Raw genomic sequence first — 114708 nt, forward strand, 5'->3', positions numbered from 1 at the left:
TGAATCGTATCTTGATAAAGTAGCAACTTTAAAAAATACAGTAGAAAAATCTGATTATAGTAACGTATTGTTTGTCTTTGACTATATAGGAGTTAATGAACTAATTAGTCTAAATAGAAATGAAAAACAGTTTTCTATAGCGTTAAAGTTAAATGAAAATCCAATTGCATTAGATTTTAGTGATGATGGAAAACGAGGATACATAGCTTCAGTAAATATTAAAGATTATTTTAAATTTATAACCGAAGAATCAGGTGAATTAAGAAAATATTTATTTGATTCTAATATTAGAGATTATCAAAACAATACAGAGGTAAATACTCAAATATCGGGGACAATTAAGAATGACAAAGATTTAGATTTTTGGTGGTTAAATAATGGTGTAACAATTATTGCAGATAAAGGATCTTTAACAGGAAAAACTCTACATTTGGATAATGTTCAAATTGTAAATGGACTACAAACTTCTCATTCAATCTATTATTCATATAATAAAGAAGTAGATGATGAGAATAGATCGTTGCTTTTGAAAATTATTATTACTGATGATAAAGTGACAGCTGATAAGATTATTAAATCAACAAATTCTCAGAATAAAGTACCAACTTCTTTGTTAAGAGCTACAGATCGAGTTCAAAGAGATATAGAAGAATATTTTTTAACAAAAGATTATTATTATGATAGAAGAAAAAATTATTATAAAAACTTAAAGAAACCAACAAAGAAAATTATTTCAATTAATTTTTTAGCTCAGTGTCTTACAAGTTTACTTATTCAAGAGAAAAATCCTTCGAAAGCTCGTTCTAATCCAACTGTACTAACTAAAAAAGATGAAGATTATGCTAAACTTTTTCCTGAAAACAGACACTTAGATACGTATTTAAAGTCTATAATAGTTGTTAAGAATGTAGAGATTCACTTGAAACAACTGTTAAATGGTGACGAATTAGCTGAACAAATTAAGAAGTATTTTTTGTTTCATGTGTCGAGGGTTAGTATGAGCGTGTTATTTCAACAACCAAATTATGGTGAAGAACAATTTAGAAATGTAAATTTAGATTTGGTTAATGAGGATCTTGTTGCTAAAAGTGTGGAATGGTTAAAGAGAATTATTAGTAAGTATTTAGAAGAAACTGAATATAAAGATGTAGTTAATATTTCTAAACAATCGGAGTTCAGTCAGTATATTACAGATAAACTTATTGAGCTTATAGCTGAGGCAAGGCAAGTATCTGTATAGATATTTTTTCACGGATTTACCCCAAAAGGTCTATCTAATCACTTTGATTTGCCCTTTTTATTTCGTATCGAGAATATTTTTATTTATCTCAAGTTCGGTTTCCATTGCATTTTAGCTATTATTGCTATCTTTATTGCTTTAATACAATAAGGAACTAAAAGAAAAGTTTGATCGGCGTTTTATGGATGTGATAGGGAAGTTGAAAAAGTATAAGGAAGAAGAGAAGGATCCGAGTCATCATGACGTTCAAGTTACTTTGAAGGAATTTTTCAATTTAATAGAAGGAGTAACGAACTATCTTGATATACCTCAAAGTGATATAGAGGATATAATCCAAAAATCAAACCTCCCACTATCCGAATTCCCAACTCTCTTCACAACCGAAGAAGAGAACTATATAAAAGAAGCAATGAAGCAGTTTAACACCTAGTTAAACTGCTTTTCCATTATAATAGAAGAAAAACCAAACGGAGGAAAAATCCCATGCCAACCTACAACAAACTAATCAGAAACAAAATCCCACAAATAATAAAATCCAACGGAAAAACACCCACAACAAGAATCCTACCTGAAGAAGAATACATAAAAGAACTCTGCAAAAAAACTCAAGAAGAACTAACCGAATATCTAGAAGCAGAAACAAAAGAACATAAACTCGAAGAACTATCCGACCTACTAGAACTAATAAACGCCCTAGCCGAACACGAAGGCACAACACTAGAAGAAATCAACAACATCCGTAAAAAGAAAGCAAAAGAACGAGGTGGCTTCTCAGATCGAGTCTTTCTAATCGAAGTAACCAATAAATAGCCCCCTCCTAAGCCCCTTCCAAGCCCCTACCAAGTAATAAATCACTAAGAAAAAACATAACAAAACAAAAACAACAACAAACACCGTAGTAGTAGTCAAAAAAAATTTAAAATAACACGCCAAAAACCCGACTAACCTCCCATATATATTATGAAGAGGTTTTTATTTTGAACGGAGACGGGAGGAATTAGGATGGCGGTGTATCGTAATGTGCAGGTGAATTTTTGGCAGGATGATTTTGTTTTGGATTTGACGCCGGAGGAGCGGTATTTTTATGTATATTTGTTAACTTGTTCGAAGACGACGCAGTGCGGGATTTTTCCTTTTCCGAAGCGATTAGCTGAGATGGAGACGGGTTATAATCGGGAGACTGTTGATAAGCTTGTGCAGCGCTTTGTTGATTATGGAAAGATTCTTTATGATGCGGATACGCGGGAGCTATTCGTTTTGAATTGGCTTCGTTATAATCCTGTGACGAATACGAATGTGGAGAAGTGTGTGCTTCGTGAGCTTAAGGGTGTGAAGAATAAGGAGTTTGTACATATGTTTCTTCAGAAGTGCGTAGAGGAGGAGCTGAATGTTCCGATGCTTTTAGCACATTTCGGTATGCCTGATGATTTGACTGTGGATGATGTTGAGCCGATTTGTGAGGAGACAAAGGAAGAAGAGTTTGTGGAGGAAGAAACGGGAAGTCGTGTGTTTTCTTTTTATGAGCAACATTTCGGTAGTTTGTCTCCTTTTGCGGTGGAGGAACTGAGTGCGTGGATGGAAGATTTGTCAGAGGAGCTTGTGTTGAAGGCGCTTCAAATTGCGTTTGAGAATAATAAGCGGACGGTTGCTTATGTGAAGGGCATTTTGAGAGGCTGGCACGGGAAAGGGTTTACGAAAGTGTGTGAGGTTGAGGCAGATACGGCTAAGTTTCGGAAGAAGGAGTCGTCTGTTAGTACGGGGGAGACGGAGGAGTTTTTGGCGAGGTGTGAGGAGTGGGAGAAGAATGCGCCATCTGAGGAAGAGTTGCAGCACTTTTTAGCGGAGCGCGGGTGGCGGCCATGAGTATTCAAAATGTGGAGGCGGAGAAGACGGTGTTAGGTTCTCTATTAATTGATGGAGAGCTTATTAAGGAGTGCCGTTTGACGGAGCAGTATTTTTCTATGCCAGTACATAAGTCTATATTTCAGTTAATGCGAAAGATGGAATCAGAGGGGCAACCGATTGATCTTGTGACGTTCATTTCTCGGGTAGATCCGAAGTTTTTAGAGGGGATCGGGGGAATGGAGTATTTTATAGGGTTAATGGATGGTGTGCCTACTACTGCCAACTTCTCTTATTATGAGGGGCTTGTTCGAGGTGCGTGGAAAATGTATCAGGCTGGTGTTCTCGGGCACAAGATGGGAGAGCGTCTTATTGCGGAGAAGAGTGAGAAAGTTATCGGTGAGACGATTACGGCACTTTGTGAGTTAGAGGAGAAAGACTCTGTATGTGAATTTGATTTGAAGGATGCGTTAGTTGATTTGTATGAGGAGCTTCATCAAGATGTGAAGGAGATTACTGGTATTGAGACTGGTTATACATCGCTAAATAAGATGACGTGCGGATTGCAGGAAGGTGATTTTGTCGTTCTTGGTGCGCGTCCTTCTATGGGGAAGACTGCGTTTGCGCTTAATGTTGGACTGCATGCGGCGAAGTCTGGAGCGGCGGTTGGATTGTTTTCGTTAGAGATGAGTAGTAAGCAATTGTTAAAAAGGATGGCTTCTTGTGTAGGTGAAGTGTCAGGAGGCAGGCTGAAAAATCCGAAGTATCGTTTTGCGATGGAAGATTGGGAGAAGGTAAGTAAGGCGTTTGCGGAGATTGGTGAGTTGCCACTTGAGATTTATGATAATGCAGGTGTTACGGTGCAAGATATTTGGATGCAAACTCGTAAGTTAAAGAGGAAGCATGGAGATAACAAGATTTTAATTATTGTAGATTACTTGCAGCTTATTACGGGCGATCCGAAGCATAAGGGCAATCGATTTCAGGAAATTAGTGAGATTTCGCGTAAGCTTAAGGTATTAGCGCGTGAATTAAATGTTTGTGTAGTAGCACTGTCACAGTTATCTCGTTCTGTAGAGTCGCGGCAAGATAAGCGTCCTCTTTTATCTGATTTAAGAGAGACCGGACAAATTGAGCAAGATGCGGATGTCATTATGCTTATGTATCGTGAAGATTATTATGATAAGGAAACGATGCAGAAAGAGATGACGGAGATTCATGTGGCGAAGCACCGGAATGGGCCTGTGGGGAGTTTTAAGCTGAGGTTTTTGAAGGAGTTTGGGCGGTTTGTGGAGATTGGATGATAAGATAGAAGAAGGCATATAAAAAGGTAAAGGAGTGGTTACGGATGACAAAAGTAGGTCGTTTATATGAGCAAGAGAAGCAAGAAGAAATTGATAAAGCACTTTCGGCAGCTGGAATGCTCTTTAAAGGAATGAGTGTAGAAGAAATAGCTAAAAAATTAGATGTAACAATTGAAAAGGTAAAAGAGTGGGAGAAGCGTTTATCTCATTAATCGCTGGGGTAATGGTAGCGTCTGTATAAATTTATACAAAAATAGCCGAATATTTACTATATAATAGTCGGCTATTTTTGTACGGAGAAGTTGTTAGGTTTAATACGCAAAATTTTTTATTTGCTCTTGAATATGTTTCTTATTTCCCCATAAAGAAAGACTTTCTCTCTGCAGTAATCCACTGCTGCAAATCATCTTGGTTACGTCGGACAAGTCGATTTACTAAAACATCATGCCATACATAATCCTCTAATAAGTATATATGGACGGGGTCATCTGTATAAAAAGCAATATTACGCTCTGCAAGTGATGGTCCATAAATCATTTCTTTAGAATCTATCGATACAATAAACCAATGTTCTGTAGACAAGGTTTCTGTATAAGGTGTTATGCGATGGGCTTCTAGATTTTTAATGGGATTTTCAACATGCAAGGTAATACCTTGTATTGTAACTTTATCAGCTACTTCAGATAGATCTTCTTTTAACGCTTCATACATCTCATCCCACATTGAAATGACAATACGTCGTTCTGCTTTTTTTATTAATGCCTGACAATAGCTAATGATTGTTTGATTGTCTTTTAAAGTAATTACTCGATTATCCGTTTTTTCCTCGGAAGTTTCTAGTTTCTTTAATGAATCACTAATTCCTTCATAAGTAGACTGCCATTCTGATTGCGCCTTCTGTAAAAAGATTTCAACAGGTAGAGGTGAATAGCGAGTGGTGTCATTTATTTCTTCCTTCATGACAATTCCTTTTTCTACAAGGTTACCTAAAATCTCATAAATTCGCGCTCTTGGGACACCCGAATCCTTACTCACTTGATAGGCTGTGACAAGCCCTTGTTTAACAAGAGATACATAAGATTTAGCTTCATATTCATTGAAACCAATTTTTTTTAGCTGTTGCACTATGTAGTCCACTTTTTTCGTCCTCCGATGTTTGCTTTTATCCCGCTTTAATGGGCTGTCCGTAAAAGCCCGATTGGTGAGGGCTGATAATCAGTGGGGGATGAACACCCCCCCACTGATTAAAGTTTCACTTTATATTTTAACGTTACAATAACTCTTTACATTTAGCAAATTGATAGTTACTATTACAATAGTGACTAAAGGGGAGGCTACTAGTATGGATTTTTATTTAGACCCATCTGTATTAATGATTTTGATTGTTTTTGGATTTGTAGCTGCATTTATTGATTCAGTTGTAGGTGGTGGTGGATTGATTGCCTTACCAGCTTTATTATTTACAGGATTGAATCCAGCAAGTGCAGTAGCCACGAATAAATTAGCATCAACAATGGGAAGTGCAACTAGTAATATTGTGTTTTATCGTTCTGGTAATCTTGATTTGAAATCGGCGTTTAAATTAGTTCCGCTCACTTTCATAGGTTCCATAATAGGGGCATGGACCGTTCATTTAATGAATCCAGAAGTACTGAAGCCATTGATGTTGATTATGCTTGGTGCGGTCGCTATTTATACGATATTCAAAAAGGATTGGGGTAGTATTTCCACTCATAAGAAATTGTCTGGTCGACACGTCATTATTTTTACCTTTTTTATTTTTGCTATTGGTTTTTATGATGGATTTCTAGGTCCTGGAACAGGTTCGTTTTTAATGTTTTCTCTTTTATTTATTGGGTATGATTTTTTAAAAGCAGCAGGTAATGCGAAGCTTCTTAATTTAGGAAGTAATGTTGGTGCATTGTTGATGTTTATGTATGTAGGGCAAGTAAACTATGCATATGGTTTTATAATGGGGATTGCTCAAATTGCTGGAGGGATTGTTGGCTCCAAATTTGCTATAAAAAAAGGAAGCGGGTATGTTCGTGCCCTTTTCATTACAGTAACTAGTTTATTGTTAGCGAAAAATCTGTATGACTATATTCAGTAAGTAATTAAAGAACGTAGAAAAGGTCAAGTATGCAAACTACATCAAGTATAAGAAGATACTAAGGAGAGATTCCTTTTAACATTTTTTAGATGCTACCTTGTTTGAAGATAGCATCTAAAAAAGTCTCATTAAAAATGAAAATAATATAAACTCATATTTTTCTATGTAAAATTTCATTTGTTTTGTTTACATAATATCTTTACAATCATTTGATAAAATAAAGTCAACTGCATATTGTGAGGGTGGGTGGTTATCCCTTCTTTCCATTTGGAAGGAAAGGGGGTGATAATATGGAGTTTTTGTTTGACCTTGTAAAAGAGTTTGTCAAAGCGACTGTGCGCGAAGTTTCAGCGTATTTTTTGCGGAAGCAACTTCTAGATAAGGACAACAAAAAACCCACTCCGCGCCGTCACAAGCAAAAGGGTGGGTTCCGCAAAAAGAAATAGCTTATAATAACCACCACCCTAAGCGGTAGCAGTTAAGGAAGAGATGTTAGCGCATCTCTTCTTTTTATTATATGCCAATTTATTCGCTGTTACACTTATATAGTATTTTACGGAAAATATATCATATTCCTATTTTGTGGTCAATTTGATCCCGCTTTAACGGGCAGTAAGACCCCCACCTCAAAATTCAGTGGAAGCAAAGAAGTTAGGTGGGGGTCGGGCTGTCCGTAAAAGTCCGATTGGTGAGGGCTGATTAAAGTTTCACTTTATTGCATGATTGAAAAGGTGTAGTCTTATTCCTTTTCAAACTGAAAAATATCCCGATTAATAAGTTGATGGAGATACCTATCCATTTCAGCAGCAGAAACTTTTCTTTCACTTTTAAACCACCATGCGCTTAATGAGGTGATTGCCCCTGAATAAAATTCAATGATTAAATCATTGGGCATCGTATGATTTTTGTGCAGTTGATTTAACGCTTCTATTTCTTGTTTTCTCGTTTCGTGACTTAAATGCTGTGTTCGGTTAATAAATTGTTCATCAGACATTTGCGTTTCTAATATTTTACCGATTTCTTCATGGTGTAGAAATTGTTCCATTACTTGAAATGGTTTACTTAATCGATCTGAAACCGGTATTTCAGCAATCATCTTGCTATATCGTTTAAATCCAAATGCTAATAAAGCATCTTTATCTTCGAAGTGTTTATAAAAGGTTGTTCGGTGTACCATTGCGCGGTCACATATTTGGTTAATCGTAATCGTACTATATTTCTGTTTTGATTGCGTCATTAATTCAAATAAGGAATCCCACAGTAATTTATGTGTACGTCTAATACGTAAATCAAGTTGTTTTTCATTATCGTTCATCTACAATTCTCCTTTTTTGTAGATTAAATATACAGTGGCTGAAAATTGATTCTCCCTTTTTAATCTACATATGTATATTATATTACATGTGTTCCGGTGTATTTAAAGTTTTTTAAGTAAGAAACAGGAGGAGAATCTGTAAATGAATATGACAACTAAGAGCCCAGCAAGTGGCAAAGTTGATACTTCTAATTTGAAACATACCCCCATTTTAATTGCATTACTTTTAGGTGCAATGGTTGCATTATTAAATGAAACATTACTTGGAAATGCGTTAACGGTATTAATGAAAGAATTTGACGTAACGGCTTCAACGATTCAATGGCTTTCTACAGCATACATGTTAGTAGTTGGGGTTTTAGTTCCAATTACAGCGTTACTTCAGCAATGGCTCACAACGAGACAAATGTTTTTGATCGCTATGGTAACGTTTTTAGTCGGTACATTAATTGCGGGATTCGCACCGACATTTTCCGTTTTATTAATTGGCCGTATCGTCCAAGCTGTAGCGACGGGGTTAATTACACCGTTATTAATGAATACGATTTTAATCATTTGTCCACCTGAAAAACGTGGTGCGACAATGGGATTAATCGCACTCGTGATGATGGCAGCTCCGGCAATTGGCCCTACATTATCTGGAGTAATTGTGGATTCATTAAATTGGCGCTGGTTATTCTATATTGTTATTCCTATCGTGATTATTTCCATTATGATTGGGATGAAGTACATTCAAAATGTTTCAGAGTTAACAAGGCCAAAAGTAGATTACCCATCTATCCTTTTATCGACATTAGGATTTGGCGGGCTTGTGTATAGCTTTAGTGCATCGGGTGATTTAGGATGGTCCGATGCAAAAGTGTATGGCGCTTTAATTGTTGGGCTTATCTCATTATGTATTTTCGTCGTTCGACAATTAAAAATTGAGAATCCAATTTTAGAATTACGCGCATTTAAAGTTCCGATGTTTACATTATCAGTTGGATTAATTGTCATTGTGATGATGTCGTTATTTTCAACGATGACTTTATTACCGATGTTCCTGCAAACAGTTTTACTCGTTACAGCTTTTAAATCAGGAATTATCATGCTTCCGGGAAGTGTTATTAGCGCCATAATGGGACCAATCGCAGGTAAACTATTTGATAAATTTAGTCCGAAAGTTATTATCGTTCCCGGCATTGTGTTAGTAGGAATTGCAATGTTCTTATTTAAAGGCATTACTCCTGATACATCAATGTTACAAATTATTATTATGCATAGCGTATTAATGGTTGGACTTATGTTTGTCATGACAGCACAAACATACGGTTTAAATCAATTAACACCAGATTTATATCCGCATGGAACAGCACTGTTTAATACGTTGCAACAAGTAGCTGGTGCAATTGGTACAGCTATCTTTATTTCGAAAATGTCTTCAGGAACAACTAAGTATATGGAAAGCTCCGCAAATCCACTGGATCCAGTAGAGAAGTTAAACGGTTTAACGTCAGGGTTCCAAGGTGCATTTGCACTTGGGTTAATCTTTATTATTGTTGCATTTATCGTATCGTTATTCTTAAAAGAAGAGAAAGAAGGAGTAAAGGCAGCGAGGGTTTTACAGAACGAACATTAAGGTTTATATAAAAAAGACATCTTTCCCTAGAAAAGATGTCTTTTTTATATTTTTTTGTAACACTTGTTTTGGGTGTCTTCATACATAAGAATTGGTATGTACAATAATTATCCTTTTTGAGAATAACGATGCAAAGCCGTACTAATAACTAATAGTTCACCAGATGATTTAGTGACATCGTATATAGATTCTGTTATGAGAATAGTCATGATTATGAAGTTATTATATTTATATTAAAAGATTTATCCTTTTTTGTAGTAAAAATTAGAGACTCTTCAATAAAAAGGAATTAAATATGATATTCTTTAGTTAATGTATGTAAACGAAGACAGGGGAAATGAAGATGGACAAGAAGCTAAAGTATTGGCTAGCATCTATTATAGGGGCAGTAGTACTTGCAACTGGAATGTTACAGTTTGCTGAAGTCCCGCTTGGAAGTGAGGACCATGTTTTTGCAGAGGTTAATAAAGAAGACATACTATCGAATGAAGCAGAAGTGAAAGGTTCAAATGCACAACTTCACATTACAGTAACTTCTACTGAAGAAGAAGTGATTTCAGCTATGCATAGCATGACTCATCAAAAAGTAAAAGCGTGTGAAGGAAAGGGAGCAACCCCTATGTCCAAAAAGAATGCAGAGAAAGTAAGAAACATTCTAAACGGAAACAATTTCAAGAATAAAGAAGAGCTATTAGCAATTACTGAAAGATGGGCAAATAGAGATTTTAGTAAAATTTTAGAAGAACATAACTATTTTATTAAACTTCAAGGTGGCAAGATAGGTGAAGCTACAGTAATGGATAAGGTAGACGAGCAAGTATTCTGTTTCAATACTTTCGGTGATGATGTAACGGCCGCATTATTTAAATCAGGAGATCTTCAAGCGCTGTAAGGTGTTTTTTCTTTGATATAAAGAAAGCCTCAAGTATTCATATACTTGAGGCTTTTCCAATGGAAAGATAGGAATGATCCGAATTCCTTACATTAAGAACAAAGTGGAATTACTCCTAAACCAATTAATAAAGCTGCAGCAACTGCTGGAATTGGTACAGGAATTTGAATGCCTTCTACAAATAAGAAATACTGACCATTTACTATTTTAAAACAAACTACTTGCATGGCTATTCCTCCCTTCTTTTAGAATTAATACATTATATTAATTAATCTATTTATTGATATAGTTAAATTATTCATTTTTAAAAATATAGTTAATATGTGAATAGTTTTCGAAAGGACCTGCTCAATCAATGCGGAAAAACATAAGATGAAACGAATCCATTAAAATACATGAGTGAACCTTAGTTTTCCCCTCTTATCTAAAGGAGGAACTATTATGGGTTATGGTGGTAGTTGTGGCGGTTGTGGCTTCTCGGGAGGCTTTGCTTTATTAGTTGTGTTATTCATTTTATTAATCATCGTTGGAGCTTCTTGCTTCTGCTAAAAACTATTGTAAAAGACACTCATATGGAGTGTCTTTTCTTTCGTGCAAAATGTTTCCTGATATTATCCAACTGTATATAGTATACGGTATACTTTTTCCTCATTAGACATATAAAAAGGTTGGAGGGATGTTATGAAACTAGTAGGGAAGCACATTTATATTCGGCTTTATAAAACTGATGATGCTAACGAGTTAGCTAACTTACATATTAGAAATCGCGAATTTTTTCAGCGAGTTTGTCCATTGCTCCCAGAAGTTTTTTATACAGAAGAACATCAAAAAATACGTCTTGAACAAGCGTTAAAAAAGACAGCTGAAGGGCAAGTATATCCTTTTGGAATCTTTTTAAGAGAAAATGATAAACTTATCGGAGACATTTCATTAACTCAAATTGTTAGGGGAGACCTCCAAAGTTGTTATACGGGTTTTACTTTGGATAAGGAGCATAATACAAAGGGCTATACAACAGAGGCTCTTCAACTTGTTGTAGATTTTGCTTTTAGGGAATTAAAGCTACATAGAATTGAAGCAGGAGCGATGCTTGATAATATAGCATCTATTCGTGTATTAGAAAAAGTGGGGTTTAAAAAAGAAGGTATAGCGAAAGAAAATATAAGGATTAATGGCAAATGGACAGATCATCAAATATTAGCTATTATCAACAGTTTGGATGTGTAAGCTTATTTTGATTCCAATAACGATAATTATGTAAAGGGCTGTCTATATCGACAGCTTATTATATTTTTTGCTTAGCGTGATTTTTTCGGAATGCTGGCGGCGTCATTGATGGACGTAAGTACTCTGAACATGCACTTGAAAGAATGGCACCTGATACAGTTCAAGTTCGAGCGGAGCTTACAAAACGAGCACGTGAGCGAGCTGAAAGAAAAGGGTATACATTCGGATCAGATAAATACATGGAAGAATTAAAAAAAGTTGATCCTCGAGGAATGACTCCAAATGTAGTTGAAGATATTATAAAAACGGGCACTCGCAAACCAGGAGACAATCCTGGTACTTGGAAATACGTTAGAGACGAAGGCTACGTAGTTATAAATGATAAAGGTGACGTTATCACAGTTGTTCCCGCAAAGAAAAAAGAATAGAATGAATAGCATAGTAAGTAATCTATGACAAAAAGGTTGAGGAATATTGGATATTAAACATGATAAGTATGAGTTACTAGAAATTTTCGAAAGCGAACCAGAAGATTACTATATTCCAGGTGCAGGTGCGTATCGATATAGTAAAATTGATAAACTTGGATTTGAACTGGTTATGAATATGTTCTATTATGATGCAACAGTTGAATTAATAATGCTATACGAAGACAAACGTATCATAGAAACCAAGATGGAATCAGTGAAAGAAATATATACTCGTAATGATTCACTATACATTCTAGGTACAGAAGAAAAGAAAAAAATCGAAGTAAAATTCAAACCACATTTTACAGTTACAATAAATGAGTTTTAAAAACTCGAAATTAATGATCGTAAATATTCTGCGTATGCTTTAGAAAGAATGGCTCCGGATACAATACAAGTTCGAGCTGAATTAGAGGCACATGCAAAAGTAGAGGGCTTGTACGTAGTACACAGAAATTTAAAGAATTTGTTAATCCTAGAGGTATCACAACTTCTGTAGTAGATTTTCTGTGCCTTTCCATCGTGGATACCACTACAAAGTAAGAGCCTTGTTTCATTATATTTGTTCATACAGTTTTCCTTGTAGTCTTCTGTTTTCATCCTTCAATCGCTTATTCTTTATCAATTTTTCGAACAGGTTGCTCCCAAAAGTTTTTTATACAAAATAACATCAAAAAATACGTCTTGAACAAGCGTTAAAAAAGACAACTGAAGGGCAAGTATACCCTTTTGGAATCTTTTTAAGAGAAAATGATAAAATGAAGGTAATATTAGGGAATTGTGAGGATGATTACGTTGCTTACTTTGATAAAATTTGTAGTTAGTTATGCTGCAAGTCTATTTGCTTTTATTTTTGGATGGTTCTTAATTTCATATATTTTTAATCCTAGCTTTATTCACCCAGACGTTTTACAGGGGTTCATAAAAACTATCGTCACTTATGGTAGTATACCAGCTCTCATAGCTTGTTTACTTGGGGAAGTTTTATATAGGAAAATTAAACGATGTCGAGAGTTTCAATTTGGAATTCCTTTATTTATAGGACTAGCAGTTATCTATACACTTATACCATTTCTTTTTCTTTTTAATTTTTCTTTTTCATATTTCTTTGACTTCGTTGCACCTGTTATTATGGGTTCCTTAGCTTTTTATGTAGTGCGTAGAAAAATATAATTATAATAGATATGTCTAAATCACCAGTTTCAAAAAGCCTTCACGCAATAATGATTGCATGAAGGCTTTTGATGTTTTCTTATTTTTTTGTCTCGTTAACCCATGTAATAATGTCCTGGATGACGTATTCGGGAACGTTAGCAGGGATTTCATATTCACTAGGAAGACTTAATTCCCCGTCACCCTCCGTGAAGAAATGATTCAATTTCGGGTATTTTTTGAACTGAACATTCCTGCGGTTTGCAAGCCCTTCTTGCCATTTTGTATATTCATTTTTTACTGTTACTTGATAATCGCGTGCTCCTTGCAGAATGAGTAAAGGCTCTTTTCGTGATTTTGCCTCTTCAACTGGACGCCACCTAGAAACATCATACATAAAATGAGGTGACCCAAAATTGTAGCCAGCTGGAGGATGATCAGGATTGAAAGTAGGATCCTGAATAAAAGCAGCCTGTCTTTTTAGTTCATCGATTTCTTCCTGTGGTTTCCCAAGGTATTGATACTGATCAATGGCAATGTCAGTCAAAGGGCGTGCAGGTGGTGCGAGTAAGATACTTCCTCGAACAAGTGAGGAAGGCGCTTTGCTCAGTATACGCGGCATTGTGCCAGCTCCTTGGCTATGTCCGAGAATGAAAATATTATTTGGATCAATGCCTTCCTGCTGCGCTGCTGACTTTGCTGCATATATGGCATCATCTGTAGTATCACGGTCTAATGTAACAGGTTCTGCACTCATCTTTAATGCATGTTCTAAGGTACGTTTTTCATAGCGCAACACTGCAATTCCGTTGGATGAAAGGCCCACCGCAAGGTCTCGTAAGATTTTTGTTCCCAAATAGGTAGCATCGCGATCATGGATGCCAGCACCATGCACAAGAACAACGACGGGTACCTTTTCACCACGCTGATGCTTCGGAACTGTTAATGTCGCTGGTAACGGATAGGTAGAATTTCCAATGACGATTTCACGTTCTCGATAGGAGTCAGGTTGATCATAGCTAGGATGTGGGATGGTATAAGATTCTTCGGGTGGCCTTTCTCCAATTTCATCCACTTTCCCGCCAGGTGTGAATTTAAGGAGTAGCGGTATGGTAGTTCCTTCGGTAGCTGCTGGAATTTCTACCGTCTGATGGACCAAGTTTCGTTCTTTTATCACGGGGGTTCCCATGCTTTTTATCCCGCTCCAGCCACTTTGTGTCCACCAGTTTTGTAATGTGGTTGCTGTAAACTTGGATTGAAAAGCAGTAGACGTCAACTGTAGTGCCTCTGCATACTTACCTTGCTGGAGATATTCAAAAAATAATGATGTACGCTCCGTTAAAGAGATTAGTTTCTTTTCAGCAGATTGTTCCTCGCGTGTATCTGCGTGAATAGTTGTTGTAAGCGGGAAAGATGAAACGCCTAAAGAAAAGAGTAGGGTAAAGGTAAGTACTGATCTTTGTATTTTCTTTTTTTTATTCATGTTTTAACCTCCAATATGTGATGGTACAAAACAGGTATGGTAATTAGAATTCTGGTGCGAAAACTTCAAAATATTTGCAAGCAATCTCCAAAACTTGGACATACTCATATTATTATTCTAAAAAAACGTAGCTTTCTTCTCTTGTCACATGCATATTAATCCCAGAAATAATCTTTCTTCCTTCACTTTATATTTTGATTATACGAAACAAAGCTCTCGTTTTTCTTACTTGATACTTACAAATTCCTTAAGTAGGGGATATTTTAAAAATGAATTTGTGGCGGTACTCCTATGTTAAGAGATAGCTTAAGGACCGAGGATTATATTGTTTTTATAAAGGGTTGATGTTATGTTTGTTTTGTAACATATGGTGTTTTATGCATGTAGGAGGATTTATTGAAGAAATTATTAATATTGTTTTTATTAGCTACATTTTGTCTACAGATTACAGGATGTTCTAATAATATGGGTACACTAAGGGAGAAGTCTAAAACTTCAACAACTGTGAAGTCTAAACGCATCAATAAAGGGTGGTACAAACATATGTAATAGTTTGTATCACCCTTTGTTGATGATAGAAGTCATAAAGAAAAGACACCCTAAGGTGCCTTCCTTCGACTTGAACCATCTTAATTTTAATAATATATTGGACTCCCATCCAACTATTATTTTACCATGTTAAATTGTTTTATTCATTGAGAAATATGCTTTAAATCTATATTTTTAAAAAATATATAGATTTGAACAATATGTATACGAGCCACATATCAAAAAAAGACACTCTCAAGAGTGCCTCTCCTTAGCAGCCGAATCCGCCGCCCCAACAGCTAGCGCCAACGATGATTAATAAGATGAAGAGCACAACAAGTAAGGCAAATCCGCCGCCGAAACCACAGCCTCCACCACAACTACCTCCATAGCCCATATTAACTCCTCCTTCCATAAAGACCATTTATTAATGGATTTAATTTAATTTATGTTTTTAAGGGTGAATGGAGCAGGTCCTTAAAAAAATAAAAGGATTTTGGAAGTTAAAAAGAGTTGACGATCTTATTTTTGTCACCGGAATTTTGTCTTCTACATATTGTATTTTATTCTGTGTATTGGGGGAAGGAGGATCTTATGGCTAATTCTGAGATGATTTTACGTTTACTTACGGATTTAAAGATTGAACAACAATTGTTGAAAGAACAGTTAGAGAAAATGCAAACAGCTGTGACTATTCTTGAAGAAAAGTCAGTGACGCTTAAAGAAAAACCAGCGACTCTTAAAGAAAAAACAATGACTCCTGAAGAAAAACCATCTGTTACAAAGCAAAGAGCTTTTTCTGGACGCCCAACATCTTTTCGTGATTGGAGAGCATCTAGTCAAAAAAATTAGGGAATGTTATGTGAAATGATAAATAAAAAAGTACAGTCTGCTGTAGAAAAGACTGTACTTTTTTATGTCAGTAGAGAATGTTAAGGGAGACGCATTTATTGGCCTATTCCACTTTTAATTGGAGTTCTTTATCTAACTTATCATTATTAATTTTTAAAGTTAATCCTTGCGTGTTTTTCGGTACATCAAATACAATGTTTCCTTCCGAACTTTCATTAGGATTAACAATATTAAATTTGAATGTGGAGATATTTGCAGCTTTAAGTACTGACTGATATTCATTGGAAATGTGATATTCTCTTCCAAATCCATCAATTAATTTAAAGTTGTTAATATCTAGTGTAATGGGTTCTTCTTTACGATTATAAACGGCGATGTCTAATACTTTAAAGACACCTTGTGCTTTAACTTCTCCAGTCCCTAGAACATCTAATGACTCGGCAGATCCCATTGACATGTATACATCAGAGGAATCTACATTGGTAGGAAGTTCTTTTTGCGGATCCTTGCTGCTAAGTTTGTCATTCTCTGTTTTTTTAGAAGTCGCCTGCTCATTTTTCGCAGGCGTATCATGTGAACTGCAAGCCGATGCTCCAAACAAGAATGTGCTACATAATAATGATGCTAATAACTTTTTGTTCATCGTTTGTTTCTTCCTTCCAAAATAGAAGCACTTTTAATGAGTGCTATATATATTTGTCTTTATATGTATTACATTTTATATCTTATTATATTGATTTTGGAAGGAAAAGGGAAAGATTTGTGCGTTTCTCTGATTCGAATTATTTATCTGTCTAAAAGTTGAAATTAAAATGAGCCCCATAAATGATAAATCATTCCACTAACAAAAAACACTAATCCTAAAAATAAAACAATTAAAGCAAGCACTCCATTTTTATTATGTTCCATAAAATTAGCTCCTTTTTCATTTACTTACATACCAAAAGCCTTTAGTCGTAATTATGGCTAAAGGCCTTAATCTTCATACTTTGTAGTTTATAAAAAAGTTGTACTTCTGTATTAATTTGGAATATGATTATTTAAAGAGAAGGTGATGAGTACATGCAGGAAACAAAACAATTCCCGCTTATATCGGGAAATCTCTCATTAGATTTAGTAAATACAGAGTTAGTTAGGCGTGGACAACGTTATGATTTATTAATAACAGATGAAGATGTATTAGAATGGCTACATGTAATAAAGGTTAATCTTCCTTTTTGGAATGAAAAAACACTTATAGGAATTCAGAAGCGAATGGATCAAGTTACATCTAGCATATTAGAGGTAAGAGAAGTATTGAGAAAACAGTTTGAGGCAATTGCTGATCAGCAAGAAATTTCTAATGATTTTATTACGTATTTAGAAAAACAAATTGAGAAGGCACCATTTACATATAAAATCATTGAACAGCAACTAGTATCTATCCCAGTTGGAGAAATCGAGGATGTACTCGCATCGTTAATTGCATTTGACGCTTTAACGTTAATAGCAGAAAATAAGCTTATTTCCCTTAAAAGGTGTTCAAATCCTGACTGTGTTTTATTATTTATAGATAAGAGTGGAAAACGAAAATGGTGCTCTATGAAAATATGTGGGAACCGGAAAAAGGTAGCAAAATTTCAGGATCGAAAATTTGAGGAAGTTTAGAGAATCAACTTATAACAGTTGATTCTTTTTTTGTATTTTAAAACTAACCCCTTAAATTAATATTTACAGGTTAGTTATGTCGGGTTATAATTGTTGGTAAATAAAGGAGGAGAACGATGGATAATATAACAGCAACTAAGCAGAAAGATCCTCAACCAATAAGTGTACGATATTTTACAAAAATGAAAGGGAAAGGAAGAAGCCCATTACAAGTAAATGTAAAGGACTCTTTAACGGGACTACTAGGGGGATTTTTAACAATTCTTACCTTAACATATTTAACGAGCATAACCTCTACAGAATTATTAATGGCTCCATTTGGTGCGAGTTGTGTATTAGCGTTTGGAGTTTGGAATGCGCCATTATCTCAGCCGCGTAATATTATTGGAGGACATTTGATTTCAACTTTCATTGGTCTATCAATATATCATTTGTTTGGGAATGAATATTGGACAATTGCTTTAGCGGTGGGGATGGCAATAGCCGTTATGATGTTAACGAGAACGACGCACCCTCCGGCAGGCGCCGATCCGATTATCGTAATTTTAGGGGCAAATAGTTGGAGTTATTTAGTAACACCAGTTTTAATTGGCTCCGTTGTTATTGTAGTTATTGCTTTATTCATTAATAATATGAGTAGTAAAAGAAGTTATCCAACTTTTTGGATGTAGTTTGTGAAGGGAAAAATAATTTAATTGAGTATTCTATTCTTACTATGTTTTATTTTTTATATAGTAAAAGCCTTAGTCGTAATTGTAGCTAATGGCTTGGGTCCTCATACTTTGTAGTTCATAAAGAAAAGACACTTTAAAGTGTCTTCTACAGATTTGAATTATTTAATTCATGTAATTAATATTCGTTAGCATAAAACTCTTTTATTAATTTTATTTCATTTGTATCTGGATTAAACTTAAATATTTTAATTTGATTCGATTCGTCTTTGTATGCAAATGTATTCTCACCAACTTGGGTCATATTGCTGGTGTTTAAAATAGGATCGCTACCGTGATCAGTAATTTCCACAGTTTTCTCACGATCCCAGAATGCAATGACAATAATCAAAATGATAAGACATACCCGTATAAAACGTAATTCTCTTGCAACAGGATGTTCCATCTGTTTGTCTCCTTTACTGTTTGATAGAGTCTGTTTATAAAAGAGATGATTCCTAGGAATATAAATAAAAAAGACACCGTAAAGTGTCTTTTTTATTTTAGTTATGCGCATTACTTAATAAGACGCTAGTTCCTCAGTCTGGCTATGAGTAACTATGTAGGGTAATTCCATTATAACATTTTAACCAGTAATGGGTCTATATGGAATTTAATTGATTTTCTTTTTGATTATTCAGAACGATTAATCGGGTATTTGGATGAAGGAAGCGGTGAGGAAGAAGGGACTTAACTTGTTTTAGAAGAGTGTCTTCTTTTTTGTATCATTGTGAGTAAAGTGTAGAGTTATATTTCCCTTTACACGAACATAACGGTATAATATAGTTAAGTTAAGTGAACTTAACTATTAAACAAAACGAAATAAAAGCATGGAGGAATAACGCTATGACTAGAACGTATAAAGAAGTAATTAATGAAATGAACCGAGCTTATAATGAATTCTACATTTTACTATTCCAGGAGTTAAAAGATGAATTCGGTCTTACAGGACAGCAAGAGAGCATGCTATTTCATATTAATTTAAATGAAAACACGACAGCAAATCACATTGCGACTACTTTTAATATATCAAAAAGTGCCGTTAGTCAAGTTTTATCTAAATTGGAGAAACAGAAGATGATTTCAAAACAAGTAAACCCTAATAATAAACGGGAGTATTTTCTTACACTTGGTCCAAACGGTAGTAAGTATATAGAGCGGTTGTCGGAGTTAGATGATGTATTAATTGAGAAATATTTTTCTAAAATCGATATAAACGCCCTAGAGCAAATGACAGATACGTTAACGAAAATAAATAAAGTCATATTGGAAGAAAAACAGAAAGATCTTGATTGTAATGAGTAAGAACGTAGATGAAGCAATTAGTAGAAAGGAGGAGAAGTGTATTATGAGTTTCATACCAAATATGATTACGATAGCAAATTTTGTATGTGGGCTTTTAGCTATTTACGCTGTTTTCGTTCACGATATTTATTTGGGAGCAGTTTTTATTATTACAGGTATGTTGTTTGACTTTTTAGATGGTATGGTCGCTCGGAAACTTGATTCTGTTTCGGAAATTGGTGGAGAGTTAGACTCATTTGCGGATTTAGTTACTTTTGGTGTGGCACCGTCTATTCTTGCATATAGTGCCTCGTTAAAAGATTTGCAGTCTATCGGGATGATATGCGCGCTTGCTTACAGTATTTGCGGCATGCTTCGGCTTGCAAGATTTAACACACAGCAAAGCAAACTCCCGACCTTTATCGGCATGCCAATCCCATTCGCGGCAATGTGTCTCCTCATTTTATGTTTTTTAAAGAATCCAGTTTCCGTGGCGTTTGGTACATGTGTACTCGCTTATTTAATGGTAAGCAAAATCAAATTCCCTCATTTTAAAAAAGATATAGCTGAAAGCTTGAAGCCTGGAAGATTGGATTGATGATACGGGATTACAATGAGAAAGATAAAGGAGTATAACATGATTCGTATGGCATTAAGATCATTCAACATACAAATGTATTGTTTGCTAGGCGTAATGTTATTGGGATGGCTTGTGACACCTTTTTCAGCCCAGTTCGTAGGGATAAGCATTGGCCTTTTAGTAAGTATGTACTGCGCCTGGATTTTAGGAAGGCGTATTGAAAAGTTCGGAGATAGCATTGTAAAAAAAGAAAAAGCACCGATGCTTGGAATGATAAATCGGTTCGCAGCCGCAATACTCGGCGCGATTATTATGTATGAAATTGAACACCATGAATTCATGTGGACATTCGCTGCTGGAATTATGAGTGGGTATTTCTTGGTTATTATTAATTTGGGGTATTACAGTATGAGGGATGAGAAGGGATAAAGTGAAACCTAAGTTTAAGCATACTGTTGCCTAACAACGAATAGCGGATTAGTAATTAGAGTAATAATAAAATCTAACATAAAATTTAAGAAAAATTTTATATTTCCCCCACTTTTTATTTTAAAAGTTTTTTCTATCCTATAAACAAGTTACATCAAGGAGGAGACTGAAAATGAATAAGTGGGGATTTTTTTATTTTTAATATATTCCCTATATTCGAAGACAAAGTAGAAGATTAAACATATGAACAAAGTACTGGTTCTTAAACTATATTCTAAAATAATAGATGAAAATGTAAAGTTAGGGGATTCCACATGCATACAGAAGTTTTGATGAGTTATTTGTATACTTATTTTTTTACAATTATGTTTTGTATTTTATTTCAAATTGGATTTTATTTTAAAGCGAAAAGAAACATATCTATTCGGCATTTTCTATGGGTATATGTTTTTCTGTTCTACCTTTCGTTAGTGTATAAGGTGACGCAGATTGCAACTGTATGGGATATAAGTAGATATGAAACGTGGATTCGTGTAAGTCAAATCAACTTGACTCTATTTGATACGGCAGGTAGTACTACGTATCTTTTGAACATCGTACTGTTTATGCCGTTCGGTTTTTTATTACCGATGATTTGGCCGTATTTTAGAAAAATAAAAAACACGGTATGTGCAGGATTCTTTTTTTCATTGGCAATTGAGTTAAATCAATTGTTAAATAATAGAATTACAGATATTGATGATTTATTTACGAACACCCTCGGGGCGATTATTGGGTATTTATTATATAGAGCTTTAAAAATGATATTTAAAAGAGAGGGGGAAAAGCTTGATACCAGCTCTTCTCTAGTTATAAAATACGAGGCTATTTTTTGTTTAGTATGTTCATTTGTAGGAGCGATGTTAATTTATCATCCAGCTTTATTTGGAAGACCTGTCATCATTCAGTGAGGCAATTACGAATTTCTTGTTAATGCCCGTACGATATTTCAATTTGCAAAAAGCCTTTAACTTGTTATAGTTAAAGGCTTTTATCATCATAATTTTTACTTACCAATTACCCACTCTAACATCCGCCTTCAACCACTTCACCCAATCCAAATCCTCTACCTTAAGCAAACTAAGCGAAACACCCTTCATATCTAAAGAAGTTAACAGTGTACCAACCTTTACGAATGTCACTTGCAATCCTTCAAGTTCACACAAACGGCGAATGTCGTTTGCGAAAATGTATTGTTCCATTAATGGAGTTGCGCCGAGTCCATTAATGAGGATAGCGAAGTTGTCTCCTTTTCTCCAGCGATAAATGCTTTTTAGTTTGTTCATTAGTTCGATCGCTAATATTTCAGAAGAGGATAGTGCTTCTTTACGGTAACCTTTTTCTCCGTGAATGCCTACGCCATAAAACACTTCATCGTCATTTAATGTGAATGAAGCTTTTCCTTTTACTGGATCGTTGACAGGGGAAAGAGCAACTCCTAATGTGTGTAAATTTTTAGTGATAGAGCGGCCAAGTGTTGTTAGTTCTTCTAGAGAATGGCCTTCAAGAGCGGCCGCACCAAGTATTTTTTGAACGAAAACAGTACCAGCGACGCCGCGTCTTCTTTTATTAAAAGAAGCATCATCTTCAATTGAAACGTCGTCATTTACGATGATGTGGTCAATTTTTCTTCCTTCTTCTTTAGCGATCTGCTTTGCCGCAAGAAAGTTCTCAACGTCATCTTTAAAGTTTTTAATAATGAATAGTATACTTTTATCTTTTGGCATAAGGCGAGTTGCCGCCGCAATTTGTTCCACTGTAGGCGGAGTGAAGATGCTTCCGTTTACTGCCGCTGTAAGCATACCTTTTCCTACATAGCCAATATCAGCAGGTTCATGTCCGCTACCACCGCCACTTATAATAGCGACGTCTTGCTTCATTTTTTCGATATCTTTTACATAAATGATGTTATTCGTTTCATCGTAATTTACTTTGTCGTTATGTTCAAAATAAAAGCCGTGCAGCATATCTTGAACGATATTTTGTACATCATTCATAATCTTTTTCATTGCTTTTGCCACCCTTTAATTACTTTGCTGATTGCTCCAGTAATAGTAGTAATTGATTGTTTATCATATTTTTCATAAGAGAAGACATGATGGAAGGATCTACTTCGCACTTACTTTCAATCCAATCTTTTATCGTTCCAACGAAGCCGTGACTATAAAAGGAGGCAATCGTATTTTTTGTCTCATCAGAAAGGCTGAATCCACAGCTCACAGATAGTTCATCGATAATCTTCATATATAAGTTTTTCGTATGCTCAAATAAATAGTGATTAAACGAGTTTTGCTCAATGACTTTAAAAGCATTTCGGTAAAATTTTTGATTTTCATAAAAGTAATCAAATAATAAATCGAAAATGTTTTCCCACGTTTCATAATCGAGAAAGTCGATAATGTTTTCCTTCGTTTCTTCTCTATAAATCCAGCTTAATAGTTCAAATTTATCTTTAAAATGATAATAAAAAGTTTGCCTACGCATTTGACAGTGTAACATAATATCGCTCACTGATATTTTATGAAACGACTCTGTTTCCATTAAATACTTCAATGAGTTCGCGATTATCTTTTTAGAAATTATAGAAGAGGTCATCTGAATCATCCCTAGAATGTTATTAATATGAAAATCCTATCTATAAATGAGAGCGGTGTCTTTAGACAGATTGTCCATTTTGTCCGTTTACTATAAAACGCTTTCATTTTAACATGGTTAGTAAGAAGAAGATTTCAAATATATCACAATATATTAAAGGAATTGAGGGAGAACTACAATGAAAAAGATTATAAACAAACCAGAAACATTAGTAATGGAAATGTGCAACGGAATGGTTATGGCTCATCCAGAGCTTGAGCTTTTGAAAAAATATAAAGTGATTAAGAAGAAAGAAATGAACGAAAATAAAGTAACGTTAATTAGTGGAGGCGGTAGTGGTCACGAGCCGGCACATGCAGGATTAGTCGGAAAAGGAATGTTAGATGCGGCAGTGTGCGGAGATGTGTTTGCGTCACCTTCACAAATTCAGGTATACCAAGCGATTAAAGAGACAGCTAGTAAAAAAGGTACGTTATTAATTATTAAAAATTATAGCGGCGATATTATGAATTTCAAAAACGGTGCGCATTTAGCGACGGAAGATGGAATTGAAGTCGACTACGTAAAGGTGGACGATGATATTGCGGTAGAAGATAGCCTGTACACAGTAGGACGCCGCGGCGTTGCGGGCGTTATTTTAGTTCATAAAATTGCCGGCGCAGCAGCGGAAGCAGGTATGGATTTAGGAGCGGTGAAAGCTGTAGCAGAAAAAGCAGCGGCTAACGTGCGCACAATCGGTTTAGCATTAACGTCTTGTACAGTTCCAGCGAGTGGATCACCTACTTTCACACTTGCGGAAGATGAAATGGAATACGGTGTAGGTATTCACGGCGAACCAGGAATTAAGCGTGAAATAATGCTGTCAGCAGATGAACTAGCGAACCGTATGACAAATGACCTTGTAAAAGATTTAGGAGTAAAAGATGGCGAGGAAATCGCAATTCTAGTTAACGGTTTTGGCGGAACACCACTGCAAGAACTTTACTTATTTAACAACGCAGTTACGAGAGAACTAGCTGCAAGAAACATTAAAATTAATAGAGTATTCGTCGGTAACTATATGACAAGTATTGATATGGCTGGTATGTCTTTAACGGTAATGAAGTTAGATGAAGAGCTAAAAACATTACTATCAAAAGAATGTAATACACCAGCGTTTAAAGTAGACGGTCCAGTTGAAAGTGTAGAGTACGTAAATGTACTTGAAGAGACAGAAGAGAAGGAAGTTTCATTTGAACTAGAAACTGCGGAAGAGCACGCTGTTATTAAAGATAATGTTATTACATTAAACAACATGATTTATCTCGTTGATAAAATGAGCGATATTATTATTAAAAATGAAGTACCGTTCTGTGAGCTAGATACGCATGCTGGTGATGGCGACTTCGGAATGAGTGTGGCAAAAGGATTTAAGCAATTAAAACGTGAGTGGCACTCTATTGTAGAACAAGAAAACGTAACGATCGGATCATTCCTTGATGGCTGTTCGATGATTATTATGGAACATTGCGGCGGCGCATCTGGTCCAATTTGGGGCGGTGCATTCCGCGCTGCTAGTAAAGCTGCGGGCGAAAAACGTGAGTTAACAGTGAAAGAATTCACTGAAATGCTGCAAGCAGCATTGCAAGGCATACAATCGATCGGTGAAAGATCATTCGGCAGAGGAGCAGTAGTTGGTGACAAAACACTTGTTGACGCACTTGCTCCATGTGTAGACTCTTGGTTAGATAGCGCCTCAAACGAAGTAGACGTAAAAACTGCCTTTGAAAAAGGAGCAGAAGCAGCGGTCAAAGGAGCAGAGTACACGAAAGAAATCGTAGCTCGCATGGGCCGCGCTGGTACAGTTGGTGAAAGAAGCTTAGGATATCCAGATGCAGGTGCACATGCACTTGGGGTTATCTTTACGGAGATTGCAGGTAGTTTGAAATAGTAATTGGAAAGTCCCTCTGCCTTAAGGTGGAGGGATTTTTATATAGTTGATATGTAGAAGACTTCTTTCGGTTCTTTCTCAGTAAAATATGAGTTTGTTACTATTTTTGATAAAATCTTATTTCAAAAATACAACTAATATTTCTCAACATTAATATATTGAAAATAGTTAGAATATTTAAGATAATCATTTGTGAAGAAGAAAATTATAAAAAAAGGGGGAATTTATTTTGTTACGTCGTTTATCTATTTGTACAGTACTAACAGCTTTTATATTTACTTTATTTACATTTAACGGCTCTGCTTTCGCGGCTACGAATGCTACTGAAAATCAAAATGTAGTAGCAGCTTGTGCAAAGGGAGGTACGGTAGGTGTATATGGTGCAAAGATGCGCAGTGGTTATACTGTCGATTCACCTGTCTTACATACATTTAATGATGGTACGAAAATTACTGGAACATGGGTAACTGGTGAATATGTTCAAGGTCATTACAGTAATTCTAAACAGTGGTTAAAAGTTACATATAAAGGGATGACAGGTTATGTATCCCATACAACATTATATAACGTTTGCTCATAAAACTATGTACCATAATAGCTTTGGATATATTGAGCTAATCTCTTCTCGAGATTAGTTTTTTTTATCTCTTAGTTTTTAATGGGGCATTTTTTGAAAAAGACCAACGATTCATTAAATCGATGGTCTTACGTTTATATAGTATTCATTTGTATCTATATTAAATTTTTCATTGTTTTTTGCTTATTTTAGACTTAGTTTGTTTGTGATTGCAGCTTATCAATTTTCCAGTATGTTTGTAGAGGGTCTAAAGAGCTTTCAATATAAAACATATATTCATCTGCGGTACGTGGTACTTCAAAAGCTATTTTCAATTCTACCGTTTCATTTGGTTTAACTTGTATATCAGAAGGGTTTTGATCAAGCACCTTTCCTTTATAGATCTTTCCGTCTTTTTCATCTTTTAAGTTATATTTTAATTCTGATAGTCCAATCGTTTGACCTCGTACATTTTTTACAGAGACATTAACAACTACGGAATCGTTGCTAGCATTTAAATAGGCACTTTGAACAGCGGTCAAGTAATAGCCTCCCTTAACACTCTCACCAACTAATAAAATACCTTGTTCCAAGCGGCTCATATCTTCTTTTTCTTCAAAATTTATTAATTCTTCATTTTCATTTTTTGCGGTTGGTTCTTCTATTGGACCATTTTCAACGGCACTATCTGTTTTATCTTGTGTGCAAGCAGCCGTAACACTGACTAATACTAGAATGAAAGTAAGTAATATAGATAATTTTCTCATAAAATTTATCTGTCTCCTTAAGTTTCTCAATTTTGTGCAACTATACATATAAGATTAACATAATGTCTCATTATTGGCTCAAAATAGGGGGTCTTTTAGACAACTTATTCTTTTTACTTTTAATATACATTCGATTGGTTCTCGCGATATTTGTTAATCTTTTAAAACATTGGCTTAGTAATACCGAGGGTTATTATAGATATATTAATCATGTAATTTGTCCATATCAAAATGAACGTTTTTTGCATTTAATATATTGTAAATATATTTTATTTTGGAAGGATGTGATTATATGGCTCATAAATCTACTGGAGTGTTTCGAGTTCCAGTTTCTGAAAATGGGATTATTCCAACTGCTCTCAACATTATGCTAAACAATGATTCACGCTGTCATACTAGTAATGTAACGGTAACTGTTAAGAGAAGTCGAAACACCTTTTTCCCAACTCAAAATGAATTAGTTGAAATCTCTCGTACTTTTGTTTCTTTAGAACCAAATAGAACAACTAAGATTGTGTTGTTTACTCCAGAATTCCAAGTAGAAGATTTCCTTGATGTCATCATTAGTGGAAATAGAGAGGATGTTAAGGATGTTCTTGTATATTCTTTCTTAGCAGATTCAGTAGGTCATAATCTGCCATCTACTGTTTTCAGAAATGCAGAATACACTTTTGCTTGCTGACACTGTGATAATGTATTCTTTACTGTCGTATATCTGAATTGAAATGTTGCAAACAGCACTTCAAGGCATATAATCTATTGTTGAAAGATCATTCGGCAGAGGAGCGGTAGTTGGTGAAAGAAGTTTAGGATATCCAGATGCAGGTGCACATATGCTTGGGGTTATCTTTACAGAAATTTTAGGTAGTTTGAAATAGAAATTAAAAGATCCCTTCTACCTTAAGGTGAAGGGTTTTTTTAATATGTTTTTTGATATATATTGCTAAATATGTTCCCATAATTCATTCTATTGTATTGAGAATAATGTCATCTACATCAAAACAAACGGCTTATAAAAGGAACTAGTATTTGAGGTGGATTTATTAACGAATTTTATATAGCATGACTGAAAATGAGATAAATAAAAACAATATTCCCTATTATGTTTTTAAGAATTAATTGAGCAGGTCCTTGTAAAAATAAAGAAAAGACATCTAAAGGTGCCTTTCGCCGACTTAAATTAATTTTAATATTATCGATCTAAGTTTAAAAGCTGTAGGGATTTTTTCTGTGGGTTTTGTAAGTAGTTTTTACGAAATTATGAGTGTTTTTTATTTTGTATTTCAATAAGTTCATCTGGTAGCATTTTTGTATAATATTCTTTTTCTGTTAGTTCAAATATAAATAATGCTTTTTTCCAGTTATAAATAACATCTTCTACATTATGTTGTTTCATTTTTAATAAACACTGACCTTTTAAATAGAATAGTTCACCTAGTAAGTATAAAGTATTTAGATTAATTGCTAATTTGATACCCTTATCAATATACTTTATTGCCTCTTCATGTTGATATGTGAAGTCGAAACATTTTGCTAAATTTAACATGAGTTTTAATTTAATTTCTTTATCTCTAGGAAAATCTAATTTATTAAAATTAGTTAAACATCTTTTGAATATATTAATACTTTTTTCATATTCTTTATTTTCTGCATAAAATATAGCCATTGTTTGCATAATATCTATTTCTCTTTCTGATAAAAAATCAGAATTAGTTAAAGTCAGTTTTAATGCATTATTTAAAAAATCTAAAGCAGTTTTTATTGATTTATCCACCATAAATATAGCAATTGCTTCATGCCACATTAGAAATTGTTTCTCATCTTTTGTTTGAAAATTATTTAAGTTTTTCTCTTTTTTTACTATTTCATAAAGTTCTTTATATTGTTTTTGCTTTAAGCAATCTTTTATTACGTATTTTACGTTTTCTACATATTTTAATCTTTTGTTTTGAGTTAGTGCAAATATGTTATTCGGATCAATGCCAAGTCTTTCTGATAATTGATATAACAATATACTAGATGGATAAATCATACCTTTTTCAATCTTGCTAATTTGACTTTGTGAACATATTCCATGACATAATTCGGATTGTGATATATTTTTTTTAATTCTAAGTTCTTTAATGGTAATACCCAAATCGTTAAATTCCATTTTTCCACCTACTATTTAGCACTTTGTTAATATAAGAACATTCTCTAACCTTAATGTAATGTAAAATTAATATAGTTGCAATTATTGTTTTAAAGGGCTTATCGTCTCTATAAGATGGTGAGATTTTTTTATGTACAAAAAAGACACCCTAAGGTGCCTTCCGCCGACTTGAACCACTTTCATTTAATATAAACCTAGCTGTATTTTCACATGCCTTTCCAATTCCTCTATTTTCCATTTGATAAAATAAAATTCCAATATTACCAATAATTAAATAAATATTTCTACATATTCAAGATATTTACATAAATTACAAAAATGATACATTTAAGTTGTAAGCTATAAAAACTATTAAAGGGGGATTTATTATGTTCAAGAAATTAGTAGTAGGAGCGTTAGCAACAGGTATTGCATTAACAGGAGGAATTGGGGCAGCTTCAGCTGATACGCAAAAAGCTGTGAGCTCTCCGAAGCAAGCCACATGCTCAATTCCTTATGAGTATTCTAATGGTAAATTCAAAAGAACTCTTTATTACTCAAATGGAGTATATGCTAATAGTTTTAATGAAAATGTTTGTGGCGGGACGATTACGTGGTACTTAAAACATGTTCAAAATGGAGTTGCTTTTTACGAAGGTAATTTAAAATAGTAGATTTTTTGAACCTCATTTATTGAGGTTCTTTTATTTGTAGTTTTTAAACCGATTCTCTATAAAAAAGACACCCTAAGGTGCCTTCTTGCGATTTGCTCCATTGTAATATGGTATTGGATGCCAGTCCAATTATTATTTTACCACCTTAAGTAGTTTCGGTTATTGAGAAAAAATACAACTCATTGTTTGAATGCAAAAAGTCCTAGGGGGACTAGGACTTTTTGCTAGAATGAATATGATTTAAAAAAGGACTTATATAACGTAACATATGAATGTTTCGTAAATGTATCGAAAAAGTGAACAAAATAGTTATTTTAAATAAAAAAAGCTCCGCGATAAAAGCTGCGGAGCTTCATAAGGTCGAGTTATGTCGTACTCACAAGGGATTTTAACATGAATGTTGTGGTAAAAATACCGGTAAATTTATCCTATACCCCCCCCCCGCTGATTAGAGTTTCAATTCATTCGAAGGAATTTATGTTTTATAAATTAGATTATGATAGTTGATATTCTCCATATTGACCAGAAAAGAACTAAAAATTCTAGTGAAATTCCAAGTGTTCGTTTCCTAGTTTTTTGAAATTCTTTTATTAAATAGCCAACAGCACTAATTGCTATAAGAATAAAAAGAATAAGTTCGAGTGTAACTGGCATTTTATCTACCCCTAATACATTAATTTATTATATAAAGATTATAAGATGTTTTTGTGGCTAGTAGTGAAAAATTTAATAAAACTATCTCTAAATAGTTATTTTAAAAAGAAGAGAAACTAGCAAAAATTAGATACTTTTGTATAAGAAAGGAATAGATTAATAATTTAATATAAAAAATACAAGATATGCAATATTGCATATCTTGTATTTCATATTACATTGAACCCAATTATGCCTTGAATAGAGAGGGTTTAAAAGAAATATAATAATCTAAATTGTTTACCAATTAATATGGTAAATTATAGATAAATAAAGAAATTTATGTTAATGTACTTATGGTAATATACTGTTAAAAAAAGGAAGAGGTGAAAAGTTTATATGTTTAAAAAAGGCGTATCATTGCTATTAATTTTCATTTTATCTATTTCTACATTTAGTATAGTAACTCACGCTGCTAGTAGTTCAGAATATGTGAATCAATCATTCTATGGGTATAAGGAGCCATCTTTTAATTCAGTTAAAACAAATGGCGGATCAGAGTATGGTGCTCAAAATGTAGGAGTCGTGGAAAAAAGAGATAATGGTTGGTGGAAGATTGAAACATGGGAAGGTCCAGTTTGGATTAACTTAAATGGGGAAGAACGTGTCATGGGAGATTTCTATGCATATGATGAACCTTCTTTCTCATCAAAGGTTGCGAATGCTGGAGCGAAGTACGGGCGACAAACATTTAGAATAGTAGATGGAACAACAGATGGTTGGCTAAAATTTAAGACGTGGGAAGGCGACAAGTGGATGAATCCTACGGCTGAACAAATTACTGTCAACAAAACAATCTATGCGTATAATGAACCTTCATTTAATGCACAGAAAGCAAATTATGAAGCACCATTTAACCCGCAGAATTGGGGAGTAGTAGAAAAAAAAGAAAATGGCTGGATGAAAGTAAGTACTTATGAAGGTTATAAGTGGATCAATCCAGATGGAGAAGAAAGGTTCATAAACAAATCATTCTATGCGTATAACGAAGCTTCATTTAATGCAGCTAAAGCAAACGCTGGAGCATTATATAATCCGCAGAATTTTAGAGTTGTGGATGGGACACCTAATGGATGGTTAAAGGTTAAAACATGGGAAGGCGAGAAATGGCTGAATCTAGATGGAGAAGAAAGATTCATAAACAAATCATTCTATGCGTATAACGAGCCTTCATTTAGCTCAGGCAAAGCAAACGCTGGAGCATTATATAGTCCGCAGAATTTTAGAGTTGTAGATGGGACAACTAGTGGGTGGTTGAAGATTAAAACATGGGAAGGCGACAAGTGGATGAATTTAAATGCGGAAGATACAGGCGTAGAATTCTACGTGGAAGCTACTGCATATAGTGTAGAAGGTAGTCCACCAAATGAAAGGATTACGGCGTCTGGAATAGACATAGGAAAAAATCCTAACATCAAGTTAATTGCAGTTGATCCTAAAGTTATTAAACTAGGAACGAAAGTTTGGGTTGAAGGATACGGTGATGCAATTGCTGGAGATACAGGTGGGGCTATTAAAGGCAATAAAATTGATGTTCTGTTTCCTACAGAAAAGCAAGCACGTGAATGGGGACGTAAAAAAGTGAGAATTAAAATAATGAAATAGGATATATCTATTCTTTGCTTCGAAAATTATATATTAGACAAAATAAAAGGGAGGATATTTTTATGTTTAAGAAAAGTATAGGAATCTTATTGTTTTTTATTCTATCTATCTCGACATTCAGTATGGTAACTCACGCTGCTAATAGTTCAGAATACGTGAATCAATCATTCTATGGGTATAAAGAACCATCTTTTAATTCAGCTAAAACAAATGGCGGATCAGAGTATGGTGCTCAAAATGTAGGAGTCATGGAAAAAAGAGATAATGGCTGGTGGAAGATTGAAACATGGGAAGGTCCAGTTTGGATTAACTTGAATGGGGAAGAACGTGTCATGGGAGATTTCTATGCATATGATGAACCTTCTCTCTCATCAAAGGTTGCGAATGCTGGAGCGAAGTACGGGCGACAAACATTTAGAATAGTAGATGGAACAACAGATGGTTGGCTTAAATTTAAGACGTGGGAAGGCGAAAAATGGATGAATCCTGCGGCTGAACAAATTACCGTCAACAAAACGATTTATGCATATAATGAGCCTTCATTTAATGCACAGAAAGCAAATTATGGAGCACCATTTAACCCACAAAATTGGGGAGTAGTAGAAAAAAAAGAAAATGGCTGGATGAAGGTAAGTACTTATGAAGGTTATAAGTGGATCAATCCAGATGGAGAAGAAAGATTCATAAACAAAGCATTCTATGCGTATAACGAAGCTTCATTTAATGCAGGAAAAGCAAACGCTGGAGCATTATATAATCCGCAGAATTTTAGAGTTGTGGATGGGACACCTAATGGATGGTTAAAGGTTAAAACATGGGAAGGCGAGAAATGGCTGAATCTAGATGGAGAAGAAAGGTTCATAGAAAAAGCATTCTATGCGTATAACGAGCCTTCATTTAGTTCAGGCAAAGCAAACGCTGGAGCATTATATAGTCCGCAGAATTTTAGAGTAATAGATGGGACAACTAGTGGATGGTTGAAGATTAAAACATGGGAAGGCGACAAGTGGATGAACCTAAACCAAACAGATTCTGGTTCTTCTGGAGTAATTGATTTAGCTTTAAAACAACTTGGAAAGCCGTATGTTGAAGCTGGGACAGGACCAAATGGATTTGATTGTAGTGGCTTTATTTATTACGTATTTAAAAATAATGGATATAACATTGTGAGAACAAGTGTTGCAGGATACTGGGGAATGGTTACAAAAATAAGTGATCCTCAACCAGGAGATTTAGTATTCTTACAGAATACATATAAAGCGGGTCCTTCTCATTTAGGAATATATTTAGGGAATGGTGAATATATTCATGCTGCTGACGAAACAACAGGTGTAATTAAAAGTAAGATAAATAGTTCATACACTCAGAAGCACTTCTTGGGGTATGCTAGATTTTCAAAATAATTAAATTGGATTCAATAAAAAGACAGCTATCTATGGATAGCTGTCTTTTTATTATTTGTGTTGACTTGACTACTTATATATATTCACAATCGAAACAACATAATATTAATACGGAAAAATATATTAATATGAATTTTTGCATATTTTAAAATTCAATATATCCCTCAAAAACTTTTAATTGTATAATATATTTTGTCATATTTTTAGATTTTTCGACATAAACCAACAAAAATAGAGAACGTATTGGGAGAAGACATTATGTATACAAAACTATTAAAATCAATTACATCATTATCACTGATTGGTGGTGCGTTGTTATATACAAATGGCAGTGGTGTGAAGGCTGCTGAAGTGGGTGTTTTTTCTGATGTGCCGACATCACATTGGTCATATCCTGCGATTAAAGATTTAGCGAGTAAAAATATTATTTCCGGTTATGGGAATGGGATATTTGGTTTTGGAGATGTTGCGACAAGGGAGCAAGTTGCGGCTTTAATTTATCGAGTGTTAGTACCGAATAAACAAGGCGGTTCGTTTAGTAATGATGGAACTCGTTACGTATTAAAGGATGGGTCTACGTTTAAAAATCCTTACGGTGATATTAATCAAAGTTCTACAATGTTTCCAGAAGAGGTATTAACTTTAACGAATTTAGGAGTTTTTAAAGGTGATGAAAATGGCCAATTTAGACCGAAAGCTTCTGTGAGTCGTGCGGAAATGGCACAAATTCTTACAAATGCTTTCCATCTTGCGGCAAAACAAAAACATACCTTTAAGGATGTTCCAAATCCATTTTGGGCAGAAAACGCAATTAGTGCAGTGCAGTCAAATGGAATCGCAGATGGCACAGGGAACGGGAATTTTGAACCGTATGGTACAGTAACACGTGAACAGTATGCGCAGTTTTTATATAAAACTTTAAAATATAAAAATGCCGATGTGAAAGACACAGGAGATGCTGCATTATTAACAGCTTTTAAAGAGGAAGTACAAAAGCGTATTAATACATACGAGACAAATATTACACTTCCATATAAAACGAAAAATAATAATACAGAAGAAGTGATGAATACACTTTTTAACGCATATAAAGAAGTTGCAAGTAAAAATGAGTATACAAATAATAATAGATCGAATGTTTCATATGGACTTTCTGGATCACCTGGAAATTATACGTTTACGCTTAAGATTACATATCGTGAAACGAAAGAACAGACGGAATATGTCATGAAACAAGCGAAAGCAATCGTTTCTTCTATTACTCAAGTTGGAATGGATGATCACGAAAAAGTGAAGGCTATTCATGATTACGTAGTAAAGCATGTTTCTTATGATACGTCTTATAAAGCTTACACAGCATATGAAGCACTTGTAAATCGTTCTGCGGTTTGCCAAGGTTACGCACTATTAACGTATCAATTATTAAAAGAAGCAGGAATTGAAAATCATTTCGTGACAGGAACTGGGGACGGACAACCTCATGCTTGGAATTTAGTGAAAATCGAAAACAAATGGTATCACCTTGATACAACATTCGATGATCCAGTGCCAGATGAGCAGGGCCGCGTCACGTATTCGTATTTCAATTTATCAGATGAACAAATCGCAAGAAATCATGAGTGGAACCGCGGAGACTACCCGCAAGCTACAACGAATTATTATAGTACACTGACAAACAAAATTGCGGCAGGTAGTACGAAAACGCCTGCATATCAACAAATATTAAAAGATACAAAGTTAAACTATTTAGGAAATGAATATATCGCAAATAACTATACCGAATTAAAAAATAAAATGCAGCAACGCTATAGTGCAAAACCAGAGAAAATTGAAGTGCTATACAAGCAATCAATGAATGGTGCACTGCAAGATGTGAAAAAGGCAATTGGCGAAATCGATTATCCGCAGGGGGCAAATCGAGTTTCTTATAAAGCGGAGCCTTACAATGCGAAAGAAGGGTATTCTTTAGTAACAATTACGTTTACGTATTAAGAATGAGAAAAAGCATCTGTTTCAGATGCTTTTTTTTATTGTATTGATTCGACAAAATATGACAAGAGAAAGCGAATTGGTCTGTTATGATAATTTTTGAAATTTTACATTTTGGAGGATTAATCATGAACAAAAAGAAGATTTTCGGTGCGTTAATAGGAATTGTAGCCTTATTTGTAATTATTAATGTAGTTGTTACGAAAGAGAAAACGACATCAACCAGTGAAAAAATGTACTCTGAGAAAGAATATAATAAATTAGTAGATGAACATTTTGAAGAAACGCAAAAGTTGAAAAGTGATATGAGTGTGTTAGAAACTGAAAAAAGATCTCTTGATGAGCAAGTGAAGAAGTTAAAAGATGAGTTAGCGAAAAAAGAGCTACAAGTAGCGCAGCAGCCGGTTCAACAAGAACAACCAAAGCAGGAACCACAACAACCAGCACCAGCGCAACAGCCGGAAAAGAAAGAAGAGCCAAAAACGGAACAACCTACTGGAGTATTCGAAAACCCAATGAAAAGCATAAACAAAACAGAGGCAATGAATAAAGTAAAAGAAAAGGCGAAGAAAGACTTCCAAGATGATTATATGACACAAAACTTTGTTGCGGAGGAACAATCAAAAGCATTTGATTTCTTAAACAGTATTGAAATTAAATCACAAGAAGAATTAAATGTAATGAAGAATGCATTGAAAGATTTTTCTAACGACTTTATGACCGCGAAGTTTGTTTATGAAGAGCAAATGAAGGCGAAGAATAAGCAAGGGTAAAACAAAAACGCTATCTTTTAAAAAGGTAGCGTTTTTGTTTTGGGTTATAAAGTTATTCCTACATTTGACATATACAGTTTAACTATATATTTATCGTTACATTGGAGGTCTTTATGAATAGAGATAAAAATTTACCATTAACGGAAACAACGTATTACGTTCTTTTAGCTTTATTAGAGCCAGCTCATGGATATTTAATTATGCAAAAGGTGGAGGAACTGAGTAATCATCAAGTGAAAATCGCAGCGGGTACATTGTATGGTGCGGTTGAAAATTTATTAAAACAAGGGTTAATTGAATCGGTAAAAAGTGAAGATAAACGAAGAAAAGTGTATGTCATTACGGAACGCGGGAAAGAAGTATTGCATTTAGATTTTATGAGAATGCAGCATATTATTGCGGTTACAAAGAGTTTATTACGCGTATAGTTAGGGGGAAACGATGATGTGGAGATTGAAATTCTTTTTAGATTTTGAGAAAGAGGAAAAATGGTTAGAAGAGATGGCTTGGAAAGGCTATCAACTGAAAAGCACTACATTTGGTTATACATTTAGATATTTTGAGGGGCTTTTTTGAATTTAAAAATGCAACATCTGGGTTATATTGTGAAATATTTACTTTATAAACATTTGAATGTGATATAATTTTAATAATAATATTACTTAGGAGGATGATCATCATTCATACACTGTTAGGTATTATTGGAGTAATTGTTTTACTAGCTTTTGTTATCCACCCCGGCGTCCCAGACAAGCGTGTCCCTCTAAAAAATAAACTCGCAGTAATCCTTCCATTGATTGTTATAGCCGGTTTCATTTCCTTTTATATATGATTAAAATAAGAACTTATCAAGTAGAAAGAAGTATATATATTTTTCTACCAATGTGTAGTTCCACTAGGAGGTTGCTTATAATGAAATTTCATAAATACACAGTAACGCTTATGTTTCTAGCCATCAGCTCAAGCAATGACTTTTAGGTGTCATCACTGCTATTGTCCTCTTGTTAATCGTTGCATGGACCATACAGACAACCAGCACAAATAAATTATTGTATTTCTCAATAAACAAAAATAACAGTTGGATGGGAGTCTAATACATATTATTAAAATTAAAGTGGTTCAAGTCGGAGGAAGGCACCTTAGGGTGTCTTTTCTTTATTTTGCTAATGAATAGCTTGTCCTCTTCTATATAACTCTTTAAAATGTAAAATGTGCCATCTTTGCCCTTCCCTTATGAAGGGAGGGACAGGAATGAAAAAACGTAAAAAAAAGGCGACCAAAAAGACAGAATCCCAGTCTTTCGTAAGTAATCTAGCATCGTGGACGACAGTACTGAGAAATATTCATTACTTCTTCACGCAAAGCCAGTTTGTAAAACATATAATTCAATTCATCAAAGAACAAATTGGAATGTAAAAAAGTGCTGCTATGATTAGCAACACTCAACTCAAAAACTAAAGTAGATCGAACACTGAGCTGAAAGTACTGACCATCCTTTCTTCGCACAAGACCAAAGTGATTTAGAAGCGGCAAAGATGTCAGTGTTCTATCTTCTACTAAGATTATATTTTATTTTGTCCATAATAGACCTATATATACGTTAATAAAAAAGAAATACCCCAGCGACCAACCGGGGTATTTCATGACCGATAGGAATGAAAAAACTTGGCGACCAAACCTAGCTTTTGTGTTATTCCCATAAAATTTAAAAACAAAGCAACATCTTGTTGCACTTTTATTTTATCATTATCTTTCTCTTATTGGAATACATTAGATTATTTTTTAGATAAGAGTCCAATACATATTATTAAAATTAAAGAAGTTCAAGTCGGAGGAATGAACTTTAGGGTGTCTTTTTTTCTTTCTAAAAGAGAGTTTTGCTTTCAAGAAGATACATTTTCAATGGATTACTGTCATGAGTATATAGATAAAGTCCATCAAGACATGTATGTTCATGAATATGTAAAATTACATAAAATTTCAGTGAAAAAGAGAGTATACTTTCGTATTGTGTAATAAAGATAAAGCCCGCCTACGGAAATAGGCGGGCTTTTTTTACTTATAAAGAAAAGACAACCTTTAAGGTGTCTTCCTTCGATTTGAAACATTTTACTAGGTTAAGTTTTTGTGATAATAAACTCTTTTAATTGGAATGAACCTACGCAGTACATCACTTTATTCTTAAGCATCATTCTCAACAAAAGTGAAGATTTTCATTATCTTTTTAACTACAAAGGGTAATAATTTAGAAGCTAAAAATGCAAGTACGAAAGCAATTCCCCATGTTTTCATCCATGATTTGAGAAATAAAGCTGTATATCCAACATTCATTGAAACCATGACGAAAGAGATAATGCTAGATATGCCTAAAATCATAAAGATATTAAAAATTAATGGTTCAAATTTTTTATTGATTTTCAACATTAACACCTATTTTCTATATATGCTTTGCTGCCCAATTTCACCAACATCTAATCTTACAGTTTGAAATCTAGGTTGTCCAGTTTGTTTTACTTTGGTGCAATAGCGATATTGTTTGGAATAAAGTTTCACTTTATTATTTAAGAGCGAATAAATGAAAAATAAAATATCCAAAAATATAGATAGAAATCCGCTTTTATACCTTTCAATAAAAGAATACTAGCATTATATATTATAAGGAATACTTGTCCTTAATTGTAAATGAAAGGGGGGAATTGGTATGAGTTATGGCTATGGTCACCCTCCAAAAAAATGCTTTGAACATCATAATGAAACTTTATCAACGGGTGTATTACGTAGACATTCCGCTACGTTATTTCTTACTGTTGAAGCTATGAATGTTGATCCAGATGATACTCGTAGAGTAACAGTTGAAATGTTTGATTGGTCATCGGGTTCTCCGGTATTGTTACCATTAATAGACCCTTCAACACAAACATTGCCACCTAATCGATATGTTACTTTTCGTTCAGCAGCTCTTCCTCCAGCACTCTTTGCTTATGAAGTAAGAATCATTCGTCCGAAAGATAGAGATGTTGTTACAAATGTTTTTGGTCTTAGTGCAATCGTATTTAACCCACAAGAAGGAAATAATGTTTTACAACATGATTTAGCAAAATTAGACCTTAAATAGATTTTATAAAGGTCTATTTATTGAGCATGATTAAACAAAAGAGTAGGGTGTAATCCTACTCTTTTTTTAACGTTAACTAGAATTTTAAAAGAAATCCTTCATCATTTTAGCATCTTTAATATTTACTATCACACCTTCTACCTTATCTTTCTTCTCATCTTTAGCAATTGTAATTTGTTCCTTATTATCAACCCAAACAAGAAATTCTTCTTTTGCGTCATCTTTATATGTAACGGTAATAGTAGAATGTGCAGATTCTCTCTTTTTTTGATCTAAAGTGATAGTTTTAGGTGTTCCATTTTGAACGGCTGAAACGATAGATTTTATCATTTCTTTATTATCTGTTTGAGATTTGGAAGTAGTATGATTTGTTGTTTTTAGTATTTCAATGTCTGAAATATTTGCGGAGTTTAATTGAAAGGTATATTGTGTATGTTCTTGCTTAACTTGTGAAGCTTTATCTGTAGCCGAGGTGCTTGTACAACCTATTAAAGTGAAAGATAGAGCGGTTAGTGCGCATATAGATATGATTTTTTTCATAGTATCCCTCCTCAAGATTAATTATAACAATTTTCTGTTAATTTAGGTAGTTATTGTAAGGGGAAGATGTTTTAAAGTGGTAAATGATGTTGTTCATTTTCTATTAAAATTAAAATTCACATAATTTTTTTCATATTTTATGTTTAACATTTCGAAAATAGGTGTACTACATATAATATAACAAATAATTCATTTTAAAGGAGGAAGTTAAAGATGGAAACGAAGTATAGTAAACCTTTTGTATATGAATTTATTACGGAGAAAGAGGTCATGAATGCGGCGAATGATCTAGTGAAGAAAGGGATAGACCAAAAAGATATTTACGTATTAACACACGAGAAAGAAAGGACAGATAGAATCGCAGACAATGCAGACTTGAATACAATTGGTATACAAGAGGAGGGACTTGGGACAAGTATTATTAACGTCTTTCAAAAAACGGGAGATCAGTTAAGAAATAAGATGCAGGAGTTAGGGCTTAATGAGGAAGAAGCAAACTTCTACGAAGAAAAGCTAGATGAAGGGAAGATCTTGTTATTCGTTAAAGATTTAGAAAGAGTCGGTGAATGGTTACACGAAAGAAGATGCATGTATTCTATTTAAATTTGTATCCTGTAAATCTATAAATCTATTACGAAAAGGAGATGGGAAATATGAGTGAGAGCGGACTAAAAGAACAAATTACTGGTAAAGTGGAAAAGGCAAAGGGACAAGTAAAAGAAGGAATTGGTGAAGTTACAGAAGATAGAAAGTTGAAAAATGAAGGGAAGTGGGACAAGACGAAGGGAACGATAAAAGAAAAAGTCGGAAAAGTGAAACAAAAGATAAGTGATGGGTTGGATAATAAAGAATAATACATGTTTATCAAGCTTTGGTTACATACCAAAGCTTGATAAATACAATATAAAACGAATATAGGAGGGTTAATTGTGGGACTTATTATTACGTGTATTGTAGGTGGACTTATTGGTGCGTTAGCTGGAATGATTACGGGAAAAGACTTTCCTTTAGGTATAGTTGGTAATGTAATTGCCGGATTAATCGGATCTTGGGTAGGTAGTGCATTATTTGGTCATTGGGGTCCTGAATGGGGAGGCATCTTTGTTCTTCCAGCGTTATTAGGTGCAATCGTCTTTATTTTAATCGTAACATTTTTCTCTAGAATGCTGCGGAAAGCGTAAGTATGATCATGAATAGTAATCTTAAGTTTTTTATATATAGCTATAAGGTTAATAGAGTGATAAATATACATAAAAAAGCATCCAATTAAACTAATTTGGATGCTTTTTTAATGTAATCTACATAGGAATAAGCGGGGGATGAAGGCCCCCACTCATTGAAATTACACTTTTTATTATGTATTAAACCGTCGTTACTTTTTCACAATTATTTATTCTTACGACCTGCCTTGGTTCTATATGAGATAAGTCCTCGTTATTACCTATATCCACTACAATTGTATTCGTTAGTATATTAATAATGGAACCAACTAATTTTGTAGCATGATCGTGTCGATAAGAAAATTGAACAAAATCTCCCTTTTTAAAGCTGTGCTCTTCCATAGATAGATCCCCCTAAAAATAATGTTTATACATTATATATACACAAATTTATAAGGTTTAAACATTTGGTAGTATTTTTTACGTGTTAAGCTGAGAAAGGTGTAGAAAATTTATCCCGCTTTAACGGGCAGTAAGACCCCCACCTCAAAATTTAGCAGAGCAAAGAAATTAGGTGGGGGATCAACTGCCCATAAAAGTCCGATTAGTTCAACTAATAATCAGTGGGGGATGAAGAAAACCCCCACTGATTAAAGTTTCACTTTATTTATAATAAAAATAAAAAAATATGTTTAAAACTAATTTTTATGGGTAATTAACATAGTAGTAGTTCGAGATAAGGGGGCGGAAATGATGAATTTGGCAATAAATATTTTGCAAAATGATGTAGGTTATACGGTACAACTTAATGGTGAAATTGATGCATATACGGCATCAGATTTAAAAAATAAGATTATGCCTATTACAAGCGAAAAAGAGGTTCATATTGTAGTAGATTTTCATAACGTAGATTATATGGATAGCACCGGTTTAGGTGTTTTTATAGCGCTATTAAAAGCGGTTAAGAAAAATGATGGGAAACTAGAGTTTATCGGTGTATCTAAAAGATTAAAAAGATTATTCGATATTACAGGATTAACGGAAATATTAAATTTGAATTCTGATTTTGAAAAAGTAGAAAGAAGGTGACTAGGGATGATGGAGAGATTTGAAAAGATAGAAATGAAAATTCCTGCAAAGGCAGAATATGTGGCTATTATTCGTTTAACAATGGCTGGTGTTGCGAATCGAATGGGCTTTGCTTATGACGATATAGAAGATATGAAAATTGCTATTAGTGAAGCATGTACAAATATTGTACAACATGCATATAAAGAAGACGTTGGAGAAATTGCAATTGTCTTTGGACTATATGAAAATCGATTAGAAATTATGGTTGCGGATAATGGGGTTAGCTTTGATTTTAATAACTTAAAAAGGAAAGTTGGTCCGTATGATATTAGTAAACCAGTAGAACATTTGCCGGAAAATGGTTTAGGTTTATATTTAATTAATACGTTAATGGATGATATACAAATCATGCATGATGAGGGCATGACAGTTTTAATGACAAAATATATACAAAGAGAGCAGGTGGAGAATGATGGAAATCCAATCTCAACCTACGAATCTTACTAAAGAAGACGTTATTAAACTAATTGCAGACTTCCAACAAAACCAATGTGATGAAGCGCAGGAAAGGTTAGTTGAGCATTATAAAAATCTTGTCTATTCCATTGCATATCGCTATTCAAAAGGCGGACCGATGCATGAGGATATTATACAAGTAGGCATGTTAGGGCTCTTAGGCGCAATAAGAAGGTATGATTATTCGATAGGGAATGCCTTTGAGCCTTTTGCAATACCTACAATAGTAGGCGAAATAAAGAAGTATTTACGTGATAAAACTTGGGGCATTCACGTTCCAAGGCGAATTAAAGATTTAGGCGGAAAAATTAAACTTGCGATAGAGGAGTTAACAGATCATCTGCAACGTTCACCGAAGATAATAGAAATTGCAAATCATTTAGGACTATCGGAAGAGGAAGTTCTAGAGATTATGGATGCGAAAAATAATTATCGAGTATCTTCCTTAGATGATGTAGTTGAAAATTCATCTGATGGAAGTTCGGTAGCGAGAATTGAATCTGTAGGTGAAGTAGAGCAAGGATATGAAGAGACAGAAAGGCGTCTCGTTTTAAAGGATATTTTTAACGTATTAAATGATACGGAAAAGAGTGTTATTCATTATATATTTGGAGAAAATTTAAATCAAAAAGATACAGGGGAACGGTTAGGTATTTCACAAATGCACGTTTCTCGTATTAAAAGACAAGCGATAAGTAAATTGAAGCAAGCCGCATTTTTAGATACATAAAAAATTTAAAATAATGATGTTTAAAACATGAGAAAAGGGGTACTTATTAAGTATAGGAGGAGATATGAAAATGTCACACGATGTGAAAGAACTAATCGAAGGATTGAATGAAGATTTAGCAGGAGAATACGCAGCAATTATTATGTATAACCATAGTGCAGCTACAGTTTCTGGTATATATAGACAAGTGTTAAAGCCTTTCTTTGAATCTGAAATTAGTGATGAACAAGGACATGCCCTATATTTAGCGGAGAAAATTAAGACGCTAGGTGGTACACCTACTACGATCCCTTTACGAGTGAAACAAGTAGAAGACGTTAGAGAAATGTTAGAAGAAGCTAGGAAGTCAGAATATGAAACAATTAAGCGTTATGAAAAGCGAAAAGAACAGGCAGCGAAATTAAATATGACAGAGTTAGTTGTAAAACTAGAAGATATGATTGCCGATGAAACAAATCATATGGAAGAATTAGATCGTCTTTTAAATGACAAAGCAATGGTATTAAATTAATAGTGGAAATTTATAGAATGAAAGAACAAACTCTCATTTCTGGGGGTTTGTTCTTTTGCTGTATAAAAATTATGTTAGAGTAGGAAATTTTCATTTTGTAACTGAGTATGCAATACTAGAAAAATAGAAAATGATAATAGATTTACATTTTAAATAAGAAAAGGGGAAATAACTTGTGTCCATTTTAATTGTCGATGATAATCCGGTTAACATCTTTGTAATTGAAAAAATTTTAAAACAAGCCGGATATCAGGATCTTGTATCGCTGAATTCTGCACAAGAGCTTTTCGAATACATTCAATTTGGAGAAGATTCTTCCAGGTATAATGAAATTGATTTAATACTATTAGATATTATGATGCCTGAAATTGATGGACTTGAAGTTTGTAGGCGATTACAAAAAGAGGAGAAGTTTAAAGATATTCCTATTATTTTTGTTACAGCTTTAGAGGATGCAAATAAATTGGCCGAAGCTCTTGATATGGGGGCAATGGATTATATTACGAAACCTATAAATAAAGTTGAATTATTAGCACGTATGCGTGTAGCGTTACGCTTGAAATCAGAATTAAATTGGCATAAAGAACAAGAAGAAAATCTTCGGAATGAACTAGATTTAGCTACGCAAGTACAAAGAAACTTATTAAGTAGCCCATTAAGAGAAGATCATATAAAAATTGAAGCAAGTTACTTACCTTCATTTAAACTAGCTGGAGATATGTATTATTGGTATAAAATCGATGAAAATCGCTACGGTATTATATTATTAGATGTGATGGGACATGGTGTATCTGCTTCATTAGTTTGTATGTTTATTTCGTCTGTATTACGTGAAACAATTAAATGTTTAATTGATCCAGAACTCGTTATTAAAGAATTAAATAAATATATGACCCTTTTACATAATGAAAATGATAATATTCCTTATTATTTTACGGCGATATACTTAGTTGTTAATACAGAAGATAGAACAGTTGAATATGTAAATGCAGGGCATCCTTCTGGATATGTTTTAGTTGATGAAACAAATGTAGTTGAACTAGATCGCGGGAGTTGTGCCGTAGGATTTTTTGATGAAATAAAAGTTAAAAAGACAGTTATACCTTTTGAGAAGAACGCTCAAATATTATTGTTTACAGATGGTGTTCTTGAAGCAATTGCAAATGATGAATTTGAGTCTGAAGAGAAATTACGTACTTTTACAGAAAGAAAATGGGGAGAGTTAGAAGGCGAGATAGAAGGGTTTTACAAGGAAGAACAAAAGAAAGCGCAATCAGATGATATGTGTCTAATTATGATACAAACGAATGCGAAATAAAAAGCGTATGAAATCCAAACAGAGGATTTCATACGCTTTTTATTGTATTTTTTGATAAATTTGTTCGCTAGGATTAAATTGCGTATAATGCGGCATTATATTTGAAAAACGAAGAGTTTCTTTATTTCCTAAACATAGAAATCCATTGTGACTTAAACTTTCATAAAATAGTTGCTGCACTTGATTTTGAAGTTTACTTGTAAAGTAAATTAAGACGTTACGACAAAGTATAATATGAAACTCGTTAAAAGATTGATCGGTTACTAAATTATGCTGTGCAAAAATAATGTTTTGTAAAAGTGATGGATTAAAATAAGCAAAACGATTATCTGTTGAATAATAGTTAGAAAACGCTTGTGTACCGCCAGCTTGTAAATAGTTTTTCGTATAAGTTTGCATTTTATTTAACGGGAGGATACCTTGTTTTGCTTTTTCTAACACATTTGTATTCATATCTGTTGCGTAAATAACCGACTTTTCACTTAATCCTTCTTCGTGAAGTAAGATGGACATTGATAATACTTCTTCACCAGTTGCGCATCCAGCATGCCAAATTCTAATTTCGGGATGCTTTTTTAATTCAGGAATAACATGCTCTCTAAGCGCTTTAAAAAAGGCAGGGTTACGGAACATCTCAGTTACATTAATCGAGAAATCATTTAATAACTGTTCTAAAACCCCTTCCTCGTGAATTACTTTTTCAATCAATTTTGAAATGGTTGGGATATTAGAGAGCTGCATTCGATTACAAATCCTTCTATAAATAGATGTGCGAGCATATTGGCGAAAATCAAATCCTGATAGTTTAAATACCGCTTCCAATAGTAATTCAATTTCTAAGTTTGTGCGCTCATCCGTATCTACTGATGGATCAAAATTATAATACTTATTTTCCACTCCAACTAAACCTCACTTATTTTATTAACCATACACTCATTACCGAATAGAGTTGATGTAGATTTAATGGTTTACTTATATAATCTGAAGCGCCAGCAGATAAACATTTTTCCTTATCATTTGGCATTGCTTTAGCAGTTAATGCGATAATAGGTATTTCATGTAACCCTAAGTTCATTCGGATATTTTCCATCGTTTCATAACCGTCCATATTCGGCATCATAATATCCATTAAAATAAGGTCAATATTTGTATTGCTTTTTAGTATTTCTAAACACTCTATGCCGTTTTGGGCAGTAATAATGTTGGCATTTTGTTTTTTTAATGCATTTTGTAACGCAAATATATTTCGATGATCATCATCGACAATTAAAATGGTTTTCTCTTGGAAGACGTTATTTGTTTCGGTAGTAACGATAGTTTCTTCAACAACTTTAGCAGGAATAACATCTTCTATCGTTGCTGCGACTTCTAAATTGGATAACTGTATATCATGTAATCCATTTGGAAGGTTAGGAATATATACGGTGAAAGTACTACCTTCTCCTACATTACTCTCTAACGTAATCCAACCACCTAATAATCTCGCAAACTCTTTACAAATAGATAAACCTAATCCTGTACCACCATACTTTCGAATCGTTGCTCCATCTGCCTGTTGAAAGGCTTCGAAAATAAGTTGATGCTGTTCTTTAGCGATACCAATACCAGTATCTTTTACTGAAATTGTAATCCAATCTTTACTGATAGACTGCATATCATGACTTAAATTGGTTGTTTCTATCGAATCAAAATGTAAAGAAACGGATCCTTTTTCTGTGAATTTAAATGCATTGGATAATAAGTTTTTAATAATTTGCTCAATCCGTTTTGCATCTGTATAAAACAGATCAGGAATCGTATCACTGTCCTCAATAGTAAATTCGACATTTTTTTGTGCAGCTATATGTAAAAAGTTTTGATGCATATTGGCTGCCATGTCACTTATGTTCGTTGCCTCAAAAATGATGTCTAGTTTGCCTGCTTCTACTTTAGATAAATCTAGTATGTCATTAATTAAAGTAAGTAAGTCTTTCCCTGATGAATGAATGACAGTTGCTAATTCAATCTCATCGTCGGATAAATTGTTATCATGATTTTCTCTTAACATTTCAGATAATAGTAAAATACTATTTAACGGTGTGCGTAATTCATGTGACATATTTGCTAGGAACTCAGATTTGTATTTTGAGCTGCGTAACAACTCGCTTGCTTTTTCTTCTAATTCTGATTTGGTAATTTGTAAGTCAGCTGTCTTCTGCTCAGCCTCTTCAGTTCTAGACTCTAATTGTTCATTCGTTGTTCGTAATTCTTCTGCTTGCATTTGTAGTTCTTCCGCTTGCGTTTGCAATTCTTCTGATTGAACTTGCAACTCTTCTGTCATTGCTTGTGATTCATGTAAAAGAGTTTGAATTCGCATACGTCCCATAATGCTATGAATTGTTAAACCTAGATTATCAACGGTTTGTTGAATTAAATCTTGATGTAAATCTGAAATCTCAGTTACACTTACTAACTCCATTACTGCGATCACTTCATCCTCAAATAAGATAGGGATGACTAGTAGATTTTTAGGACGTATTTCTAATACTCCACTAGTGACATAACGAAACTCTTCGGGTATGTCACTGAGAATAAAACTTTTCTTTTCTAAGGCAGACTGTCCAATGAAACCTTCACCCATTTTAATGGATTGTTTTCCAATATCAGCACCTTGATCGGCGAAAGAAGCTTTTTTCACATAGTAGACAGTTTCTTCATATTCTTCACGTACATAAAATGCACCGCAAGAAGTTTGCGTTTTTTGTATGATGCCACTAAGAATTTTTTTACCTAACATCTCAATAGAAGATACACCTTGATACATTAAAATTAATTCTGCAAGCTCAGTTTGTAACCACTCTCTTTTTGATATTTCGTCTAGTAGGTGATTTGTTGTATGAGCAAGATCTTTTATTTCATCATGTGTATTTACATGAATTCTTTCCGTAATTTTTTCTTTAGAAGAAATGGATTTAATAGCTTGAATTACATTTTTAATCGTTTTTGTAATGGCATTCGAAATATAGAGTGAAACGATAATAGAAATACAAGAAAGTAAGAACAATAAACTGTATAACCAAATCTCTAATTTATTATTTTCAGTATCTAATTGTGCAGCTCTTTTTTTCGTTAGTTGCTCCTCAGTGTTACGGAAGTTAGTTAGCTGTGATTGTAATGACTGAATTTGAGTCGTGTCGATTGTTTGTACATTATTACTATTATTATTTGCAATGAGTGGGTGAATCTCTTTATTAATCCAACTAGTAATGTTTTCGTTAATCTGTTTTAATTTTTCTTGCTGAGAGGGATTATCCTCTAATAAAGCAAAAAGATCTTGATAATGTTTTTCGTAATCCTTTTCCGCAGAGTTAAGGGATTGCACGTAAGTAGGGTTATTAGAAATGATAAACCCTTTCGCTTTATTTTCAATTGTTAGTAACTCTTTCTCCACTTGATTCGTTAAATTGAGAACTTTAAAATCGTGATCAATAATAAAATTACGAGATTTTTGTAAGCTGGAAATCTCATTGTTTAACATAATGAAAGAAACAAGTAAGAACAAAATGATAACTAAATAACCAGCCATAATTTTGTAGCGAATACTAAATTTTGCTTTCGAGTTCATTAAAAATTCCTACCTTCAAGGTTATTAAAACTTTTCTATTTTAAAGAATGAAAAACGTAATATATATTATATCAGTTTTCATAAGGTCAAACTAGAAATCCCCCTATTGTATTAGGGGGTTCTTTTTTAATAGAGGAAATCATTTTGAAATATAAAAACATATATGAAAGGTAGTAGACGAGGGAATAGAGGATAACAAACATTCTAAGAAGGGAAGAGTGTTTTTAAAGCTCTTTTTGCATCTATTCCTTCAAAAATAAATAATACAAGATCTCTCTTTTTTACAGTAAGGAAAAAGGATACTAGAGTGCTTAAGTTTTTAATAGAAGTAAGTGTTCCGTGTTTACTTATAAATACATTCGTTTGAAATGTTGTCATTAAAGCATAAAAATGATGAATCTGCGTTATTGTAGGTGTTTCATTATAAGAAATAGTAGTAGAGTGAATGGCGTTCATCGTAATATTCCTTTCCATATAGTAAGCATAACAATATAAACATACCCGTTTAAAAAAATGTTAAACATATAAATAAGAAAAAATATAATTATAGTTTTTTACGTTTAGAAAAGGTTAGGAAGGGTATACATATACTACAAAGAGATTAACTGAAGATGAATTGTAAGATGTCTATGTTTAGTAGAGTAGTCTATCAAAATATACTTTTACTTTAAATAAAAAGGAGCCTGGTATACATGAATGAAATGATGATTAATATTACATTTGATTTAATTTACTTGTTAAGTAGTTCACTTGTAGTGCTTTTACTATTCGCTTTTTTCGTAAATGGTTATGTTAATAAGAAGATTAGTGTATACAGAAATGAAGAAAAATAAAGATACATTATATAAAACTTTAGGAGGTTAATAGTTATGAATGTAGATAGAAAAATAGTAGGTGTTTTTAGAACAATTGATGATGCGGCACTCGTTATTAATGAATTAAATGAAAAAGGATACTCAGCAGATAACATTTCAGCTATTGCGAAAGATCAAAAGGAAATTGAACATCTGGAAGAAAAATCGGGTGAAAAAGTGAATAGCGAAACTGCACATAAAGCAGATATCTTTTCAGCGACAGGGCTTGTAGCTGGAGGAGTAGCAGGCGGACTCGGTGGTTTATTAACAGGTCTTGGTATACTTGCCGTTTCTGGAATGGGTCCAATCGTAGCAGCGGGACCGATCGCAGCAGCTATTGGAGGAGCTGGTATTGGCGGAGGAGCTGGAAGTTTAATAGGAGCATTTATAGGATTAGGAATTCCAGAAGAACATGCTAAAAAGTATGAAGAATATATTTACGATGGAAATATATTAATTTTAGTAGATGCAAAATTAGATAATAAGTTAGAAATCTATAAAATCTTTGATAAGCATCATGCTTATAACTCTGATTTCTTTAAATAAAATGTAAACAAAGTAAATATCGTTTTTTGATCTTACAAATTTGGCGCGGCCGAGGAGTCGTATGACTATAAGAGAGGAAGGGCTTATAGTAAAAGATCAAGTTCTATCATGCTATTTAAAAGGGAAGAGGTGTCTTTTCGTGATTGTAAAAATATTAAAGGATAGCAGTAATAGTTTCCTTTGTACAGTTCAAAATAAAAATGGAGACCAGTATGTGAAGAAATGGTTTAGTAAACATGAAAATAATAAAGAATTAGGGCGACCAACTTTTAAAGAAGTAGAAAAGGATTGGAAAGAAAATAGAGAATCGTTTATGTATCCTAATGTTAAAGCGCTTTATTAAAATGAAACATAATGCGTGTTTCATTCTTACAAAACTGTCACATTCCTGTAAGGTAATTCAATAGATTAGTTGTTTGTTCCGTGTCATAATAAAGACATAAGAAAGCTAATTAAAACTACAACTTATTAGGAGAGTGTCAGTCATGATTGTAACAACAACGTCTGGAATTCAAGGTAAAGAAATTATTGAGTATATCGATATTGTAAATGGTGAAGCTATTATGGGTGCAAATATTGTCCGCGATTTATTCGCTTCTGTTCGTGATGTTGTCGGTGGTCGTGCTGGTTCTTATGAAAGTAAGCTAAAAGAAGCTCGTGATATCGCAATGGACGAAATGAAAGAACTTGCAAAACAAAAAGGTGCGAACGCTATCGTTGGTGTTGACGTAGATTACGAAGTAGTTCGTGATGGAATGTTAATGGTTGCTGTAAGTGGTACAGCTGTACGTATATAAGTAAATAAAAAACAGGCTCACCCCTTGAAGTTTATGCTTTGAGGGGGTTTTTTATTTTTCTTTTGTTTATGACTAAAGTTAAAATAGAGAAGGGCCGATGTACTAGCTCGCTTATTTCAAATGTAGTATATTATTTCTTAAGAAAAAGCAAGTAAATGGAAGTTTTTGTATTTAAAGAAGGTGTTAATTTTATGACAAATAATAAAATTGCTATTTGAGGTACGAAGAGAATGAGTGGTATGAATAATTTTAGAAAGTGTATAGTTAATAGAAATAAACGATGGAGTATGTAAAGAGTTATATTACATAAAATTTATTATGAATGGAGGCGGTTACACTATGTTTTGGTTAGGATGTTTTTTAGGATACATTGTAGGTTCTATTATTACATGTGCGCTACTTTACTTTGGATATAGATCCAATGAAAATAAAAAAGCGAATATGCAAAAAGGGGAGGAGAGAAAAATCAATAAAAGAGGTGTATAGTAGGCGAAAGGTAAGGTGATAGTGTTGATACAAAAATAAAGGACAGTACATATTTTATATGACTACTATGTACTGTTCCGCTTATTCTTTTTGGATTATGAGAGGTTGTTTCCTGTCTTGCTATAAATTTCATAGGCGAAAAACCCCAATAAATAGCCGATTCCAGATCCTAAACTCACTGCAAGAAGTGAATAATCTGGGAAAAACATGCCGAAAATTAAACCGATTATACAGCCAACAAGCATTCCCATAGGTATTAAACTGTCTAATAAAATTTGAGCGTTTTTTGATTTTTTCTTACCTAAGTTACCGTTGTTATATTTATGTTTAAGGCTACCAATCACATATACTACAATTCCCCCGACTATTAAAACAGGCGCAATTGCCGTGAGTAACCCCATGTTAGAATCTCCTTTCGCTTTTTTAATTAAATTACATAAGCTACTTAAAATTCTATGCTACTAAATGGATTGATAGTTGAATGTACTCAATTTAATAATTCGTTAAAAAAACTTTCCCTTTCGTTTTCTCCGCAGATTGCACAACATCAACCGCCGTTTTCACATCCGCTAAGTCATATGTAGAATGTACTTTCATAAAACGTAATTGCTTATTTTCTACTAGACGAATTAAGTGACGAAAAGTCTCCTGCCATTTATATGGTGACACATTTTTATTCCAATGTCGTAAATGAAATATGTTCGCGTGCACTTTTGCTTTCGTGACAATCTCTGCCCAGTTTACTTGTATGCCTGATAGAAGACCGATCGTTAAAAAGTGTCCGTTTGGACGTAAGGAGAAAGCTAATTCATTTCCATCCGGTCCCCCGATAGAATCAATCGCAGCATCCGCGCCGAGCCCGTTTGTTAATGTCATAACGGTTTCATAAAGCGGGGTAGTGGAAGTATCGATTACATATGCAGCACCTAGGCGCAGTAACTCCTCTGTATGCTTATTATTTCTTGTCACGGCAATGAGTCGGAAGTTTAAAATTTGTGATAACTGCGCAAAAAGATGACCAATTGCGGATCCACAAGCATTCACTAATAAAACATCATTACGTTGTAAGTTTAGCGTTTCTGTACATGTAACCCACGCCGTAAGAGGATTAATATACATTTGTGCCGCTGTGAAATCATCGATGGAATCAGGAATAGGAACTACAAAGTCAGCTGATGTTTTCACATATTCTTGCCAAGTACCTTCCCCGCGTAACGGTAACACACGTTTACCGATAAGCTCTCTAGAAACAAAAGCTCCTACATCTTCTACAATACCAACACCTTCATAACCAGGTATGTTAGGTAACGGAATTCTATGAGCGTACGCTCCGGTTATTGGAATTAAGTCAGATGGATTAATCGGTCTAACTAGCATACGGACGAAAACTTCATTATCTTTCAGTGGTTCTATATTTTTATATTCAACTTGTAATACGTCTTTTGGATTGCCAAACTTATGAAATTGAATGTGTTTTCCACGCAAGATAGATGTTCCCCCTTAGTTTGATTGAGTTTATTATAGCATTTTTGGTTTGGTTGGTTATTTTGTTAATGATAAATAGGGTTTGTACAATGGTAAGTAAAATAGATTTTAATTTACGTATTTATCAGAATTTTATAAAATGTGTATATAACTATGAAATGGGGGAGATTTCTTCATGTGTACTAGTTTGACGTTACAAACTAAAAATTTCCAACATCTTTTTGCGAGAACAATGGATTTCACATTAGATATGAATCAGGAAGTAATAATCATTCCTCGGCGTTATCAGTGGAACAATATAACTGGTGAAACAATCCGAACGAAAAAGGCTGTTGTCGGAATGGGAATTAATTTTGGAGGAAGGGTCATGATGGCAGATGGAGTAAATGAAGCTGGTATGACATGTGCAACTCTCTATTTCCCAGGATTCGCTACTTATAGTAGTCATGTAGATAGCAATAAAACGAATGTAGCACCATTTGATTTTGTGACTTGGAGCCTCACGCAGTTCAATTCTGTTGAAGAATTAAGAAAATCTATTGATAGCATTGCCTTTATAGATGTGCCATTACCAATTTTAGGGGTTACTCCACCGCTACATTGGATTTTAGCAGATAAATCGGGAGAATGTATTGTACTTGAGCCGACAGCTGATGGAATAAAAGTGTATGACAATCCAATAGGAGTGATGACTAATAGTCCGGAGTTTAGTTGGCATTTACAAAATTTAAGACAATATATTGGTCTTAAATCGCAGCCATTTGCGCCAACGGAGTGGGGCGATGTACCATTAAGTGCTTTTGGCCAAGGTTCAGGATCGATGGGACTTCCTGGAGATTTCACACCGCCATCAAGATTTGTACGGGCAGCGTATGGCAAACAAAACATTCAAGGTATAGAGAACGAAGAAGAGGGTATATCGGCTATTTTTCATATTTTATCGAATTGTGAGGTTCCTAAGGGGGCAGTAATAACAGAAGACGGTATATTAGATAATACGATCTATACAAGTGCAATGTGTATGGAGTCTGGAACATATTATTACCATACTTACGATTGTAGACAAATTATAGCCATTCATTTATTCAATGAAGATTTAGATACAGCTGAGATTAAAACGTATCCGTTTCAGCGGAAACAAAAAATATTTTATGAAAACTGAAGCGCCCCTGAAAAAGTGAGACTAATAAAAACACCTCCATTTAATTTGCATACTTAGTATGCGAATTTAGGAGGTGTTTTTTATCATTTACCAATATTCAGGTTTACTTCTTGCTATTCTATTAAGCCGAAGCTCTCTTCATTCTCTCAAGTAAACTAGACAACACATGCGTACGATAAGATTCTAGTTTTTTACCTTCATAAGTACGGATACCTAATTTTTTAAGTTCTTTTACATACCAACCTTTGCTTCCGAAATACATGTGATCGCTCCCCTTCAACTTTGTTTTATTTATCCTGATTGCATATGGAGGTACAGGAATTATAATGAAGGAAATGAATTTCGCGCGAAAATGGTTAACTTTGTTGCAAAAGACATATATACTAAAGATAGTATACAACGAGGTGGACAAGACGTGATTATAGAGAAGCACGAAATTCAAATTGACCAAATTACTAGCGGTAAAGTGAATATCTTTACTTTCTATAGAAATAGAAAGCAAATTGATGATCATTTTTTACGATTGCAAGAACCATCGCTTACAGCAAACTACTTCTTCCATTTTCATTTTGATGCAGAGAGCTTGCATCTACTGCAGAAAGAGTTTCCGAGCGTATATCCGTACGACGGTAGTGAAACGATTCACGACTGGACGGAAAAGATGAAAGCTGAATTGCAACATCAGATCCAAACAGGAAAATGGAATAAACGCGTACGTATCGGTAATCGCATTCTAGATGTGGTGTTTACGTGGTGTGACGAAGATATAGTAGAGTGAAAAAGAAGCGGATGACGCTTCTTTTTTTAGCGCTGGAATAAAACGAGCTTACCTGCAGTAGATGTACAGCGATGTGTTTTTTCATACAATCCTTTTTCTTGTAAGATAGATTCACCTTTTGCTTTTGCTTCTTTTTCAGTTGCCGCCTCGAATGATTCGTCTAATGCTTTTGAACCATCTTTTTCAAAGACTGTTAGAACGTATACTCCCATGAAAATTCCCTCCAATAATTAAAATCAGAATCTTATAATTATTTTGACATAAAACGCTACAATATGCAAAGAAATATATGACATTGCGTGGTAAAATAGAATGAAACTTTACTCATCGAGAATATTTTTATTCTCGATGAGTATTAGTTTTCAGCGATTTTAATTTTAATAAAATGAAACTTTTGAAAGATAGAAAGGATCGTTATTTGTGAAACAAGTAAAGTTTATACATGCGGCTGATTTGCATTTGGATAGTCCGTTTAAAGGGATGGAGATGAATGTTGCGCAGTCTGTTTGGGAGAGAATGAAGCAAAGTACGTTTGAATCATTTGAGCGTATTGTTGATAAAGCGATTCAAGAGCGCGTTGATTTCGTATTACTAGCTGGGGATTTGTATGATGCGGAGACGAGAAGTTTGAGGGCGCAAGTGTTTGTGCGTGAGCAAATGAAGAGACTTTCGCAGTACGATATCCCTGTTTTTATTATTCACGGTAACCATGATCATTTAGGGGGAAGCTGGGCAGCAATTGAGTTTCCGGAAAATGTTCATGTATTTACTGAGCCTTATGTAGAAGAGAAATCATTTTATAAAAATGGTGAGCTATTAGCTTCTATTTATGGGTTTAGTTATTTGCAGCAAGCGGTAACGGATAATATGACAGCGCAGTATACGAAAATGAGTGATGCGCCTTTTCATATTGGCATGCTTCACGGAAGTGTGGAAGGGGATGCAGAGCATAATCGCTATGCACCGTTTCAAATTCGTGAGTTGAAAGAAAAACTGTTTGACTATTGGGCTCTTGGCCATATACATAAACGTGAAATTTTATCAGAAGAGCCGTATATGATTTATCCAGGGAACATACAAGGTCGTCATCGTAAGGAAACAGGCGAGAAGGGTGCGTACCTTATTGAACTTACGAAACAAGGAACGCAATGTTCATTTTTCCATACGGCAGATGTTGTATGGGATGAGATTGAAGTTTGTATTGATGGACTTGAAACTGTTGATGAACTTATGACGAGCCTATCTACTGCGATGAATGAATGCAGAAGAGAAGAGGAAGGGACGCTTTTAACTGTCGTATTCACAGGGCAGGGCCCACTTTCTCCTTATTTGCGTGACGAAAAGCGCGTAGAAGAGATTTTTCACATTTTAGCATCTAGCGAAGAGCGAAAAGATTTTGTATATGCGATGAAGTGGAAAAATGAGACAGTTTCTTTTGCGGAAATCGAACGTTTGAAAGCGGAAAATCATTTCGTAGGTAGTGTGCTAAAGGAGTTAGAAGCTTTCAGCAATATGGACGGCGTATTGCGCACTATTTGGACATCTCCTGTAGCGCGTAATAGTATTGAATCTTTTACAGAAGAAGAGAAGAAAGAGATTCAAAAGGAAGCAGAAAATATTATTTTAGAGCAATTATTCCAGCAAGAGAGGGATAAAAAATGAGAATTGAAAAACTCCATATTTATGGGTACGGAAAATTAGAAAATGTGGAAATGGATCTTTCATTGCTGACGGTGCTATACGGTGAAAATGAAGCGGGGAAATCGACAATTCGCTCATTTATGAAAAGTATTTTGTTCGGTTTTCCGACGAGAGGACAGCGCCGTTATGAGCCGAAAGAAGGCGGGAAGTATGGCGGCGCGATGACTGTGCAAACAGAGCAGTACGGTCGTTTGAAAATTGAGCGATTGCCAAAGACGGCAGCTGGCGAGGTGACCGTTTATTTTGAAGACGGGAAAACGGGCGGAGAAGAAATTTTAAACGATATATTAAGCGGGATGAATGAAAGTTTATTTGAATCTGTCTTTTCATTTGATATGCATGGTCTTCAAAATATTCATCAGCTAGGCGAAGCGGATATTGGCAATTATTTATTTTCGGCAAGTGCAGTCGGAAGTGATGCGCTATTGCAGTTAGATAAAAAGCTAGAAAAAGAAATGGATCAGCGCTTTAAGCCGAGCGGGCGTAAACCAGAAATTAACGTGTCACTGCAAGAGATGAAGAAACTTGAAGAGAAGATGAAAGAGTGGCAAGGAAAAATTGGCACGTATGAAAAACAAGTAGAGCAGTTAAAAGAAAGTGAAGAGAAGCTTGCTTCTGTTCGCGTGGAGAAAGAGAGTGCAGAAAAGCGAAAGCAAGATTATGAAATATTAGCAGCGCTTGAGCCACTCGTTATTGAAAAACATGCGCATGAGAAAGTGTTAGAGAACGAGAGCGGGCAGTTTCCGGTAAACGGAATGGCGCGTTATGAAGCAATGAAGGCGAAGATGGAGCCGCTTCAATTACAAGTTGATTCGCTCCACAAGAAAATTGAGACAGTGCAATCGGAAATTGCCTCGATTCAAATAGATGAAGAGTTTTTACAAAAAGAAAGTTATGTAGAAGAACTTCGTATGCAGCATATGTCTTACGAAAATGCACGCCAAGAAATGCGTGATATGAGCGGGAATATTACGAATATAAAAGAAGAAATCGCAGAACTAGAACAACAAATTGGTACTACTTTTGAAAAGGAAACCGTTCTTTCATTTGATATGAGTTTGGCAACGAAAGAGTTAATTACGCAAACAGTGCAAAAGGCGCGCGAATTAGAAACGCAAAAAGCACAGCTCGATGATCGTTTTAAAGTAGCGCAAGAGCAATTAGAAGAACAAGAAGAAAATATAAGACAGATTAAGAAACAAATGTTAGTGGATGAAGAGAGAAGTGTGTTAGTTGAGAAAGAGAAATCGTTCCAAGATGCGGCGTTTATCGGTATGGGCGCAGAGAGAATGAAGCGCAAGTATGAGGAAAAAGCAGGAGTAGCTAAGCAAAAGAAAAAGCAGTGGCAAAGAGTTTGTCTTCTGTTACTTCTTATTAACACAGGCGTTTTATTCACAAGCTTATTTATAGATAACCGAGCGCTCTTATTTATTAGTGTCATTGTTTTTGTAGGGATTGTTCTCGCCCTTGTTTTATATAAAGATCCATCAAATGGATTACAAGAAGAGCTCCTTACACTTCAGCAAAGTGCCGGCGGGAGACAAAGTGAAGAAGCGATGTCTGTTCGCTATCAGTTAGAAAAAGATGAAGAGATACGTAAATTATTTGAGCGCGAGTCTTATAAGTTACAGCAGTTGGAACGAGCGTATGATAAAGTCGTTTCATCGTATGAGGAATGGGAGAGAGAAACGTTCCAGGCGGGAGAACAAGTCGATGCATATAAAGCGCGCTATATGTTTCCTGAATTTTATACGTATGCACACATATTGCCGGCGTTTGAGCGTATTGAAAAAATGCAGCAATTATATCGTGAATTAGAGAAACAAGGCACGCGAAAATCTTCATTATATGAAATGATTTCGCAATTTGAACATAAACTAGAAACTGTTATCGGTAGTGCGGAGTATAGTAAGCTACACGAGGCACAAAGCCGTATGCAAAATGAGAAAGAGAAGCGCCAAACTTGTAAGCAGTTAAAAGAAAAACTGGCGGAATGGCAAGAAGAATATGAGTTTATGCAAGAACAATTAAAGCAATTACTAATAGAACGAGATGGTTTATGGCATATTGCAGCGTCTACAGATGAAGAGATGTTTTTAGAAGCGGGTAAACTAGCGGAAAAACGTGAAGATGCAGAGAAACAAGTGGGGCGTTTATTACCGCAAATTGATCTGTTAGAACAGCGTTTAACGAGTTTATCATTAGCTGAACATTACGAAGCTGACGGTTATGACGGAAAATTAAAGCAAGAACTGACAGTCGTGCAAAACTGTCTGGCACAAGAGAAAGAACTGACAGAGCGTATTGCGAAACATCGTATGGAAATTGCGAATTTAGAAGAAGGTAGTACGTACGGCGATTTAATGCATGAATGGGAAATGAAAAAAGCGCAAGTGCGTGAACAAGTGAAGAAGTGGGCTGCTTATGCGGCCGCAAAAACGGTGTTAACGAAAACGAAGCAATATTATCATGAAGTACATCTTCCTCGTATTTTACAAAAGTCAGAAGAGTATTTCGTCTATTTAACAGGCGGACGATATAGTAAAATCTTTTCACCGTCAGAGTCAGAGCCGTTTATTGTAGAGCGTAACGATGGTATGCGTTTTTACAGTCATGAACTAAGCCAAGCGACAGCGGAGCAGTTATATTTATCGCTGAGATTTGCACTAGCAAAAACATTTGAGCATGATTACCCATTTATTATTGATGATAGTTTCGTGCACTTTGATGCGGTAAGGACGAATCGAACGATTGAACTTATAAAGGAAATTGCAAAGGATAGACAAGTCATATTCTTTACATGTCATGCGCATTTACTCGCGTATTTTACAGAAAAACAGATTATAAAATTAACACATATGCGTAAAGAAAATGAGTTGTAGTGTGCTATACTAAAAGTAACTGATTTGGTGGAGGAATTCGAATGAAAAAGAAAATTGCAGAGTATGAAGTTGGTGAACAAGTCGATATTTTCTTGTTAATTAAAACAGCGACAAAAGGTATCGCAAGCAATGGAAAGCCATTTTTAACAGTAATCTTACAAGATCCAAGTGGAGATATTGAAGCAAAATTGTGGGACGTATCACCAGAAGTTGAGAAACAATATGTAGCGGAAACAATCGTGAAAGTAGCTGGAGATATTTTAAACTACAAAGGACGTATTCAATTACGTGTGAAACAAATCCGTGTTGCTAATGAAAATGAAGTAACAGACATCTCAGACTTCGTAGAAAAAGCACCAGTGAAAAAAGAAGATATGGTTGAGAAAATTACGCAATACATATTTGAAATGAGAAACCCGAACATTCAACGTCTAACAAGACATTTATTAAATAAGCATCAAAACGAATTTTTAGACTATCCAGCAGCGACAAAGAACCATCACGAGTTCGTATCTGGACTAGCTTATCACGTCGTATCAATGCTTGATTTAGCGAAAGCTATCTCAAATCTATACCCATCGTTAGATAAAGACTTACTATATGCAGGCGTTATTTTACATGACCTTGGTAAAGTAATCGAACTATCTGGCCCAATTTCTACAACGTATACGTTAGAAGGAAATTTACTAGGCCACATTTCTATTATGGTGAACGAAATTGGTAAAGCGGCAGACGAATTGCAAATCGATGCAGAAGAAGTATTAATTCTTCAACACATCGTCCTTTCTCACCACGGAAAAGCAGAATGGGGTAGTCCAAAACCACCATTAGTAAAAGAAGCAGAAATTCTGCATTACATCGATAACTTAGATGCAAAAATGAACATGATGGACCGCGCATTAGGACGCACAAAACCAGGCGAATATACAGAGCGTGTCTTTGCTCTTGATAATCGTTCGTTCTATAAACCGTCGTTCCATAATTAATAGTGTGAATAAAGTGGCCTCATTAAGTTTTAAAAGCTTAGTGAGGCTATTTTTATAGGAAGTAAATAGTATGATACAAAAAATATCTCGAATTTGAGATAAATCACTTGCTTTTCAATCACTTGAGGTGTAAAGTGATAGTAACGAAAGCGATTGAGTCATATGAAAAACATACACTCAGTTGTTTTCGATTAAAAAACAAAGTAACTTATACAGTAAAAACTAAGATGAATTTACAAAAACATAATTAAGAATAAATTGAAAAGCTAAAAACCATATTAGTTGTGGGAAATGTTATTTTTTTAGTTATCACTTGACTAGTAAAACGAAACGGAGGAATAACCAATGTATGAAATTAAAGGGCATCATCACATTTCAATGGTTACGAAAAATGCAAATGAAAATAATCACTTTTATAAAAACGTGCTTGGCTTACGTCGTGTGAAAATGACAGTAAACCAAGATGATCCGTCAATGTACCACTTATTTTATGGAGATAAAACAGGAAGTCCAGGCACGGAATTATCATTTTTTGAAATTCCATTAGTAGGAAGAACATATCGCGGCACGAATGCCATTACTCGAATTGGATTACTCGTTCCTTCAGAGGAAAGCTTACATTACTGGAAAGAACGATTTGAGAAATTTAATGTGAAACATAGTGAAATAACAACATATGCAAATCGTCCTGCTTTGCAATTTGAGGATGCTGAAGGTCTTCGCTTAGTACTACTCGTTTCAAACGGAGAAAAAGTAGAGCACTGGGAAACTTGGGAGAAATCAGAAGTTCCTGCAAAGCATCAAATTCAAGGAATGGGTTCTGTGGAAATGACAGTTCGTAGACTTGATAAAATGGCGAGTACACTTACAGACATGTTTGGTTATACAGAGGTTAGCCGAAATGATCAAGAAGCAATTTTCCAGTCCATTAAAGGAGAGGTTTTTGGAGAAATCGTTGTGAAATATTTAGATGGTCCTACTGAAAAGCCGGGCCGAGGGAGCATTCACCATTTAGCAATTCGCGTGAAAAACGATGCAGAGCTTGCTTATTGGGAAGAACAGGTGAAACAAAGAGGCTTCCATTCTTCAGGAATCATCGACCGTTTCTATTTTAAAAGCTTATATTTCCGCGAATCAAACGGAATCCTATTTGAAATTGCGACAGATGGACCAGGATTTACAGTTGATGGAGATGTGGAACATTTAGGAGAAAAACTTGATTTACCACCATTCTTAGAAGGTCAGCGTGCAGAAATTGAAGCGAATTTAGCACCGATTGAAGAGAAGTAATAGAAGAAAATATATAACTTTAACATATAAATGAAACCCATTGGAGGAATATAAAATGAACCAATTAAAAGGAATTCACCACGTTACAGCGATTACAAGTAGTGCAGAAAAAAACTATGAGTTTTTCACTCACGTTTTAGGAATGCGTTTAGTTAAAAAAACAGTAAACCAAGATGACATTCAAACGTATCATTTATTCTTTGCAGATGATAAAGGTAGTGCAGGAACAGATATGACATTCTTTGACTTCCCAGGTATTCCAAAAGGAGTACACGGTACGAATGAAATTTCAAAAACTTCATTTCGCGTTCCGACCGATGCAGCATTAGAGTATTGGGTGAAACGTTTTGACCGTCTTGAAGTAGAACATACAGGAATTAAAGAGCAATTTGGTAAGAAAACTCTTTCTTTCGTTGACTTTGATGATCAACACTATCAATTAATCTCAGATGAACTTGATAAAGGAATCGAATCAGGTACACCATGGCAAAACGGACCAGTTCCATTAGAATATGCAATTACTGGTTTAGGGCCTGTATTCATCCGTATTGCAAACTTTAGTTTCTTCAAAGAAGTGTTAGAAAAAGTTTTATTATTTAAAGAGGTTGCGCAAGAAGGAGAATTCTATTTATTTGAAGTGAATAAAGGTGGAAACGGTGCATCTGTCATCGTAGAACATAATACGGTTCTTCCAGAAGCACAACAAGGTTTTGGTACAGTGCACCATGTGGCATTCCGCGTAGAAGATCGCGCTGTATTAGAAGAATGGATTGAGAGAATCAGTAGCGTTGGACTTCCTTCATCTGGTTATGTAGACCGTCATTTCTTTGAATCATTATATGCAAGAGTTGCACCACAAATTTTATTTGAATTTGCAACAGATGGCCCAGGATTTATGGGAGATGAGCCATACGAAACACTTGGCGAAAAATTATCTTTACCTCCATTCCTAGAGCCAAAACGTGAAGAAATTGAAAAATTAGTTCGTCCAATTGATACAGTAAGAAGCACGAAGGAATTTATTAAAGAGTAAAAATAGAGCAAGTAGTTTTAGCGGAGTGCTGGAACTGCTTGCTTTTTTATTTATTCTAGTAAGTTTTCTGACAATTGTTTCTCAAGTTATTAAAAAGGAAAACTTTGGTATAATTAATTAAAATATTAAATTTTCTGATAATTATTTTTCAATGCATAGAAAAGGAGTGGTAATATACAATTTTGATAATTGTATAAAAATACTAATTTTGGAGAAAAGGGGATGCGGAGTGTATGGGAGCAGATGTAGTAACGCGGGAGCAAATGAAACATTCTTTAGATGATTGGTATCGTGTAATGTTGCAGCAAAATATAGAGAAAGCTACGGAAATGAAAGAGGAGATTGAAAGTAAGATTAGTGGTTTGGACGTGGATCAGGATGTATTGCTTTATCATGCGTTGTTGAATTTTAGATATGATGCATTAGTGGATTGGATTGGGGTTAGAGAAGATAGTTTTGATAAAGTGGAATCTTTTGAAATCCCGGCAGAAGGTGTTCTAGCTTATTACTATCACTTTTTTAAAGGGTTTCATTGCACATTAATTTCAAATTATAACGAAGCGAAAGAACAGTATGAGCAAGCTGAGAAGTTATTGAAATATATTGCCGATCCGATAGAACATGCGGAGTTTAATTATCGGATGGGGAATTTCTATTATCAAAAATATGACCAAGTTCATGCAATAGATTACTTGAATAGGGCAAAAGCAGCATTTTTACAATATCCAGGTTATGAAATAAAAGTAGGATTATGTGAAAATGCTTTTGGACTATGTTGTGTAGACATAGATCACTATGAATTAGCGGAAGAAAACTTTAATTCTGCTATGGAAGTATTGCAAAAAGCAGATCAAAAAAAATATATGCTAATGGTTCGGCATAATTTAGCTTGGCTTTATGCTAGTCAAAATCTTTCAGAATTAGCGATTCGTCATATATCTGAGGTGACCAAAAATTACCCAGAACACTTTAAAGCCTTGTTTGTAGAAGCACATGAACATTACAAATTAGGACAATATAATTTAGCGAATCCAATTGTTGAAAAAGGTTTAAATATTTGTGTTGATTTAGGAGAAAAAGAATTTCAACATCGGTTTAAAATTTTGAAAGAACTCAATGGAAAATCTTCAGTATCAATTATTGAAGATGTAATTTTAGAAGGACTTTCTTATTTTGAGAGAGAAAGATTATGGGATTGTATTCAAGAATACACTGAAATTTTAGCACTGAAATTTTATGAATTTGATGATCATGTTAAGGCAAGTAAATATTTTTATATGAATAATAAGGCTCAAAAAAATATATTGGAAAAGGGAGCGTTAAAATAATGAAGAAATTTCGTTTGGCTATTGTTGGGACTGCATTAGTAGGGGTATTATCAATTGGGTTCAATAGTTCTTTTACAAATCAAGCTGTAAATATAGGAGACACAGGAGGAGCACCAGCAAGACCAGACTACGTTAATATAGGAGACACAGGAGGAGCACCAGCAAGACCAGACTACGTTAACATTGGTGACACAGGCGGAGCACCAGCAGATAATAAAGGCGACGGCAGAGTAAGCCAACTATAATAACAAAGAAAGGGACTTCAACATGAAGTCCCTTTTTCTATTTTCAGGTCATGTAGAGAAAAGAATTGACTTACTTTAAATGCGTAACTATAATGGTTACAGAATAACCATTAGTAACAGAAATGAGTTATATTTTTTTAGTATAATTGTAACTGTTTTAGTTACAATTAAAAAGAGGACATAAAATAACCAAAAAATGTAAAAACTTTAAATGACAACAAGAGAAAGGAGACGGGAATGTTGAAACGGTTTAAGTTTTATTTGATTAGCGGTATTGTGCTTATTTTGCTTATCGTATGTAACTTCGTTGATAAGCCGATTGCGAAGGTTGGAGAAGTGAAAGATACTGTTATGATGAAGCTGAATACGAAAGAGAGTATGGCGCAAATTGATGGACAGACGATTTATTTTAAACAAATTGGTGAGGGAAAACCTCCTTTACTTATGTTGCATGGGTTTGGTGGTTCTTCTGATGGGTTTAGTGATATTTATCCGGAACTAGTGCGAGATCATACGATTATTGCGGTTGATATTTTAGGGTTTGGGCGTTCTTCTAAGCCGGTTGATTTTCAGTATTCGTTTCCTGCGCAAGTGAATTTATATTATAAGTTAATGAAGAAGCTCGGATACGATCAGTTTGCGGTGCTCGGCCATTCAATGGGCGGAGAGATGTCCCTTAATTTAGCGTATTTATATCCGGATGCAGTGACGCATCTTATCTTGGCGGATGCTACAGGGATAGAGTCTTTCCAGCAAAAAGAAAGTTATGAAGTACCACCGCTATCGACGGACTTACAAACTGTAACTGAGATTACGAAATATAATAAAAATGGAGTAAAAAATAGTCGTGATGATAAAGAGCATTATGATCAGCTTACGAAAATGAGAGAGCGCCGCATTGCGATGGAAGCTGATAAAATTAAGGTACCGACTTTAATTATATGGGGACGACATGATAAGAGTGTTTCTTGGAAAAATGGTGAACTGTATCATGGGCTATTTGCAAATAGTACGTTTCATATTATTGAAAAAGGATACCACGCACCGTTTCGTCAGGAACCAATTGAGTTTATGGAATATGTACAAGCATTTTTCGCGAAGCATCCACAATAAAAATTTTAAGCATAAATCCAATTCTTTCCTCATAAAGTGAAACTAATAAGGCTTGTCTAAGGAAAGGAATGAAGTGATTTGGAAACTTTACCATGGTGGGTGTATCTTGTAATTGTTGGGATTGTACTAAGTGGCTACATGGTTTTATATACTTCGAAAAAAGAGCAAGATATGGATAATGAGTTTATCGAAAAAGAAGGCGAAGTATATATGAAGCGCTTAGAAGAAGAGCGCGAGAAACGTAATCAGGATAGTGATAAAGATTCGGTATTGCTTTAATAGATTACGTTTAAAGAAGAGAAATATATTGTATTTCTCTTCTTTTTTATTATGTTAAATATTTGTATAAGAGAAAAGTATAGGTTTCGTTTGTTAGCTGTCATTTTAAAATTGAAGACTTATTAAATGAAAAAATTGATATTTGCTTGAGGGTATTTTATATTTAAAGTATTAAATATACAGTTTTATTGTTGTTGGAGGAGATAAGAACTAACATGAATATAAAAAAATTTCAAACCTATGTGGCGTTGTCAACAAAAGACTGGAGTGCTGAAACATTTGTAAGAACCTTAGAAGAGATTGTATCTTCGGCAAAAGAATATGAAAATGATTATATTGAAGTCCATCAAGTACTAGAAATGGTAGTAACAGAAGTTGAAGTTGAGTATGTAATCATTCTAAATCATACGAGAAACTTAGATGATTTGGGGAAATACCTTAAATAATAATTTTTAAATACTGTTTATAAAAAGGAATGCTGTTCTATTTGGATAGAATGGTATTCCTTTTTATCGCTGTTAATAATATAAGGGATTTTGATATGGAATTTTAAAAAGAGAGTGTTAATATTGGCCCTCTAAAAAAGGGTGTAATCAGTATGACAAAGGAAAGACTTTTGGACACTTTACGTAAAAAAAGAAAACGCCCTCTGTTAATCTTTCTGAAACAGAGGGCGTTTTTTGCATTTTACTTAAAGTCTTTGTTGTCCATCTTCTGTTTTAAATAGTAATGGGTAGTAGACTGTTAGAGCGAAAATTGCCGAATCTATAGTAAAAGTAACCATTCAAAGCCCAATTCATACACTATGATGGAGGATTTTTACTTCATAACCGGATGAAAAAGGAGTGTAATCATGAAGAAACGTACTGTTAATGAAGCAGGAAGGAATGTGCCACAACCAATCCGCAGCGACGGAGCAGGTGCGATTGATTCTGGACCTCGTAATGTTATGCGGGATATTCAAAATCCGAATATGCTTGTTCCGCCTATAACGGATGCAGGGTTAGTTCCTAACTTGAAGTTTTCATTCTCGGACACTTCTATGATTTTGAAACAAGGCGGGTGGTCTCGGGAGATTACTGCTCGGGAACTACCGGTTTCGACGACGATTGCCGGAGTAAATATGAGTTTAACGGCCGGTGGAGTACGAGAACTACATTGGCATAAAGAAGCAGAATGGGCGTATATGCTTTTAGGACGGGCGCGCATAACGGCTGTTGATCAAAATGGACGGAATTTTATTGCTGATGTTGGACCAGGTGATCTTTGGTATTTTCCTCCTGGTATTCCGCATTCCATTCAAGGATTGGAACATTGTGAATTTCTACTCGTTTTCGATGATGGGCATTTTTCTGATTTATCTACTTTAGCTATTTCTGATTGGTTTGCGCATACGCCAAAAGAAGTGTTGTCGGCTAATTTTGGAGTACCTGAGAGTGTTTTTCGTTCTCTCCCTTCAGATCAAGTTTATATTTATCAAGGAGAGGTGCCAGGTTCGCTTGAAAGTCAGGAAGTTCAATCACCGAAAGGAGAAGTTCCTTTAACATTTAAACATGAATTGTTAAAACAAAAGCCGATTAAGACGCCTGGTGGTAGCGTTCGAATTGTAGATTCTACAAATTTCCCTATTTCAAAAACAATCGCAGCAGCGCTCGTTGAGGTTGAGCCTGGTGGAATGAGAGAACTTCATTGGCACCCGAATAATGATGAATGGCAATATTATTTGACAGGGGAAGCGAGAATGACTGTGTTTCTTGGAAATGGTACCGCTCGTACATTTGATTATAGAGCTGGCGATGTCGGATATGTACCGTTTGCGACGGGGCATTATATTCAAAATACAGGTACCGAAACATTATGGTTTTTAGAGATGTTCAGAAGCAATCGTTTTGAAGATGTATCGTTAAATCAATGGATGGCACTGACTCCTAAAGAAATAGTGGAGAGTAATATACATGTTGGCCCGCAAGTAATGGATTCTCTGCGTAAGGAGAAGTGGCCTGTTGTGAAATATCCGGGGTTTTCATATAGTCCGAAAAATGATGAGTAAAAATGAAAATTTGCGTTATTCTTTCTGGAGACTGATAAGAAGGGATGGCGTATTTTTTATGCCTAATCTAGTCTTAACTAGTATCTGTTCGTTGTATTATTGTTCGGGAAATTATTATAGAAGAAAAATATATGAAATCGACATACTACATAGCTTTATTTTTAGGTGTAACGCACAAGTTGCACAGCTAACGCAACGACAACTCGCTTTACTCTTCATTATGTATTTGTCCATACTAGACGTAGAGAGGTGATAAACACAGTATGATTTTTAGCGAACGTTTAAAAGAAGAACGAGAAAAACGAAATTGGTCGCAACATGATTTGGCTGAAAAAATTCATGTGAGCAGGCAGTCGGTTTCGAAATGGGAGACGGGAAAGAACTATCCGAGCATTGAAATTATTATTCATTTAAGCGGTCTGTTCGGTATTACGATTGATGAATTGTTAAGGAGTGATGAAGAATTGACGCAGAAAGTAATTGAAGATAGTAAGCAATTGGCGTATCCAAAATGGAAGGTGTTTTTTGATAGTTTATTTATGATAGGAGTATTTTTGTTTATTGCAAAAATCGTTGTATGGATGCTAAATAAGTTTGCTGGAGCAAGTATTACAATTGTAGCAGATGCGCCATATGTAATGAATCTTTTGCCCCTTGTATTCATGATTATAGGTGGTATAGGTTCTGATAAGTTGAAGAAAATATATAGATAAGAGAAAGATTTGAAAGAAATCCCCGACACTAGCTGTTCTTTTCACTTAAATTGTGTACTATAAAGGATAGGATGACATAAAGAAGGGGACGTATAGAATGGAATTTCATGAACAGAAAATTTTGCCGGCAGTGAGGCAAATTAAAGATTTGGAAAAGCTATTACATAGTTCGTATGAATATATCGTTATTTTAGATATTCATGTCGGCCAATTGAAGAGTGTTATATCACTTGCGAAGCAATATTGTAAAAAGGTATTTTTACATGTGGATTTAATTCATGGTTTGCAGAGTGATGGGCATGCGACGGAATATTTATGTCAGGAGTTTAGACCGTACGGGTTACTTTCAACAAAGGCGAGTGTTATTATGAAGGCGAAGCAAAAAGGTGTTGTGGCAATACAACGCATCTTTTTAATCGATTCGAGTGCGATGGAGAAGAGCTGCAATCTTTTAGATAAGACGAAACCGGATTATATTGAGGTACTTCCTGGAGCATTAACGGATGTTATCGCTGAAGTGAAAGAGCGTACTGGTGTACCGATTTTAGCAGGTGGTTTTATTCGTACTGTAGAAGATGTGGAAAGAGCATTAAATGCTGGTGCGACAGCAATTACGACATCAAAACGTGAACTATGGAAACATTACCAAAAAAAGTGACGAAAATGTGAATTTTTTCGTTGACACCGCTTTCATTTGCGGTTAACATTATAGACAAGTTAATAAACGTGACGGAGAAAAGTAGAGATCCACATTTCATTGTTTCTATATAAATTTATATAGAAGCGTGCAAGCTGTGGGTCTTTTTCTTTTGACAAAAACGAATGGCCATTCATTTTACCTCTATCACATTTGAAAGCGTTTAAATTGATTGTGGAGGGATACTATGTCAGCATTTTTAGGAGAGTTAATAGGGACTGCGTTGTTAATCGTACTTGGTGGCGGCGTTTGTGCTGGTGTAAGTTTAAAGAAATCGTTTGCGAAAGATTCAGGTTGGATTGTTATTACAATGGGCTGGGGCTTAGCAGTAGCGGTTGCAGCGTATGCGGTTGGATCAATTAGTGGGGCACATTTGAATCCAGCTTTAACGATAGGATTAGCATTTAAGGGAGCGTTCCCATGGAGCGACGTACCAGGTTATATCGTAGCACAAATGATTGGGGCAATTATCGGGGCAGTTATCGTATATTTACATTACTTACCACACTGGAAAGAAACAGAAGATCCAGGAACAAAGTTAGGTGTATTTGCAACAGGTCCAGCAATTCCGAACACATTTGCAAACCTTTTAAGTGAAATGATTGGAACATTCGTTTTAGTATTTGGTATATTAGCAATTGGTGCAAATAAATTTGCAGATGGATTAAATCCATTTATCGTAGGTTTCTTAATTGTAAGTATTGGTTTATCATTAGGTGGGACAACAGGATACGCAATTAACCCAGCGCGTGATTTAGGTCCGCGTATCGCACACTTCTTCCTTCCGATTGCAGGAAAAGGCGGTTCAAACTGGAAGTATGCATGGATTCCAGTAGTTGGTCCAATTTTAGGTGGATCACTTGCAGGTTTATTCCATCAAGTTGTATTTGAAGGAAAACAAAATTCAGCACTTATTTATGTGATTATCGCAACTGTGATTGTACTAGCAATCTCTTATATGACAAGTAAAAAAAGCGGAAGCAATACAAATAGTAGAAAAGTAGCATAAGGGGGAAACCGATATGAAAAAATATATTCTTTCATTAGACCAAGGAACAACAAGCTCACGCGCAATTCTTTTCAATAAAAAAGGTGAAATTGTTCATTCAGCTCAAAAAGAGTTTACACAACATTTTCCAAAGCCGGGCTGGGTAGAGCATAATGCACAAGAAATTTGGGGATCTATTTTAGCAGTTATCGCAACTTGCTTAAGCGAAGCAGATGTAAAACCAGAACAAATCGCAGGTATCGGTATTACGAACCAACGTGAAACAACGGTTGTCTGGGATAAAACGACTAGTAAACCAATTTACAACGCAATCGTATGGCAATCTCGCCAAACAGCTGAAATTTGTGATGAGTTAAAAGAAAAAGGTTATAGCGAAATGGTTCGCGAAAAAACAGGTCTTTTAATTGATGCATACTTCTCTGGTACGAAAGTAAAATGGATTTTAGATAACGTTGAAGGTGCAAGAGAAAAAGCAGAAAACGGCGATCTATTATTCGGAACAATTGATTCGTGGCTTGTATGGAAACTATCTGGTGGTAAAGCACACGTAACAGATTACTCAAACGCATCACGTACGTTAATGTTTAACATTCACGACTTACAGTGGGATGATGAGCTTCTAGAAATGTTAACAGTACCAAAGAGCATGCTTCCAGAAGTGCGTCCATCATCTGAAATTTACGGAGAAACAATTGATTACCACTTCTTCGGCCAAAATGTACCGATTGCAGGTGTAGCTGGTGACCAACAAGCAGCATTATTTGGACAAGCTTGTTTCGGTGAAGGTATGGCGAAAAATACTTACGGAACTGGTTGCTTCATGTTAATGAACACAGGTGAAAAAGCAGTAGCTTCTGAGCACGGTCTATTAACAACAATTGCATGGGGAATAGATGGTAAAGTAAACTACGCATTAGAAGGAAGTATTTTCGTAGCGGGTTCTGCAATTCAATGGTTACGTGACGGAATGCGCATGTTTAAAGATGCAAGTGAGAGTGAAGTGTATGCGAGTCGCGTTGAATCAACTGACGGTGTATACGTTGTACCAGCATTCGTTGGACTAGGAACACCTTATTGGGATAGTGAAGTACGCGGCGCTATGTTTGGTGTAACGCGCGGTACGACGAAAGAGCATTTCATTCGTGCAACGCTAGAATCTTTAGCTTACCAAACGAAAGATGTATTATGCGCAATGGAAGCAGATTCAGGTATTGAGCTGAAAACATTACGCGTTGATGGCGGAGCAGTTAAAAATAACTTCTTAATGAAGTTCCAAAGTGATATTTTAGATGTTCCTGTAGAGCGTCCAGTAATCAACGAAACAACGGCTCTAGGTGCAGCATACTTAGCTGGTCTTGCGGTTGGATATTGGAAAAACCAAGATGAAATTAAAGAACAGTGGCATATGGACAAACGCTTTGAACCAACGATGGAAGCGAAAACAAGCGAAGAGCTATATGCTGGATGGAAAAAAGCAATTGAAGCAACAAAAGCTTTCAAATAATCATAAACAGTGTTATAATGGTGACAAGTTAATAATTCGGTAGGAGATTTGGAGAGACCACAACGCGCTATAGAGGCGAAATCTATAGCGGAGTTTGTGGTCTCTTTTTTCGTTATCAAAGGGAGGAATTACCATGAAATTTTCAAGTAAACAACGTAAAGACGTATTAAACGGAGTAAATAAACAAGAGTTAGATGTGATCGTAATTGGTGGAGGTATTACTGGTTCTGGTATTGCATTAGATGGAGCAACACGCGGGTTATCAACAATTGTGTTTGAAATGCAGGACTTTGCAGCAGGTACATCAAGTCGTTCAACGAAGCTTGTACACGGTGGTCTACGTTATTTAAAACAACTTGAAGTGAAAATGGTAGCAGAGGTGGGGAAAGAGCGTGCGATCGTATATGAGAACGGTCCCCATGTAACAACACCAGAGTGGATGTTACTTCCGTTCCATACAGGCGGTACGTTCGGATCATTTAGTACATCAATTGGTCTTCGTGTATACGACTTCTTAGCAGGTGTAAAACGAAGCGAGCGCAGAAAGATGTTTAACCGTGAAGAAACGCTAAACAAAGAGCCTCTTGTAAAAAAAGAAGGATTAAAAGGCGGCGGTTACTACGTAGAATATCGTACAGACGATGCGCGTCTTACAATTGAAGTAATGAAAGAAGCAATTGAGCATGGTGCGAAAGCTGTTAACTACGCAAAAGTAGACAGTTTCTTATATAAAGATGGAAAAGTATGCGGTGTACGTGTAATCGATTTACTAGACGGTGAAGTGTACGAAGTTTACGGTAAGAAAATTGTAAACGCAGCTGGCCCTTGGGTAGATACACTTCGTGAAAAAGATAACTCGAAAAAAGGAAAAGTACTTCAGTTATCAAAAGGTGTTCACTTAGTAATTGATCAAAAACGTTTCCCATTAGGTCAAGCGATTTACTTCGATACACCAGATAAACGTATGGTGTTCGCGATTCCACGCGGCGGAAAAACATATGTAGGTACAACAGATACGTTCTATGATAAAGACGCAGCTGTACCACAAATGACAACAGAAGATCGCACGTATATTATTAATGCGATTAACTACATGTTCCCAAGCGTGAAAATTACAGAGAAAGACATCGAATCAAGCTGGGCTGGTGTACGTCCGTTAATTTACGAAGAAGGTAAGAGTGCATCTGAAATTTCTCGTAAAGACGAAATTTGGACTTCTGAATCTGGTTTAATTACAATCGCAGGTGGTAAATTAACTGGATACCGCAAAATGGCTGAAATGGTAGTAGACTACGTAACGAACTTACTACAAAAAGAAGGTCATAGCGCATATCCGAAGAGCGACACGAAACATATGCCAATCTCTGGTGGACATGTAGATGGTTCACGCGGATTCCCAGCATTCGTTGCGAAAAAAGCTGGCGAAGGTACGAAATATGGTTTAACAACAGCACAAGCAGAAGAATTCGCGAAATTCTACGGCTCTAACGTTGACGTACTATTTGATTTAGCGAAAAAACATAAAGACGAAGCGAAAGAATACAACATGCCACTAGACGTTCTAATCCCGCTTGTATACGCAATGGATTACGAAATGACAGCAAAACCAGTTGACTTCTTCGTACGCCGTAGAGGCGCTGTATTCTTCAATATCCACTGGGTATACGAGTGGAAAGAAGCAGTAATCAACTACATGGCTGCGAAACTAGGCTGGAGTAAAGAAGAGCAAATGAAATACACAGCTGAATTAGAAAAAGCATTAACAGACGCTGTAATTCCTGTAGATCAACAAGAACAGGCAGCTGCGTTAGCGTAAAATAGAGAACCACCTGAAGGGGAGCCTTTAGGTGGTTTTTTTATGGGGTATTTTTCTAACTATGTTGCATAACGACATATGTTGTTATACTATGTATATAAGGTGGTGGTATTGTTGGACAAAGAAATCTTGAAGGGAAGTATAGATATTTTATTACTTTCTATCATTGCAAAACGTGATACATACGGATACGAAATAGCTCAAAGTTTAAAGGATGCAAGTGAAGATTTGTATAGTATGGGACAGGGAACTTTGTATCCTGCTTTAAAGAGATTAGAGAAAAAGGAGTTTCTTGAATCTTATTGGAATGAATCTGAGAATGGGATGAAAAGGAAATTTTATACTATTACAGATAAAGGGAAAAAAGAATTGCAGAAGAAAGTGAACTCTTGGGAGAGTGTAACAGCATTAATTCAAGCTTGTCAGAAAGGAGTTATTTATGAGTGAATTTGACGAGTATATTAAGTCTATTTTAGCCTATTCAGAACTTAGTGATATTGAACAGGATGAGTTATTTCTAGAAATGTATGATCACTTGAACAGTTTGAAAGAAGAATATATGGAACAAGGTATGAATGAAAAAGAAGCGATTTATAAAGCGATTCAAAGTTTTGGAGAATCAAAAGTTATTGGCGTAGAGATTAATAAATCGGTATACGAAGTTCCTAGGCCATTAAAGGTATTATCAAAAATTTTATGTATTCCTTATATAATCATTTGTTTTATTGTCTTTTTAGGAACGTTTATTTCAACTTCTACATTTGACTCTGTTCGCAGTTTGACAGGTGGTGGGACTGTCTATCATCCCATTGAATTTTGGCAGCAATTTTTACATATATCTGATTTAGAAACGTTATTACAACTTTTTGGAATAACACTTTGGCAAGTTAAAGATTTTATTGCACATCCAGGTCCTTGGGGAAACTCAACTTATTGGTTAAGCGTTTTACAACATATAATATTAGTAGTTCCATTCGGATTTTTCGTTCCAGTGCTCATTAATAAAGTGACTAACTATAAGAAAGCTCGTAAGTGGTATGTTATGACCTTTCTTGTTTGGGAGATATTACATTTACTAACTTTGTCTGATGTTTTTGATGTGTGGCGGATTGCTATAAATATGCTCGGTGCGTCGGTAGGATATCTTTTATTTATAAGCATAATGCAACTGGATAATAAATTTAAGGTTATGCGAAAGAAGATATTTGAAAATTAGCTCGCTATTCTGTAGTTTAAATTATACAAATTTAATTTGATGGTAATAGAGTATCGCTGAAAACATAGGTACTATGTAGTGAGAGGATTTTTTATATTCGTAATAGGTGTTGTTCCTTGTTTAATCCTACTGTTATGAAGCGGGTCCATAATCCGTCTTTATTGGTGCTATAAATGATGAGAGCGGCACAGCTGAACTAGAAAAAGTCTAGAACAACAAGAACAGGCGGCTGCTTTAGCGTAAAATAGAAAACCAACTGAAGGGGAGCCTTTAGTTGGTTTTTTCTCTTGACTAAAAATAAATAAAATGTGTTACAATGATGATAGAGTATTTAGTATGAATTTTGCATAAAATAAAGAAGACAGAAGCCTGAGAAACTTCTGCCTTTGTAACCTAACTTGCTATTGTGGTGGTAGTAGGTGCGGTTATAAGACAATTACATTAACGTTTTAGCCGAGAACCGCCCTTACCTTTTCCACGAAGCAGGGTGGTTCTCGCTTTTTTGTATACAGAAATTAGCCACGGACCGACGTATCTTCTACCGATGACAACGCCAGCTCCGGTTAGGATACCATACACTAATTTAATTACAAACATCGCGATCATATTATCACCTCCCCCCTTTTTTCAAAATGGAAGAGATGATTGCCACACCTACTAGTTATAGCTTATTAAGTTACATTTTAATTGTATTATGTTTTAAAATAGGGAACAAGATATATGGATGAAAAGCCCTAGTTTTAAATGGTGGTTGTGTAAATTGTGGTTTATCATATATAACCTGTTTATGAGTTTCCTACAAGTTAAGGTTTTCATTCCATTGCGTTATGTATAGAAGTTTAAATGCTACACTTGTATGAAGAATGTATTAGTTTTGATATTATCGATTCATCTTTGTATGGCCATGATATATTAGATTCTTTAAATGAGCGTTAGAAAGAAGGAGGACTCGATTAAATCGGTTCTCTTTTTAATTTAGCGATGAGGGGGATCTTGATGATATAAAACTAAGACAAAATCCGTATTGCAAACTTAAAGAGCGCCTTGGGAGAAAGACGCTCTTTAGGTGAATGCATTGTAACGACTATTCGGTTTATTATATGTAATTTACTGAGGAAGTGCTTTATAAAAAATGTGATTGCCGATCGTATTTTTTTATACATTTATAAAACTTTTCCATACAGTGCATCGTCTAATATATGGGAAGGAGGGAATGCTATGGATGAATTAACGATAGAAGCGTTTGAAATAGAAGATAAGGAACTCCTTATCGATGAAATTATGAACAAGTATGGGCAAGAAGTGCTGCAACTTGTGTATTCATATGTAAACAATAAAGAAGTTGTGGAGGATTTAACGCAAGATATATTTGTGAAATGCTATAAATCTCTTCATACATATAAAGGGAATTCGAACTTAAAAACATGGTTATGGAGAATTGCAATCAATCATTGTAAGGACTATTTAAAAAGTTGGTATAACAAAAAAGTTATCGTTACAGAGGATGACTTTACGTATATGGAGAGTCAAAAAGAAAGTGTCGAACAAACAGTCATTCAAAATGCGGAGGATCGTGAACTGGCTTCTGCAGTAATGAATTTACCGATAAAATATCGAGAAGTTATTTATCTATTTTATTATGAGGAATTATCAATTAAAGAGGTTGCTACGGTAATAGAAGTGAAGGAAAACACGATAAAAACGAGACTGAAAAAAGCGAAGGAGCTTTTGAAGAAAGGATTGGAGGAATAATCAAATGGAAGACCGATTAAAAGGCTTGCGAAAATCAATGGAGAACACAACGTTTAAACATTTGAGTTTTTCTGATCAAAACCAGAAGCAGGTGCGCGAAAAAATTAAGCAATCGTCCGAAAAGGAAGAAGATATCCTTTTAGCAGTGTTACAACTTCTTATGAATGAAAAAACAGGTTATGAATTGATGCAGTTGCTAAGAGGGAGAGGGATTCAAAAATTCGAAGGTGATGAAGGGTCTCTATACACTTTATTACATCGTTTAGAACAGAATCGCTTTATCCAATCTAGCTGGGATCACGCAGGAGCTAAATATTATCAATTAAATGATAAAGGAAACAAGATGCTGCGAAAGGCAGAGAAGAATGCTACGAAGGCACGATTTATATTAAAAGGATTAGTACAGGAGTGAGAAAAAATTGAACAAAAAAGGGGAGCGTTTTTTAAAAGAAGTTACGAACCATATTAAATCAAAAGAAGCGAAGGACTTAGTAGCAACGGAACTAGATTTTCACTTGAAACAGACGAAAAATATGTGGGTAGAGAAAGGCTTAAGTGAGGAAGTTGCTGAAGATAAGGCTGTTGAACAAATGGGGAGTCCGATTAAACTTGGCCGGGAACTTAACAAACTTCATAAGCCAAAGGTGGATTGGTTCTTAATTGGTTTATTAGTGGCTGCGATGGGATTAGGGTTTTTGCCGGTTTTAGTTTTTGGATATACGAATGATGTAATAATAAATAAGGTGATATTTGTTATTCTCGGTGTTGTAACAGCGATTGGAATGATGTTACTTGATTATCGGAAATTAGAGAGAATGGGATGGTTGTTTTATATAATCGGAGTAGTTGTCCTGTTAATGCTATACTGTTTTCCAAACGCTTCAATGATTGGAGAATCGTTAATACAAATCGGCCCAATTGCAATTGACTGTCTAATGGCAGTGCCTTTCTTTTTTTTAGCTTGGGCTTCTTTTTTTAATGATAGTAGGTTAAAGATTATACATCTTGTGGTTTTATATTTATTTTCTTTGTATTTATTTTTGATTGTATCCACCCTTTCGTCAATTTTTATCTATATTACGATGGTATTCGTTATGCTTTGGTGGAGTAAGCTAGGAAAGAAAACGTCGTTGATTATTACGATTGTACCTATTTGTTTATTTGTTATCAAGGTATCCGTATCATGGTCTTCAGGATACCACTTAGATAGACTTTTAGGGTATTTAAATCCTGAGAGTGATGCAGGTGGCGCAGGATTTATGTATATACGATTAAAAGAGGTAATGTCATCAGCAGGTTGGTTTGGTACATCTGGAGATACAAAATTCATCCCTGCTCCGGATACTGATTTTGTATTTGCAAGTTTGACTTACTATTATGGGTATTGGCTTGCGTTAATTCTTGTCTTTGTTCTTTCTCTTTTTGTAGCAAGATTAATAGTCATCTCTTATAAAATAAATGATCGGTACGGTAAATTGCTGCTCGTTGGTGGATTGACTCTTTTTGTATTCCAGTTCATTTATAATGTTGGAATGATACTAGGATTATTGCCGCTTGCTGCTATATCCTTACCTTTTATTAGTTATGGATTAACGCCGACTGTATTTCATGCGCTTATAATGGGGATTGTGCTGAGTGTATATAGACGTAAGGGTATTTCATTCAGAATTAGAAAAACACCTTGATACTTATATAAGTTGCATATAAAAGAATTCATTATTATGATCAAGTACAAACGGAAATAGATAGTAGAAGAGGGTTATGATAAATAACCCTCTTTTCGTGTTTAAATAAGTGCACTCTCTTTAACAGAAATACATAATTCAGAACGAGAGATTGATTCAGTTAGTTGCTGTAAATAAGAGTATTCTTCCGCATCTTTTTCGGAAGTGTTAGGATCTAGTAAAGGTGAAGAAAGAAGTACATCAATCGTAAGTATGTCTGCATCATGAGAGACGATGTTATAACCTGCAAATACAGGTCGTTTTAAGTCTTTTACTTTTTGAATCATTTGATGGAATTTCGTAACACTTATATGGATTTGTGCGAATGGAAAGCATTTTTGGATAGGATTCTCGATGTTCTTTCTAATTTTATAATCGTATACATAGTAGTACTTTTCTTGCTGCTCAAGTGTTTGCAACTCTTTCGTTAATGAGTGGTATTTGTCTGTAAGTCCAGTTGTGAGTGCACGATGTTCTTCGCAAACTAATAATGTGAAAGGTCTTGGTGAGGAGATTGAAATGGTGCGGACGTTTAGGTCAGTAAAAGTGTGCTTAGATTGTAAAATGGTATGTAATTTTTCGGTAGGAAACTCACCGTCATAAATAGCAATAAAATAGTGGTTCATCTTTTCGCTCCTTAATTTTTTTCTAAACTGATATATTCTACTTTAAAGGTGTAAGTCCTGCATAAAAAGAAAACACCTTGATTGTTATCAAGGTGTTGTAATAAGCTCAAAACTATCCGAATCAGCCCCAAGCACAAAAGGACTAACCTCACCAACGCTATAAAGGTGCAATTCATGCATTGCACGCGTACAAGCAGTGTAGAACAATCTACGAACGCTCTCATCGCTGTACACATCTTTAGAAGCATCGTAAATAATAACAGCATCAAATTCGATACCCTTCGCTAAATAAGCAGGGATCACGACGACGCCTTGCTCATACTCGGCTGAGTTACTCTTCACGAGTTTAATATTCTCGATATGATTAAGTGCTTCGTAAGCAGCGGCGCTTTCAGCCGCAGATTTACATATAATTGCGATCGTATTGTGCTGCTCTTTTTGTAGTTCAGCAACTTTAGCAGTAATATGTTCGTGTAGTTCGTTGTGATTAGCTACTTTCGTCACTGTAGGTTTCGCGCCGTCACGTTCAAAGGCGTGAATGTTCTTCCCTTCCGGTACGAGAGCACGTGTAAATTCAATAATCGGTTTTGTTGAGCGATAGCTACGAGTTAAGTTAATGCCGTTTGTTTCGTCTGGCCCGTATAAATTCGTAAGTGTATCGAAATTCACCGTTTCACTCGCATGGGCAAATATCGCTTGGTTAAAGTCTCCGAGTACCGTCATTTTTGCGGCAGGGAAGAGACGTTTTAAAAACTCGAACTGGAACGGAGAGTAATCTTGTGCTTCATCTACGAGTACGTGTTTAATCGATCTGTTCGTTTGGAAGCCTTCAATTAATTCTTTTAAAAGTAAAAATGGAGTCGCATCCTCGTAATATAGCTTTCCTTCATCAAGCATGTTTACTGTTAATGAGCAAATGTCATCCCATTCTTTCGGTTTTTCCCCAGTAACCCATGATGCATCTGTGAAAAGTTGTTTATATATGCCTGTAAAATTGATGAAACGCAATGTTTGAACGCCTTTACGAAGTGGCTTCATTTTTTTACGGACAATCATACGTCCGAGTACTTTCGCTTCTTTCTCAAAATCATTAAAGGAGTTGTCGTCAAACTCGCCTTTTTTCTGCAAGTATTTATAAGCCTTTTGATATTCGTCTTTACTAAGTAGTTCAATTTCTTCTTCTACCCAAGGCTTTTTCAGTTCTGCTTTTTCAAGTGCATCTATTTGCTTATTTAGCCAATCCGTTAACTTTTCAATTCTATTATTGAAACGGAGGGAGGAGTCTGTATTGTAAAATTGCTCTGTAATTTCTTTAGCTGAGGCGATTAGTTTCCCTCTAAATTTCATTCCTCTAAATAGCATACCTGAAGATTCAAGAGATTGTCTGTACGCTCTAATCATCTCGAAAAATTGAGTGGATGCTTTAAATCGGATGCTCGCATTTCTCGTTTTATAGGTAGGGCTATTTGTTTCAGTTAGCATATATTCTAATTGCTCATAAGGGTCTTCAACGTCAAATGACTTACTCAGTCTATGATTTAAATATTCTTGGAATGTCACTTGCTGCATATTTTCTTCGCCGAGTTCAGGTAGTACGTTAGAAACGTAGCTATTGAACATAGAGTTAGGGGAGAAGAGAATAATTTGATCCGCTTTTAGCCATTCGCGATATTTATACAGTAAGTAGGCGATTCGCTGCAGGGCAGCTGACGTTTTACCACTACCAGCAGCTCCTTGCACGATAAGGAGTCGGCCTTCATCGTGACGAATAATTTCATTTTGTTCACGCTGAATTGTAGCGACGATACTTTGCATATGTTTGTTCGTACCTTTTCCGAGCGCTTGTTGCAAGATTTCATCGCCAATTGTAAGGCTCGTATCGAACATAGAATCAATCTCGCCATTTTGAATAATGTATTGTAATTTTTTCTCCACATTACCGTGGATTACGCCTCCTGGTGTACTGTACTCAGCTGGTCCTGGTGGATAATCGTAGTATACACTCGAAATAGGTGCGCGCCAGTCATATATAAGAAAGTTTTCTCCGCTAGCATCCGTAAGTGTAGCAACACCGATATAAATTTGATCCGCAGCAGATTCTCCTTCTTCTTTGAAATCAATTCGTCCGAAATAAGGTGCTTTATGCATGCGTTTTAGTGCGGCAAGTCGATTAAAGGTGTGCTTATGGGTAATTTGTGTGACAGCTAGTGACTGAGCTTGTTGTCTTAAGTTGATAACTGTTTCAAGATAATCATCAAAAGTATCCGTGTTCACTTTCACGTCATCCCAGAAGTGTTTACGAATATTGATTACTTCTGCCCGGCGTCTTCCAGTTTCGTTTTCCAGTTTATCAATTTGCTCCGTAATCGTTTCAATTACGGTATCCAATCGTTTTTGCTCTTGATCAAGTTTTTTGTTCATACGTAAGCACTCCTTTAAAAGTGAAAAATAGAGGTTGACTGAAGAAAGGTTTTGTTGTACAATTAAGATACGGATAAATACGTTCTGTGTATTTTAGAAAACGTGTTTCTGTACTAATTTAACATAGTTTCTGAATTTAATCAATAATGATGAGATAAACCCTTGGTTCCACGCGTTGTGAATCAAGGGTTTTTTGTTTTTCTGTAAGAAATAATTGCAATTTTGCCGAGGATGATCTAAGTAAAGTATAGAAACAATCAGGAATAGGGGGATACTGATGGGAAAATATTTTGAGGAAGCACATCGTTTTTGTTCTCGTAATAGAAAGCACTTAGAAAAGGATGTTATATGTGGTTGTTTCTATTGTTTAGAAATTTTCCATCCAGAAAAAATTACAGAGTGGTGGGATGATGATAACACAGCAGTTTGTCCGTATTGTGGGATTGACTCTATTATAGGGGAAAGTTCAGGATTTAGAATCACAGAAATGTTTTTAAGTGAAATGCATAAAAGATGGTTTTAGTTAAACGAATGACAAAATAAACTTTCGTTAACGAAGAGGATACATAAAAAAGCTCGGGCCGAAGCCCAAGCTTTTTACTTCATTATTTCTTTTCTTCTTTTTTATCGTCAGCTTTTTTCTCTTCGAAAAGATCTTTTAAATCTTTATCGTCAACTTTTACGTCAGCTTTTTTGATTTCTTTCATCATAAGATCATTCATGAATGCAGCATCTTGTGCTTTCTTCTGAACTAGATCTTTTTTGATGTCGCCTTTTACTTCATCAAATGGTTTTTGTTCTTTAATGTCTGTTACTTTAATGATGTGGTAACCGAATTGTGATTTCACAGGTTCGCTTACTTCATCTTTTTTCAGCTTGTAAGCAGCATCTTCGAATTCTTTAACCATTTTACCAGCAGTAAAGTAGCCAAGGTCTCCGCCTTTTTCTTTTGAACCAGTATCTTCAGAGTATTGTTTCGCTAACTCTTCGAAAGATTTACCTTGTCCAAGTTCTTCTTTTACCTTTTTCGCAGTAGCTTCATCTTTTACAAGAATGTGGCTTGCTTTAATTTCAGGCTTGTAGTTTTCTTTTAGTTCTTTATCAGTGATTGTTTTCTCGATAGCTTTTTCTTGAGCTAATTGAGCACGCACACCAGTTTTTATAGTTTCTTCTTTAATACCTTGTTGTTTTAATAGTGTATCGAATTGATCACCGTATTGTTTTTTCATTTCATCGAACTTTTTGTCTACATCTTTGTCTTCAACTTTGTAGTTTTTAATAAGTACTTTTTCCATAACCATGTTGTTTAGTACTTGTTTACCAGCTTGTGTCTTCATTTGATCGTAGAATTCTTCTTTTGTAATGTCACCAGCTTTAGATGTAACAATTTTGTCTGATGATGATGTTCCACATGCTGATAATGCGATTACACTTGTTGCGGCTAAGGCAAGCATAGCTTTCTTCATTCGATAAACACTCCTACTATTATGTATTTTTAATTTATCCTACACCAATGAATTTTGATTCATAAGAGCCCGATTAAGTCTCACTGATACTTTTGCTTTTTTATATTGGTAAAGCGCGCTTAACAGGGCTTACCGAGGCTGAGGATAAAGTTTTGATGAATGTTTTGTTCTATAGTATAAGCAATATGTACAAAATTTAATATATCATATTTCGAACCGTTTTCATATTGATAAAGAAAAATTAACCAGCACGTGTCAGATTTTGAAAGTGTGCCATATTGGGCGTATGCCGCATATACAGAATAGAGGAGGGGATGGGGATGAATTCTCAACTTATTTTATTACTTGTACTGTTTATTTTATTGGTTATTGTAGGTATAATTTGCTTATAGAGGAAAAAAGTGAGGAAGGGGCTTTCCTTCCTCACTTTCCATGAAATATAATTTCTATATAACTAGAAATTAATAAAATTGTTATACATACATTAATAACCCGAAAGACACCGGGCTGGCGGCTCGCAGCTATTTGTTTTCGTTCACACAGTGTATGTGTCATGAAATTCGTGTAAAATATAACAAGAAGTGCAAATGCGACAAAAACAACTGTTATAAGTGTCATGAGGCGAGACCTCCTTTTGGCTAAAATACATATACATATATTGTATCACACGATATTTTGTTCGTGTTACAAAATTCAGAAATAGAAGACTTTGTGTTAGAAAGTGAGGGAGAAAATGGACGTTGTTAGAAGATTAGAACAAGCTGAATACTATGTAGACCTACTATTTAAAATGATTGATGAAGAGAAGTGTCCATTTTATTCTTTGATCATAAAGAAAAAAGCTCGTAAAAAAGATATTGAACGTATACTAAATCTTTGTGAAAAACTGAACGAGCAATATGTAGTGGAGAAAGCAGAAGGGCTTCTTTTGTTCGATGCGCTGTTAGATCAATTTGAAAAAGCGCTTCCACATCAGCTCGAAGTACACGAAACTGCGGAAGCGCTAGCAAAACAAGGTTTATTTAAGCCGCTTATGAATGAATTCTTAAGCATGATTGCGAAAAAATAAATAGATTATTTCTTAACTAACTTTTGATCGGATTCTGTAAAGTTCTCTTCAATATCTTCTAATGATTTCTCAAAAATATCGATAAAGTCTTGTCCGTAAATATTACGCAGGATTGCAATCAGTTCGATATTTTCTGGGAACTTCCCATAAAAATTACGAAGTGCAAGAGCCCCGTTAAACACTGAATTATTTTCAGGATCATACTCCTCCATTAAGCGAAGTAGTAATTCTTCCCCTTTGTCTGTAATTTCAATGTACGTATTTCGTTTATCATCTTCCTTTTTTGAGAATACAAGATAGCCGCGTTCTTCTAGCTTTTTAGAGAAGTTAAATGCCGTTGATACGTGCATAACTCCAAACTTAGCAATCTCAGAAATAGAAGCCCCTTTTAAATGATAAGCGATTGTTAAAATATGATGTTCATTAATATTTAAATCGTAAGGTTTAATCCACTGCTGCCAATCTTTCTCTACACATTTCCATAACGCTTTCGATAATTGAGCAATGCGTTGGCTGAAAATCATCGCTTCTTTTACCGAGTAATCTTTTTCTCCACTTTTCATTTACTCACCCACTTTAACATTCTTTTTCATTACTATCTATTATGCCAGTAAAATAAAAATTAATAAAGTCTTTTTGTAAGAATTGTGAAAATTTTTTAACAAAATGACATTCTATACAAATCATGCATAACTATGGAAGCGTTTTATGAGTCGTGAATACATGCGTTGTCCTTACATGTTAATTGATAACATATATTGTAAATGCATAAAAACACGGCATATCTATACGATATGCCGTGTCAAGGTCAATTTATATAAAAAATATTTGTTATATGCAAAAAACTAAGCAGGAATTTGTTTACGCTTTTTCTGGAACAGCTTCTTGCAGTTTCTCAATTGACTTTTGGATGTCCAAAATTTCTTTCTCAATATGGCGCTTGTTTTGAGAAATATCTTGCTTCCAATTAGAAAGCGTGTCTTGCATGTCATCTTTTAGTTCTTGAAACACTTCTTTACCTTCTGAAGCAGTTTCAACAATTTGACGCTTTAATAATTTCGTATCAGCTGTAATATCAGCTAAAGTCTTTTTAATATCATTTCCTTTTTCTTTTAACTTGCCGCGCATGTCTTTACCAGAAGAAGGAGTTGAGAAAAGAACGGCTAGTCCAGCAACTGCTCCGCCGCAAATAACACCTGTAATAAAGGATTTAGCTTTTGACATAAAAGGAGACCTCCTTATTTTTTGTTCGTATTCATGATGTGAAAAAATATGCATATCTTTCTTATATGTGCTATGCACAAACAATCATCCCTGAGCATTTTAGGTGAAGAAACAAGCCATGCGGAATTTGATGACTTCAGGGAAGTGGCTTGTTATGTATTACGCCTTCTTATAGTGTCATTATTTCACACTATTTGCAATTGTACTTGCGATGTTTTGTAAATTTTCCATAGTGTATTCATTTTGGTGTGATTTCCAAACAGCACCGAAACCATCTTTTTCACCGTAGCGTGGAATTAAATGAAGGTGGAAGTGGAACACAGTTTGTCCAGCTTTTTCACCATTATTGTTAAGTAGGTTAAAGCCAACTGGATTAAACTCTGCTTTAATCGCATTTGCGATTTTTGGAACGACAGAAAAAATATGTGATGCGATTTCTGGCGTTAACGCAAAAATGTCTTGTTTGTGAACTTTCGGAATAACAAGAGTATGTCCTTTTGTTACTTGACTAATATCTAAAAATGCAAGCACATGTTCATCTTCGTATACTTTTGAGCAAGGGATTTGCCCGTCAATGATTTTACAAAAAATACAATTGTCTGCTGTATGATTCATTGATCTCATCCTTTCAAATATCCTTAGCCGTATTTTACCATAATTACATAAGAGAACAAACACGAAAAACAGGAAGCTGACTCAGCTTCCTGTTTTCTGAAGAGGGATTGAAAAAGCATTATCGTAATTTACGTTTCGCAGACACCTCATTTATTTAAGAAATGCACGGTAAATCGGCTAAAGTTTCTGCCGTAGACACCCCATTTTCAAGTGAAATGAATTGCAATCTTTTTTAAAATGAAATTGTTTATTTTTTAAAACAGTATATGCTCTTTCAGAGACACCCCGTTTCGAAAATGAAACAAATGATCTGGTTATGTGTAAATTTCATTGTCCAACTTGGACACCCCATTTCATGATGACTTCACTATGTTGTTGTACTCATCAATTGGTGGTTGCTTTTTCAATGTGTTCCTTCTTCAATAATTATGATGTCCGCTTTCGGGAAATTATATGCTAATAAATTTTAAAATTTTTTTTGAGTACATGGATACTATGTAGTACAGCATAATTTTTGGTAAGATGAATATAGAATGAATACTAATGAAGAAAGTGGTGTCGTATGAGCGAGTTATTGCGTGTAGAAAATGTTACAGGAGGATATACGAAACGACCTGTATTAAAAGACGTTTCGTTCTCTGTTAATAAAGGCGAACTTGTCGGCTTAATCGGTTTAAATGGAGCTGGTAAAAGTACGACGATTAAACATATTATCGGTTTAATGGAACCGAAAAAAGGAACTGTCACAATTAATGGGAAAACAATTCGTGATGATATGACAGCGTACCGTTCTAGCTTTTCATTTATTCCGGAAACGCCGGTATTATATGATGAATTAACGTTAGAAGAGCATTTGAAATTAACAGCTATGGCGTATGGCGTGGATGAAAAACAATATGAAGAACGTGTAGGACAACTACTACAAGAGTTTCGTATGAAAAATCGTTTAAAATGGTTTCCATCTCATTTCTCAAAAGGGATGAAACAAAAAGTAATGATTATGAGCGCATTTTTAGTGGAGCCATCTCTTTACATAGTAGATGAACCTTTCGTTGGATTAGACCCGTTAGCGATTCAATCCCTTCTTCAAATGATGGACCAAATGAAAAAGAGTGGTGCCGGTATTTTAATGAGCACACATATTTTAGCGACGGCAGAGCGTTATTGTGATTCGTTCATTATTTTGCATCAAGGTGAAGTAAGAGCGAAGGGAACGCTATCTGAACTGCAATCACAGTTTAATATGCCAGGTGCAACGTTAGATGATATTTACATTGCATTAACGAAGGAAGAAGATTATGAATAGCACAGCGTTATGGAAAGAACGATTTCGTCAATTTCTAAAAGAAGTTCGTACATATAGTAAATACGTATTTAATGATCATTTGAAATTTATTTTCGTGTTCATCATCGGTGCGGGAGCGTATTATTACCAGCAATGGTTACAAACGTTAACAACTTCGTTTCCAACTGCGCTCGTAATGGCAGTATTAATTGGACTCGTGTTAACGGCTGGATCCATTCAAACGTTATTAAAAGAAGCGGATCTCGTTTACTTACTGCCAGTTGAAGAAAAGTTAAAACCTTACTTCACAAAGGCATTTCTTTTTACATTTATGATTCAGTTATACATAATCGCAATCGTAGCAGCTGCGCTTGCTCCGTTATACTTCCAACAAATGAAGCAAACAGGAGCTGGCTACATATGGATCGTACTCGCATTTGTCATTGTAAAAGCGTGGAATTTATTTGTAGCGTGGGAAAAGTCATTTTTAACAGATCAAAATATACAAAGGGCTGATTGGTTTATTCGTTTTATCCTAAACGGTTTATTTGTATATTTCCTTGTAGAACGTACTTCAGTTCTTTTCATTGGTGGAATCGTCCTTCTCATGGTGTTATACCTTGCTATCATTCATCAAATGGTCAAAGGAAAGCCACTAAACTGGGAGTATTTAATTTCCGAAGAAGGTAAGAAGATGATGCTGCTGTACCGCATCGCGAATATGTTCGTTGATGTACCAGCATTAAAAGAAAGAGTATCTCGCCGAAAATGGCTGGATTTCATTCTTTCGATAATCGGCGAAAAGCGTACATATTTATACTTATATACGAGAACATTTTTAAGATCAGGTAACTATTTTGGATTATATGTGCGCCTGCTCGCTCTAGGCGGAGTTATTCTTTACTTCATTCCATTTTTATATGGACGATTTATCGTAAGCCTTATCTTCCTATACTTAATCGGTTATCAGCTATTAACTTTATGGAAACATCACCGCATGAAAATTTGGCTTGATTTGTACCCAGTAGGCGGAGAAGAGAAGAAGAAAGATTTTCTTACTTTATTAAATGCAATTCTTATTACAGGTAGCGTTATATTTACAATTATATTTGCACTAGCAACGAAAGATTTCATGATGACAGGAATTTTACTTATCGTAAGCATATTATTTAGTATCGGTTTCGTTTACCAATACGGGGCGAAGCGCATTGAGCGTTTAAATTGAAAGGAATGAACCTATGATTACATACGAAGAGAAGGTTATAAAAGAATTGGAGCAGTGGAAAGCTACATTCATGAAAGATTCTTCTATGATGACACGGTTCTCCAAAAAAGTGCAGACGAAGGTGCAACAGCTCATTCCGGCGAAAGTACAAAAGGTACTAACAGAGACGATTCGTATGATGGTGCAAACGATTAGCGCCGGGTCAAACTTTATAAAGCCGAAGCTAAAAGAGACGACATGGTCACTGCAAAGACGTGACGATGAAGTTCGTAAAAAAATGGATGAGTACAAAAAAATAGCAGCGGCAGAAGGAGCAGGGACTGGAGCTGGTGGTATTCTCCTCGGTCTTGCTGACTTTCCGCTTTTACTTACAATTAAAATTAAATTTTTATTCGATGCAGCGACATTGTACGGATTTGATACGAGTAAACAAGAAGAGCGTCTTTTTATCCTTCACGTTTTCCAACTTGCCTTTTCAAGTGATGATCACAGAAAAGAAATATGGAAAGCAATCGAAACGTGGGATACAGAAAAAGAAAATCATATGGACTGGGAAAAGTTCCAAACAGAGTACCGAGACTATATTGATTTAGCGAAAATGCTTCAGCTCGTACCAGTAATCGGTGCCCCAGTCGGTGCATATGCGAACTATCAATTACTGCAAAGGCTTGGAGAAGTGACGATGAATTGCTATCGTATGCGATTGCTGAATAGGGATTAAAAACAAGGCGTCCTACATATGTAATGTAGGACGCCTTTTCTTAGAAGCTAAGTCCGATATAGCTAATTCCAACTATAATCAATACGATAAAAAGTACAATGATTAATGAAAATCCGCTCTTACCAGCTTGTCCCGCTTCACCGCCGCCATTACCACCACTACCGCCATTACCACCAAGTCTCATATGATATCCTCCTTATTGTTATATGTTGCTTTTACTTTATAACTTTCTGTATTTTCCAATAAATACCTTATGTAGTGCTAACTAAATTGAAAATCATTTCGTTTTGTTTTATAATTTACTTACCGAACGGTAAGTAAAAATAAGTGAGGTACAGTATGACGAAGAATTTACAAACATCGCAGAACATTGTAGAGGCATCATTTAAACTTATGGCAGAACACGGCATTGAGAAGATGAGTCTTTCCATGATTGCGAAAGAGGTAGGTATTTCAAAACCGGCTATTTACTATCATTTTTCTTCTAAAGAAGCGTTAGTTGATTTTTTATTTGAAGAGATTTTTTCTGATTATCATTTTACAAAGTACTTTAATGAAGAGCGGTATACGAAAGAAAACTTTGCAGAAAAGCTAATCGCAGATGGTTTACATATGCTCTCTGAGTATGAAGGGCAAGAAGGAATACTACGCGTTATCAATGAATTTATCGTAACTGCATCACGAAATGAAAAGTATCAGAAACGTTTATTTGAAATACAAGAGGATTTTTTGCATGGTTTCCACGATTTATTGAAGAAAGGCGCGAGACTGGGCGTTGTGTCACAACATGAAACGGAAGAAAATGCTCATACGCTAGCGCTTGTGATCGATAATATGAGCAACTATATGCTCATGGGATTCCAGTTAAAGTATAAAGAAATTTGGATTCGAAATGTGAAAAACGTAATGAAGGAGGAGTAAAGATGAAAATGCAAAAAAACTGGTGGCTCGGTTTTCTTGGATTTATTGGGATTTATAAAATACCAGGTATGATTGAAGCTTTTCAAGCGGATGGAAGTTGGATGAAGTTAATCGGTTTCATTTGGTTACTTTGGTTCGGATATTTTATTCCTGAGAAGAAAGAAGATTAAATTTCAATTTTCTGTAAAGTTATGTAAAATGTAGATTAAGAGTATTCATATATTAGATTACTAGATTTGGAGTGGTTACATGGATTCATTGAAAAATGAAATTCACCCTGACATGGTCAAGGTGTGGAAAGCGCGTTCTTTAATTGAGCTAGGAATCAGTATTATAGTCATTTTTGCATATCTTTTCTTTATGATTAAGTTTAATTGGTGGGCTTGGATTTTCTATGTGCTCATCGGATTAACAATCGTATATACACCGTTTGATTACTTTACGTTTCCGAAACTACGTCAACGTTATTACAGCTACCAACTAAATGAAGAAGAACTTGAAATTCAGCATGGCCTTTTCGTTGTTAAGCGCGTATTAGTGCCGATGATTCGTGTACAGCACGTAACGATTGAACAAGGGCCAATTATGAGAAAATACGGATTAGCAGAATTACACATTTCAACAGCAGCAACTTCTCATAGCATCCCAGGTTTAACGATGTATGAAGCTGAAATGTTGAAAACGAAAATCGCAGAATTAGCGAAAGTGAGTGATGAGGATGTATAAAAGGCAGCATCCAATCACGATGTTATTAGAGTTAAAAATAACAGACTTTATACCACTCATTATTTTCATGTTTAGCTTAAACGGAAAGTTCCCGTTTTGGTATTTAATTCCCGCTGCATTCGGTTTACTCACCGTCTTTTCAGCGTTTGAAAAATGGTATTACACAACATACTGGGTTGAAAATAACGTATTACATGTGAAACAAGGTCTCTTTGTGAAAAAGGAGAGCTACTTAAATAAAGAACGTGTTCAAACGATTAATACAAGTTCTAACGTACTATATCAAATGCTCGGTTTGAAAAAAATTCAGATTGAAACAGCTGGCGGAGGCGATGAAGCAGAAGTTAGCTTAGCTGGAATTACGGTAGAAGAAGCGACAGAGCTTATCGCAATGTTAAATGAGTCGGCTTCAGAATTGAAAGTAGAAAAAACATTAGAAGAAGTAGAAGTAAAAGAAATTATTACAGAGGAAAAACAAGCGAGAGAATACAAATTAACGTGGAAAGAGATTTTAATAGCCTCTGTTACATCTGGTCAATTTGGATTGTTATTCTCATTAATCTTTTTTGTGTATCACCAAGTAGATGAGTACATTCCGAAATGGATAGAGAATAGCGTAAAGTCGTATGTAATGGAACATGATATATATGGCTGGATTTTGATGATAGCTATTTTGCTCGTCCTTTCGTGGATTATATCGACAATTGGTTATGCGCTAAAACATGGAGATTTTACAGTGAATCGAAGAAATGACGAAGTCCGTATTTCGCAAGGATTACTGGAGAAAAAAGAACTCGTACTAAAATTGCACCGTATTCAAGGGATTACGATAAAAGAAGGTATTTTACGCCAACCGTTCGGTTATTGTGCTGTGCAAGTAGAAGTCATTCAAAGTAAGGGAACGGATGACGAAAAAGAAAAAGTTACACTGCATCCTATCATTCGAAAAGATCGAGTGCAACAGTTACTCACGCATTTACAATTACCATACGAACTGAATGCAAATATTACTTCGTTACCAAAAGCAGCATTGCGCCGTTATCTCATTGATAGTTTCATCTTTTTCGCTATGCTCGCAATCCCGCTTACTGGAATAAGCATATACTTTGAAAAGTATTACATCATGTGGGCATTATTACCGCTCGCAATCCTTATCTTTACACTTGGATACGCAACATTTAAAACAAATGGTTACAGTGTTAACGGAGAACAAATTACACTTGTCTATCGTAGCGTCGGAAAATATACAGGACTTATTAGAAGAAGACACGTCCAATCAATGGAGAAGACACAATCATATTTCCAGCGCCGTGCGGATTTATGTACGTATAAGTTTTCGAGTGCATCATCTAGTTACAAAATAGAGCATACGAGAGTAGAAGATGCGGAGAGAATGCAGGATTGGTATAAGAAGAAGTTAAGTGAGAATTAAGTGGAACGGCTCGTCTTTCGCGGAAGACGGGCGATTTTTTTATGCGAAAATAATGAATAATATATGTAAAGAAAAAAGCGAGGTGAATGAGAGTGAGCAAATTTTTAATACCGTATTCATTTTCTATATTAAGTTTCTTTATTTCAGCAACAGCACTTGATTTATATGATAGGATGGGAAACAATAGTGAGCTGGTTTCGCCGAACATAATTGGAAAGATAATTCAATCTACTGCGCAAATGGGAGTCCTTACATTGTATTTCGGAGTACCTATTATTTTAGGTGGCTGTCTACTTGGTGAGCTATTGTTTAGAGGTATCATTTTACGATTTAAACTCAGCTATATTATATCTTTATTATTATATCTACTTTTAGCTTTTAGTATTGTTTTCGTAACGGTAGGCATTCCAACTACATATGAAGATTCTAATACATTTTTCATGGGGATAACTATGATTTGTGCTGTGACATTCTTTATGGGCCGGAATATATGGGAGAAAAAAGAAATGAATAATGGAGTAACAGAATGAAATATACATGTCCGTGCTGCGGGTATAGAACAATAGAAGAAGAACCACCAGATACATATGAAATTTGTAATATATGTTACTGGGAAGATGATGAGGTACAGTTTAACAATCCTGACTTTGAAGGCGGTGCAAATGAAGTCTCGTTAAGACAAGCACAGAAAAATTTTATTGTATTTGGTGCTTGCGAGGAATGTTTTATTGGATTAGTTAGAAAACCGACTAGTGAAGATGTGAAGGATGCTAGTTGGCAGCGAATTTGTTAAGTGAAATGTTATTACTCAATTCAATGGGAGTAATAACATTTTTTATTTAGTGCTGAAAGAATTACTGCCGTCTTATAAGGTAATAAGAAGGACTAAATTGGTAAATTTTATTAATGGATATATTTTCAATAAATACAAAAGTATAGATGTATAGTCAGCTTTGTGTGTTTAATGTTATCATATTGAATGATATGGAAATTTTTAATAGAATAAGTAACTAAAAATTCAAAGGTAATGAAGCTTTTGTTGTATAAAGAAAATACTTAGTAGTAATGAACAATATTAAAAATAAGATTCGTATTTATATAAATTTAGTAGAAATGGGGTTTTAAAAAGGAATGAGTATAAGCATAACGCGGCAAAAGATTTTGGCGGCCGCTTCTCAAATTGTGCAATGTAAAGGGGTTGCTAAATTAACCTTAGAAGCAGTGGCAAAAGAGGCGGGTGTAAGTAAAGGTGGATTATTGTATCACTTTTCAAATAAAGAAGCTTTAATAGAAGGTATGATAGTCAGAGGGGTAGAGGATTATGAAGGGGCCATTTACAATAAAGTAGCGGAAGACTCAGAGAGGAAAGGGAGATGGGTTCGCTCTTTTGTAGAGGAAAGATTAAATAATGAGAGAAGAACAGAAGAGTTATCTAGTAGTATGATGGCAGCATTCATGTTAAAACCTGAATTACTTGAGCCATTACAACAATCATTTCAGCAACTGCAAAAGAATATAGAAAACGATGAGATAGATGCAGTTTGTGCAACAATTATTAGATTAGCAGCAGATGGATTATGGTATTCGGAATATTTAGGGGTTGGAAGACTAAGCCCCGAGTTAAGAGAAAAAGTGATTCAAGCTCTTATTAGTAATTCATATAAATAGAATATGCGAACTATATAATGCAAAAATAATTCACCATTGCTTCTTTAATGTAGTGGTGAATTGTTTTTTTTATTAGAAAAATAGAACAATTTTATAGAGTATTGAATTATAACCGTCCAGACGGTATAGTAATATTTGGTTTAAGAGGAAAATGAAACAAAAAAAGAATAAAAGATATTTTTAGCACACTATTCGAAAGGATAGGCCGCAAAGCTTAGAGTCTACGGTAATACATATTGGTTACTAAGATCGTCTGGTTGCACATTTTTGATGCAACCGGACGGTCTTTTTTTGTTATATAAATATAAAAAATAGGAGGGAACTATGCAAATGAAAAGTACTAAAAGACATATTTCAATGGTTTCATTAGTTTTTCTAGTATTATTTTCAGTGCTGAATGTGTGGGCTCCAGTTATTCAAGCTGCTGTGATGAAAAGTCCAGTGGACGAAATTAATATTTCCCGTACTGATGGCACGACATCTGAACCGTATCAAGCCTCAGATGGTATGAAAGTAGAAGTGAAGTGGTCAGCTAAAGAAAAAATAAAAAGTGGAGATCAATTCACAATTGATATGCCAAAAGAGTTTCGAAAAGACCTTATGAATATGAGTTTTCCTTTAAAAGATGCTGAAGGAAAAACAGTTGGTACATGTGAGATGAAAAAGGGTCTATTAACGTGTACTATGGGGGATTACGTAGAAGGAAAGAATAACATTAAAGGTTCTTTATTCGTAGAATTCTACTTTGGTCTAGAAGCATATGATGGTGTTAAAGAAATTCCATTAGAATTTAACGTTGATGGTCAAATCGTCAATAAAGAAGTAAATGTAAGTAATACGACAGAGAGACCGAAGCCACAGCCCAATACAGATAATCTATTGAAATGGGGTTCTTATAATCAAGAAGATCCTTCGATTGCTGATTGGCTTGTATATGTAAATGCAACTGGAACAGAAATGCAAGATCTTAAATTAACAGATACATTAGGACCTGGGCATGAGTTAATTACAGACAGCGTAGTATTAGAAGAGGCTGTATTTGAAGATGGTTATGCACCAACAAATATTAAGCCAGCAGATTTATCTAACATTAAAATTAATGCAACAAAGGCTGGATTTACAATTGAGTTTCCAGACAGTTCAAAAGGTTATATTTTAAGATATAAAACAAAGATTACTAATCCTTCTGCAAAGCCTCATAAAAATACTGTGAAATTAGAAGGTAAAAATATTAAAACTGAAGAAAAAGTAGGACAAGTATTCGTAAGTGGTGGAGGGGGAACCGGTTCAGGTGACGATAATCCACCTAGTATTGAAAAAAATATAGTTGATGAGAATGGCAAGCTTGTAGAGAATGAGCAGCTAACACAAATGGATCAAGTGATTCAATACCAAGTTGGTACACATATACCAAACGATCCTCCTAAATACACATCAATGGTAATTCGTGATGATTTAGAAGATGTTTTAGAAGTATTAGAGGCAAAAGTGTATGATCAAAATGGCCAAGATATTACTTCTAAAGGAACGTTAAAGATAGATAAGCAAAGAAGTGAAGTAACATTTACGTTTGGTGAGAATTTTGACTATAAGTCATATGAAGACCAGAGAATCAATCTTAGTATCAAGGCGAAAATTAAAAATAATGCAGACTTATCTTCTTACGTAGATAAGAAGATTCCTAATAAAGCGGAATTACATTTTGATGATAAAACATTAACATCAAAAGAAGTAACTATTACGCCGCCTGAAGCTCCAAAAGACGGTACAGTATCGATTCATAAAATAGATTCTGAGAATCCGAACAAAGGGTTAAAAGGTGCCGAATTTGAAGTTCGAAATAGTACAAACGAAGTTGTTGCAAAACTGAAAACGGACGAAAAAGGTTTTTCAGTACCTCAAACTTTAGCTCCTGGAACGTATAAAGTTTATGAAACAGTAGCACCAGAAGGATATCAAAAATTAAAAGAACCAGTAGAGGTTACACTTCAAGCTGGAGAAACAAAAACAATTGAAATTAAAAATACTATGCAAAAGGGTCAAATTGAAGTAAAGAAAATTGATTCGGAAAATGGTGAAAAACCATTAGCAAATGCAGAGTTTGATATAGTAAAAGACGGTGTAGTAGTCGAACATATTGTTACAGATAAAGATGGTAAGGCAATCTCTAAACCGTTAGCACCAGGGAAATATATTTTAAAAGAAACGAAAGCACCTGAAGGCTACCAATTAAAAGAAGCAGAGTTCGAAGTAAATGTAACAGGGGACGGCATATTCCCAATACAAGTGGAAAATGCAATGGTAGACAAAGGTAATATAGAAATTACAAAAGTGGACAAAGAAAACGGAGCAGTATTAGCGGGTGTCGAATTTGAAGTCCAAGATGAGAAAGATGAAGTAGTAAGAAAAGTAGTAACAGATAAAGATGGAAAAGCAAACGTTTCAGATCTATCAGTAGGAAAGTACAAATTAGTAGAGACAAAAAGCTTACCAGGTTATAAAAAGCTAACAGAACCAGTACCATTTGAAATAAAAAAAGGTATGACAAAAGCTTTAGCAATAAAAGTAGAAAATGAGCAGTTAGACAAAGGCTCAGTAGAAATTACAAAAATAGATAAAGATAGCCAAAAAGTACTAGAAGGCGTAGTCTTCGAAGTGCAAGATGAGCAAGGCAAAGTAGTAACAGAAGTAAAAACAGATAAAGATGGTAAAGCAAAAATCTCTGATTTATCAGTAGGGAAGTACAAATTAGTAGAGACGAAAAGTTTACCAGGCTACAAAAAGCTAACAGATTCAGTATCATTCGAAATTACAAAAGGTATGACAACAGTCCTATCGTTGAAAGTAGAAAATGAACAGTTAGATAAAGGTTCAGTAGAAATTACAAAAATAGATAAAGACAGCAAAAAAGCATTAAAAGGCGTAGTCTTTGAAGTGCAAGATGAAGCTGGAACAGTAGTAAAGGAAGTAAAAACAGATAAAGATGGTAAAGCAAAAATCTCAGATCTATCAGTAGGAAAGTACAAATTAGTAGAGAAAGAAAGTTTACCAGGCTATAAGAAATTAACAGAGCCAGTATCGTTTGAAATTACAAAAGGTATGACCGAGATCTTATCATTAAAAATAGAAAATGAAATGGTAGATACGGGAAATATAGAGATAATAAAGATAGATAAAGATAATAAAGCACCGTTAGCGGGAGTAACATTCATCGTACAAGATGAAAAGGGTAAGGAAGTTACGAAAGTAACGACAGATAAAGAAGGAAAAGCAAATGTTTCAGATTTACCTGTAGGAAAGTATGAATTAGTAGAGGTAGAAAGTTTACCTGGTTATAAAAAGTTAGAAAAACCAGTATCATTTGAAATTAAAAAAGGCATGACTGAGGTTCTATCATTAAAAGTAGAAAATGAAATGGTGGATACAGGGAATGTAGAGATAACAAAAATAGATAAAGATAGTAAAGCTCCATTAGAAAATGTTGTATTTGAAGTACGTGATTCAAAAGGAAAAGTAGTTGCAAAAGTAACGACGGATAAAGAAGGAAAAGCAAACGTTTCAGATTTACCTATTGGAAAGTATGAGTTAGTAGAAGTAGAAACACCGGCAGGATACAAACCACTAGAAAAGCCAATTTCATTCGAAATTGAAAAGGGTAGAGTAACAGCGCTAAAGCTAACAGTAGAAAATGAATTAGTGGATACAGGAAATGTAGAAATTACAAAAGTAGATAAAGAAAATAAAGATGCTTTAGCTGATGCAGTATTTGAGATTCAAGATGAAGCAGGACAAGTAGTCGCTAAAATAACGACAGATAAAAAAGGACAAGCACAAGTTACTAATTTATCAGTCGGCACATACAAGTTAGTAGAAGTAAAGGCACCAAAAGGGTATAAACAATTAGTAGATCCGATTACTTTCCAAATTGAAAAAGGCATGACAAAATCTCTTGCTTTAACAGTAGAAAACGAAATGTTAGACAAGGGAAATGTGGAAGTAACAAAAGTAGATAAAGATAGTCAAAAAGTATTAGAAGGCGTAGTCTTCGAAGTTCAAGACGACAAAGGCAAAGTAGTAACAGAAGTAACGACAGATAAAGAAGGAAAAGCAAACGTTTCAGATCTATCAGTAGGAAAATACAAATTAGTAGAGACGAAGAGCTTACCAGGTTACAAAAAGTTAACGGAACCAGTATCATTCGAAATTACAAAAGGTATGACGAAAGTTTTATCATTGAAAGTAGAGAACGAACTGTTAGATAAAGGTTCAGTAGAAATTACAAAAGTAGACAAAGAAAGTGGCGCAGTATTAGCGGGCGTAACATTCGAAGTGCAAGATGAAAAAGGCAAAGTAGTAACAAAAGTAACGACAGATAAAGAAGGAAAAGCAACAATTTCAGATTTACCAGTAGGAAAATATAAGCTAGTAGAGGTAGAAAGCTTACCAGGATATAAAAAACTAGCGAAACCAGTATCATTCGAAATCAAAAAAGGTATGACAGAAGTCTTATCACTAAAAGTAGAGAATGAACTAGTAGATAAAGGTTCAGTAGAAATTACAAAAGTGGACAAAGAAAGTGGCGCGTTATTAAAAGGCGTAACATTCGAAGTGCAAGATGAGCAAGGCAAAGTAGTAACAAAAGTAACAACAGATAAAGAAGGAAAAGCGAAAATTTCAGATCTATCTGTAGGGAATTACAAACTAGTAGAAGTAGAAAGCTTACCAGGCTACAAAAAGCTAACAGAGCCAGTATCATTCGAAATTAAAAAGGGTATGATAGAAGTCTTATCATTAAAAGTAGAGAATGAACAGTTAGACAAAGGTTCAGTAGAAATTACAAAAGTAGATAAAGATAGTCAAAAAGTATTAGAAGGCGTAGTCTTCGAAGTACAAGACGACAAAGGCAAAGTAGTAACAGAAGTACAAACAGATAAAAATGGTAAAGCAAAAATCTCAGACTTATCTGTAGGAAAGTACAAATTAGTAGAGAAAGAAAGCTTACCAGGTTACAAAAAGTTAACGGAACCAGTATCATTCGAAATTAAAAAAGGTATGACAAAAGTCTTATCATTGAAAGTAGAGAACGAACAGTTAGATAAAGGTTCAGTAGAAATTACAAAAGTGGACAAAGAAAGTGGCGCAGTATTAGCGGGCGTAACATTCGAAGTGCAAGATGAAAAAGGCAAAGTAGTAACAAAAGTAACGACAGATAAAGAAGGAAAAGCGAAAATTTCAGATCTATCTGTAGGGAATTACAAACTAGTAGAAGTAGAAAGCTTACCAGGCTACAAAAAGCTAACAGAGCCAGTATCATTCGAAACTAAAAAGGGTATGACAGAAGTCTTATCATTAAAAGTAGAGAATGAACAGTTAGACAAAGGTTCAGTAGAAATTACAAAAGTAGATAAAGATAGTCAAAAAGTATTAGAAGGCGTAGTCTTCGAAGTACAAGACGACAAAGGAAAAGTAGTAACAGAAGTAAAAACAGATAAAAATGGTAAAGCAAAAATCTCAGACTTATCTGTAGGAAAGTACAAATTAGTAGAGAAAGAAAGCTTACCAGGTTACAAAAAGCTAACAGAGCCAGTATCATTCGAAATTAAAAAAGGTATGACAGAAGTCTTATCATTAAAAGTAGAGAATGAACAGTTAGACAAAGGTTCAGTAGAAATCACAAAAGTAGATAAAGATAGCCAAAAAGTATTAGAAGGCGTAGTCTTCGAAGTACAAGATGAGCAAGGCAAAGTAGTAACAGAAGTAACGACAGATAAAGATGGAAAAGTAAACATTTCAGACTTATCTGTAGGAAAGTACAAATTAGTAGAGAAAGAAAGCTTACCAGGTTACAAACAATTAACAGAACCAGTATCGTTTGAAATTACAAAAGGTATGACAGAAGTTCTATCATTAAAAATAGAAAATGAAATGGTAGATACGGGAAATGTAGAAATTACAAAAATAGATAAAGATAATAAGGCACCGTTAGCAGGTGTAGTCTTTGAAGTACAAGACGACAAAGGCAAGGTAGTAACGAAAGTAACGACAGATAAAGCTGGAAAAGCAACAGTTTCAGATTTATCAGTAGGAAAGTACAAGCTAGTAGAAGTAGAGAGTTTACCAGGCTACAAAAAATTAGAAAAGCCTGTACCATTTGAAATTACAAAAGGTATGACAAAATCTTTAGCGTTCACTGTAGAAAATGAAATGGTAGATACGGGGAATGTAGAAATCACAAAAATAGATAAAGACAGTAAAGCACCATTAGAAAATGTTGTATTTGAAGTACGTGACTCAAAAGGCAAAGTAGTTGCGAAAGTAACGACGGATAAAGAAGGAAAAGCAAACGTTTCAGATCTATCAGTAGGAAAATACAAATTAGTAGAGACGAAGAGCTTACCAGGTTACAAAAAGTTAACGGAACCAGTATCATTCGAAATTACAAAAGGTATGACAAAAGTCTTATCATTGAAAGTAGAGAACGAACAGTTAGACAAAGGTGCAGTGGAGATTACAAAAATGGCCACTGAAAGCAAGGAAGTCTTATCAGGAGCTGTGTTTGAAGTTCATGATGAAAAGGGAAAAGTAGTAGTGAAAGTAACAACAGATAAAGATGGAAAGGCAAAAATCACAGATCTATCTGTAGGTAACTACACACTAGTAGAAGTAGAAGCACCAAAGGGATATGAAAAATTAACTAATCCAATTCCATTTGAAATTACAAATGGAATGATAAATGCAGTTCAATTAGAAGTATTAAACAAATTGAATCATTTAGCACCACCAGGTCCAGAAACACCAGATCCAGAAAAGCCTGGAACACCAGATCCAGAAAAACCTGGAACACCAGATCCAGAAAAACCTGGAACACCAGATCCAGAAAAGCCTGGAACACCGGATCCGGAGAAACCTGGAACACCGAATCCAGAAAAACCTGGAACACCAGATCCAGAAAAGCCTGGAACACCGGATCCGGAGAAACCTGGAACACCGAATCCAGAAAAACCTGGAACACCAGATCCAGAAAAGCCAGGGACACCGAATCCAGAGAAACCTGAAAAAGAATTACCGAAGACAGGGCAGAAAATGCCTGTGGAACCATATATGGGAGCACTTCTTGTAATGATGAGTTTTGGGTTACTCGTATTAGGTAGAAAACAGCAGAGATAATAAAGGTGAAAAGGTATCCTCAAAGTATTTGAGGATACCTTTTTTAGCATAAAAAAAAGCATCTAGCAAAAGTACTAGATGCAAATAAAAACACAAGGGAAGACAAAATTCTTCCCTTTTCCCGTATGTAATTATATCAAAAAATTTATAAAAAACTAGCTATATTTAAAATATAATTTTTAAAAAAGTTATATACATAAATAATTGCAATACGCGCAGTTTTATCTTTCTGAAAAATCCATTTCTTTAATTTCGAATATTAAGACTAATGTTAATAAATCTTCAGATAATTAGAAAAAATAACCAAAAGGATATATAATATTGCTTAATAAATAATTTTAATGAATTACATATATTTCATTTGGTGTATTAATTGAATATCATAATTTCAAATTTTATTAAGCAAGAATCTCGGTTACTTATTGCATTTCTAACATAGGGTGAGATAGAAAAATACAATAGTGTGGAGGTTTTTATAATGACGTTTGTTCTTAGTAAAATGAATGGGTTTAGCATAGAAGAAAAGGTACATGAATTTGAATCTAAAGGATTCCTTGAAATCTCAAATGAAATCTTTTTACAAGAGGAAGAGAATCATCGTTTATTAACACAAGCACAGTTAGATTATTATAATTTGGAAGATGATGCGTACAGTGAATGCCGTGCTAGATCTTATTCAAGGTATATAAAGTATGTTGATTCACCAGATTATATTTTAGATAATAGTAATGATTACAATTGAGTGTTTTTGAGGAAAAGCACCTGTCCTTTTTTTAGGCTGGTGTTTTTCTCACTATAAACCGAGTTTTTATTGGAGGGGGATTAATTTGCTTCAAAAGAGTTTTAAGCAAGAGAAAACGGTACCGGCCTTAAAGATGATAGCATCAATGGTTATCTTTGGATCAGTTGGATTTTTTTCTGTTCAAACAAACTTACCTTCGTTTGAATTAGTGTTTGTAAGGTGTATTTTTGCGACAATATTTTTAAGTGTATGCTGGTTGCTTACAGGGCAATATAAACAAGATAAATGGGAACGAAAAGAAGTTATTCAAGTTTTAATATGTGGTTTTTTCTTAGTATTTAATTGGGTTTTCTTATTTAAAGCCTTTGAAAATATGTCAGTTACCATTGCTATCTCAGTTTATCATCTTGCACCAGTAATTGTACTGTTAATTGGAAGTATCGTCTTTAAAGAAAAATTAACATTCATATCTATCATTTCAATAATTGTGTGTTTTGCAGGAGCTTTATTAATTGCTGGTATTGATGGAAGCTTCTCTGTCGGCTCATTAATGTCTTCAGGTATGATATGGGGATTTCTTGCGGCTCTCTTTTATGCATTTACAACTTTATTTGGTAAAGGGATTAACAAAATGAGTGCGTATGCAATGACATTTTTACAAACATTCTTGGGGATATTTCTTTTAATACCATTTATAGATTTAGATGCTTTTAGTGGCCTCACTCAAAGTAATTGGACATATATTATAGCTACTGGTTTTATTCACACAGGGATAGTATATTATCTGTTTTTTGATAGTTTACGCTATTTATCTACAAAAACCATCTCAATATTAGTTTTTTTAGATCCGGCAGTGGCAATATTATTAGATACTGTACTTACTGGATTCCGTCCAACTTTAATGCAAATAACAGGAATTCTTTTTATTTTTATTGGCATGACTTTAACATTAAAAAAATCTAAAGATAAAAAACTAAGCCAAAAAGAAAAGCGAATTGAAAGCGATGCTAGTATATCTCAACAATAATGAAATATATTGTGTATAAAACGATAAACCTTGCATGAATCATGTAAGGTTTATTTTAGTTCAATATAATTCATATTTATAATACATAATTTTCAAAACTGAGGTATGTGTTTCTTTAATATGCTTTTGATTCAACTATTTTCATTTGACTATAAATTTACAAAAATGTATATAAAATCTTATTTTTTGATAATATATAAGTAATAAATTCATAGAATTGGAGTGATGAGATGCAGCCGTTAGAAAGGGAGATTCATTCTAATATGCTGAAAGTGTGGAGGATGCACGCTTTAATTGGGGCGGTAGTTATACTAACAGTCGTAATTGCGTATTTCTTTTTTATGATTAACTTTAACTGGTGGGGCTGGTTGTTCGGACTATTAGTAACAGGAGCTATTACATTTATTCCCCTTGATTATTTTGTGTTTCCAAATTTACGTCAACGCTATTATAGTTACAGATTAAATGAAGAAGAGATTGAGATTCAAAAGGGAATGTTTGTTGTAAAACGCGTACTTATTCCGATGATCCGTGTGCAGCACGTAACGATTGAGCAAGGGCCGATCATGAGAAAGTATAATTTAGCAGAATTACATATTTCAACAGCCGCAACTTCTCATAGTATTCCAGGTTTAACGAAAGAAGAAGCAGAACAGCTGAAAAGACAAATTGGAGAACTTGCGAAAGTGAGTGATAAGGATGTATAAGAGGCAACATCCGATTACGATATTGTTAGGTATTAGGATTGCGAGTTTGTTGCCACTTATTATTCTTGTTTTATTTAAACCTGATGAACAAGTGGAACCTTGGTATTTATTTTATCTTTTTCTTCTGGTTGTTTTATTCATCATGGCTATTTTTTCAGCAATTAAATGGTATTTTAAAGTGTACTGGATTGAGAATAATATTTTACATATAAAGCACGGTGTTTTTGTAAAGAAGGAAAGCTATTTAAATAAAGAGCGTGTACAAAATATTAGTACGTCTTCTAACATCATTTATCAAATGCTCGGACTTATGAAGTTAAATATAGAAGTAGCCGGTGGTGGTAATGAACCAGAAGTGATGTTGGCTGGTATTAAAGAAGACGAGGCAAAACATTTAATTTCTTTATTACATAAGAAAGAAACTACTGTAAAAGAAGAAATAGAAGAGGAAGAAAGCAAGACGGTTTATCAGTTAACAGCGAAAGAGGTTTTAGCCGCAGCGATTACATCTGGTCGGTTCGGACTAGTGTTCTCTGGACTGGTACTTCTTTACACAAAGTTTGATTTTGTTCTTCCTGAAGGATTCACAAGTAAAGTAGAAGCGTATGTGATGGGAAACGGTGTTTATAAACTAATTGTAATTGCATTAATTTTAATGGCAATTTCGTGGATTATTTCCACGGCTGGATATGTGTTGAAATATGCAAACTTTAAAATTGAGCGAAAAGGGGAAGAGATTCGTATCGTTCAAGGATTATTTGAAAAGAAAGAGTTTGTCTTAAAATTGCACCGCATTCAAGCGATTACTGTAAAAGAAGGTATGCTTCGCCAGCCGTTTGGCTATTGTGCTGTTGAAGTGGAAGCAATTCAAAGTATTGGAGCAGCAAGTAACGAAGTAATGTTGCATCCATTTATGAAGAAAAAAGATGTACAGCACCTGATCACATATTTAGAGTTACCATATGAAATCGAAGCGGAGATCGTTCACTTACCAAAAACAGCGTTGCGTCGTTATTTCATTATGGGCTGGTTAATAAGTATCATACTCACAGTTCTAATTGCCAGCGTGAGTATATATTTTAAACAATATATTGCGTTGTTTGTTATTTTACCATTATTTATCGTGTTTTCGTTACTTGCGTATGCTAGATATAAAAGTGGCGGTTATGAATTAAGAGAAAATCAACTAACGGTTGTATATCGTAATTTTTCGAAATATACAGGAATAATGCGAAGAAGACATGTTCAAGCAGTAGGTTATAATCAATCGTATTTTCAAAGAAAAGATGAATTATGTACAACTCTTGTAGCGGTAGCTGGGCGCGGTTATGAAGTAAAGCATATGAGAAAAAAAGATTCACTTCGTATATATAATTGGTACAAAGAAAAAGGAAACACCGGTGTGTAATGGTGTTTCCTTTTTGTCATTAAATTGATATCTTTAGTCGAATCGTTGATATATTTCAAGATATGATAGATATATTCGGAAAATCGTTGATATATTTCAAGATGTGATAGATATATTCGGAAAATCGTTGATATATTCAAAGATATGATAGATATATTCGGAAAATCGTTAATATAATTTCACGTACTGTTAGTGTTGTATTATGTTTTAATTAAACTAACACATCAAAAGTAGTCACAAAAGATGGACGAGAGAAAATACTCTTTTGCTGTTCCGCATGTGGATGCGCTGGAGCTTGTCCTTCTGCTTGTACAGGGCGTTTCTTATGAGCGTTTTCGAATGAACGTGATTCTGTCCAGTCTTTAAAGTTTTGCTCTGTTTCCCACATCGTTAAGATGACGTATGTATCGTTACTTAATGGACGTAGAACACGGATTGCTTGGAATCCTGGTTCGTTTTCAATAAGGCCTGCGCGGTTTTTAAAGCGGTTTTCAAATACAGGGCGACCTTCGTCTGTGACAGAAATGTTGTTACAAACGATATAGCCAGGTTGTCCTTTAAATTCACCGACAGCATCTAGTACGTCATACTGAAGTGAACCTTCTACAGATTCTTCTGTATTTTCTTTATAAAACATATTTTTTTCATCATTTTTTGCAGTGAAATGTGCTTGTTCTAGAGGTGTTTCGTATGAAATAATAGCCTTCATTTTAATGCCCCCTTAATAGTTTGTTTCTATTATATCAACTCTCTTAAAAAACTTCGAAGATTATATACATAAAGATACTTCTTTTTCAAATAATAAATGTACCATCATTTGGAAAGAAGGACGATGTATGAAGAAAGTAAAGTGGACTTTATTAGGCGGCGTCGCAACGTTCGTAGTAGCGATTGTAATCTATAAACTTATCGTGTTAGCTGGTGGCTATATGATGGATGAAAAGCAGCTCGTTTTCCACTCTTCATCACGTATCGTTGACCAGAAAGGGAAAGAAATTACGAAATTATACGTAGAAAATAGAGAGCTCGTACCGATCGAGCAAATTCCGAAGTATGTGCAGCAGGCGTTTGTTGCGGTGGAAGATTCTCGTTTTTATGAGCATCAAGGGATTGATTATCCGTCTATATTCCGTGCTCTTTATAAAGATACGTTAGCTAGAGAGAAAGTAGAGGGCGGTAGTACCATTACGCAGCAACTCGCTAAAAACGTCTTTTTAACTCGTGAAAAAACATTTACGCGCAAATTGAAGGAAGTCGCAATTTCTCTTCAATTAGAGCAAAAATATACGAAGCAACAAATTCTTGAAATGTATATGAATCATATTTATTTTGGTCATGGGGCTTACGGTATTCAAGCGGCAGCAAAGTTGTATTTTAATAAAAATGTTGAGGATTTAACAGTAGAGGAAGGGGCAATGCTTGCAGGCCTTCCGAAGTCACCAAACGGATATTCACCGTACTATTCTGCAGAGAAGAGTAAGGAACGCCGTGATCTAGTGTTGTCACTTATGCATAAACAAGGCTATTTGACTGCAGAAGAAAGCGTTCGTTATCAAGGGAAGACAATTGCTCTATATAAAAATTTAGATGAGAATGAGCTTGCATATATGCCGTATATTGATATGGTCATAGATGAAGCCGCTCGTTTATACGGATTGTCTCATCAAGAAGTACTTCGCGGAGGATATACGTTTGTCGTACCTATGGATGAAAAGATTCAAAAGGTAGCATATAACCAGTTTCAAGATGCAAGGAATTTCCCTGGGAAAGAAGAGGGGGCGCAAGGTGCTTTCTTATTAATGGATAATCGTACGGGAGGGATTAAAGCGGCGATTGGGGGAAGAAAGTACGTCCCGAGAGGATTTAATCGTGTTTTTGCCAAAAGGCAGCCTGGATCTGTTTTAAAACCACTTATCGTTTATGCACCAGCACTAGAAACGAAAAAGTATAATCCGTATTCTTTATTAACGAATGAAAGAAATTCTTTTGAAGGGTATGAACCTCGAAATTATAATCATGAGTATTCAAAAGAAATGACGATGTATGATGCGATTTTAGAGTCGGCAAATGTACCGGCAGTTTCTTTATTAAATGAGTTAGGGGTAGAAGAAGGAAAGCAATATTTAGAAAAAGGAAATGTTCATATTGCAGATGCTGGTTTAAGTACAGCGCTTGGCGGATTGAAAAATGGCGTTTCAACATTTGATCTTGTAAAAATGTACCGTTCATTTTTAGCAAATGGAAATATTATCGAGCCGCACGTTATTGATAAAGTATTAAACAGACACGGTGCAGTCATTGGGGAATCTCCAAAAGTAGAGACAAAAATCTTCTCGAAGCAGACAGCATGGTATATGACGAAAATGCTAGAAGGAGTTGTGAAGGAAGGGACAGCAAGAGTGGGTGTATATAACGGTGCGTTAGCTGGAAAAACGGGTACAACTTCATTGCCAAATGACGATAAGGGAGCAAGAGATATGTGGTTCGTTGGTTATACACCGAACTTAGTAGGCGCTGTTTGGATTGGTTATGACCGTACGGATAAGGAGCATCAGTTGCAAGGAGAAAGTGCATCTGCGACAAAATTGTTTAAGAAAATTTTAACGAAGGCTAATGTAGAACATAAAGAGAAGTTTATGAAGCCTGAAGGTGTGGAAACAATCGGCGCTCCGATTCGGCTGCGCAAAATTGAAGATGTAAAAATGAAATTATCATTTAGCCCTTTCGGTTTATTTAAAGCAAAATTAAGCTGGACGCCACTTCCAGATAACAGAATTATGTACCGAATCTATAGAGTGGAGAACGGAATTCATACGCATGTTAGCACTGTAAATGGTGCTGGGGAATATGAGGAAAAGTTCGTTAACATATTTTCAAAACCGAGCTTTTACGTTGTACCATATAATACACAAACGAATCGTGAAGGAGAAAAGTCAAAAGTAGCTAAACCATAGTTTTTCTCTGTGTTATAATAAGAATGTTGTGAAAATAGTAAGCGTTTTTAAGAGTGTTTGTGTCAATTTAATGAACAACGTACATAATATTATGCATTTTGTTTTTACAAGCTGTATAGTAAAAAAAGATAAATATCGAACGTATTCGAAGCATTGGTAAGGAAGGGAGCAAGGGTCTTGGTAAGAACTATAAATGAGACATTTTTAAAAGCATGTAGGGGGGAACGTACCGATTATGTACCAGCATGGTATATGCGTCAAGCAGGTCGTTCACAGCCGGAATATAGAAAGATTAAAGAAAAGTATTCTTTATTTGAAATTACACACAATCCAGAGTTATGTGCTTACGTTACAAAATTGCCGGTTGATCAGTATAACGTAGACGCAGCAATTCTTTATAAAGATATTATGTCACCACTACCTGCAATTGGTGTGGATGTAGAAATTAAATCAGGTATTGGCCCAGTTATCGATAACCCAATCCGTTCTTTACAAGACGTAGAAAAACTAGGGGAAATCAATCCAGAAGATGACGTACCGTACATACTAGATACAATTCGTTTATTAACGACAGAAATGTTAGACGTACCGTTAATCGGTTTTTCAGGAGCTCCATTTACATTAGCGAGCTATATGATTGAAGGCGGTCCATCTCGTAACTACCATAATACGAAAGCGTTCATGTATGCAGAGCCGAAAGCTTGGTTCGCTTTAATGGATAAACTAGCAGATATGGTTATTACATATTTAAAAGCGCAAATTAACGCAGGAGCAAAAGCAGTTCAAATTTTCGATTCTTGGGTTGGAACAGTAAATGTAGCGGATTATCGCGTATTTATTAAACCAGCAATGGAGCGTATTTTTGCAGAAGTTCGTAAGATGGGTGTTCCAATGATTATGCACGGCGTAGGAGCTGCACACTTAGTGAATGAGTGGCACGACTTACCGCTTGATGTAGTCGGCTTAGATTGGCGCTTACCGATTGAAGAAGCACGTGCACGGGGCGTTCATAAGGCGGTACAAGGTAATATGGACCCTTCATTCTTACTTGCACCATGGTCTGTTATTGAAGAACATGTAAAAAGTATTTTAGATCAAGGGATGAAACAGCCGGGTTATATCTTTAACTTAGGTCACGGTGTATTCCCAGAAGTAAATCCAGATACATTAAAACGTTTAACTACATTTATTCATGAATACTCTAAAGGGCAGTTAGCGAAGTAAAGGAGCATTGCTGTATGAAAAAGAAAATTGGTTTGCTTGTAATGGCATACGGAACGCCATATAAAGAAGAAGATATTGAACGTTACTATACACATATTCGCAGAGGAAGAAAGCCAAGTCCTGAAATGCTGGAAGATTTAACAGAGCGTTACCGTGCAATTGGTGGTATTTCTCCTTTAGCTACTATTACATTAGAGCAAGCTAAGAAGTTAGAGAAGCGTTTAAATGAAGTACAAGATGAAGTAGAGTACCATATGTATCTTGGCTTAAAACATATTGAACCGTTTATTGAAGATGCAGTGAAAGATATGCATAACGACGGAATACAAGATGCAATCGCGCTTGTTCTTGCACCTCACTATTCTACGTTTAGCGTGAAATCATACGTTGGACGAGCACAAGAAGAAGCTGAGAAACTTGGAAACTTAACAATTCATGGCATTGATAGCTGGTATAAAGAGCCGAAATTCATCCAGTACTGGGTCGATGCAGTGAAAGGTATATATAACGGTATGTCAGATGCAGAGCGTGAAAAAGCAGTATTAATCGTATCTGCACATAGCTTACCAGAGAAAATTATTGCAATGGGCGATCCATATCCAGATCAATTAAATGAAACAGCGGACTATATCGCGCGCGGAGCTGAAGTAGCAAACTATGCAGTAGGCTGGCAAAGTGCAGGAAACACACCAGATCCTTGGATTGGTCCAGATGTACAAGATTTAACGAGAGAACTAAATGAAAAGCACGGTTATACTTCATTCGTATATGCACCAGTTGGATTTGTTGCGGAACATTTAGAAGTTTTATATGACAACGACTTTGAGTGTAAAGTTGTAACGGATGAAATTGGCGCGAAATATTATCGTCCAGAAATGCCAAATGCATCGGACGCATTTATTGATTGTTTAACAGATGTTGTATTAAAGAAAAAAGAATCTGTACTGTAAGAAGAAAGGGGGAGCCTGCTTGAGGAAAAAGGTTGTGATCATCGGCGGAGGCATCACTGGATTAACAGCAATGTATAACTTACAAAAAAATATTCATGAAAAAAACTTGCCGATTGATACATTACTTATAGAAGCATCGGGTAAACTTGGCGGAAAAATTCAAACCGTTCGAAAAGATGGATTTACAATTGAGCGCGGACCAGATTCTTTCTTAGCACGAAAAGAAAGTGCAGCTAGATTAGTGAAAGAATTAGGTCTTGGCGATGAACTTGTAAATAATCAAGCCGGTCAATCATTTATCCTTGTAAACAATCGGTTACATAAAATGCCGAATGGATCAATGATGGGAATTCCAACGCAAATTACGCCGTTTCTATTTTCCGGGCTGTTCTCCCCAATTGGTAAACTAAGAGCTGGCTTTGATCTATTAATGCCGAGGTCAAAGCCAGTATCTGACCAATCACTCGGACAATTTTTCAGACATCGTCTTGGAAACGAAGTGGTTGAAAACTTAATAGAGCCGTTACTATCGGGTATTTATGCAGGGGATATTGATGAAATGAGCTTAATGTCAACATTCCCGCAAATGTATCAAATTGAGCAGAAACATCGCAGTATTTCACTCGGTATGCGTACGCTCGCTCCGAAAGAAGAGAAAGCTGAACCGAAAAAGGGAATGTTCCAAACAGTGAAAACAGGTTTAGAATCTATCGTAAAATCTCTCGAAGCAAAGATGCATGAAGGTACGATAATAAAGGGAACTCGCATTGAAAAAGTTGCGAAACAGGGTGATGGTTATACGATTACTCTTAGTAACGGAAAAGAAATAGAAGCGGACGCCATCGTAGTGGCAACTTCGCATAAAGTATTGCCGTCCATGTTTGCTCAGTACAAGCAGTTTCGTTTCTTCCGTAATATTCCATCCACATCCGTTGCGAATGTGGCACTTGCTTTCCAAAAGTCTGCAATCCAGCGCGATATTAATGGTACAGGATTTGTCGTATCACGAAATAGCGATTACACCATTACAGCATGTACGTGGACGCATAAAAAATGGCCACATACAACGCCAGAAGGAAAAACACTCCTTCGCTGTTACGTTGGACGTGCTGGTGATGAAGCGGTTGTAGAACAAACTGAAGAAGAACTCGTTCAGCTCGTACTAGAAGATTTAAGGAAGACGATGGATATTACAGAGGATCCAGAGTTTACAATCGTAAGTCGCTGGAAAGAAGCGATGCCTCAATATACAGTGGGCCATAACGAGCGAATGAAAAAGCTCACAACATTTATGGAGAAAGAGTTGCCAGGTATATACTTGGCAGGTAGCTCCTATGCTGGTGCTGGACTTCCAGACTGTATGAATCAAGGTGAGGAAGCTGCAAAGCGTGTATTATCTCATTTGGAGAAAGTAATAGATGCTGAATTAATCGCACAATAAATTATAAGAAACGCCTTCAATCATATTGAAGGCGTTTCGTTTATTATATAAAATACTTATTCGCCAATAAACATATATAAGTTATTTGGCTTTATAACAGCATCTCCTGCATAAATAACCCAATCTGTTAAGTTATCAAAATCTAAATGATAACTATTTCCTTCACTCATATCTTCTATAAAATATGGTTCATTGATGAGTATTCCTTGAATCAGGTCTTCTGTAATATGTTGCATTTCAAACCACATATGTTCGCTTTTACCCTCTTCATAGGAAACACCAAACTTAGCGAGAAAACGAAACTCTTCATTGGATTTTTCAATTTGAAAAATGTTGCTGAAATACCCGAAAGTATTTTTCGCATTATAAGCCATACGATCGGTTTCACTATTTGTTTTATAGAACATGAGCCCTGTAGCTTCCTCGTGTTCTTTGAAAAAACTTTCAATATATTCTTCTGAAGTATTAAATTTGAATAAGAGAACGGATGGAGATTGATGGTATTCATCTCGGGCATCCATTCCGCCTAAGAATGTATTTTGTGCATCTATTGGCTGTAATTTCACTTCTTCATCCTCGATTGAAGATAATTGGTCCATACTCGTTTTATGCCCTATATAAGATAATCCTTTCTCCCACGGAACAGCGACTGTATGTATAGAACCTTGCTGACTATGCGCGATAACGATAGGCTCATTCATAGGGACTTGTCCATTCTCAACGGCATTATTAGCAAATGTTTGAAAGAGATCGCCAATGCCGTAGTAGGAAGAAATACGATTTGGAATAATTAACTCTATTTCAGTTACGCCCGCTCTTAAAAGGCCGTGTGTATGAAACCAATATTGCGTAGGCTCGCCTTCTTTATCGTCTTCATAAACGGAATGAATAACGTATAAGTCAGGAATGTCAGGTAATAATTCATTTTCAACGTGATATTCAATATAGTTTCTAGATATCACTTTCATTGCTGCACTTGAATCGATTACAAATAACAAATCTGGGGCGAGGTTCCATAAAAATTGTATTTGCTGGAAAAAGCAGTCGAGTACATCGCCTACAAATAGCGTACGAGTGAAAATTTCAGTACCGAAAGCCGCATCTTCAAAATTACGATCTACAATTGTAGAATCTTGTCTATTGTACATTTTATATTCTTCTGGGTCATTCGCCTCATCAATATGCAGTTCATACGGTATGATTGTTTCATCCATATGTAACTCAACAATAAGGCTTGTCTCATCACTATAAACAATTTTTAACTCATCAACTTTAGTAGTGATATTTTCTAGCCGTTGTTTTAACTGCTCAATTGTAATTCTAGTTGGTATAACAGCAATCATATCTGAAAAATGACGTTCTAATGTTCCATTCATAGCTGCGCGGTATGTTTCTGTTTGCACTTCCATCCAATCACTCCTATTCAAATGAATCCATTTTACATGCCAATCAAATGTCGATATTTTCTGTTTTCTCTCTCTAACATTATAGAGTGCATTTGTAGAAGGTGTAAAATTATTATTTTGTATTATAGTTTGAAAGCTTGTAAATTAAATAAATCTTTTGTAAAATTTGTCGAAAAATAGTTCTATATAACGAATCATTTGTTATGATAGAAATGCTGAGAAAATATGAAATAGGGAGAGGAAAATGGCTGTGAAGAAATTGTTAAGCGTCTTTTTATCATTCTTGCTATTGCTTTCATTTACTGGAACTTTAGCGCAAGCAGAAGAAACTGCTTCTATGTCAGTAGAAAAAGCAATTCAAGTATTTAAGCAGCAAGGGAAAACGAAGGGGATTGTGGAAGGATATATTGTCGGATATACGCAAAGTTCTTCTAAATATACGAAGGATCCAGCTAAGTTTGATGATACAAACGTAGCAATTGCAGATTCGCCAAACGAAACGAATCCAGACAAAATCATGCCCGTTCAGTTGCCAAAAGGTGATGTGAGAACGGCAGTGAATGTAAAAGATCACCCTGAAAATATCGGGAAGAAAGTTAGTTTGACTGGGACTCTTGAATTATATTTTAGTAACCCAGGTCTAAAATCAGTAACAGCTTATAAGTTTCAAGGTGAAGGACAAAACCGTGTTAGCGATGTAGTAGCTTCACCGAACAGCGGAGAAGTTGCTAAAGGAACAGCGGTAACATTAACGACGAATACAGAAGGTGCAACAATTTACTATACGTTAGATGGCTCTAATCCTACTAATAAAAGTGTTCGTTATAATGGACAGATTATAGTGAATGAAAATAGTGTAGTGAAAGCAATCGCAGAAAAAGAAGGACTTACTTCTTCAGCAATTTCGACATTTTCATTTATTATCGTAAATAATGAACCAGTTCGTATTCATGACATTCAAGGAAAATCACATATGTCTCCTTACAACGGGAAGAAAGTAAACAATGTGGAAGGCGTTGTCACAGCGCTTGATAAAAACGGCTTTTATATAGAAGATAATCAGCCAGATAATGATCCAGCTACTTCAGAAGGTATGTACGTATATAAAAAAGATGCGAATGTAGCAGTAGGAGATCTTATTCAAGTTGATGGAGTAGTAGAAGAATATGTTGGACCAGGATATGCAGAGCGATTTGAAACAGACTTAACGACGACAGAAATTAAGGCGAGTCGCGTTGCTGTAATCGCAAAAGATCAATCTTTGCCAGCACCGATTGTACTTGGGGAAAACGGTGTGAAAATCCCGGACCAGATTATTGATAATGATGCATTTAGTTTATTTGATCCAAATGAAGATGCAATCGACTTTTATGAAAGTATAGAAGGCATGCGTGTTACGATGCCAACACCAAAAATTATTGCACCTCAGAAAAATGGAAATTTATATGTAACAGTAAAAAATGGTGGAGATAAAATAGTAACACAATATGGCACACCTCTATTAGATGAAAACCAATTAAACCCAGAGCGTCTTTCTGTAAAAGTACCTCGCGATTATGTAGCAAAAGTAGGAGATATTTTTACTGGAGATATAACAGGGGTAGTAGGATATGATTACGGTTCTTTCCGTATTTCGCCAATAACAGAACTGCCAGCTGTAGTGGATGGTGGATTTAAGCAAGTAGGCGCAAATATTCAGCCACGTCTTGATAAGTTAACGGTTGCTACATATAACATTGAAAACTTCTCAGCGAATAAAAAAGAAACAACAGATGAAAAGGTAAAAGCGTTAGCGTATTCTATTAAATACAACTTAAAAATGCCAGATATTATCGGTGTAGAGGAAATGCAAGATAATAACGGATCAATTAATGACGGTACAACAGATGCGTCATTAAGCGCAAAACGTATCATTGATGCAGTGCTAGAAATTCGTGGACCGAAGTATGAGTATGTAGAAATCGCTCCAAACAATAATCAAGACGGAGGAGCACCAGGAGCGAATATTCGCGTCGGCTTCTTCTATAATCCATCACGCGTGAAATTAGCGACGGTACCAAAGTTACTTGATAAAAATGTTGTTCGTATTGGAGACGAAAATCCATTATTTGAAAGTACACGTAAACCGTTAGCGGCAGAATTTACGTTCCAAGGACAAAACATTGTTGTCGTTGCAAATCACTTAAACTCAAAACTAGGAGATGCAACGCCATTTGGAAAAGTGCAGCCGCTCGTATTAAAAAGTGAAGACAAACGAATTCAGTTAGCACAAGAGGTAAATCATTTCGTGCAAGGAATTCAGAAAAAGAATACGAATGCACCAGTTGTCGTGTTAGGTGATATGAACGATTTCGAATTCTCTAAACCACTAAAAACACTAGAGGGAACAATCTTAAAAGATATGTTAAACACAGTGCCAAAAGAGAATCGTTAC

122 protein-coding genes, 4 pseudogenes and 1 riboswitch (2 of these 127 running past the window's edge) are annotated in these 114708 nt (G+C 35.1%); of the genes and pseudogenes, 94 read left to right on the forward strand and 32 right to left on the reverse strand.

The window, feature by feature from the left end; translation table 11 throughout:
- The 6 genes and pseudogenes from ACUL40_RS24750 to ACUL40_RS24775 all read left to right on the forward strand — a co-directional run.
- Positions 1 to 1240 carry the 3' portion of an AIPR family protein gene (locus ACUL40_RS24750; RefSeq protein ID WP_000048911.1) on the forward strand. 527 nt of this gene lie to the left of the window's left edge, so only the last 1240 of its 1767 coding nucleotides appear in the window; its start codon lies beyond the left edge, outside the window; it ends in the stop codon at positions 1238 to 1240.
- A gap of 145 nt (positions 1241 to 1385) precedes the next feature.
- Positions 1386 to 1670, forward strand: a pseudogene (locus ACUL40_RS24755) (MerR family transcriptional regulator); the annotation flags it as partial.
- 53 nt (positions 1671 to 1723) lie between these two features.
- On the forward strand, positions 1724 to 2050 hold the full coding sequence (locus tag ACUL40_RS24760; RefSeq protein WP_445422724.1) for a nucleoside triphosphate pyrophosphohydrolase: 327 nt from the start codon (positions 1724 to 1726) through the stop codon (positions 2048 to 2050).
- A 192-nt stretch (positions 2051 to 2242) separates the two neighbouring features.
- Positions 2243 to 3103 (forward strand): DnaD domain-containing protein, encoded by an 861-nt coding sequence (locus tag ACUL40_RS24765; protein ID WP_445422723.1) that lies wholly within the window; start codon positions 2243 to 2245, stop codon positions 3101 to 3103.
- Complete coding sequence (gene dnaB, locus ACUL40_RS24770; RefSeq protein ID WP_445422722.1) at positions 3100 to 4386, forward strand: replicative DNA helicase; 1287 nt, start codon at positions 3100 to 3102, stop codon at positions 4384 to 4386. The genes ACUL40_RS24765 and dnaB overlap by 4 nt, the downstream gene beginning before the upstream one ends.
- Before the next feature lie 44 nt (positions 4387 to 4430).
- Complete coding sequence (locus ACUL40_RS24775; protein WP_000169783.1) at positions 4431 to 4598, forward strand: hypothetical protein; 168 nt, start codon at positions 4431 to 4433, stop codon at positions 4596 to 4598.
- 139 nt (positions 4599 to 4737) lie between these two features.
- Here ACUL40_RS24775 and ACUL40_RS24780 read toward each other — a convergent pair whose 3' ends face one another.
- Entirely contained in the window at positions 4738 to 5523 is a 786-nt protein-coding gene (locus tag ACUL40_RS24780) for a TrmB family transcriptional regulator (protein ID WP_445422721.1), read from the reverse strand.
- A 205-nt stretch (positions 5524 to 5728) separates the two neighbouring features.
- Between ACUL40_RS24780 and ACUL40_RS24785 the strand changes: the two genes are divergently transcribed.
- Both ACUL40_RS24785 and ACUL40_RS24790 read left to right on the forward strand, forming a co-directional pair.
- Positions 5729 to 6496: a TSUP family transporter gene (locus ACUL40_RS24785; protein WP_197241388.1), complete on the forward strand. Its 768-nt coding sequence runs from the start codon at positions 5729 to 5731 to the stop codon at positions 6494 to 6496.
- 290 nt (positions 6497 to 6786) lie between these two features.
- Positions 6787 to 6942: a hypothetical protein gene (locus ACUL40_RS24790; protein ID WP_000394753.1), complete on the forward strand. Its 156-nt coding sequence runs from the start codon at positions 6787 to 6789 to the stop codon at positions 6940 to 6942.
- A 293-nt stretch (positions 6943 to 7235) separates the two neighbouring features.
- Here the strand turns inward: ACUL40_RS24790 and ACUL40_RS24795 are convergent, their stop codons facing one another.
- Complete coding sequence (locus ACUL40_RS24795; protein ID WP_053565121.1) at positions 7236 to 7811, reverse strand: TetR/AcrR family transcriptional regulator; 576 nt, start codon at positions 7809 to 7811, stop codon at positions 7236 to 7238.
- A 142-nt stretch (positions 7812 to 7953) separates the two neighbouring features.
- Here ACUL40_RS24795 and ACUL40_RS24800 point away from each other — a divergent pair, with 142 nt between their 5' ends.
- Positions 7954 to 9429 carry an MDR family MFS transporter gene (locus tag ACUL40_RS24800; RefSeq protein WP_445422720.1) on the forward strand — a complete coding sequence of 492 codons (1476 nt, stop codon included), beginning with the start codon at positions 7954 to 7956 and terminating at the stop codon, positions 9427 to 9429.
- Positions 9430 to 9772: 343 nt separating this feature from the next.
- Entirely contained in the window at positions 9773 to 10321 is a 549-nt protein-coding gene (locus ACUL40_RS24805; RefSeq protein ID WP_445422719.1) for a PRK06770 family protein, read from the forward strand.
- Between the two features lie 92 nt (positions 10322 to 10413).
- Here the strand turns inward: ACUL40_RS24805 and ACUL40_RS24810 are convergent, their stop codons facing one another.
- On the reverse strand, positions 10414 to 10548 hold the full coding sequence (locus ACUL40_RS24810) for a hypothetical protein (RefSeq protein ID WP_445422718.1): 135 nt from the start codon (positions 10546 to 10548) through the stop codon (positions 10414 to 10416).
- 214 nt (positions 10549 to 10762) lie between these two features.
- Between ACUL40_RS24810 and ACUL40_RS24815 the strand changes: the two genes are divergently transcribed.
- The 6 genes and pseudogenes from ACUL40_RS24815 (at position 10763) to ACUL40_RS24840 (ending at position 13191) form a co-directional block, all read left to right on the forward strand.
- Positions 10763 to 10870, forward strand: a complete 108-nt coding sequence (locus tag ACUL40_RS24815; RefSeq protein WP_000540375.1) for a YjcZ family sporulation protein — start codon at positions 10763 to 10765, stop codon at positions 10868 to 10870.
- A 132-nt stretch (positions 10871 to 11002) separates the two neighbouring features.
- Entirely contained in the window at positions 11003 to 11548 is a 546-nt protein-coding gene (locus tag ACUL40_RS24820; protein ID WP_063220113.1) for a GNAT family N-acetyltransferase, read from the forward strand.
- A 143-nt stretch (positions 11549 to 11691) separates the two neighbouring features.
- Positions 11692 to 11976, forward strand: a complete 285-nt coding sequence (locus tag ACUL40_RS24825) for a hypothetical protein (RefSeq protein WP_135811472.1) — start codon at positions 11692 to 11694, stop codon at positions 11974 to 11976.
- Positions 11977 to 12022: 46 nt separating this feature from the next.
- Positions 12023 to 12346 carry a hypothetical protein gene (locus ACUL40_RS24830; protein ID WP_000351757.1) on the forward strand — a complete coding sequence of 108 codons (324 nt, stop codon included), beginning with the start codon at positions 12023 to 12025 and terminating at the stop codon, positions 12344 to 12346.
- A gap of 277 nt (positions 12347 to 12623) precedes the next feature.
- Positions 12624 to 12821, forward strand: a pseudogene (locus tag ACUL40_RS24835) (GNAT family N-acetyltransferase); the annotation flags it as partial.
- Positions 12805 to 13191, forward strand: coding sequence for a hypothetical protein (locus ACUL40_RS24840; RefSeq protein WP_445422717.1), 387 nt, complete (start codon positions 12805 to 12807; stop codon positions 13189 to 13191). The pseudogene ACUL40_RS24835 and the gene ACUL40_RS24840, both read left to right, overlap by 17 nt.
- Positions 13192 to 13270: 79 nt before the next feature.
- Here ACUL40_RS24840 and ACUL40_RS24845 read toward each other — a convergent pair whose 3' ends face one another.
- Together ACUL40_RS24845 and ACUL40_RS24850 are read right to left on the reverse strand one after the other, a co-directional pair.
- Entirely contained in the window at positions 13271 to 14653 is a 1383-nt protein-coding gene (locus tag ACUL40_RS24845) for an alpha/beta fold hydrolase (protein WP_445422716.1), read from the reverse strand.
- A 799-nt stretch (positions 14654 to 15452) separates the two neighbouring features.
- Positions 15453 to 15578: a YjcZ family sporulation protein gene (locus tag ACUL40_RS24850; protein ID WP_000540377.1), complete on the reverse strand. Its 126-nt coding sequence runs from the start codon at positions 15576 to 15578 to the stop codon at positions 15453 to 15455.
- A 197-nt stretch (positions 15579 to 15775) separates the two neighbouring features.
- Between ACUL40_RS24850 and ACUL40_RS24855 the strand changes: the two genes are divergently transcribed.
- A complete protein-coding gene (locus ACUL40_RS24855) occupies positions 15776 to 16033 on the forward strand; it encodes a hypothetical protein (protein ID WP_000013694.1) in 258 nt (85 codons plus the stop codon).
- Positions 16034 to 16136: 103 nt separating this feature from the next.
- Here ACUL40_RS24855 and ACUL40_RS24860 read toward each other — a convergent pair whose 3' ends face one another.
- Entirely contained in the window at positions 16137 to 16676 is a 540-nt protein-coding gene (locus ACUL40_RS24860) for a DUF4352 domain-containing protein (protein ID WP_089170528.1), read from the reverse strand.
- A 419-nt stretch (positions 16677 to 17095) separates the two neighbouring features.
- Between ACUL40_RS24860 and ACUL40_RS24865 the strand changes: the two genes are divergently transcribed.
- The gene (locus ACUL40_RS24865) at positions 17096 to 17680 is read left to right on the forward strand and encodes a CGNR zinc finger domain-containing protein (protein WP_001158435.1); all 585 of its coding nucleotides are present in this window, start codon (positions 17096 to 17098) and stop codon (positions 17678 to 17680) included.
- Between the two features lie 116 nt (positions 17681 to 17796).
- The gene (locus tag ACUL40_RS24870; RefSeq protein WP_000368844.1) at positions 17797 to 18351 is read left to right on the forward strand and encodes an HPP family protein; all 555 of its coding nucleotides are present in this window, start codon (positions 17797 to 17799) and stop codon (positions 18349 to 18351) included.
- A 178-nt stretch (positions 18352 to 18529) separates the two neighbouring features.
- Here ACUL40_RS24870 and ACUL40_RS24875 read toward each other — a convergent pair whose 3' ends face one another.
- Positions 18530 to 18796 (reverse strand): YmzC family protein, encoded by a 267-nt coding sequence (locus ACUL40_RS24875; RefSeq protein ID WP_000400965.1) that lies wholly within the window; start codon positions 18794 to 18796, stop codon positions 18530 to 18532.
- Between the two features lie 440 nt (positions 18797 to 19236).
- Between ACUL40_RS24875 and ACUL40_RS24880 the strand changes: the two genes are divergently transcribed.
- The 4 genes from ACUL40_RS24880 (at position 19237) to ACUL40_RS24895 (ending at position 21633) form a co-directional block, all read left to right on the forward strand.
- Positions 19237 to 19695 carry a MarR family winged helix-turn-helix transcriptional regulator gene (locus ACUL40_RS24880; protein WP_000198939.1) on the forward strand — a complete coding sequence of 153 codons (459 nt, stop codon included), beginning with the start codon at positions 19237 to 19239 and terminating at the stop codon, positions 19693 to 19695.
- Positions 19696 to 19738: 43 nt separating this feature from the next.
- Positions 19739 to 20272 (forward strand): CDP-diacylglycerol--serine O-phosphatidyltransferase, encoded by a 534-nt coding sequence (gene pssA, locus ACUL40_RS24885; protein ID WP_033695667.1) that lies wholly within the window; start codon positions 19739 to 19741, stop codon positions 20270 to 20272.
- A gap of 39 nt (positions 20273 to 20311) precedes the next feature.
- Positions 20312 to 20683, forward strand: coding sequence for an ATP synthase subunit I (locus tag ACUL40_RS24890; protein ID WP_000620610.1), 372 nt, complete (start codon positions 20312 to 20314; stop codon positions 20681 to 20683).
- A gap of 314 nt (positions 20684 to 20997) precedes the next feature.
- Positions 20998 to 21633, forward strand: coding sequence for a VanZ family protein (locus tag ACUL40_RS24895; protein WP_000556719.1), 636 nt, complete (start codon positions 20998 to 21000; stop codon positions 21631 to 21633).
- Positions 21634 to 21732: 99 nt separating this feature from the next.
- Here ACUL40_RS24895 and dhaQ read toward each other — a convergent pair whose 3' ends face one another.
- Together dhaQ and dhaS are read right to left on the reverse strand one after the other, a co-directional pair.
- Positions 21733 to 22731, reverse strand: a complete 999-nt coding sequence (dhaQ, locus tag ACUL40_RS24900) for a DhaKLM operon coactivator DhaQ (protein WP_000723364.1) — start codon at positions 22729 to 22731, stop codon at positions 21733 to 21735.
- Positions 22732 to 22750: 19 nt separating this feature from the next.
- Positions 22751 to 23317, reverse strand: a complete 567-nt coding sequence (gene dhaS / locus ACUL40_RS24905) for a dihydroxyacetone kinase transcriptional activator DhaS (protein WP_000204220.1) — start codon at positions 23315 to 23317, stop codon at positions 22751 to 22753.
- A gap of 178 nt (positions 23318 to 23495) precedes the next feature.
- Here dhaS and dhaK point away from each other — a divergent pair, with 178 nt between their 5' ends.
- Positions 23496 to 25247, forward strand: a complete 1752-nt coding sequence (dhaK, locus tag ACUL40_RS24910) for a dihydroxyacetone kinase subunit DhaK (protein ID WP_445422715.1) — start codon at positions 23496 to 23498, stop codon at positions 25245 to 25247.
- Positions 25248 to 25476: 229 nt separating this feature from the next.
- The gene (locus ACUL40_RS24915) at positions 25477 to 25827 is read left to right on the forward strand and encodes an SH3 domain-containing protein (RefSeq protein WP_000946193.1); all 351 of its coding nucleotides are present in this window, start codon (positions 25477 to 25479) and stop codon (positions 25825 to 25827) included.
- 191 nt (positions 25828 to 26018) lie between these two features.
- Here the strand turns inward: ACUL40_RS24915 and ACUL40_RS24920 are convergent, their stop codons facing one another.
- Entirely contained in the window at positions 26019 to 26570 is a 552-nt protein-coding gene (locus ACUL40_RS24920) for a DUF4352 domain-containing protein (RefSeq protein WP_001228902.1), read from the reverse strand.
- A 292-nt stretch (positions 26571 to 26862) separates the two neighbouring features.
- Here ACUL40_RS24920 and ACUL40_RS24925 point away from each other — a divergent pair, with 292 nt between their 5' ends.
- The gene (locus ACUL40_RS24925; RefSeq protein WP_000940664.1) at positions 26863 to 27252 is read left to right on the forward strand and encodes a hypothetical protein; all 390 of its coding nucleotides are present in this window, start codon (positions 26863 to 26865) and stop codon (positions 27250 to 27252) included.
- A gap of 76 nt (positions 27253 to 27328) precedes the next feature.
- Complete coding sequence (locus tag ACUL40_RS24930) at positions 27329 to 27448, forward strand: DAK2 domain-containing protein (protein ID WP_071740898.1); 120 nt, start codon at positions 27329 to 27331, stop codon at positions 27446 to 27448.
- A 380-nt stretch (positions 27449 to 27828) separates the two neighbouring features.
- Here ACUL40_RS24930 and ACUL40_RS24935 read toward each other — a convergent pair whose 3' ends face one another.
- Complete coding sequence (locus ACUL40_RS24935) at positions 27829 to 28722, reverse strand: helix-turn-helix domain-containing protein (RefSeq protein WP_000395467.1); 894 nt, start codon at positions 28720 to 28722, stop codon at positions 27829 to 27831.
- Positions 28723 to 29090: 368 nt separating this feature from the next.
- Here ACUL40_RS24935 and ACUL40_RS24940 point away from each other — a divergent pair, with 368 nt between their 5' ends.
- The 8 genes and pseudogenes from ACUL40_RS24940 to ACUL40_RS24975 all read left to right on the forward strand — a co-directional run bounded on the left by ACUL40_RS24940 (position 29091) and on the right by ACUL40_RS24975 (position 37254).
- Entirely contained in the window at positions 29091 to 29372 is a 282-nt protein-coding gene (locus ACUL40_RS24940; RefSeq protein ID WP_000473814.1) for an LCI fold-containing protein, read from the forward strand.
- A gap of 1035 nt (positions 29373 to 30407) precedes the next feature.
- Positions 30408 to 31673, forward strand: a complete 1266-nt coding sequence (locus ACUL40_RS24945; protein ID WP_087635097.1) for a 3D domain-containing protein — start codon at positions 30408 to 30410, stop codon at positions 31671 to 31673.
- 62 nt (positions 31674 to 31735) lie between these two features.
- Positions 31736 to 33076, forward strand: coding sequence for a C40 family peptidase (locus tag ACUL40_RS24950; RefSeq protein WP_000474055.1), 1341 nt, complete (start codon positions 31736 to 31738; stop codon positions 33074 to 33076).
- Between the two features lie 258 nt (positions 33077 to 33334).
- Positions 33335 to 35068 carry an S-layer homology domain-containing protein gene (locus tag ACUL40_RS24955; RefSeq protein WP_445422714.1) on the forward strand — a complete coding sequence of 578 codons (1734 nt, stop codon included), beginning with the start codon at positions 33335 to 33337 and terminating at the stop codon, positions 35066 to 35068.
- A gap of 125 nt (positions 35069 to 35193) precedes the next feature.
- Entirely contained in the window at positions 35194 to 35838 is a 645-nt protein-coding gene (locus tag ACUL40_RS24960; protein ID WP_445422713.1) for a hypothetical protein, read from the forward strand.
- A gap of 113 nt (positions 35839 to 35951) precedes the next feature.
- Positions 35952 to 36266 carry a PadR family transcriptional regulator gene (locus ACUL40_RS24965; protein WP_017673390.1) on the forward strand — a complete coding sequence of 105 codons (315 nt, stop codon included), beginning with the start codon at positions 35952 to 35954 and terminating at the stop codon, positions 36264 to 36266.
- 13 nt (positions 36267 to 36279) lie between these two features.
- A pseudogene (locus tag ACUL40_RS24970) lies at positions 36280 to 36402 on the forward strand (DUF2812 domain-containing protein); the annotation flags it as partial.
- 687 nt (positions 36403 to 37089) lie between these two features.
- Positions 37090 to 37254 carry a hypothetical protein gene (locus ACUL40_RS24975; RefSeq protein ID WP_000746319.1) on the forward strand — a complete coding sequence of 55 codons (165 nt, stop codon included), beginning with the start codon at positions 37090 to 37092 and terminating at the stop codon, positions 37252 to 37254.
- A 765-nt stretch (positions 37255 to 38019) separates the two neighbouring features.
- Here ACUL40_RS24975 and ACUL40_RS24980 read toward each other — a convergent pair.
- The gene (locus tag ACUL40_RS24980; protein ID WP_000700224.1) at positions 38020 to 38259 is read right to left on the reverse strand and encodes a DUF2798 domain-containing protein; all 240 of its coding nucleotides are present in this window, start codon (positions 38257 to 38259) and stop codon (positions 38020 to 38022) included.
- Positions 38260 to 38539: 280 nt separating this feature from the next.
- Here ACUL40_RS24980 and ACUL40_RS24985 point away from each other — a divergent pair, with 280 nt between their 5' ends.
- Positions 38540 to 38953, forward strand: a complete 414-nt coding sequence (locus ACUL40_RS24985; RefSeq protein ID WP_000120217.1) for a hypothetical protein — start codon at positions 38540 to 38542, stop codon at positions 38951 to 38953.
- Positions 38954 to 39037: 84 nt separating this feature from the next.
- Here the strand turns inward: ACUL40_RS24985 and ACUL40_RS24990 are convergent, their stop codons facing one another.
- Positions 39038 to 39493: a hypothetical protein gene (locus ACUL40_RS24990; protein WP_048538035.1), complete on the reverse strand. Its 456-nt coding sequence runs from the start codon at positions 39491 to 39493 to the stop codon at positions 39038 to 39040.
- 213 nt (positions 39494 to 39706) lie between these two features.
- Between ACUL40_RS24990 and ACUL40_RS24995 the strand changes: the two genes are divergently transcribed.
- From ACUL40_RS24995 to ACUL40_RS25005, 3 genes are all read left to right on the forward strand, one after another.
- Positions 39707 to 40096, forward strand: a complete 390-nt coding sequence (locus ACUL40_RS24995; RefSeq protein WP_174767156.1) for a general stress protein — start codon at positions 39707 to 39709, stop codon at positions 40094 to 40096.
- Between the two features lie 50 nt (positions 40097 to 40146).
- Complete coding sequence (locus ACUL40_RS25000; protein WP_000004257.1) at positions 40147 to 40347, forward strand: CsbD family protein; 201 nt, start codon at positions 40147 to 40149, stop codon at positions 40345 to 40347.
- Between the two features lie 75 nt (positions 40348 to 40422).
- A complete protein-coding gene (locus ACUL40_RS25005) occupies positions 40423 to 40674 on the forward strand; it encodes a GlsB/YeaQ/YmgE family stress response membrane protein (protein WP_000522903.1) in 252 nt (83 codons plus the stop codon).
- A 180-nt stretch (positions 40675 to 40854) separates the two neighbouring features.
- Here ACUL40_RS25005 and ACUL40_RS25010 read toward each other — a convergent pair whose 3' ends face one another.
- On the reverse strand, positions 40855 to 41055 hold the full coding sequence (locus ACUL40_RS25010) for a hypothetical protein (protein WP_000391017.1): 201 nt from the start codon (positions 41053 to 41055) through the stop codon (positions 40855 to 40857).
- 348 nt (positions 41056 to 41403) lie between these two features.
- Here ACUL40_RS25010 and rsbV point away from each other — a divergent pair, with 348 nt between their 5' ends.
- The 5 genes from rsbV (at position 41404) to ACUL40_RS25035 (ending at position 44799) form a co-directional block, all read left to right on the forward strand.
- A complete protein-coding gene (gene rsbV, locus ACUL40_RS25015) occupies positions 41404 to 41742 on the forward strand; it encodes an anti sigma b factor antagonist RsbV (protein WP_002040740.1) in 339 nt (112 codons plus the stop codon).
- 6 nt (positions 41743 to 41748) lie between these two features.
- Positions 41749 to 42231 carry an anti-sigma B factor RsbW gene (gene rsbW / locus ACUL40_RS25020; RefSeq protein ID WP_000970576.1) on the forward strand — a complete coding sequence of 161 codons (483 nt, stop codon included), beginning with the start codon at positions 41749 to 41751 and terminating at the stop codon, positions 42229 to 42231.
- Entirely contained in the window at positions 42194 to 42970 is a 777-nt protein-coding gene (gene sigB, locus ACUL40_RS25025; protein ID WP_002183358.1) for an RNA polymerase sigma factor SigB, read from the forward strand. The genes rsbW and sigB overlap by 38 nt, the downstream gene beginning before the upstream one ends.
- A 70-nt stretch (positions 42971 to 43040) precedes the next feature.
- A complete protein-coding gene (locus ACUL40_RS25030; protein WP_000017743.1) occupies positions 43041 to 43481 on the forward strand; it encodes a ferritin-like domain-containing protein in 441 nt (146 codons plus the stop codon).
- 175 nt (positions 43482 to 43656) lie between these two features.
- Positions 43657 to 44799 (forward strand): SpoIIE family protein phosphatase, encoded by a 1143-nt coding sequence (locus ACUL40_RS25035; RefSeq protein WP_445422712.1) that lies wholly within the window; start codon positions 43657 to 43659, stop codon positions 44797 to 44799.
- A 39-nt stretch (positions 44800 to 44838) separates the two neighbouring features.
- Here ACUL40_RS25035 and ACUL40_RS25040 read toward each other — a convergent pair whose 3' ends face one another.
- The 3 genes from ACUL40_RS25040 to ACUL40_RS25050 form a co-directional block, all read right to left on the reverse strand.
- Complete coding sequence (locus ACUL40_RS25040) at positions 44839 to 45696, reverse strand: CheR family methyltransferase (protein ID WP_046392424.1); 858 nt, start codon at positions 45694 to 45696, stop codon at positions 44839 to 44841.
- A gap of 16 nt (positions 45697 to 45712) precedes the next feature.
- Positions 45713 to 48403, reverse strand: a complete 2691-nt coding sequence (locus ACUL40_RS25045) for an ATP-binding protein (protein WP_001084968.1) — start codon at positions 48401 to 48403, stop codon at positions 45713 to 45715.
- Between the two features lie 204 nt (positions 48404 to 48607).
- Positions 48608 to 48859: a hypothetical protein gene (locus tag ACUL40_RS25050; protein WP_000991356.1), complete on the reverse strand. Its 252-nt coding sequence runs from the start codon at positions 48857 to 48859 to the stop codon at positions 48608 to 48610.
- 236 nt (positions 48860 to 49095) lie between these two features.
- Here ACUL40_RS25050 and ACUL40_RS25055 point away from each other — a divergent pair, with 236 nt between their 5' ends.
- The 5 genes from ACUL40_RS25055 (at position 49096) to ACUL40_RS25075 (ending at position 51086) form a co-directional block, all read left to right on the forward strand.
- Entirely contained in the window at positions 49096 to 49236 is a 141-nt protein-coding gene (locus tag ACUL40_RS25055) for a hypothetical protein (RefSeq protein ID WP_001004571.1), read from the forward strand.
- 36 nt (positions 49237 to 49272) lie between these two features.
- On the forward strand, positions 49273 to 49803 hold the full coding sequence (locus ACUL40_RS25060) for a general stress protein (RefSeq protein WP_001100102.1): 531 nt from the start codon (positions 49273 to 49275) through the stop codon (positions 49801 to 49803).
- 139 nt (positions 49804 to 49942) lie between these two features.
- Positions 49943 to 50146 (forward strand): DUF4028 family protein, encoded by a 204-nt coding sequence (locus ACUL40_RS25065; RefSeq protein ID WP_065223399.1) that lies wholly within the window; start codon positions 49943 to 49945, stop codon positions 50144 to 50146.
- 142 nt (positions 50147 to 50288) lie between these two features.
- Positions 50289 to 50600, forward strand: a complete 312-nt coding sequence (locus ACUL40_RS25070) for a YbjQ family protein (RefSeq protein WP_000637511.1) — start codon at positions 50289 to 50291, stop codon at positions 50598 to 50600.
- Positions 50601 to 50939: 339 nt separating this feature from the next.
- Positions 50940 to 51086: a hypothetical protein gene (locus ACUL40_RS25075; protein WP_445423153.1), complete on the forward strand. Its 147-nt coding sequence runs from the start codon at positions 50940 to 50942 to the stop codon at positions 51084 to 51086.
- A gap of 95 nt (positions 51087 to 51181) precedes the next feature.
- Here ACUL40_RS25075 and ACUL40_RS25080 read toward each other — a convergent pair whose 3' ends face one another.
- On the reverse strand, positions 51182 to 51487 hold the full coding sequence (locus ACUL40_RS25080) for a hypothetical protein (RefSeq protein ID WP_445422711.1): 306 nt from the start codon (positions 51485 to 51487) through the stop codon (positions 51182 to 51184).
- A 91-nt stretch (positions 51488 to 51578) separates the two neighbouring features.
- A complete protein-coding gene (locus ACUL40_RS25085) occupies positions 51579 to 52571 on the reverse strand; it encodes a zinc-dependent alcohol dehydrogenase family protein (protein WP_445422710.1) in 993 nt (330 codons plus the stop codon).
- A gap of 175 nt (positions 52572 to 52746) precedes the next feature.
- On the opposite strand from ACUL40_RS25085, the gene bsh reads away from it, so the two are divergent.
- Positions 52747 to 53733: a choloylglycine hydrolase gene (gene bsh, locus ACUL40_RS25090; protein WP_000337598.1), complete on the forward strand. Its 987-nt coding sequence runs from the start codon at positions 52747 to 52749 to the stop codon at positions 53731 to 53733.
- 121 nt (positions 53734 to 53854) lie between these two features.
- Here bsh and ACUL40_RS25095 read toward each other — a convergent pair whose 3' ends face one another.
- Positions 53855 to 53995, reverse strand: coding sequence for a YflJ family protein (locus tag ACUL40_RS25095; RefSeq protein ID WP_000273537.1), 141 nt, complete (start codon positions 53993 to 53995; stop codon positions 53855 to 53857).
- Positions 53996 to 54148: 153 nt separating this feature from the next.
- Here ACUL40_RS25095 and ACUL40_RS25100 point away from each other — a divergent pair, with 153 nt between their 5' ends.
- Positions 54149 to 54511: a hypothetical protein gene (locus ACUL40_RS25100; protein ID WP_000582785.1), complete on the forward strand. Its 363-nt coding sequence runs from the start codon at positions 54149 to 54151 to the stop codon at positions 54509 to 54511.
- Between the two features lie 26 nt (positions 54512 to 54537).
- On the opposite strand, the gene ACUL40_RS25105 is transcribed toward ACUL40_RS25100, so the two are convergent.
- Entirely contained in the window at positions 54538 to 54723 is a 186-nt protein-coding gene (locus tag ACUL40_RS25105; RefSeq protein WP_000539552.1) for a YhzD family protein, read from the reverse strand.
- A 208-nt stretch (positions 54724 to 54931) separates the two neighbouring features.
- Here ACUL40_RS25105 and ACUL40_RS25110 point away from each other — a divergent pair, with 208 nt between their 5' ends.
- The 18 genes from ACUL40_RS25110 (at position 54932) to ACUL40_RS25195 (ending at position 74373) form a co-directional block, all read left to right on the forward strand.
- Positions 54932 to 56173, forward strand: a complete 1242-nt coding sequence (locus ACUL40_RS25110) for a metallophosphoesterase family protein (RefSeq protein WP_000815693.1) — start codon at positions 54932 to 54934, stop codon at positions 56171 to 56173.
- Positions 56170 to 59094 carry an AAA family ATPase gene (locus ACUL40_RS25115; protein WP_445422709.1) on the forward strand — a complete coding sequence of 975 codons (2925 nt, stop codon included), beginning with the start codon at positions 56170 to 56172 and terminating at the stop codon, positions 59092 to 59094. The genes ACUL40_RS25110 and ACUL40_RS25115 overlap by 4 nt, the downstream gene beginning before the upstream one ends.
- 41 nt (positions 59095 to 59135) lie before the next feature.
- Positions 59136 to 60080 carry a 3'-5' exoribonuclease YhaM gene (gene yhaM, locus ACUL40_RS25120; RefSeq protein WP_000726638.1) on the forward strand — a complete coding sequence of 315 codons (945 nt, stop codon included), beginning with the start codon at positions 59136 to 59138 and terminating at the stop codon, positions 60078 to 60080.
- A gap of 345 nt (positions 60081 to 60425) precedes the next feature.
- The gene (locus ACUL40_RS25125) at positions 60426 to 61370 is read left to right on the forward strand and encodes a ring-cleaving dioxygenase (RefSeq protein ID WP_445422708.1); all 945 of its coding nucleotides are present in this window, start codon (positions 60426 to 60428) and stop codon (positions 61368 to 61370) included.
- A 55-nt stretch (positions 61371 to 61425) separates the two neighbouring features.
- Positions 61426 to 62403, forward strand: coding sequence for a ring-cleaving dioxygenase (locus ACUL40_RS25130; protein ID WP_001072552.1), 978 nt, complete (start codon positions 61426 to 61428; stop codon positions 62401 to 62403).
- 233 nt (positions 62404 to 62636) lie between these two features.
- Positions 62637 to 63731: a response regulator aspartate phosphatase gene (locus ACUL40_RS25135; RefSeq protein WP_000500588.1), complete on the forward strand. Its 1095-nt coding sequence runs from the start codon at positions 62637 to 62639 to the stop codon at positions 63729 to 63731.
- Positions 63731 to 63976 (forward strand): Phr family secreted Rap phosphatase inhibitor, encoded by a 246-nt coding sequence (locus ACUL40_RS25140; RefSeq protein ID WP_000714517.1) that lies wholly within the window; start codon positions 63731 to 63733, stop codon positions 63974 to 63976. Before ACUL40_RS25135 ends, ACUL40_RS25140 begins: the two co-directional genes overlap by 1 nt.
- 240 nt (positions 63977 to 64216) lie before the next feature.
- Positions 64217 to 65089 carry an alpha/beta fold hydrolase gene (locus tag ACUL40_RS25145; RefSeq protein ID WP_140348618.1) on the forward strand — a complete coding sequence of 291 codons (873 nt, stop codon included), beginning with the start codon at positions 64217 to 64219 and terminating at the stop codon, positions 65087 to 65089.
- Positions 65090 to 65167: 78 nt separating this feature from the next.
- A complete protein-coding gene (locus ACUL40_RS25150) occupies positions 65168 to 65368 on the forward strand; it encodes a sporulation YhaL family protein (protein ID WP_000449223.1) in 201 nt (66 codons plus the stop codon).
- Positions 65369 to 65583: 215 nt separating this feature from the next.
- Complete coding sequence (locus tag ACUL40_RS25155) at positions 65584 to 65814, forward strand: hypothetical protein (protein ID WP_324256716.1); 231 nt, start codon at positions 65584 to 65586, stop codon at positions 65812 to 65814.
- A 407-nt stretch (positions 65815 to 66221) separates the two neighbouring features.
- Positions 66222 to 67418 (forward strand): oxalate decarboxylase family bicupin, encoded by a 1197-nt coding sequence (locus ACUL40_RS25160; protein ID WP_063246217.1) that lies wholly within the window; start codon positions 66222 to 66224, stop codon positions 67416 to 67418.
- Positions 67419 to 67681: 263 nt separating this feature from the next.
- Positions 67682 to 68131 (forward strand): helix-turn-helix transcriptional regulator, encoded by a 450-nt coding sequence (locus ACUL40_RS25165; protein WP_326037980.1) that lies wholly within the window; start codon positions 67682 to 67684, stop codon positions 68129 to 68131.
- 97 nt (positions 68132 to 68228) lie between these two features.
- Positions 68229 to 68789, forward strand: a complete 561-nt coding sequence (gene glpP, locus ACUL40_RS25170; protein ID WP_000394285.1) for a glycerol uptake operon antiterminator GlpP — start codon at positions 68229 to 68231, stop codon at positions 68787 to 68789.
- Positions 68790 to 69015: 226 nt separating this feature from the next.
- Complete coding sequence (gene glpF, locus ACUL40_RS25175; RefSeq protein WP_001272200.1) at positions 69016 to 69837, forward strand: glycerol uptake facilitator protein GlpF; 822 nt, start codon at positions 69016 to 69018, stop codon at positions 69835 to 69837.
- Positions 69838 to 69850: 13 nt separating this feature from the next.
- Complete coding sequence (gene glpK / locus ACUL40_RS25180; protein ID WP_000760011.1) at positions 69851 to 71341, forward strand: glycerol kinase GlpK; 1491 nt, start codon at positions 69851 to 69853, stop codon at positions 71339 to 71341.
- Between the two features lie 133 nt (positions 71342 to 71474).
- A complete protein-coding gene (glpD, locus tag ACUL40_RS25185) occupies positions 71475 to 73157 on the forward strand; it encodes an aerobic glycerol-3-phosphate dehydrogenase (protein ID WP_098255789.1) in 1683 nt (560 codons plus the stop codon).
- 114 nt (positions 73158 to 73271) lie between these two features.
- Positions 73272 to 73604 carry a PadR family transcriptional regulator gene (locus tag ACUL40_RS25190; RefSeq protein ID WP_000356630.1) on the forward strand — a complete coding sequence of 111 codons (333 nt, stop codon included), beginning with the start codon at positions 73272 to 73274 and terminating at the stop codon, positions 73602 to 73604.
- Positions 73597 to 74373, forward strand: a complete 777-nt coding sequence (locus ACUL40_RS25195) for a VanZ family protein (protein WP_001288376.1) — start codon at positions 73597 to 73599, stop codon at positions 74371 to 74373. Before ACUL40_RS25190 ends, ACUL40_RS25195 begins: the two co-directional genes overlap by 8 nt.
- Positions 74374 to 74814: 441 nt before the next feature.
- Here the strand turns inward: ACUL40_RS25195 and ACUL40_RS25200 are convergent, their stop codons facing one another.
- Positions 74815 to 74979: a hypothetical protein gene (locus ACUL40_RS25200; RefSeq protein WP_000561154.1), complete on the reverse strand. Its 165-nt coding sequence runs from the start codon at positions 74977 to 74979 to the stop codon at positions 74815 to 74817.
- A 612-nt stretch (positions 74980 to 75591) separates the two neighbouring features.
- Between ACUL40_RS25200 and ACUL40_RS25205 the strand changes: the two genes are divergently transcribed.
- The 3 genes from ACUL40_RS25205 to ACUL40_RS25215 are packed head-to-tail and all read left to right on the forward strand — an operon-like array spanning position 75592 to position 77810.
- Entirely contained in the window at positions 75592 to 76125 is a 534-nt protein-coding gene (locus ACUL40_RS25205; protein WP_445422707.1) for a sigma-70 family RNA polymerase sigma factor, read from the forward strand.
- A gap of 4 nt (positions 76126 to 76129) precedes the next feature.
- Positions 76130 to 76537, forward strand: coding sequence for a PadR family transcriptional regulator (locus tag ACUL40_RS25210; protein ID WP_229175149.1), 408 nt, complete (start codon positions 76130 to 76132; stop codon positions 76535 to 76537).
- 7 nt (positions 76538 to 76544) lie between these two features.
- Positions 76545 to 77810: an FtsW/RodA/SpoVE family cell cycle protein gene (locus ACUL40_RS25215; protein WP_326037979.1), complete on the forward strand. Its 1266-nt coding sequence runs from the start codon at positions 76545 to 76547 to the stop codon at positions 77808 to 77810.
- A 101-nt stretch (positions 77811 to 77911) separates the two neighbouring features.
- Here the strand turns inward: ACUL40_RS25215 and ACUL40_RS25220 are convergent, their stop codons facing one another.
- Positions 77912 to 78475, reverse strand: a complete 564-nt coding sequence (locus tag ACUL40_RS25220; RefSeq protein ID WP_139846959.1) for a hypothetical protein — start codon at positions 78473 to 78475, stop codon at positions 77912 to 77914.
- Positions 78476 to 78562: 87 nt separating this feature from the next.
- The gene (gene helD / locus ACUL40_RS25225) at positions 78563 to 80896 is read right to left on the reverse strand and encodes an RNA polymerase recycling motor HelD (RefSeq protein ID WP_445422706.1); all 2334 of its coding nucleotides are present in this window, start codon (positions 80894 to 80896) and stop codon (positions 78563 to 78565) included.
- A gap of 277 nt (positions 80897 to 81173) precedes the next feature.
- On the opposite strand from helD, the gene ACUL40_RS25230 reads away from it, so the two are divergent.
- The gene (locus ACUL40_RS25230; protein WP_000521398.1) at positions 81174 to 81419 is read left to right on the forward strand and encodes a hypothetical protein; all 246 of its coding nucleotides are present in this window, start codon (positions 81174 to 81176) and stop codon (positions 81417 to 81419) included.
- Positions 81420 to 81501: 82 nt separating this feature from the next.
- On the opposite strand, the gene prsA is transcribed toward ACUL40_RS25230, so the two are convergent.
- Both prsA and ACUL40_RS25240 read right to left on the reverse strand, forming a co-directional pair.
- On the reverse strand, positions 81502 to 82362 hold the full coding sequence (prsA, locus tag ACUL40_RS25235; RefSeq protein ID WP_000710058.1) for a peptidylprolyl isomerase PrsA: 861 nt from the start codon (positions 82360 to 82362) through the stop codon (positions 81502 to 81504).
- Positions 82363 to 82785: 423 nt separating this feature from the next.
- The gene (locus ACUL40_RS25240) at positions 82786 to 82980 is read right to left on the reverse strand and encodes a hypothetical protein (RefSeq protein ID WP_000172690.1); all 195 of its coding nucleotides are present in this window, start codon (positions 82978 to 82980) and stop codon (positions 82786 to 82788) included.
- Between the two features lie 115 nt (positions 82981 to 83095).
- On the opposite strand from ACUL40_RS25240, the gene ACUL40_RS25245 reads away from it, so the two are divergent.
- Complete coding sequence (locus ACUL40_RS25245; protein WP_000383655.1) at positions 83096 to 83431, forward strand: DUF1878 family protein; 336 nt, start codon at positions 83096 to 83098, stop codon at positions 83429 to 83431.
- 5 nt (positions 83432 to 83436) lie between these two features.
- Here ACUL40_RS25245 and ACUL40_RS25250 read toward each other — a convergent pair whose 3' ends face one another.
- The 3 genes from ACUL40_RS25250 to ACUL40_RS25260 form a co-directional block, all read right to left on the reverse strand.
- A complete protein-coding gene (locus ACUL40_RS25250; RefSeq protein WP_000834924.1) occupies positions 83437 to 83994 on the reverse strand; it encodes an HTH-type transcriptional regulator Hpr in 558 nt (185 codons plus the stop codon).
- Positions 83995 to 84292: 298 nt separating this feature from the next.
- On the reverse strand, positions 84293 to 84655 hold the full coding sequence (locus ACUL40_RS25255; protein WP_000030302.1) for a YtxH domain-containing protein: 363 nt from the start codon (positions 84653 to 84655) through the stop codon (positions 84293 to 84295).
- Between the two features lie 180 nt (positions 84656 to 84835).
- Positions 84836 to 85270, reverse strand: a complete 435-nt coding sequence (locus ACUL40_RS25260) for an HIT family protein (RefSeq protein WP_001016835.1) — start codon at positions 85268 to 85270, stop codon at positions 84836 to 84838.
- Between the two features lie 562 nt (positions 85271 to 85832).
- Here ACUL40_RS25260 and ecsA point away from each other — a divergent pair.
- The 3 genes from ecsA to ecsC are packed head-to-tail and all read left to right on the forward strand — an operon-like array spanning position 85833 to position 88501.
- A complete protein-coding gene (ecsA, locus tag ACUL40_RS25265; protein WP_001292603.1) occupies positions 85833 to 86576 on the forward strand; it encodes an ABC transporter ATP-binding protein EcsA in 744 nt (247 codons plus the stop codon).
- Positions 86569 to 87780 carry an ABC transporter permease EcsB gene (ecsB, locus tag ACUL40_RS25270; protein WP_445422705.1) on the forward strand — a complete coding sequence of 404 codons (1212 nt, stop codon included), beginning with the start codon at positions 86569 to 86571 and terminating at the stop codon, positions 87778 to 87780. Before ecsA ends, ecsB begins: the two co-directional genes overlap by 8 nt.
- A 13-nt stretch (positions 87781 to 87793) precedes the next feature.
- Positions 87794 to 88501 carry an ecs operon protein EcsC gene (gene ecsC / locus ACUL40_RS25275; RefSeq protein WP_000634142.1) on the forward strand — a complete coding sequence of 236 codons (708 nt, stop codon included), beginning with the start codon at positions 87794 to 87796 and terminating at the stop codon, positions 88499 to 88501.
- Positions 88502 to 88541: 40 nt separating this feature from the next.
- On the opposite strand, the gene ACUL40_RS25280 is transcribed toward ecsC, so the two are convergent.
- Positions 88542 to 88685: a YjcZ family sporulation protein gene (locus ACUL40_RS25280; protein WP_072769936.1), complete on the reverse strand. Its 144-nt coding sequence runs from the start codon at positions 88683 to 88685 to the stop codon at positions 88542 to 88544.
- A gap of 155 nt (positions 88686 to 88840) precedes the next feature.
- Here ACUL40_RS25280 and ACUL40_RS25285 point away from each other — a divergent pair, with 155 nt between their 5' ends.
- The 12 genes and pseudogenes from ACUL40_RS25285 (at position 88841) to ACUL40_RS25340 (ending at position 104299) form a co-directional block, all read left to right on the forward strand.
- On the forward strand, positions 88841 to 89422 hold the full coding sequence (locus ACUL40_RS25285) for a TetR/AcrR family transcriptional regulator (RefSeq protein ID WP_000164838.1): 582 nt from the start codon (positions 88841 to 88843) through the stop codon (positions 89420 to 89422).
- 2 nt (positions 89423 to 89424) lie between these two features.
- Positions 89425 to 89592: a hypothetical protein gene (locus tag ACUL40_RS25290; protein WP_000783808.1), complete on the forward strand. Its 168-nt coding sequence runs from the start codon at positions 89425 to 89427 to the stop codon at positions 89590 to 89592.
- Positions 89593 to 89671: 79 nt separating this feature from the next.
- Positions 89672 to 90148, forward strand: coding sequence for a PH domain-containing protein (locus tag ACUL40_RS25295; protein ID WP_000377670.1), 477 nt, complete (start codon positions 89672 to 89674; stop codon positions 90146 to 90148).
- A complete protein-coding gene (locus ACUL40_RS25300) occupies positions 90141 to 91580 on the forward strand; it encodes a PH domain-containing protein (protein ID WP_063220302.1) in 1440 nt (479 codons plus the stop codon). Before ACUL40_RS25295 ends, ACUL40_RS25300 begins: the two co-directional genes overlap by 8 nt.
- Before the next feature lie 92 nt (positions 91581 to 91672).
- The gene (locus ACUL40_RS25305; RefSeq protein ID WP_000033012.1) at positions 91673 to 92110 is read left to right on the forward strand and encodes a hypothetical protein; all 438 of its coding nucleotides are present in this window, start codon (positions 91673 to 91675) and stop codon (positions 92108 to 92110) included.
- On the forward strand, positions 92107 to 92373 hold the full coding sequence (locus tag ACUL40_RS25310; RefSeq protein WP_445422704.1) for a CPCC family cysteine-rich protein: 267 nt from the start codon (positions 92107 to 92109) through the stop codon (positions 92371 to 92373). Before ACUL40_RS25305 ends, ACUL40_RS25310 begins: the two co-directional genes overlap by 4 nt.
- 338 nt (positions 92374 to 92711) lie before the next feature.
- Entirely contained in the window at positions 92712 to 93248 is a 537-nt protein-coding gene (locus ACUL40_RS25315; protein WP_000028021.1) for a TetR/AcrR family transcriptional regulator, read from the forward strand.
- Positions 93249 to 93420: 172 nt separating this feature from the next.
- Positions 93421 to 93513: riboswitch (cyclic di-GMP riboswitch) on the forward strand.
- 59 nt (positions 93514 to 93572) lie between these two features.
- Positions 93573 to 100415, forward strand: coding sequence for a SpaA isopeptide-forming pilin-related protein (locus ACUL40_RS25320; protein WP_445423154.1), 6843 nt, complete (start codon positions 93573 to 93575; stop codon positions 100413 to 100415).
- Between the two features lie 478 nt (positions 100416 to 100893).
- Positions 100894 to 101151, forward strand: a pseudogene (locus ACUL40_RS25325) (hypothetical protein); the annotation flags it as partial.
- Between the two features lie 91 nt (positions 101152 to 101242).
- Entirely contained in the window at positions 101243 to 102184 is a 942-nt protein-coding gene (locus ACUL40_RS25330) for a DMT family transporter (protein WP_000939625.1), read from the forward strand.
- 230 nt (positions 102185 to 102414) lie between these two features.
- A complete protein-coding gene (locus ACUL40_RS25335; protein WP_001182728.1) occupies positions 102415 to 102891 on the forward strand; it encodes a PH domain-containing protein in 477 nt (158 codons plus the stop codon).
- On the forward strand, positions 102884 to 104299 hold the full coding sequence (locus tag ACUL40_RS25340) for a PH domain-containing protein (RefSeq protein ID WP_000278131.1): 1416 nt from the start codon (positions 102884 to 102886) through the stop codon (positions 104297 to 104299). Before ACUL40_RS25335 ends, ACUL40_RS25340 begins: the two co-directional genes overlap by 8 nt.
- 211 nt (positions 104300 to 104510) lie before the next feature.
- Here ACUL40_RS25340 and hmoB read toward each other — a convergent pair whose 3' ends face one another.
- A complete protein-coding gene (gene hmoB / locus ACUL40_RS25345) occupies positions 104511 to 105008 on the reverse strand; it encodes a heme-degrading monooxygenase HmoB (protein ID WP_000644067.1) in 498 nt (165 codons plus the stop codon).
- Between the two features lie 127 nt (positions 105009 to 105135).
- Between hmoB and ACUL40_RS25350 the strand changes: the two genes are divergently transcribed.
- The 4 genes from ACUL40_RS25350 (at position 105136) to hemY (ending at position 110868) form a co-directional block, all read left to right on the forward strand.
- Positions 105136 to 107253, forward strand: coding sequence for a transglycosylase domain-containing protein (locus ACUL40_RS25350; RefSeq protein WP_000756288.1), 2118 nt, complete (start codon positions 105136 to 105138; stop codon positions 107251 to 107253).
- A 177-nt stretch (positions 107254 to 107430) separates the two neighbouring features.
- The gene (gene hemE, locus ACUL40_RS25355) at positions 107431 to 108477 is read left to right on the forward strand and encodes a uroporphyrinogen decarboxylase (protein ID WP_013141801.1); all 1047 of its coding nucleotides are present in this window, start codon (positions 107431 to 107433) and stop codon (positions 108475 to 108477) included.
- Positions 108478 to 108491: 14 nt separating this feature from the next.
- A complete protein-coding gene (hemH, locus tag ACUL40_RS25360; protein WP_000726775.1) occupies positions 108492 to 109427 on the forward strand; it encodes a ferrochelatase in 936 nt (311 codons plus the stop codon).
- Positions 109428 to 109446: 19 nt separating this feature from the next.
- Positions 109447 to 110868: a protoporphyrinogen oxidase gene (hemY, locus tag ACUL40_RS25365; RefSeq protein WP_001228071.1), complete on the forward strand. Its 1422-nt coding sequence runs from the start codon at positions 109447 to 109449 to the stop codon at positions 110866 to 110868.
- A gap of 56 nt (positions 110869 to 110924) precedes the next feature.
- Here hemY and ACUL40_RS25370 read toward each other — a convergent pair whose 3' ends face one another.
- Positions 110925 to 112277, reverse strand: a complete 1353-nt coding sequence (locus ACUL40_RS25370) for a DUF4026 domain-containing protein (protein ID WP_074047682.1) — start codon at positions 112275 to 112277, stop codon at positions 110925 to 110927.
- Between the two features lie 241 nt (positions 112278 to 112518).
- Here ACUL40_RS25370 and ACUL40_RS25375 point away from each other — a divergent pair, with 241 nt between their 5' ends.
- Positions 112519 to 114708 carry the 5' portion of a DUF6359 domain-containing protein gene (locus ACUL40_RS25375; protein ID WP_445422702.1) on the forward strand. Its footprint extends 177 nt past the window's final position, so only the first 2190 of its 2367 coding nucleotides appear in the window; it begins with the start codon at positions 112519 to 112521; the stop codon falls past the right edge of the window.

The organism is Bacillus sp. KNSH39 (assembly GCF_052656585.1).

What these genes read in the sequence shown, in the direction of transcription:
- ACUL40_RS24760 (WP_445422724.1), top strand. Translation starts at nt 1,724, where the DNA reads ATGCCAACCTACAACAAACTAATCAGAAACAAAATCCCACAAATAATA.
- ACUL40_RS24765 (WP_445422723.1), top strand. Translation starts at nt 2,243, where the DNA reads ATGGCGGTGTATCGTAATGTGCAGGTGAATTTTTGGCAGGATGATTTT.
- dnaB (WP_445422722.1), top strand. Translation starts at nt 3,100, where the DNA reads ATGAGTATTCAAAATGTGGAGGCGGAGAAGACGGTGTTAGGTTCTCTA.
- ACUL40_RS24775 (WP_000169783.1), top strand. Translation starts at nt 4,431, where the DNA reads ATGACAAAAGTAGGTCGTTTATATGAGCAAGAGAAGCAAGAAGAAATT.
- ACUL40_RS24785 (WP_197241388.1), top strand. Translation starts at nt 5,729, where the DNA reads ATGGATTTTTATTTAGACCCATCTGTATTAATGATTTTGATTGTTTTT.
- ACUL40_RS24790 (WP_000394753.1), top strand. Translation starts at nt 6,787, where the DNA reads ATGGAGTTTTTGTTTGACCTTGTAAAAGAGTTTGTCAAAGCGACTGTG.
- ACUL40_RS24795 (WP_053565121.1), bottom strand. Translation starts at nt 7,811, where the DNA reads ATGAACGATAATGAAAAACAACTTGATTTACGTATTAGACGTACACAT.
- ACUL40_RS24800 (WP_445422720.1), top strand. Translation starts at nt 7,954, where the DNA reads ATGAATATGACAACTAAGAGCCCAGCAAGTGGCAAAGTTGATACTTCT.
- ACUL40_RS24805 (WP_445422719.1), top strand. Translation starts at nt 9,773, where the DNA reads ATGGACAAGAAGCTAAAGTATTGGCTAGCATCTATTATAGGGGCAGTA.
- ACUL40_RS24810 (WP_445422718.1), bottom strand. Translation starts at nt 10,548, where the DNA reads ATGCAAGTAGTTTGTTTTAAAATAGTAAATGGTCAGTATTTCTTATTT.
- ACUL40_RS24815 (WP_000540375.1), top strand. Translation starts at nt 10,763, where the DNA reads ATGGGTTATGGTGGTAGTTGTGGCGGTTGTGGCTTCTCGGGAGGCTTT.
- ACUL40_RS24820 (WP_063220113.1), top strand. Translation starts at nt 11,003, where the DNA reads ATGAAACTAGTAGGGAAGCACATTTATATTCGGCTTTATAAAACTGAT.
- ACUL40_RS24825 (WP_135811472.1), top strand. Translation starts at nt 11,692, where the DNA reads ATGGCACCTGATACAGTTCAAGTTCGAGCGGAGCTTACAAAACGAGCA.
- ACUL40_RS24840 (WP_445422717.1), top strand. Translation starts at nt 12,805, where the DNA reads ATGATTACGTTGCTTACTTTGATAAAATTTGTAGTTAGTTATGCTGCA.
- ACUL40_RS24845 (WP_445422716.1), bottom strand. Translation starts at nt 14,653, where the DNA reads ATGAATAAAAAAAAGAAAATACAAAGATCAGTACTTACCTTTACCCTA.
- ACUL40_RS24850 (WP_000540377.1), bottom strand. Translation starts at nt 15,578, where the DNA reads ATGGGCTATGGAGGTAGTTGTGGTGGAGGCTGTGGTTTCGGCGGCGGA.
- ACUL40_RS24855 (WP_000013694.1), top strand. Translation starts at nt 15,776, where the DNA reads ATGGCTAATTCTGAGATGATTTTACGTTTACTTACGGATTTAAAGATT.
- ACUL40_RS24860 (WP_089170528.1), bottom strand. Translation starts at nt 16,676, where the DNA reads ATGAACAAAAAGTTATTAGCATCATTATTATGTAGCACATTCTTGTTT.
- ACUL40_RS24865 (WP_001158435.1), top strand. Translation starts at nt 17,096, where the DNA reads ATGCAGGAAACAAAACAATTCCCGCTTATATCGGGAAATCTCTCATTA.
- ACUL40_RS24870 (WP_000368844.1), top strand. Translation starts at nt 17,797, where the DNA reads ATGGATAATATAACAGCAACTAAGCAGAAAGATCCTCAACCAATAAGT.
- ACUL40_RS24875 (WP_000400965.1), bottom strand. Translation starts at nt 18,796, where the DNA reads ATGGAACATCCTGTTGCAAGAGAATTACGTTTTATACGGGTATGTCTT.
- ACUL40_RS24880 (WP_000198939.1), top strand. Translation starts at nt 19,237, where the DNA reads ATGACTAGAACGTATAAAGAAGTAATTAATGAAATGAACCGAGCTTAT.
- pssA (WP_033695667.1), top strand. Translation starts at nt 19,739, where the DNA reads ATGAGTTTCATACCAAATATGATTACGATAGCAAATTTTGTATGTGGG.
- ACUL40_RS24890 (WP_000620610.1), top strand. Translation starts at nt 20,312, where the DNA reads ATGATTCGTATGGCATTAAGATCATTCAACATACAAATGTATTGTTTG.
- ACUL40_RS24895 (WP_000556719.1), top strand. Translation starts at nt 20,998, where the DNA reads ATGCATACAGAAGTTTTGATGAGTTATTTGTATACTTATTTTTTTACA.
- dhaQ (WP_000723364.1), bottom strand. Translation starts at nt 22,731, where the DNA reads ATGAAAAAGATTATGAATGATGTACAAAATATCGTTCAAGATATGCTG.
- dhaS (WP_000204220.1), bottom strand. Translation starts at nt 23,317, where the DNA reads ATGACCTCTTCTATAATTTCTAAAAAGATAATCGCGAACTCATTGAAG.
- dhaK (WP_445422715.1), top strand. Translation starts at nt 23,496, where the DNA reads ATGAAAAAGATTATAAACAAACCAGAAACATTAGTAATGGAAATGTGC.
- ACUL40_RS24920 (WP_001228902.1), bottom strand. Translation starts at nt 26,570, where the DNA reads ATGAGAAAATTATCTATATTACTTACTTTCATTCTAGTATTAGTCAGT.
- ACUL40_RS24925 (WP_000940664.1), top strand. Translation starts at nt 26,863, where the DNA reads ATGGCTCATAAATCTACTGGAGTGTTTCGAGTTCCAGTTTCTGAAAAT.
- ACUL40_RS24935 (WP_000395467.1), bottom strand. Translation starts at nt 28,722, where the DNA reads ATGGAATTTAACGATTTGGGTATTACCATTAAAGAACTTAGAATTAAA.
- ACUL40_RS24940 (WP_000473814.1), top strand. Translation starts at nt 29,091, where the DNA reads ATGTTCAAGAAATTAGTAGTAGGAGCGTTAGCAACAGGTATTGCATTA.
- ACUL40_RS24945 (WP_087635097.1), top strand. Translation starts at nt 30,408, where the DNA reads ATGTTTAAAAAAGGCGTATCATTGCTATTAATTTTCATTTTATCTATT.
- ACUL40_RS24950 (WP_000474055.1), top strand. Translation starts at nt 31,736, where the DNA reads ATGTTTAAGAAAAGTATAGGAATCTTATTGTTTTTTATTCTATCTATC.
- ACUL40_RS24955 (WP_445422714.1), top strand. Translation starts at nt 33,335, where the DNA reads ATGTATACAAAACTATTAAAATCAATTACATCATTATCACTGATTGGT.
- ACUL40_RS24960 (WP_445422713.1), top strand. Translation starts at nt 35,194, where the DNA reads ATGAACAAAAAGAAGATTTTCGGTGCGTTAATAGGAATTGTAGCCTTA.
- ACUL40_RS24965 (WP_017673390.1), top strand. Translation starts at nt 35,952, where the DNA reads ATGAATAGAGATAAAAATTTACCATTAACGGAAACAACGTATTACGTT.
- ACUL40_RS24975 (WP_000746319.1), top strand. Translation starts at nt 37,090, where the DNA reads ATGAAAAAACGTAAAAAAAAGGCGACCAAAAAGACAGAATCCCAGTCT.
- ACUL40_RS24985 (WP_000120217.1), top strand. Translation starts at nt 38,540, where the DNA reads ATGAGTTATGGCTATGGTCACCCTCCAAAAAAATGCTTTGAACATCAT.
- ACUL40_RS24990 (WP_048538035.1), bottom strand. Translation starts at nt 39,493, where the DNA reads ATGAAAAAAATCATATCTATATGCGCACTAACCGCTCTATCTTTCACT.
- ACUL40_RS24995 (WP_174767156.1), top strand. Translation starts at nt 39,707, where the DNA reads ATGGAAACGAAGTATAGTAAACCTTTTGTATATGAATTTATTACGGAG.
- ACUL40_RS25000 (WP_000004257.1), top strand. Translation starts at nt 40,147, where the DNA reads ATGAGTGAGAGCGGACTAAAAGAACAAATTACTGGTAAAGTGGAAAAG.
- ACUL40_RS25010 (WP_000391017.1), bottom strand. Translation starts at nt 41,055, where the DNA reads ATGGAAGAGCACAGCTTTAAAAAGGGAGATTTTGTTCAATTTTCTTAT.
- rsbV (WP_002040740.1), top strand. Translation starts at nt 41,404, where the DNA reads ATGATGAATTTGGCAATAAATATTTTGCAAAATGATGTAGGTTATACG.
- rsbW (WP_000970576.1), top strand. Translation starts at nt 41,749, where the DNA reads ATGATGGAGAGATTTGAAAAGATAGAAATGAAAATTCCTGCAAAGGCA.
- sigB (WP_002183358.1), top strand. Translation starts at nt 42,194, where the DNA reads ATGATGGAAATCCAATCTCAACCTACGAATCTTACTAAAGAAGACGTT.
- ACUL40_RS25030 (WP_000017743.1), top strand. Translation starts at nt 43,041, where the DNA reads ATGTCACACGATGTGAAAGAACTAATCGAAGGATTGAATGAAGATTTA.
- ACUL40_RS25045 (WP_001084968.1), bottom strand. Translation starts at nt 48,403, where the DNA reads ATGAACTCGAAAGCAAAATTTAGTATTCGCTACAAAATTATGGCTGGT.
- ACUL40_RS25050 (WP_000991356.1), bottom strand. Translation starts at nt 48,859, where the DNA reads ATGAACGCCATTCACTCTACTACTATTTCTTATAATGAAACACCTACA.
- ACUL40_RS25055 (WP_001004571.1), top strand. Translation starts at nt 49,096, where the DNA reads ATGAATGAAATGATGATTAATATTACATTTGATTTAATTTACTTGTTA.
- ACUL40_RS25060 (WP_001100102.1), top strand. Translation starts at nt 49,273, where the DNA reads ATGAATGTAGATAGAAAAATAGTAGGTGTTTTTAGAACAATTGATGAT.
- ACUL40_RS25070 (WP_000637511.1), top strand. Translation starts at nt 50,289, where the DNA reads ATGATTGTAACAACAACGTCTGGAATTCAAGGTAAAGAAATTATTGAG.
- ACUL40_RS25075 (WP_445423153.1), top strand. Translation starts at nt 50,940, where the DNA reads ATGTTTTGGTTAGGATGTTTTTTAGGATACATTGTAGGTTCTATTATT.
- ACUL40_RS25080 (WP_445422711.1), bottom strand. Translation starts at nt 51,487, where the DNA reads ATGGGGTTACTCACGGCAATTGCGCCTGTTTTAATAGTCGGGGGAATT.
- bsh (WP_000337598.1), top strand. Translation starts at nt 52,747, where the DNA reads ATGTGTACTAGTTTGACGTTACAAACTAAAAATTTCCAACATCTTTTT.
- ACUL40_RS25095 (WP_000273537.1), bottom strand. Translation starts at nt 53,995, where the DNA reads ATGTATTTCGGAAGCAAAGGTTGGTATGTAAAAGAACTTAAAAAATTA.
- ACUL40_RS25105 (WP_000539552.1), bottom strand. Translation starts at nt 54,723, where the DNA reads ATGGGAGTATACGTTCTAACAGTCTTTGAAAAAGATGGTTCAAAAGCA.
- ACUL40_RS25115 (WP_445422709.1), top strand. Translation starts at nt 56,170, where the DNA reads ATGAGAATTGAAAAACTCCATATTTATGGGTACGGAAAATTAGAAAAT.
- yhaM (WP_000726638.1), top strand. Translation starts at nt 59,136, where the DNA reads ATGAAAAAGAAAATTGCAGAGTATGAAGTTGGTGAACAAGTCGATATT.
- ACUL40_RS25125 (WP_445422708.1), top strand. Translation starts at nt 60,426, where the DNA reads ATGTATGAAATTAAAGGGCATCATCACATTTCAATGGTTACGAAAAAT.
- ACUL40_RS25130 (WP_001072552.1), top strand. Translation starts at nt 61,426, where the DNA reads ATGAACCAATTAAAAGGAATTCACCACGTTACAGCGATTACAAGTAGT.
- ACUL40_RS25135 (WP_000500588.1), top strand. Translation starts at nt 62,637, where the DNA reads ATGGGAGCAGATGTAGTAACGCGGGAGCAAATGAAACATTCTTTAGAT.
- ACUL40_RS25140 (WP_000714517.1), top strand. Translation starts at nt 63,731, where the DNA reads ATGAAGAAATTTCGTTTGGCTATTGTTGGGACTGCATTAGTAGGGGTA.
- ACUL40_RS25155 (WP_324256716.1), top strand. Translation starts at nt 65,584, where the DNA reads ATGAATATAAAAAAATTTCAAACCTATGTGGCGTTGTCAACAAAAGAC.
- ACUL40_RS25160 (WP_063246217.1), top strand. Translation starts at nt 66,222, where the DNA reads ATGAAGAAACGTACTGTTAATGAAGCAGGAAGGAATGTGCCACAACCA.
- ACUL40_RS25165 (WP_326037980.1), top strand. Translation starts at nt 67,682, where the DNA reads ATGATTTTTAGCGAACGTTTAAAAGAAGAACGAGAAAAACGAAATTGG.
- glpP (WP_000394285.1), top strand. Translation starts at nt 68,229, where the DNA reads ATGGAATTTCATGAACAGAAAATTTTGCCGGCAGTGAGGCAAATTAAA.
- glpF (WP_001272200.1), top strand. Translation starts at nt 69,016, where the DNA reads ATGTCAGCATTTTTAGGAGAGTTAATAGGGACTGCGTTGTTAATCGTA.
- glpK (WP_000760011.1), top strand. Translation starts at nt 69,851, where the DNA reads ATGAAAAAATATATTCTTTCATTAGACCAAGGAACAACAAGCTCACGC.
- glpD (WP_098255789.1), top strand. Translation starts at nt 71,475, where the DNA reads ATGAAATTTTCAAGTAAACAACGTAAAGACGTATTAAACGGAGTAAAT.
- ACUL40_RS25195 (WP_001288376.1), top strand. Translation starts at nt 73,597, where the DNA reads ATGAGTGAATTTGACGAGTATATTAAGTCTATTTTAGCCTATTCAGAA.
- ACUL40_RS25200 (WP_000561154.1), bottom strand. Translation starts at nt 74,979, where the DNA reads ATGATCGCGATGTTTGTAATTAAATTAGTGTATGGTATCCTAACCGGA.
- ACUL40_RS25205 (WP_445422707.1), top strand. Translation starts at nt 75,592, where the DNA reads ATGGATGAATTAACGATAGAAGCGTTTGAAATAGAAGATAAGGAACTC.
- ACUL40_RS25210 (WP_229175149.1), top strand. Translation starts at nt 76,130, where the DNA reads ATGGAAGACCGATTAAAAGGCTTGCGAAAATCAATGGAGAACACAACG.
- ACUL40_RS25220 (WP_139846959.1), bottom strand. Translation starts at nt 78,475, where the DNA reads ATGAACCACTATTTTATTGCTATTTATGACGGTGAGTTTCCTACCGAA.
- helD (WP_445422706.1), bottom strand. Translation starts at nt 80,896, where the DNA reads ATGAACAAAAAACTTGATCAAGAGCAAAAACGATTGGATACCGTAATT.
- ACUL40_RS25230 (WP_000521398.1), top strand. Translation starts at nt 81,174, where the DNA reads ATGGGAAAATATTTTGAGGAAGCACATCGTTTTTGTTCTCGTAATAGA.
- prsA (WP_000710058.1), bottom strand. Translation starts at nt 82,362, where the DNA reads ATGAAGAAAGCTATGCTTGCCTTAGCCGCAACAAGTGTAATCGCATTA.
- ACUL40_RS25240 (WP_000172690.1), bottom strand. Translation starts at nt 82,980, where the DNA reads ATGACACTTATAACAGTTGTTTTTGTCGCATTTGCACTTCTTGTTATA.
- ACUL40_RS25245 (WP_000383655.1), top strand. Translation starts at nt 83,096, where the DNA reads ATGGACGTTGTTAGAAGATTAGAACAAGCTGAATACTATGTAGACCTA.
- ACUL40_RS25250 (WP_000834924.1), bottom strand. Translation starts at nt 83,994, where the DNA reads ATGAAAAGTGGAGAAAAAGATTACTCGGTAAAAGAAGCGATGATTTTC.
- ACUL40_RS25255 (WP_000030302.1), bottom strand. Translation starts at nt 84,655, where the DNA reads ATGTCAAAAGCTAAATCCTTTATTACAGGTGTTATTTGCGGCGGAGCA.
- ACUL40_RS25260 (WP_001016835.1), bottom strand. Translation starts at nt 85,270, where the DNA reads ATGAATCATACAGCAGACAATTGTATTTTTTGTAAAATCATTGACGGG.
- ecsA (WP_001292603.1), top strand. Translation starts at nt 85,833, where the DNA reads ATGAGCGAGTTATTGCGTGTAGAAAATGTTACAGGAGGATATACGAAA.
- ecsB (WP_445422705.1), top strand. Translation starts at nt 86,569, where the DNA reads ATGAATAGCACAGCGTTATGGAAAGAACGATTTCGTCAATTTCTAAAA.
- ecsC (WP_000634142.1), top strand. Translation starts at nt 87,794, where the DNA reads ATGATTACATACGAAGAGAAGGTTATAAAAGAATTGGAGCAGTGGAAA.
- ACUL40_RS25280 (WP_072769936.1), bottom strand. Translation starts at nt 88,685, where the DNA reads ATGAGACTTGGTGGTAATGGCGGTAGTGGTGGTAATGGCGGCGGTGAA.
- ACUL40_RS25285 (WP_000164838.1), top strand. Translation starts at nt 88,841, where the DNA reads ATGACGAAGAATTTACAAACATCGCAGAACATTGTAGAGGCATCATTT.
- ACUL40_RS25290 (WP_000783808.1), top strand. Translation starts at nt 89,425, where the DNA reads ATGAAAATGCAAAAAAACTGGTGGCTCGGTTTTCTTGGATTTATTGGG.
- ACUL40_RS25295 (WP_000377670.1), top strand. Translation starts at nt 89,672, where the DNA reads ATGGATTCATTGAAAAATGAAATTCACCCTGACATGGTCAAGGTGTGG.
- ACUL40_RS25300 (WP_063220302.1), top strand. Translation starts at nt 90,141, where the DNA reads ATGTATAAAAGGCAGCATCCAATCACGATGTTATTAGAGTTAAAAATA.
- ACUL40_RS25310 (WP_445422704.1), top strand. Translation starts at nt 92,107, where the DNA reads ATGAAATATACATGTCCGTGCTGCGGGTATAGAACAATAGAAGAAGAA.
- ACUL40_RS25315 (WP_000028021.1), top strand. Translation starts at nt 92,712, where the DNA reads ATGAGTATAAGCATAACGCGGCAAAAGATTTTGGCGGCCGCTTCTCAA.
- ACUL40_RS25320 (WP_445423154.1), top strand. Translation starts at nt 93,573, where the DNA reads ATGCAAATGAAAAGTACTAAAAGACATATTTCAATGGTTTCATTAGTT.
- ACUL40_RS25335 (WP_001182728.1), top strand. Translation starts at nt 102,415, where the DNA reads ATGCAGCCGTTAGAAAGGGAGATTCATTCTAATATGCTGAAAGTGTGG.
- ACUL40_RS25340 (WP_000278131.1), top strand. Translation starts at nt 102,884, where the DNA reads ATGTATAAGAGGCAACATCCGATTACGATATTGTTAGGTATTAGGATT.
- hmoB (WP_000644067.1), bottom strand. Translation starts at nt 105,008, where the DNA reads ATGAAGGCTATTATTTCATACGAAACACCTCTAGAACAAGCACATTTC.
- ACUL40_RS25350 (WP_000756288.1), top strand. Translation starts at nt 105,136, where the DNA reads ATGAAGAAAGTAAAGTGGACTTTATTAGGCGGCGTCGCAACGTTCGTA.
- hemH (WP_000726775.1), top strand. Translation starts at nt 108,492, where the DNA reads ATGAAAAAGAAAATTGGTTTGCTTGTAATGGCATACGGAACGCCATAT.
- ACUL40_RS25370 (WP_074047682.1), bottom strand. Translation starts at nt 112,277, where the DNA reads ATGGAAGTGCAAACAGAAACATACCGCGCAGCTATGAATGGAACATTA.